This is a genomic window from Streptomyces sp. NPDC031225 (assembly GCF_055570355.1).
Map to the genome: position 1 here is coordinate 125,414 of NZ_JBVIHJ010000015.1, position 114,219 is coordinate 239,632.

Consider the following 114,219-nt stretch of genomic DNA (forward strand, 5'->3'; position numbering starts at 1 on the left):
CGTGGCCGTTTCGTTTGTCTCAGTGAGGAAGGGGAGGGCCCCCCCGCACACGCGGGGCGCCCTTCGCCGTCGTAACCCTCGAAGACCTCAGTTCGCCGTGTCCTCCCGGCGCACCGACAGCAGGTCCTCCAGCTGTTCCTCGCGGGCCTGGGCCGCCACGAACAGCAGTTCGTCGCCGGCCTCCAGGGAGTCCTCCCGGGTCGGGGTGAGGACGCGGGTGCCGCGGATGATGGTGACCAGGGAGGTGTCCTCCGGCCACTCCACATCGCCGACCTGGGTGCCGGCCAGGGCCGACTCCTCCGGGAGGGTGAGTTCGACGAGGTTCGCGTCGCCGTGGCTGAAGCGGAGCAGGCGGACCAGGTCGCCGACGCTCACCGCCTCCTCGACCAGGGCCGACATCAGGCGCGGGGTCGACACGGCGACGTCCACGCCCCAGGACTCGTTGAACAGCCACTCGTTCTTCGGGTTGTTGACGCGTGCGACGACGCGCGGGACGCCGTACTCCGTCTTCGCCAGCAGGGAGACGACCAGGTTGACCTTGTCGTCGCCGGTCGCGGCGATCACCACGTTGCAGCGCTGGAGCGCGGCCTCGTCCAGCGAGGTGATCTCACAGGCGTCCGCGAGCAGCCACTCCGCCTGGGGGACCCGCTCGACCGAGATGGCGGTCGGCGCCTTGTCGATGAGAAGGACCTCGTGGCCGTTCTCCAGCAGTTCGCCCGCGATCGAGCGGCCGACCGCACCGGCTCCGGCAATGGCGACCCTCATCAGTGACCGCCCTCTTCTTCGGGGCCCTCGGCGAAGGACGCCTCGACCTTCTCGATGTCGTCCGTACGCATCATCACGTGCACCAGGTCACCCTCCTGGAGCACCGTCTGCGAGGTGGGCAGGATCGCCTCGCCGAGGCGGGTCAGGAACGCCACGCGGACGCCCGTCTCCTCCTGCATCCTGCTGATCTTGTGGCCGACCCAGGCGGTCGAGGCGTGCACCTCGGCCAGTTGGACGCCACCGGTGGGATCACGCCACAGCGGCTCCGCGCCGGACGGCAGCAGACGGCGCAGCATCTGGTCCGCCGTCCAGCGGACCGTGGCCACCGTGGGGATGCCCAGGCGCTGGTAGACCTCGGCGCGCCGGGGGTCGTAGATCCGCGCCGCGACGTTCTCGATGCCGAACATCTCGCGGGCCACGCGCGCGGCGATGATGTTGGAGTTGTCGCCGCTGGAGACCGCGGCGAAGGCGCCGGCCTCCTCGATGCCCGCCTCACGCAGGGTGTCCTGGTCGAAGCCGACTCCGTTGACACGACGACCACCGAAACCGGAGCCCAGTCGTCGGAAGGCGGTGGGGTCCTGGTCGATCACGGCGACCGTGTGCCCCTGTTGCTCCAGGGTCTGGGCGAGAGCGGAACCCACTCTCCCGCAGCCCATGATGACGATGTGCACGACCGTCCTTCCGGTGTCAATAGTTACTGCTCAGCCACATCAGGGTCTCAGACCGAGGCCCAAGCTACACACGCGCGGTAGGACGACGGCACCCCCGTGCACGGTTGCCGTGTCCCGGCCCCGGTCAGCGCCGACTGATGCTGCGGACGCTCGCGAGGGTCAGGATTCCGAGGCCGACGAGGGTTGCCGCGGCGCCGATCAGCTCTGCGGACGTGTGCATGGATCCTCCGGGTCGGGGCTTCGAGGGAGCTACGAGGGTGGGGTCTTGTCATATAGACATGCGGACCCGGTCACCTGCGGAATCCGTAGCCGGGACGGCCACCGATTTCACCCGGAGAGCAGATGGAGAGCAGATGCGGGGTGCCGGGTGGTTGGGCGCCCGTTCGAACGCTTACGCTTCACTGTTGTGTCCAAACTGACCGACGTGCCCAAACGCATCCTGATCGGGCGCGCCCTGCGCAGTGACCGGCTGGGGGAAACGCTCCTGCCGAAGCGCATCGCCCTCCCCGTGTTCGCCTCCGACCCGCTGTCCTCCGTGGCGTACGCGCCGGGCGAGGTGCTGCTGGTCCTGTCCATCGCGGGTGTGTCGGCGTACCACTTCAGCCCCTGGATCGCCGTGGCGGTCGTCGTGCTGATGTTCACGGTGGTCGCCTCCTACCGGCAGAACGTGCACGCGTACCCGAGCGGCGGCGGCGACTACGAGGTGGCCAACACCAACCTCGGCCCCAAGGCGGGCCTCACCGTCGCCAGCGCCCTGCTCGTCGACTACGTCCTCACGGTCGCCGTCTCCATCGCCTCCGGCATCGAGAACCTCGGCTCGGCGGTGCCCTTCGTCGTCCAGCACAAGGTGCTGTGCGCGATCGCCGTGATCGTTCTGCTCACCCTGATGAACCTGCGCGGCATGAAGGAGTCCGGCTCGCTGTTCGCGATTCCGACGTACGTCTTCGTCACGGGCGTGTTCATCATGATCGCGTGGGGTGCGTTCCGCGGTCTGGTGCTGGGCGACACCATGCGGGCACCCACGGCGGACTATCACATCAAGGCCGAGCACCAGGGCCTGGCCGGATTCGCCCTTGTCTTCCTGCTGCTGCGTGCCTTCTCCTCCGGCTGTGCCGCGCTCACCGGCGTCGAGGCCATCTCCAACGGCGTACCGGCCTTCCGCAAGCCCAAGTCGAAGAACGCGGCGACCACGCTCGCGATGATGGGGCTGCTGGCCGTCACCATGTTCTGCGGGATCATCGCGCTGGCCATGGTGACCAAGGTCCGCATGGCGGAGAACCCGGCCGCCGACCTGATCCACAACGGCGTCGCGATCGGCTCCGGCTATGTACAGAACCCGGTGATCTCCCAGGTCGCCGAGGCCGTCTTCGGCAAGGGCAGCTTCCTGTTCATCGTGCTGGCCGCGGCCACCGCTCTGGTGCTGTTCCTCGCCGCGAACACCGCCTACAACGGCTTCCCGCTGCTCGGCTCGATCCTCGCCCAGGACCGCTACCTGCCGCGCCAGCTGCACACCCGCGGCGACCGCCTCGCCTTCTCCAACGGCATCGTGCTGCTGGCCGGTGCGGCCGGGCTCCTGGTGTGGATCTACGGCGCCGACTCGACCCGGCTGATCCAGCTCTACATCGTCGGCGTGTTCGTGTCCTTCACGCTGAGCCAGACCGGCATGGTCCGGCACTGGAACCGTCACCTGGCCGCCGAGAAGGACGCCGCCAAGCGCAGCCACATGATCCGCTCCCGCGCGATCAACGCCTTCGGCGCCTTCTTCACCGGGCTCGTCCTGGTCGTCGTCCTCGTCACCAAGTTCACGCACGGCGCCTGGGTGGCGCTGCTCGGCATGTGCATCTTCTACGCGACGATGACGGCGATCCGTAAGCACTACGACCGGGTCGCCGAGGAGATCGCCGCCCCCGAGGGCCCGAGCGACGACAGTCTGCGGCCGTCCCGGGTCCACTCCGTCGTGCTGATCTCCAAGATCCACCGCCCGGCGCTGCGGGCCCTCGCCTACGCCAAGCTGATGCGCTCCGACAGCCTGGAGGCGCTCAGCGTCAACGTGGACCCGGCAGAGACCAAGGCGCTGCGCGAGGAGTGGGAAGGGCGCGGGATCACCGTGCCGCTGAAGGTGCTGGACTCGCCGTACCGCGAGATCACGCGGCCGATCATCGACTACGTGAAGGGGCTTCGGAAGGAGTCGCCGCGTGACGTGGTGTCCGTGATCATCCCCGAGTACGTGGTCGGCCACTGGTACGAGCACCTGCTGCACAACCAGAGCGCGCTCCGGCTCAAGGGCCGCCTGCTGTTCACGCCGGGCGTCATGGTGACCTCGGTGCCCTACCAGCTCCAGTCCTCGGAGGCGGCTCGGAACCGGGCCCGCAGGCGGCAGGACTGGAACGCGCCGGGTGCGGTGCGGCGCGGTCCGGCCGTGCACAGGGCGAAGGAGCAGTCGACGCCGAAGTAGACTGGTTGGCTGTCGTCCCGGCCGGTCTCCTTCCGAGCCCGGCCCTTTTCCCCCTTTGACGTTGTGGAGTCACCCCGCCATGCAGGCAGAACCGAAGAAATCACTGGTGGGGGTCGACTACGAGGTCGAGGTGGGGCCGGTCGCCCACGGCGGGCACTGCATCGCCCGTACGGTCGACGGCCAGGTGCTGTTCGTCCGGCACACGCTGCCCGGTGAGCGGATCGTGGCCCGCGTCACCGAGGGCGAGGAGGGCGCGCGCTTCCTGCGTGCGGACGCTGTGGAGATCCTGGAGCCCTCCAAGGACCGGATCGAGGCGCCCTGCCCCTACGCCGGTCCCGGCCGCTGCGGCGGCTGCGACTGGCAGCACGCCAAGCCGGGCGCACAGCGGCGCCTGAAGGGCGAGGTCGTCGCCGAGCAGCTGCAGCGGCTCGCGGGCCTCACCCCCGAGGAGGCCGGCTGGGACGGCACCGTGATGCCGGCCGAGGGCGACAAGCTGCCCGCAGGCGAGGTGCCGCAGTGGCGCACACGCGTGCAGTACGCGGTGGACGCCGACGGCAACGCCGGCCTGCGCCGCCACCGCTCGCACGACGTCGAGCCGATCGAGCACTGCATGATCGCCGCGCAGGGAGTGAGCGAGCTGGGCATCGAGGAGCGCGACTGGTCCGGAATGGCCTCGGTGGAGGCGATCGCCGCCACAGGTTCGCAGGACCGCATGGTCATCCTGGAACCCCGCCCCGGCGCCCGCCTTCCCCTCGTCGAACTCGACAAGCCCGTCTCCGTCATGCGCGTCGAGGAGCACGACGGCGGCATCCACCGCGTCCACGGCCGCGCCTTCGTGCGCGAGCGGGCCGACGGCCGCACCCACCGGGTGGGCAGCGGCGGCTTCTGGCAGGTCCACCCGCAGGCCGCCGACACCCTGGTGAAGGCGGTCATGCAGGGCCTGCTGCCCCGCAAGGGCGACATGGCGCTCGACCTGTACTGCGGCGTCGGCCTCTTCGCGGGCGCCCTCGCCGACCGCATCGGCGACCAGGGCGCGGTGCTCGGCATCGAGTCCGGCAAGCGCGCGGTCGAGGACGCCCGGCACAACCTCGCCGCCTTCGACCGTGTCCGCATCGAGCAGGGCAAGGTGGAGTCCGTCCTGCCGCGCACCGGCATCACCGAGGTCGACCTGATCGTCCTGGACCCGCCCCGGGCGGGCGCCGGCCGCAAGACGGTCGAGCACATGGCGTCGCTGAAGGCGCGGAAGATCGCCTACGTCGCCTGCGATCCGGCCGCGCTGGCGCGGGACCTCGGGTACTTCCGGGACGGCGGGTACCGGGTGCGGACGCTCAGGGTGTTCGACCTCTTCCCGATGACCCACCACATGGAGTGCGTGGCGATTCTGGAGCCCTCGACCAAGTGACCCCCGGGAGGCCGGCCGCATGAGGATCTCGCAACGGGCCCAGTCCGTCGCGCCGTTCTACGCCATGGAGTTCGGCAAGCGGGCCGCGGCGCTGGAGGCCGAGGGGCGGCACGTCGTCAAACTCAGTCTCGGGGAACCGGACTTCGGGGCGCCGCCGGCCGTGCTGGACGCGATGCGGGACGTCGTGGGCAGCCGGCCGATGAGCTACACCGGGGCCCTCGGCCTGCCCGGGCTGCGGCAGGCGATCACGCGGTTCTACGGCGAACAGCACGGCGTCGACATCGATCCCGGCCGGGTCGTCGTGACCGCCGGGGCCTCGGCCGCGCTGGTGCTGGGCGCCGCCGCCCTCGTGGATCCGGGCGACGAGGTGCTCATCGCCGACCCGTCCTACCCCTGCAACCGGCAGATCGCCGAGAGCTTCGGCGCGCGGGTCACGCTCGTGCCCACGTCGGCCGCGTCCCGGTACCAGTTGGACGCCGGTTCCGTGGGGTCGTACTGGAAGGACCGCACCCGCGGGATCATGGTCGCCAGTCCGTCGAATCCGACCGGCACCTCGGTGCCGGCCGACGAGCTCGCGGCGATCTGCGGCCTCGCCCGGGAGCGGGACGCCTGGCGGATCGTCGACGAGATCTACCTCGACCTCGGCGACCACGACGAGCACGGGCGGCCGCCGCGCAGTGTGCTGTCGTACGACGAGGAAGCCGTCGTCATCAACAGCTTCTCGAAGTACTTCGGGATGACCGGCTGGCGGCTGGGCTGGTGTGTCGTGCCCGAGGCGCTGGTGCCCGCGCTGGAGCGGCTGGCCCAGAACTACATGATCTGCGCCTCCACCCCCGCCCAGCACGCGGCGCTCGCGTGCTTCACGCCCGAGTCGCTCGCCGTGTGCGAGGAGCGGCGGGCCGAGTTCGGACGGCGGCGGGCGCTCGTGCTCGACGGGCTGTCACAGATCGGACTGCCGGTGCCCGTGCCGCCCGACGGGGCGTTCTACGTCTACTTCGACGTCAGCGGCACCGGGCTCACCTCGTGGGAGTTCTGCGGGCGGGCGCTGACGGAGGCGCAGGTCGCGCTCACCCCGGGCCGGGACTTCGGGGTGGCCACCGCCGAGACGCATGTACGGCTGTCCTACGCCGCCTCGGCCGACGAACTGCGCGAGGGGATCGCGCGGCTCGGGAAGTTCGTCGCCACGCTGTCGTAGAAACGCCGATGTCCCGGTCGGCCCGTGCGGGCCGACCGGGACATCAGTGGTTCATCAGACCAGGTCGAAGCGGTCGAGGTTCGAGACCTTGACCCACGCGTCGACGAAGTCCTTCACGAACTTCTCCTTGGCGTCGTCGCTCGCGTAGACCTCCGCGAGGGCGCGCAGCTCGGAGTTGGAGCCGAAGACCAGGTCGGCACGGGTGCCGGTCCACTTCAGCTTGCCCGTCTCCGCGTCACGGCCCTCGAAGGTGGTCTGGTCCTCGGAGGTCGACTTCCACTCCGTGCCCAGGTCGAGCAGGTTGACGAAGAAGTCGTTCGTCAGGGTGCCCGGGGTGGCGGTGAAGACGCCGTGCGCCGAGCCGCCCTGGTTGGCGCCGAGGACACGCAGACCGCCGACGAGGACGGTCAGCTCGGGCGCGCTCAGGGTGAGCAGGTTGGCGCGATCGAGCAGCAGGTACTCGGCCGGCAGGCGGTTGCCCTTGCCCAGGTAGTTGCGGAACCCGTCCGCGACCGGCTCCAGCGCGGCGAACGACTCCGGGTCGGTGTGCTCCTCGGTGGCGTCCACGCGGCCCGGGGTGAAGGGGACCTCCACGTTGTGGCCCGCGTCCCGGGCGGCCTTCTCGACCGCGGCGGCGCCGCCGAGGACGATCAGGTCGGCCAGGGAGACCTTCTTGGCACCGGAGTTGAACTCCGACTGGACGCCCTCCAGGACCCGCAGGACCTGGGCGAGCTCGTCGGGGTTGTTGACCTCCCAGCCGCGCTGGGGCTCCAGGCGGATACGGGCGCCGTTGGCACCGCCGCGCTTGTCGCTGCCGCGGAACGTCGAGGCCGACGCCCACGCGGTGGAGACGAGCTGCGAGACCGTCAGGCCCGAGTCGAGGAGCTTGGCCTTGAGGGCCGTGACGTCGGCGGCGTCGATGGTCTCGCCCTCCGCCTGCGGCAGCGGGTCCTGCCACAGCAGGGTTTCCGCCGGGACCTCCGGGCCGAGGTACAGGGACTTCGGGCCCAGGTCACGGTGGGTCAGCTTGTACCAGGCGCGGGCGAAGGCGTCCGCGAACTCGGCCGGGTTCTCGTGGAAGCGCTTCGAGATCTCGCCGTAGATCGGGTCGAAACGCAGCGAGAGGTCGGTGGTGAGCATCGTGGGCAGCTTCTTGGAGTCGCTGTGGGCGTCGGGGATGATCGCCTGCGCGTCCTTGGCCACCCACTGGTTGGCGCCGGCGGGGCTCTGGGTGAGCTCCCACTCGTAGCCGAAGAGGATGTCGAAGAAGTCGTTGCTCCACTGGGTGGGCTTGGTGGTCCAGGTGACCTCGAGACCGGAGGTGATGGCGTCGCCGCCCTTGCCGGTGCCGTAGGTGGACTTCCAGCCCAGGCCCTGGTCCTCGATCGAGGCGGCCTCGGGGTCGTTGCCGACCGCGTCGGCCGGGCCGGCGCCGTGGGTCTTTCCGAAGGTGTGACCGCCGGCGATGAGGGCGACGGTCTCCTCGTCGTTCATCGCCATGCGGCGGAACGTCTCACGGATGTCGCGGGCCGCGGCCAGCGGGTCCGGGTTGCCGTTGGGGCCCTCCGGGTTGACGTAGATGAGACCCATCTGCACGGCACCGAGCGGGTTCTCCAGCTCACGGTCGCCGGTGTAGCGCTGGTCGTCGAGCCAGGTGGTCTCGGGACCCCAGTACACGTCCTCGTCGGCCTCCCAGACGTCGGCACGGCCGCCGGCGAAGCCGAAGGTCTCGAAGCCCATCGTCTCCAGGGCCACGTTGCCCGTGAGGATCATGAGGTCGGCCCAGGAGATGGACTGGCCGTACTTCTTCTTGACCGGCCACAGCAGACGGCGGGCCTTGTCCAGGTTGCCGTTGTCGGGCCAGCTGTTCAGGGGCGCGAAGCGCTGCTGGCCACGGCCGCCACCGCCGCGGCCGTCGCTGATGCGGTAGGTGCCGGCGCTGTGCCAGGCCATCCGGATCATCAGCGGGCCGTAGTTGCCGAAGTCCGCGGGCCACCAGTCCTGCGAGGTGGTCAGCACCTCGGCGATGTCCTGCTTCACGGCCGCCAGGTCGAGGTTCTGGAACGCCTGGGCGTAGTCGAAGGACTCACCGAGCGGGTTCGCGACGACCGGGTCCTTGGCCAGGATCTTCAGGTTCAGGCGCTCGGGCCACCACTGGCGGTTGCCGCCGCCCTGGGTGGGGTGCGCGGCGCGCGTGTGCGCGACCGGGCAGCCACCGGTGCCGTCGGTCTTGGCGTCGGTGACGATTGCGTCGGGGTTCTCAGACATGAGGGTCCTTCCGAACGGGGTGGATCAGGGTGCTGACGTAAGGGCTTGGGGGGTGCAGGCGGTGCACAGGCCCCAGTAGATGACCTCGGCCTCGTCGATCGAGAAGCCGCGGTCGTCCGAAGCTGTGAGACAGGGTGCGTGACCGACGGCACAGTCGACGTCGACGACGGCCCCGCACGAGCGGCAGACCAGGTGATGGTGGTTGTCACCGACCCGCCCCTCGAACCGGGCCGGGCTGCCCGGCGGCTCGATGCGGCGCACGAGACGCGCCGCGGTGAGCGAGTGCAGGGCCTCGTACACGGCCTGGAGGGATATGTGGCCGAGACGGTCGCGCACTCCCGTGGCGATCGCGTCGGCCGGGAGGTGGTCACCGGCCCGGACGGTCTCGAGCAGTGCGACGCGCGCGGCCGTCACCCGCAGGCCGGCACCGCGCAGCTCGTCCGCGGTGTTCGGAGGCTGGGGGGCGGTCATGCGCCCAACCTACCCCCACAAACACGAATGGTTCAAGAAATGGAACTGTTCCAGATTTGTGTCGCGTCGGATCGGGGCGGATCCGGGCGATCGCGGGGTCCGGATACGCTCACAACCGTCTCCTGTTCCGTGTGCGGGCGGTGTAACTCCTGATGAACGGCTTGGGAGACATCCGCGTAATGGGCAGTTCGTACCGTCGACGGAGATCGAACTGTCGAGGTACAGGAGGCGTGCCGGTGGTGCGGACGGTGTGCTCGTACTGCGGTGTGGGCTGCGGCATGGTCCTCGACATCGGCATGGGCCCGGACGGGCGCCGTACGGTCCTCAAGGCGTCCGGTGACAAGGAGCACCCCGCCAACTTCGGAAAGCTGTGCACCAAGGGCGCGACCACCGCCGACATGCTCTCCGCGCCCGGGCGCCTCGCGACCGCCCTGGTGCGGCCCGAGCGCGGCGAGGAACCGGTGCCGGAGCCCGTCGCCGCGGCGATCACCGGGACGGCCCGGCGGCTGCGCGCGATCATCGACGAGCACGGGCCCGACGCGGTCGCCTTCTACGTCTCCGGGCAGATGAGCCTCGAAGCCCAGTACCTGGCGAACAAGCTCGCCAAGGGGTTCGTGCGCACCAACCAGATCGAGTCGAACTCCCGGCTGTGCATGGCGAGCGCCGGCACCGGCTACAAGCTCTCGCTCGGCGCGGACGGTCCGCCCGGCTCCTACCAGGACTTCGACAAGGCCGACCTCTTCTTCGTCATCGGCTCCAACATGGCCGACTGCCACCCCGTCCTCTTCCTGCGGATGATGGAGCGGGTGAAGTCGGCGGGTGCCAAGGTGATCGTCGTGGACCCGCGGCGCACCGCCACCGCCGCGAAGGCCGACCTGTTCCTGCAGATCAAGCCGGGCGCCGACCTCGCGCTGCTGAACGGGCTGCTGCACCTGCTGCACGCGGACGGCCGCATCGACCCCGAGTTCATCGCCGCCCACACCGAGGGCTGGGAGGCGATGCCCGAGTTCCTTGCCGACTACACGCCCGCGGCCGTGGCCGAGATGACGGGCCTCGCCGAGGACGACATCCGGGAGGCGGCGCGGCTCATCGGATCAGCCGGTGAGTGGATGAGCCTGTGGACCATGGGGCTCAACCAGTCCACGCACGGCACCTGGAACACCAACGCCCTGGTCAACCTGCACCTCGCCACCGGCGCCATCTGCCGCCCCGGCAGCGGCCCCTTCTCCCTCACCGGCCAGCCCAACGCCATGGGCGGCCGCGAGATGGGCTACATGGGCCCGGGCCTGCCCGGCCAGCGGTCCGTCCTCGTCGACGACGAGCGGGCCTTCGTGGAGGAGCTGTGGGAGCTGCCGCCGGACACCCTGCGCGCCGACGGCGTCGGTAAGGGCACCGTCGAGATGTTCCAGAAGATGGCCGACGGCGAGATCAAGGCGTGCTGGATCGTCTGCACCAACCCGGTCGCCTCCGTCGCCAACCGCCGCACCGTCATCGAGGGCCTGGAGGCCGCCGAGTTCGTCGTCACCCAGGACGTCTTCGCCGACACCGAGACCAACGCGTACGCCGACGTCGTGCTGCCCGGCGCGCTGTGGACGGAGGGCGAGGGCGTCTTCGTCAACAGCGAGCGCAACCTCACGCTGACCCAGGCGGTGACCGATCCGCCCGGAGAGGCGATGCCGGACTGGCGGATCATCGCCGCCGTCGCGTGCGAGATGGGGTACGAGAAGGGGTTCTCCTACGACAGCGCCGAGGACGTCTTCGAGGAGATCAAGCAGGCCCGGAACCCGAAGACGGGCTGGGACCTGCGCGGAGTCTCCTACGATCGGCTCCGCGCGACGCCGGTGCAGTGGCCGGCCGCGAGCGCGGACGGGCCCGACCGGAACCCGATCCGGTACGTGGGGGAGGACGGCGCGCTGCGGTTCCCCACCGCGAGCGGGCGCGGCGTCTTCTACGCCAGGCCGCACATACCGCCGGCCGAGATGCCGGACGACGACTACCCGTTCGTCCTGAACACCGGGCGGCTCCAGCACCAGTGGCACACGCTGACGAAGACGGCGAAGGTCGCGAAGCTCAACAAGCTGAACCCGGGGCCCTTCGTGGAACTGCATCCGCGGGACGCCGACCTGTTGGGGATCGCGGAGGGGGACTCCGTGGAGGTGGCGTCCCGGCGTGGGCGGGCCGTGCTGCCCGCGGTAGTGACGGATCGGGTGCGGCCGGGCTGCTGCTTCGCGCCCTTCCACTGGAACGACCTCTTCGGGGAGTACCTGAGCGTCAACGCGGTGACGAGCGACGCGGTGGATCCGCTGTCGTTCCAGCCGGAGTTCAAGGTGTGCGCGGTGTCGCTGACCAAGGTGCCGACGCCGGTGACGGTCCGGACGCCTGCGGTGGGGGCGGTGGGTACGCCGGGTGGAGTGACCGCGGGCTCGGGTGACGGGGTGGTCGGTGCCGGTGCCTCCGGCGGGGTGGTGGCTGGTGCGGGTGCGGGTGCGGGTGCGGGTGCGGGCTTCGGTGCGGATGCGGATGGGGATGCCGTGGGGGCCGTGCCCGCCTCGGCGTCTGCTGAGCTTGAAGGTGTCCCCGCCGCCGCGGGCGCAGCGAGTGTCTTCGGCCTCGCTCCCGCGGGGCCGCCCGTCCTCACCGCCCAGGAGCGCCAGTACCTGGTCGGCTTCCTCGCGGGCATACCCGCGGGCGCCCCGGGTGTGCCGGTGCTGCCGCCCGACGCGCCCTTCAGCCCCGAACACGCCCTGTGGGTGAACGGCACACTCGCCGGGATGTACTCACGGGCGGCGCCCATACAGGCGCCGGCCACACAAGCCCCGGCTGCACACCTCCAGGTCACGCAGTCCCCGGGCGGTGTCCGGCACCGTGAGGTCGTCATCCTGTGGGCCTCGCAGACCGGCAACGCCGAGGAGTTCGCCGCCGCCACCGCGGATCGGCTCACCACCGTCGGTCACAGCGCATCCCTGGTCGGCATGGACCAGGCCGACCTCGGCACGCTGCCGCCCGGCGCCGACCTGCTGCTGATCACCAGCACCTTCGGCGACGGCGACGCCCCCGACAACGGCAGCGGCTTCTGGGACACCCTGGCCGACCCCGGCACCCCCCGCCTGGAGGGACGGCGGTACGCGGTGCTGGCCTTCGGTGACTCGTCCTACGGCGACTTCTGCGGGCACGGCCGCCGTCTCGACCAGCGGCTCGACGAGCTGGGCGCGCTGCGGCTGGCGCCGCGCACCGACTGTGAGCCGGACTTCGAGGACGCGGCACACGGATGGCTGGACGAGGTCCTGACGGCGCTGTCCGGCACCCCGGCCGCCGACGCCGCGACCCCGCTCCCGGCGGCCCCGGCCCCGCTCCCGGCGGCCCCGGCCCCCACCGTGATCCGGGCGGCCCCCGTCGCGGTGCCGCCCCGTGCGAGGAAACCGGCCTCCGTCCTCGCCCGCCTCACCGGCAACCGCCTGCTGAGCCTGCCGGGCGCCGGCAAGGAGGTCCGCAGGTTCACCTTCGACACCCGGGACAGCGGGACCCCGCTCCTGTACGAGGCGGGCGACGCCCTCGGCATCCGGCCGCTCAACTCCGCGGACCTGGTGGAGGAGTGGCTGGCGGTCACCGGCCTGGACGCCGGGGCCGTGGTCGACGTGAACGGCGTCGGCGAGATCCCCGTCGCCGAGGCGTTCCTGCGCCACCTCGACCTCACCGGAATCACCCCGGGACTGCTCCGGTTCGTCGCCGAACGCACCCGTGACCCAAGGGAGTTGAAGAAGCTCCTGCGCCCGGACAACAAGGACGAGCTGGCCAAGTGGGCCTGGGGCCGGCAGGCCGTGGACGTCATCACGGAGTACGGCGTGACGGCCGGCCCGCAGGACTGGGCGAAGACGCTCGGACGCCTCCAGCCGCGGCTGTACTCCATATCGTCCAGCCCGCTGACCGACCCCCACCTGGTCTCCCTCACCGTCTCCGTCGTGCGCTACGAGAACCTGCACGGCAGGCCCAGGCAGGGAGTCTGCTCGCCCTTCCTCGCCGATGCCGCCGCGGACACCCCGGTGCCGGTCCACGTGCAGCGCTCCCCGCACTTCCGGCCGCCGGCCGACTCCGCCACACCCATGGTCATGGTCGGCCCCGGCACCGGCGTCGCGCCCTTCGTCGGTTTCCTGGAGCAGCGCCGCGCCCTCGGCCACCGCGGCCCGAACTGGCTGTTCTTCGGCGAACAGCACAGGGCGACCGACTTCTACTACGAGGACGAACTGACCGGCTTCCTCGCCGACGGCACGCTCTCCCGCCTGGACACCGCCTTCTCCCGCGACCAGCGCGCCAAGGTCTACGTCCAGGACCGGATGCGGGAACACGGGCCGCTGGTGTGGTCGTGGCTCCAGGACGGCGCCCACTTCTACGTGTGCGGCGACGCCTCCCGCATGGCGAAGGACGTCGACGAGGCGCTCAGGGACATCGCGGTCCTGCACGGCGGCCTCGACCGGGCGGGCGCGGCGGCCTACGTGAAGCAACTCGCCGCCGAGAAGCGCTATGTGCGTGACATCTACTGACCGAACCCGTGGGCGGGGTCCCACCCACACGTGGGAGTATCTGTCGCCATGAGGGCGTCCCCTGCGGTCCGGAGCCTGCGCGCGGCGGTGTTCGCCGCGCTCTGTGTGCTGCTGGCCTCCGGGGGACACACACTGGCGACCGGGACGGCGCCGCCGGTGTGGGCGCAGGTCGCCGGATTCGCGCCGGTGTTCGCGGCCGGCTGGCTGCTCGGCGGCCGGGAGCGGTCGCTCGGTGCCATCGGCGCGGCGACCCTCACCTCCCAGGGCGGACTGCACCTGGCCTTCGGCGCGGCACGACCGCACACGGTGATGGTCATGCACGGCATGCGCATGTCCCACTCGGACGTGCACGCCCTGACCCCGCACGCCACCGCGGCCCACGTCTCGGCCGCCGTCCTGCTGACCTGGTGGCTGCGGCGCGGCGAGGCCGCCCTGTGGTCGCTCCTGCGCCGGGCCGTCGCCCTCGTCCCCGGGCTCGTTGCCTGGTGGCGCGGGTACGGCGAGTCCCTCGCACCGGGCTCGGTGCGGCCGGTCACCGAGCAGAGCCCCCGGACACTCCGCCGCCTCCTGCTGCGGCACTCGGTCCACCGACGCGGACCGCCCACCTGGATCCCGTACGCGATCTGACCCCTACACCCCTTTGCTTCGGTACGGAGATCCCTCACCCATGTCCTCAGCACACACCTTCCTGCGTCGCGCCGGCCTCGGCAGCGCGCTCGCCGCCGCCACCGTCCTCACCGCCGCGGGCGTCGCCTCCGCGCACGTCACCGTCCACCCCGACAGGTACGCCAAGGGCGCCACCGACGGCGTGCTGACCTTCCGCGTGCCCGACGAGAGCGACACCGCGAGCACCACGAAGGTCCAGCTGTTCCTGCCCACCGACCACCCCCTGCTGGGCGCGCTCGTCTCCCCGCACGACGGCTGGACCGCCAAGGTCACCGACACCAAGCTCAAGACGCCGGTCAAGACGGACGACGGCACGATCACCGACGCGGTCTCCGAGATCACCTGGACCGGCGGGAAGATCGCCCCCGGCCACTACGAGGACTTCGACGTCGCCTTCGGCCAACTGCCCGACGACACCGCCCAGCTGGCCTTCAAGACGCTTCAGACCTACTCGGACGGCAAGGTCGTCCGCTGGATCGAGGAGGCCGCGTCGGGCGACGACGAGCCGGAGAACCCGGCGCCGGTCCTCAAGCTCACGGCGGCCGCCACCACCTCCAAGAAGGCGTCGCAGACCCCGGCCGCCACCACGAAGGCCTCGGTGAGCGACTCCACCGCGCGCGGCCTCGGCATCGCCGGACTGGTCGTCGGCGTGCTCGGCCTCGCGGCCGGGGCCTTCGCCGTCGTACGGAGCCGCCGTACGCAGTGAGGAAGTAGCTGTGGATTTCCGTACCCACAGGTGACTTCCGGTGCCGGGATGGAAGGATGAGGCGCCATGACAGCAGGGTGGGGTTCGCGCACGGTACGGGCCGCGGTGTTCGCGGCCGTCTGTGTGCTGCTCGCCGCCCTGGGCCACGTCCTCATGTCCGGCGTCCATGTGCCGGGCTGGACACTGGCAGCCGCCCTGGTCGTGACCGGGTGCGCGGGCTGGTGTCTGGCCGGCCGTGAACGCGGGCTGCCGCTGATCGTGGCCGTCGTCGTCGCCGCCCAGACGGCCCTCCACTCGGCGTTCTCCTTCGCACAGCCCACACCGGCGGCGCAGGACATGGGCGCGATGCACATGGAGTCCATGCACACGAACGGCATGGACTCCATGGACGCGGCTCAGGTGGGGGCCTCGTCAGGAGTCGGCGCGCTCGCGTACTGGCTGCCCTTCGGCATGTACGCCGCCCATCTGCTCGCCGCGCTCCTCACCGGTCTCTGGCTGGCGTACGGCGAGCGGGCCGCGTTCCGCATCCTGCGGGCCGTGGCCGGATGGCTGGTCGCCCCGCTGCGGCTGCTGCTCGCCCTGCCCGCCACCCCGCACCGCCCGCGTCTGCGGGTGCGCCGCGCCCGTCCCACGCGGGGGCCGCGGCTTCTCCTTCTCGACCACGCGATCACCCATCGCGGTCCGCCCCTGGGGACGGCTGTCGCCTGACGACAGCCGGCAATCCGAGGCCGCCCCTGTGCGCCTCGGCCCGGTCGTACGCCCACGTATGTGCTCCGCGCACATGTGGTCGCCGCACGGCCGCACCCCTTTCACCGGACCGCCGCGCAGCTGTGTGCACCTGACTTCACGGCGGCAGTCCGGATCACGGCTGACCCGAGAAGGACACCTGGTGATCACTTCCACCCTGCCCGCCCCGGCCGACCTCCGGCGTAAACGGGAGGCCGCCGACGCCTCCGCAACGGCCTGGGCGCTCGCCGCCCGCGCCGGTGACGCGGATGCCGTCGACCACTTCGTACGTGCCCTGCACCGTGACGTCCTGCGTGTCGTCTCCTATCTGTGCGCCGACCCCCAGGCCGTGGACGACCTCGTCCAGGACACGTTTCTGCGGGCGCTCGGCAGTCTGCACCGGTTCGAGGGCCGGTCCTCGGCACGGGTCTGGTTGCTGGCCATCGCCCGCCGGGCGGTGACCGACGGTTTCCGGCACGCCGCCGCTCGGCCCCGCCGGTACGACGGTTCGGATTGGCAGGACGCGGTCGAGCGTGCTCAGCCGCGGGGCGTTCCCGGCTTCGACGACGGGATAGCGCTGCTTGATCTGTTGGGGGCGTTGTCCGATGAGCGGCGGGAGGCGTTCGTGCTCACGCAGATGCTGGGGCTGTCGTACGAGGAGGCGGCTGTGGTGAGTGGGTGCCCGGTGGGGACGGTTCGGTCTCGGGTGGCGCGGGCCAGGGCGGCGCTGATGGAACTGGTGGTGTGAGGGCGCCGAGGCGGGTGCGCTGATGGAACCGGCGGTGTGAGGGCGCCGAGGCGGGTGCCTCGGTTTGTCGTCTCGCGGGTGCGGCGGCGTCGTGGCTGGTAGCGCCCACGCGGCGGAGCCGCATATCGACACAGCCCCGCGCCCGTTGGTTCACTGACCGTTTGTTCTGGAGGTACCGAAGCGGACCTCGGCGTCGGCCCGCCCGCACAGCGCGCGTTCCAGGGTTGCCGTGTCCGTAACGGGCAGTCGGAGCTCCCTCAACCTCTCCTCCGGAGTCGGCGCGGATACCGGCCGGGTGCCCGCCACCGCCCCACGGTGACTACTCCGGCCTCGCCTCCACGGCGAGGTCCGGCATCAGCGCGCACAGCGCCATGCGCTGGTCGGGCCCCATGAAGCGGGCCAGTGCCTCCTTGACCGTCGCGGCGAGGGCGTCCGAGGACTCCTGCAGCAGGAGTCGGCCCTTGTCGGTGAGGGTCACCTCGACGCCCCGCTTGTCGCCACACACCGACGTGCGGGTGACGAGGCCGGCGTGCTGGAGGCAGGCGATCTGGTAGGTGAGCCGGGTCTTGGGGCGGCCGAGGAGTTCCGCGATCTTCGTCATGCGCACACCGGCCGCGGGCCGTGCGCCCAGCAGGCACAGCACCAGGAACTCGTCGTGGGAGACGCCCAGCCGTTCCTTGACGACGGAGCGCAGTTCCTGCTCCACGGCGCCCGTCGCGGCCAGCAGCAGCATCCAGGCGTGCAGCTCGGGCGGCAGGATCCCGTCGGACAGGGAGGGACATTCGGACTGGTCGGCCATAAATTCCAGTGTAACTGTTGTTCAAATTTGGAGTATGGGCTAGCTTGATGTCATCCAAATTTGGACTACAGAATTTCAGAAGTCCATGAGCGCCCCCCGGCGTCCCCCGCACGTCCCCAGGAGTGAGAGACCATGACCGTCGCCGTCGAAACCGGAACCTGGCAGCTCGACCGGACCGCCACCACCGTCGCCCTGAAGCACAAGACGATGTGGGGCCTGGTCACGGTGAAGGGCGCCTTCACCACCGTGGACGGTCAGGGCGAGGTCCGGTCCGACGGATCCGCCGTCGGCACCCTGACCCTCGACCCCGCCTCCCTCGACACCAAGAACGCCAAGCGTGACGAGCACCTGCGCGGGGCCGACTTCTTCGACGTCGCGAACCACCCCGAGATCACCTTCGCGGTGCGCAGCGCCGAGCTGCGGGACGGCGACCAGGTGCATGTGATCGGCCAGCTCACCGTGCGCGGCATCAGCCGCCCCCAGTCCCTCACCGCACAGCTCACCGACGCGAGCGCCGACGCGGTCACGCTGAACGCCGAGTTCTCGGTGGACCGCGACCACTTCGGCCTGAGCTGGAACCAGCTGGGCATGATCCGCGGCCTGACCACGGTCACCGCCGCGCTCCGCTTCACGCGGTCCGCGGCCTGACCCGTCAGGTCGTCGGCAACGTGACCCAGGCGCTCGACAGCGTCTGCGGCGAGGACGTGAACACCCGGATCCGGACCCGCTGACCCGGCTTCGGCAGGGCGTACGTCCCCTCGGGCGGCCGCAGTTCATAGGTGGCCGTCGCATGGGCGGCCAGCGTGCGCGGCCCCCGCAGGACCGAGAAGTACGGGTACATGCCCTGGCCCCGCGTCAGCGTGAAGTGGGGGGTCAGGGCGTCGTCGTCGGTGTTGGTGACGCGGAGGGTCAGCCGGGAGAGCGTACGGGAGTCGTGGTGCAGCGCGGTGACCTCCATGCGCAGGGGCGGTGAGCCGGTGGCAGCCAGCACCGCGCTCACCAGCGCAGGACTCAGCAGCAAGGCGGCCGCGGCGATCCGCGCGGGGCGCCGGTGCGGACCACCGAGCCGGCCGGTGAACGGCTGCCAGGCCCCGGAGAACTCGGACGCGGGCGCGGTGACCGCAGCCGCGAGCCACAGCGGGGTCATCATCAGGTAGTAGCCGTCCTGCGAACGGGTCGCCAGATAGAACGCCAGCCACGGCAGCACGGTCGCCGCCGGACCCAGCCGGCGCACGAACAGCACGAACAGCGCCAGCAGACCGGCGAGCAGCAGCAGGCTCGCGTACCCGTACCAGTCGAGCCGGTCGCTGCCGTCCGTGAGATACAGCGACACGCCCACCAGGCCCTGCCCGTGCAGCACCGCGCCCTGGATCAGCGGCAGCGCGATCCCCTTGAACCACGCGACCGGCTGGCTCACGACGAAATACGTGTTGATCAGCAGCCATACGGTCATGGCGACCCCGGCGAGCCGCAGCACCACCAGACCCGCCGCACGTCTGCCGAGCTCCCCGCGCCGCACGGCGTAGATCCCGGCGACGAGGAACGGCGCCAGGAACCACGGCAGTTGCTGGGCCGCGCACGCCGCGCCCAGACAGGCGGCCTGCGCCACCCCGGCCGCCCCCAGCCGCCCGCCCCGCCCGATCCGGGGCCAGCGCACCACCACCGGCACCAGCAGGGCCAGCGCCAGGATCGCCGGGTAGCCGAGCCTGCCGTACATGGGAATCATCGAGAACCCCAGGCACGCCATGGTCGCCGCCGACCGCCACGGCACGGGCAGCAGCCGCCACAGCACGACCGTGCCGACGAGCAGCGCGCCGGTGCTCATCGCTATGGCGGGCAGGCCACCGTGCCCGAGCCACAACAGGGGCGCGGTCAACAGCGGGGCGAGCGGGGGATAGCCGTACGTGTAGTCGTAGCCGCCCGTGACGGTCGGGGTCAGCGCGATGCCGTGGCCGCCGAACAGCCAGGGCCAGGGGTGGCCGTAGACGCCGTGTCCTGCGACCAGGTCGCGGGCCGCCTGGGCGGTGAGGACGGACTCGTCGGAGCCGCGGTGGAACAGGACGAACGTGCACAGGGCGAGGGTCAGCCCGGTCACCAGCACGCACAGATCCACGCGCGCCAGGGACCGCCGACCGCGTACCACCAGGGCCAGGACGCCACAGACGAGGATCGAGGCGTAGCAGACGGAGATCAGCATCGCCACGGCAGGACGGTGGGTGGCCGCCTGTGTCCAGACCTCGCGGGTGCCGATGAACAGACTGACGTCCGCGAGCAGCGTCAGGACGCGATGCCACTGCGTGGGGGGTTCCGGGGCGGCGGTCACCGTCGGCTGGGTCCGCCGGCCGGGCGCCGACAGCTGGGTATCCGTCAGGAGCACGGCACCGGACGCTAACCGGGCCCGGTGAGGGGCATGCCGCCGGAGGCCTAGAGTCCGGTGTGAGCCCGGTAAGACCCTTTCGTCATGGTGGGTGGCGGCACTATGTGGCCGTCGATGCGTCGCACACCGTGTCGCTGTTGGGCCGAACGGGTGACTTGGCGTAAGAATGGCTGGTGCAGGCATGGAAAAAAGCGAGTCGGAGCGGGGGAGCCGGTGAACAGGTACGACGTCACCGATGAACAGTGGGAAGGGCTCGCCCAGGTCGTTCCGCTGCGCGGGCGGGACGCGTGGCCGTCGGCGGTCGACCATCGGTCCGTACCGGAGGCGGAGACCGAGGCCCGGCGCCGTTTCGTCGTCCTGCGGATCAATGTCTTCGCGGACGCCCGCGAGGTCGCCGAGACGCTCATGGCGGGCATCCCCGTCCTGCTGGACCTCACCGCCGCAGAGGCGGACGTCGCCAAGCGGGTTCTCGACTTCAGCACAGGCGTCGTGTTCGGACTGGCGAGCGGTATGCACCGGGTGGACCGCAACGTGTTCCTGCTGACACCGGCCGGAACCGAGGTGACGGGGCTGATGGAGGGAGCCGGGATGCCGGGGTCCTGAGCCCCGGACGGTTCGCTCGATCGTAGGAAGGCCACGAGGCAGGAACGGTTCGCCCGCCGGCGGAGTCCTACGGTCCGGATATGCGTGTACCCCCCACATCCCCCACGTCACCGACGCCCCCGACGTCCTCCACGTCCTCCGTCGTCCCGCCCCAGTCGGCTCCTCCGCTCACGGAGCGGTCACCGGGCGGTGAGCGCCGTCCCGGCCGGCCCTGTCTCACCGAACTCCGGCTGTCCGCGTACGCCGCGCACCGGCGGGCCGGGTTACCGCTCGGGCCGCTGACCCTGTTCGCAGGACCCAGCGGCGGCGGCAAGACGAGCGCGCTCAGGGCGTACGAGGCCCTCGCGCGGCTCGGCGGCGGCGCGAGCCTCGCCGAGGTGTTCCCCGACCCCGTCGCCTGCGTCCCGGACCGGGCCCGCCCCGACGCGCAGCGCCGCCGCGGCTTCCGGATCGGCTGCACGGCCGACGGACCCGAGGGACCGGTCCGCCTCGACGTCGCCGTCCAGGCCGAGCCCGAACTGCGCATCGTGGGCGAGCGGTTGACGTCCGGCGGGGTCGTCCTCCTGGAGACCGCCCTGCGCGACCCCTCCCGCCGGACCGTGCAGGCCGCCTGGCACACCGCGGGGGCCGCCCCGGTCACCCGGGCCCCGCTCCCGGACGACCGACTCGGCACCGCGCTTCTTCCGCTGCGCGTGGCCGGCAAGACGGACGGACAGCGGAGCGTCCTCGCCGCCGCCGAACAGATGGTCGTCGCCCTGCGCTCCGTCTTCGGCTGCGATCCACGGCCCGGACGCATGCGGCTGCCCGTCCCGGCCGGCTCCGGACGGCTGCTCGGCGGCTGCGACAACCTCGCCGACGTCCTGTGGCGCACCCGCGCGGAGTGCGGCCGACGGCACGCGCAACTCGTCGCCGCGGTGCGCGCCGGGTGCGCGGGGCCCGTCACCGACGTCCTCGCCGAACCGCTGCTCACCGGAACGGTCCGGGCGCTGCTCGACCGCGGGGACGGCAGCCGTACGGAGCTGAAGCGGCTCGGCGACGGCGAGTTGAGGTACCTCGCCCTCGCGCTGGTGCTGCTCACCGGGCCCGGCGTGCTGGAGGTCGACCCGGCTGGTGAGGTGCCCGCGGCGATGCAGACGCTCACCGTGCTCGCCGACAACCTCGACCGCGGACTGGACGTACGGCAGCGGGCCGAACTGCTGCGACTGGCAGTGCGGATGTGTGAGCGCGGGCACATCCGGCTGGTCGGCGCGGTGAGCGACGCCTCGTGGGCGGCCGGGACGGAGGGCGTCACGGTGGTACACCTGGAGCCGTGACAGAACCTCTTGACGTGGCGAAACTGCAGCGCAGGCTGGCCGAGTTCGCGGCGGCCCGCAACTGGCAGCCCTATCACACCCCCAAGAACCTCGTCGCCGCGCTCAGCGTGGAGGCCTCCGAACTGGTGGAGATCTTCCAGTGGTTGACGCCCGAGGAGTCGGCGCGCGTCATGGACGACCCCGACACCGCGCACCGCGTCAAGGACGAGGTCGCCGACGTGCTCGCGTATCTGCTCCAGCTCTGCGGGGCGCTCGGCGTCGATCCGCTGGCGGCGCTCGACGCGAAGATCGACCGGAACGAGCGGAGGTTTCCGGTGCCGTAAGGAGTGGTCCAGTCCTCTTTCACTCTCCGTGATGAACGGGTGGTCTGAAATCGATTTGTTGTCCACAAATTTCCGCCTACCTCTGGCTTTTCGTTCCGAGCGACCTCACTCTGGGTAGTGAACAAGGGAGTTCGGGCGGACGTGCCGGGGGCGCGTCGCGACAGACGGGGGCAGCCGATGGACGCGGTGCGGCTCATCGTGACGAGCAGGCGTGCCCTGGCCGGGAGCGGCGAGGCGCCTCAGGTCATGGCCGAGGTGTGGCAGGCGCAGGCCCTGGCCCAGGCGATAGGGAGTCGCCTCGCGGTCGCCGGACCACCGGAACTCCGCGGCGAGGCCCTCGGGTTGACCGAGCTCGCGGGCCGTGGCTGCGGTGTCCTGGACCGCCCCGACATCGCCCTGGCGGAGTTGCGGGCCGCCCAGCTCACCGACCTGGGCGACGCCCGCCAGGCCCTGCTCTACCTCGGCGGCCTCCTCGGCGAGGTGGGCATCGCCCTGGTCAGCCTCGCCTGCGCGGCGGACGACGAGACGACGTACTGGCAGTGCATGGAGGCGATCGACGCAGCGGACGAGTCGCGGGACCGGGTCCTGGAGATGCTGCGAAGACTGGCGGACCGGGGGGAGGTGGCGGTGGAACGGGAGGCGGGGTGAACCTTCGGCCGCGGGCCTGGCGGGGGCGGGGTGGGTTTTCGGTCCTGGGCCTGGCCGGGGGTGGGGCGGGTTTTCGGCCGCGGGGCTGGCCGGGGGCGGGGTTTTCGGTCCTGGGCCTGGCGGGGGGCGGGGTGAGGATTCGGTCCTGAGCCTGGCTGGGCCGGGCCGGGGTGAGTATGCGGCCGCAGGCGTGGCCGGGGGGTGCGTTTTCCGGTCCTGGGTCTGGTGAGAGGCGGGTGAGTTGTCGGCCGCGGGCCTGGCGGGGTGCGTGGTGCGTCTTCGTCCTGGGCCTGGCGGAGGTGGGGTGAGCTTTCAGCCGCGGGGGCTCGGTGGGGGCCGGCCGCGCCCCGACCGGGCCGCTCATGCCACAGCCCCACGCCCCTGACTGGGCACAACTGGGCATGCTCCGACTGCACCCACTCAGGGGCGCGGGGAACTGCGCGACCAGCCCCCACCGGACCGCACCCGGCGGCCCCTCATCGGCCCGCGCCCGGCGAACCCCCACCGGGCCCCACCCCGCCGAAACCCTCGGGGCTGTACCCGACGGACCTTCACCGGCTCGCGCCCGGCGGCTCCTCATCGGGCGCGGCCGGCGAACCCCCGCAGGGCCGCACCCGGCCGACCCTCACGGGGCTGTGCCCGACCGACCCTCACGGGGCTGTACCCGGCGGACCCCACCGCCCCCCCCGGGTGACCGCACCCTCAGACGGCCTCCTCCTCGCCGACCCCCCGCCCCGCCGAACCCCCCGCAGACTGAAGATCCGCATCCAACGCCGACAGATCCGCGTTCAGCGACGCCATCAACTCCTCCATCTGCTGCAGCAACCCCTTCGGCTGCCCGGACAGCGGCAAGGTTTCCTCGGACATGACGGCCTCCTCGGCCCAAGTACCCCGACGGCGGGGCCGACGCGGGTAACGGATGACGCACCGGCGACGACAAGCCGGCTCCGCCCGAGCCAACGATCACCAAAGGGCCCGGTCACTGGCACGGTCACCCCTCCCGCACACCGTTGACGAATTTTCACCCGCCCGGGGACCACTGAGGTCACAGGGACCGCTGCGACCACCGTTCACCCCTGCGTGCAGGATGGAGACATGGATCTCCGCATCTTCACCGAGCCCCAGCAGGGCGCGAGCTACGACACCCTCCTCACCGTCGCCAAGGCCACGGAGGACCTCGGTTTCGACGCCTTCTTCCGCTCCGACCACTACCTCCGCATGGGCGACGCCGACGGTCTCCCCGGCCCCACCGACGCCTGGATCACCCTCGCCGGCCTGGCCCGCGAGACCAAGCGCATCCGCCTCGGCACCCTGATGACCGCCGCCACCTTCCGGCTGCCCGGCGTCCTCGCCATCCAGGTCGCCCAGGTCGACCAGATGTCCGGCGGCCGAGTCGAACTGGGCCTGGGCGCAGGCTGGTTCGAGGAAGAGCACGCGGCGTACGGCATCCCGTTCCCGAAGGAGAAGTTCCCCCGCCTGGAGGAGCAGCTGGAGATCGTCACCGGCCTGTGGGCCACGGAGCCCGGCGAGACCTTCGACTTCCACGGCGAGCACTACGACCTCAGCAAGTCACCCGCGCTCCCCAAGCCCGCCCAGGACAAGATCCCCGTACTGATCGGCGGCCACGGCGCGACCCGCACCCCGCGCCTTGCCGCGCGCTACGCCGACGAGTTCAACATGCCGTTCGGCTCGGTCGAGGACAGCGAGGCCCAGTTCGGCCGGGTCCGCGCCGCCGCTCAGGAGGCGGGCCGCGCGGCCGACGCGATCACCTTCTCCAACGCCCTCGTCGTCTGCGTCGGCAAGGACGACCGGGAGGTCGCCCGTCGTGCCGCGGCGATCGGCCGCGAGGTCGACGAGCTCAGGACCAACGGCCTGGCCGGCACCCCCGCCGAGGTCGTCGACAAGATCGGCCGCTACGCCGCCGTGGGCTCGCGCCGGATGTACCTCCAGGTCCTCGACCTCGACGACCTGGACCACCTGGAGCTGATCTCCGCCCAGGTCCAGTCGCAGCTGTCGTAACGCACGTACGACGGCGACGGCGACAGGTTCACCGTCCGGCGGGTTCGAGCCATGTGTGTGCTCCGATCCGCCGGACCGGCCGTCACGGCTCGTCGCTCACCGCTTCGGTGCCGAGCCCCTGGTGAAAAAACCCCGGGTGCCGGCGATGTCTGGTCGGTACGGTGTGCGTATTCGCAGTTCAGACCAGTACTCCCACCGTTCTGAGGCCAGTCAACGTGTTCCTGACCCTCACCACCACCGGCACCCCCGAGCGCCCCGCCACCGACCTCGGCTTCCTGCTGCACAAGCACCCCGGGAAGGCGCAGGCGTTCTCCACGTCCTACGGCACCGCGCACGTCCTGTATCCCGAGGCGGACGATCAGCGGTGCACGGCGGCGCTGTTGCTGGAGGTCGACGCGGTGGCGCTGGTCAGGCGCGGCAAGGGCAAGGGCCGCGGCGGCGCCCCCGACGCGGCCCTCGCGCAGTACGTCAACGACCGCCCGTACGCGGCCTCTTCGCTGCTCGCGGTGGCGCTGAGCGCGGTGTTCTCCAGCGCGATGCGCGGAGTGTGCAGCGCCAGGCCCGAACTCCCGGGACAGGCAAGGCCGTTGCGCATCGAGGTGCCGGCGCTCCCGGCCCGCGGTGGTCCGGAACTCGTACGGCGCCTCTTCGAACCGCTCGGCTGGACGGTGACCGCCGAACCGGTCGCGCTGGACACCGAGTTCCCGGAGTGGGGCGACTCGCGCTACGTCCGCCTCGAACTGGAGTCCACACAGCTCACCGTCGCCGAGGCGCTGCGCCATCTGTACGTCCTCCTGCCGGTCCTCGACGACGCCAAGCACTACTGGGTGGCCCCCGACGAGGTCGACAAGCTGCTCAGGGCCGGTGAGGGCTGGCTGCCCGAGCACCCGGAGCAGAAGCTGATCACCAGCCGTTACCTGTCCCGCCGCTGGTCGCTGACGCGCGAGGCGATGGAACGTCTCGAACTGGTGCGGCTCGCCGAGACCGACGACAGCGAGGTCGAGGACATCGACAACGCCGTCGAGGCGGAGACCGAGACCGAGGACAAGCCCACCCCGCTCGCCGTGCAGCGACGGGACGCGATCATCGAGGCCCTGCGCACCTCCGGTGCCACCCGTGTCCTCGACCTCGGCTGCGGACAGGGCCAGTTGGTGCAGGCACTGCTCAAGGACCCGAAGTTCACCGAGATCGTCGGCGTCGACGTGTCGGTGCGAGCGCTCACCATCGCCTCGCGTCGGCTGAAGCTGGACCGCATGGGGGAGCGGATGGCCTCCCGCGTCCAGCTCTTCCAGGGCTCGCTGGCGTACACCGACAAGCGGCTCAAGGGGTACGACGCCGCCGTGCTCAGCGAGGTGATCGAGCACCTGGACCTGCCCCGGCTGCCCGCCCTGGAGTACGCGGTGTTCGGCGCGGCCCGCCCCCGGACGGTCCTGGTGACCACCCCGAACGTCGAGTACAACGTCCGCTGGGAGAGCCTCCCGGCCGGGCATGTCCGGCACGGCGACCACCGCTTCGAGTGGACGCGTGCGGAGTTCCGGGCGTGGGCGTCGGCGGTGGCCGAACGGCACGGGTACGACGTGGAGTTCACACCGGTGGGGCCGGACGACCCCGAGGTGGGCCCGCCCACCCAGATGGCCGTGTTCGGCATGAAGTCCGAGACGAACCAGAAAACCGAGACGACCCACAAGACCCGGACGACCGAGAAGGAGGCGAAGGTCGCATGAGCGAGACACCTACCAAGGGACGGGTGCTCCCCGTCACCGACCTCTCCCTCGTCGTCCTCGTGGGCGCCTCCGGCTCGGGCAAGTCCACGTTCGCCCGCAGGCACTTCAAGCCGACCGAGGTCATCTCCTCGGACTTCTGCCGGGGCCTGGTCTCCGACGACGAGAACGACCAGGGCGCGACCAAGGACGCCTTCGACGTCCTGCACTACATCGCGGGCAAGCGCCTTGCCGCCGGCCGCCGCACGGTCGTCGACGCGACCAGCGTGCAGTCGGACTCCCGACGGCAGTTGATCGACCTGGCGAAGCAGTACGACGTCCTGCCGATCGCCATCGTGCTCGACGTGCCCGAGGAGGTGTGCGCCGCGCGCAACGCGGACCGTACCGACCGGGCCGACATGCCGATCCGGGTGATCAAGCGCCACATCCGCGAACTGAGGCGTTCCGTGCGTCACTTGGAGCGCGAGGGCTTCCGCAAGGTGCACGTCCTGCGCGGGGTGACGGACATCGAGAACGCCACCGTCGTCACCGAGAAGCGCTTCAACGACCTGACCCACCTCACCGGTCCCTTCGACATCGTCGGCGACATCCACGGCTGTGTCGCCGAACTGGAGAGCCTGCTCGGCAAGTTGGGCTACGCCGACGGCGTCCACCCCGAGGGCCGTACCGCGGTCTTCGTCGGCGACCTCGTCGACCGCGGCCCGGACAGCCCCGGCGTGCTGCGCCGCGTGATGTCCATGGTCGGGTCCGGCAACGCCCTGTGCGTGCCGGGCAACCACGAGAACAAGTACGGCCGTCATCTGAAGGGCCGCAAGGTCCAGCACACCCACGGCCTGGCCGAGACCATCGAGCAGATGGAGTCGGTGTCGGACGAGTTCCGGGCCGAGGTGCGGGAGTTCATCGACGGGCTCGTCAGCCACTACGTCCTCGACGGCGGCCGCCTGGTCGTCTGCCACGCCGGTCTGCCGGAGAAGTACCACGGCCGTACCTCGGGGCGGGTCCGCTCGCACGCGCTGTACGGCGACACCACCGGTGAGACCGACGAGTTCGGGCTGCCGGTGCGCTATCCGTGGGCGGAGGACTACCGGGGCCGGGCCGCCGTCGTCTACGGCCACACCCCGGTCCCGGAGGCGACCTGGCTCAACAACACCATCTGCCTCGACACCGGCGCCGTCTTCGGCGGCAAGCTCACCGCGCTGCGCTGGCCGGAGCGGGAGCTGGTCGACGTACCGGCGGAACGGGTCTGGTACGAGCCGGTCAAGCCGCTGAGGTCGGAGGCTCCCGGCGGGCACGACGGCCGGCCGCTCGACCTGGCCGACGTGCACGGCCGCAGGGCCGTGGAGACCCGGCTCGCGGGCCGGGTCGCGGTCCGCGAGGAGAACGCGGCGGCGGCACTGGAGGTCATGAGCCGCTTCGCGGTGGACCCGCGGCTGCTGCCGTACCTTCCGCCGACGATGGCCCCCACCGCGACCAGCCGTGTCGAGGGCTACCTGGAGCACCCGGCCGAGGCGTTCGCGCAGTACGCCGAGGACGGTGTCGCACGGGTCGTGTGCGAGGAGAAGCACATGGGCTCGCGGGCGGTGGCGCTGGTGTGCAGGGACGCGGAGGCGGCCCGCAAGCACTTCGGAGTGGACGGTCCGACCGGCTCGCTGTACACGCGCACCGGCCGCCCGTTCTTCGACGACGAGTCGGTGACGGAGGCGATCCTCGACCGCCTGCGCACGGCGATCGACGCGGCCGGCCTGTGGGCCGAACTCGACACCGACTGGCTGCTGTTGGACGCCGAGCTGATGCCGTGGTCGCTGAAGGCGTCCGGCCTGCTGCGGTCGCAGTACGCGGCCGTCGGCGCCGCGTCCGGTGCGGTGTTCCCGGGAGCGCTGGCCGCGCTCCGGGGTGCGGCGGACCGGGGCGTCGACGTCGGCGACCTGCTGGCCCGCCAGCGTGAACGGGCCGACGCGGCAGGCGCGTTCACCGACGCGTACCGCCGCTACTGCTGGACCACCGACGGTCTGGACGGCGTCCGCCTGGCACCGTTCCAGGTCCTCGCCGTCCAGGGCCGCAGCCTCGCCGCGCTCCCGCACGACGAGCAACTGGCCCTGCTGGACCGCCTGGTGGAGCACGACGGCACCGGCCTGCTCCAGTCCACCCGACGCCTCTACGTCGACACCGGTGACCCGGAGTCGGTGCGGGCGGGCGTCGACTGGTGGCTGGAGATGACCGGCCGCGGCGGCGAGGGCATGGTCGTCAAGCCGCTCGGCGCGGTGGTCCGCAGCACGCAGGGACGTCTGGTGCAGCCCGGCATCAAGTGCCGGGGCCGGGAGTACCTGCGGATCATCTACGGCCCCGAGTACACCCGGCCGGACAACCTCGACCGGCTGCGCAAGAGGTTCCTCAACCACAAGCGCTCCCTCGCGATCCGGGAGTACGCGCTCGGCCTGGAGGCGCTGGACCGCCTCGCCGAGGGCGAGCCGCTGTGGCGGGTGCACGAGGCGGTGTTCGGGGTGCTGGCTCTGGAGTCGGAGCCGGTGGACCCGCGGCTGTGAGCCCGCGGCCCGGGGGGGGGGGAGGGGGGGGGGGGGGGGAGGGAAAAAAGCCCCACCCCCCCCCCAACAAACCCCCCCCACCACCCCCCCCCCCCCCCCCCCCTCCCCCCCGCCCCCCCCCCCCCCCCGGGCCACGGGCCGCGCCCTCACCCCACCAGCCGCAACCGCTCCCGGCAGATCCCCACGTCCACCGTCTGTCCCCAGGTCAGCTCCACCGCGTCCGTCTCCATCCCGTCCCCGAAGGCGATGAGCCGTTCGGACTCGACGGTGAGACGCAGGCGGGTGGGGGCGGGGAGTTCGCCGGCGGTCAGGGAGGTCCCGGTGGCCGGGGACGGCCAGGCCTCCCGGACGAACCACAGCAGGCGGTCCTCCGTCGGACCCGGCAGCCGTAGGCCGCCGCCCCGTTCCTGCCACACCGACCGGAGCCAGCCCGTGGCGCCGGTACCCGTCCCCACCAGCACCCCGGAAGAAGCCTGGGCCTCGACGACACCCCCGTCGCCCTCCAGGCCCAGGCGGTATCTGGCCGTCTGGTGTCCGGCGGCACCCAGGTAGATCTCGTTCAGTGCGACGAGTCGCTGGGTGTCGTCGGCGACGGCTTCGACCATGGTGAGTTCGTCCGCCGCGGTGCCGAGAACCGCCGCCCGGAGCAGCGCGGCGGCCTGCTCGGGGCGGTGGCGCACCAGGATGCCGGGGTTCCGGCCGGGTTCCGTGTCGATGCCCAACACAGGCTGTCCTGACAGGTACTTGGCCGTGTTCGCGACCAGACCGTCCTGTCCGACCACCACGACGACATCCTCCGGTGCGAACAGGAAGCGGTCCAGGTCCGCCCGCTCCACCCGTGCCTGACGCCAGGTCAGGGGGATCGCCGCGGTCACCTCGGCGACGGCCCGCCGGGCGCGGTGGTGGCGTGCGGCGACCTCCTCGATGTCCCGGCCCCGGGAGGAGAGGAAGAAGGCGGCCTGGCCGTGGGTGCCGTGGTGGGACACCAACTCCTCGTACTCCGTGGTGCGGTGGACCAGGACGGCCCGCGGCGCGAGACTCACTCCGGCTCCCGTGCGCCCAGCTTGGCCAGCAGTCCCGTCAGCACGTCCGGTGAGATCGTCACGCTGTCGATGCGCGGCAGGTTCTCCGCGAACCGGGTCCCGGTGAGGGCGTGCAGCGTGGCGACGTCGACGTCGGCGTGCACCCGCAGCCAGGCGGCCTGTGCCTGCGCCTTCGCGTCACCCACCTCGCGTACCCCCTCGGCCTCGGCCCGCGCCAGCCGTACCGAACGCTTCGCCTCCGCCTCGGCCCGCACCGCGTCCGCGGCGGCGTGCTCCTCGGCCTCCCGGCGGGTGTTGGTGCCGCGCTGCTCCACCAACTGCTCTTCCCGGCGGGCGAGTTCGATCTGGCTGTCCAGTTCGTTCTCGGCGATGGCCCGTTCCCGCTCGACGGCAACGGCCCGCCGCTCGTAGGTCGCCCGGTCGGCCTCCTGCTGGATCTGTTCGCGGGCCGGGGTGCGCAGCGCCCGCTCGACCTCCGGTTCGGGGCGGACCGCCATCACGCGAACGGAGACCACCTCGATGCCGGTGGCCGGCAGCCGGGGCTCGGCACCCAGGCCCGCCGTGATCCGCTCGCGCACCGCCGCCACACCGTCGACCAGGGCCGATGACAACGGCGTACGGGCCAGGACGTCCAGCGCGTGCTGCTGGGCCGTCTCCGTCAGCAGCGAGCCGAGCTGCTCCAGCGGGGTACCCCGCCAGACCCCGGTGTCGGGGTCGATCGAGAAGTCCAGCCGGGCGGCGGCCAGCGCCGGGTCGCCGATCCGGTAGGTCACGGTCTCCTGCACCGCCACGTCCTGGAAGTCCGACGTGCGGGCGTGGAACGTCATGGCCAACTCGCGGTCGTCGACCGGCACTTCGGACAGTGCGGCGGTCAGTGCGCGGTACCAGAAGCTGAGTCCGGGGCCGTCGTGCAGCAACGTGCCGCCGCGGTGGTGCCGGATGTGCGCCGTGGGTGCGCCGCGAAGGTGGCGCCAGCCGAGGCGCCGGGTGATGTCGGCCATCGAACGTCCTCTTTTCGTCTTGAAGACGATAACCGGCCGTCCCGTTTATCGTCAAGGGGACGACAACGAGGAATTCCGGTCGGACCGAGGGGTCAACCCGCCTTCTGTTGGCCAGGATGGGGACATGGGATTCCATGTCGACTCCGAGACCGGGCGGCTGCGCCGCGTCATCCTTCACCGGCCGGATCTCGAGCTCAAGAGGCTCACCCCGAGCAACAAGGACGCACTGCTCTTCGACGACGTGCTGTGGGTGCGCCGGGCGCGCGCCGAGCACGACGGGTTCGCCGACGTGCTGCGCGACCGCGGCGTGGCCGTCCATCTCTTCGGCGACCTGCTCAGCGAGGCCCTGGAGGTCCCGGCGGCCCGGTCCCTCGTCCTGGACCGCGTCTTCGACGAGAAGGAGTACGGCCCGCTGGCCACCGACCATCTCCGTGCCTCCTTCGAGTCCCTGCCCGCCGGGGAACTCGCCGAGGTCCTCGTCGGCGGCATGACCAAGCGGGAGTTCCTGGACGCGCACCCGGAGCCGACCTCCGTGCGCTTCCACGTCATGGACCTCGACGACTTCCTCCTCGCCCCCCTGCCCAACCACCTCTTCACCCGCGACACCTCGGCCTGGATCTACGACGGCGTCTCGGTCAACGCCATGCGCTGGCCGGCCCGGCAGCGCGAGACGGTCCACTTCGAGGCGATCTACCGGCACCATCCGCTCTTCCGTGACGAGACGTTCCACATCTGGTCCGAGGGGCAGGCCGACTATCCGTCCACCATCGAGGGCGGGGACGTCCTCGTCATCGGCAACGGCGCCGTCCTCATCGGCATGAGCGAGCGGACCACGCCCCAGGCCGTCGAGATGCTCGCGCACAAGCTGTTCGCCGAGGGGTCCGCGCAGTCGATCGTGGCCCTCGACATGCCGAAGCGGCGGGCCTTCATGCACCTCGACACCGTGATGACGATGGTCGACGGCGACACCTTCACCCAGTACGCCGGGCTCGGCATGCTCCGCTCCTACACCATCGAGCCGGGTGTCGACGACAAGGAGCTCAAGGTCACCGACCACCCGCCGGAGCACATGCACCGCGCGATCGCCGCCGCGCTCGGCCTCAGTGCGATCCGTGTCCTGACCGCCACCCAGGACGTGCACGCGGCCGAGCGCGAGCAGTGGGACGACGGCTGCAACGTCCTCGCCGTCGAGCCGGGCGTCGTCGTCGCCTATGAACGCAACGCCACCACCAACACCCATCTGCGCAAGCAGGGCATCGAGGTGATCGAGATCCCGGGCAGCGAACTGGGCCGGGGAAGGGGCGGGCCGCGCTGCATGAGCTGTCCGGTGGAGCGGGAGGCCGTGTAGGCGGCGCGGGGGAGGCGGCGCGAGGCCGTAGAACGTGTGACCGGACAGCCGTACAGCTGCCTGTATATAAATGTCGAGTGTCGTATAGACTTCCAAGGGTCCGCTTGTCCCGTACCCCTGGAGCGCCCCCATGGCGACTGTCCCGACCGCCCTCGCCGGGCGCCACTTCCTCAAGGAGCTCGACTTCACCGAGCAGGAGTTCCTGGGCCTGGTCGAGCTGGCGGCCGAGCTGAAGGCCGCCAAGAAGGCGGGGGTCGAGACGCGGCATCTGAGCGGGAAGAACATCGCGCTGATCTTCGAGAAGACCTCGACGCGCACGCGCTGCGCGTTCGAGGTCGCGGCGGCGGACCAGGGCGCCTCGACGACGTACCTGGACCCGTCCGGCTCGCAGATGGGGCACAAGGAGTCCGTACGGGACACCGCGCGCGTGCTCGGTCGTATGTACGACGGGATCGAGTACCGCGGAGACAGTCAGCACAAGGTGGAGGAGCTCGCCGCGTATGCCGGGGTGCCGGTGTACAACGGGCTCACCGACGACTGGCACCCCACACAGATGCTGGCCGACGTGCTGACGATGACCGAGCACACCGCGAAGCCGGTCCGGGAGATCGCGTTCGCCTACCTCGGTGACGCCCGGTTCAACATGGGCAACTCCTACCTGATCACCGGTGCGCTGCTCGGCATGGATGTGCGGATCGTCGCCCCGAAGTCCTACTGGCCGGCGCAGGACGTCGTGGAGCGGGCCCGCGCGCTCGCCGCGGAGAGCGGCGCTCGCGTCACCCTCACCGAGTCGCTGGAGGAGGGGGTGCGGGGGGCGGACTTCGTCGCCACGGACGTCTGGGTGTCCATGGGCGAGCCGAAGACGGTCTGGGACGAGCGGATCGCGGCCCTGTCGCCGTACGCCGTGACCATGGACGTGCTGCGGGCGACCGGGAACGCGGACGTCAGGTTCCTGCACTGCCTCCCGGCCTTCCACGACCTCGGTACGAAGGTGGGACAGGAGATCTTCGAGACCCACGGCCTGGAGTCCCTGGAGGTCACGGACGAGGTGTTCGAGTCGGCCCACTCGGTGGTGTTCGACGAGGCGGAGAACCGGTTGCACACGATCAAGGCCGTGCTGGTCGCGACGCTGGCGTAGTCGGTCCACTGTCGGGTGCGCGCCGGTGGGGGCTGGTCGCGCCCGCGCGGCGGTAGCCGCAAATTCAACACAGCCCCGTGCCCCTGGGTGGGTTTGGTCATGCCGGGTGCCATTGCCGAGGTACCGATGGCAGCCTGAACCACACCGCCTTGCCCGTTTCTGTGGGGCGGTGGCCGCACGACGAACTCAGCGCCCTGATCAGGAGCAGGCCCCTGCCGTGTTCCTGCCAGGGGTCCGGGTCCTGGGTGTCCGGCTGGGTGAGATGGCCCGGGGGAGCCGGGTCCGGGTCGTGCACCTCCACCTGACAGCCGGTGGGGAGCAGCTCGACCACGAGCTCTATGGGGGTGTCGCCGGCCGTGTGCTCCACGGCGTTCGCCACCAGCTCGGCCGTCAGCAGCTCCGCGGTGTCGCTGTCCGCCCCGTGCTCCAGCTCGGCCAGCGCGGTGCGGACCAGAGCGCGCGCCACGGGCACGGCCGCGGCGGAGTGCGGCAGCGCGATGCGCCAGGAGGCGGAGGCTGAGGGGCGATCTTGCAAGGCGGTTCCGTTCATGAGCAGGCTGTCCTGCTTTCAACCGTATGAATGGTACGGCGCCGTCGGCGGGTCGGTCCGGCGGGCGCCGTACGGGACCTTCGGCCCCGTTGGCAGGCGGCTTACCCGTAGCAACGGCTTGCCTCCCACCGCCGATCCCGCCGTTGCCCGTCTGTCGACGAGCCGTGACGGCTGTGACGGGTCCAGGTCACATCCGCAGGCTTCTATCGCGCACTCATGACGACAGTCAAACTTGGGTGATAACTTCGAGGGAGAGCGCACCTCGCACTTCGCCCGAGCACGAGGAGGCCGCACGATCATGAGCCCCTTCACCGGCTCCGCCACTCGCACCCCCGACTGGCAGCACCTGCGCGTCGACCTCGCCGACGGCGTCGCCACGGTCACCCTCGCCCGCCCCGAAAAACTCAACGCGCTCACCTTCGGCGCCTACGCCGACCTGCGCGATCTGCTCGCCGAGCTGTCCCGCGAGCGTTCCGTGCGGGCCCTGGTCCTGGCCGGTGAGGGCCGCGGCTTCTGCGCCGGCGGCGACGTCGACGAGATCATCGGCGCGACCCTCGCCATGGACACCGCCCAGCTTCTCGACTTCAACCGGATGACGGGCCAGGTGGTGCGGGCCGTACGGGAGTGTCCGTTCCCCGTGATAGCGGCCGTGCACGGGGTGGCGGCGGGGGCGGGGGCGGTGCTCGCCCTGGCCGCGGACTTCCGGGTGGCGGACCCCTCGGCCCGGTTCGCGTTCCTGTTCACCAGGGTCGGCCTGTCCGGCGGCGACATGGGGGCGGCCTACCTCCTGCCTCGCGTGGTCGGCCTCGGCCATGCCACACGTCTCCTCATGCTCGGCGAACCGGTCCGCGCCCCCGAGGCCGAGCGCATCGGCCTGATCAGCCAGCTGACCGAGGAGGGCGGCGCGGACGAGGCCGCCTCGGCCCTGGCCCACCGCCTGGCCGAGGGCCCGGCACTGGCGTACGCCCAGACCAAGGCCCTGCTGACGGCGGAGCTGGACATGCCGTTGGCGGCAGCGGTGGAAATGGATGCGGCCACCCAGGCCCTGCTGATGAACGGCGAGGACTACGCGGAGTTCCATTCGGCGTTCACGGAGAAGCGACCGCCGAAGTGGCAGGGGCGTTGAGGATGCCGACGCCACGCCCGTCCGGCCACCCCCTGCGCGTGGCGGTCATCGGCGGCGGCCCGGGCGGACTCTACGCGGCAGCCCTGCTCAAACGCCTGGACCCGCGCAGAGAGATCACCGTCTGGGAACGCAACGCCCCCGACGACACCTTCGGCTTCGGAGTCGTCCTCTCCGACGAGACCCTGGGCGGCATCGAGCACGCCGACCCGGTGGTTTACGAGGCCCTGCAGGGCGAATTCGTCCGCTGGGACGACATCGACATCGTGCACCGGGGCGTACGGCACACCTCCGGAGGCCACGGTTTCGCCGCCCTCGGCCGCAAGCGGCTCCTGGAGATCCTGCACAACCGCTGCCGCGCCCTCGGTATCGATCTGCGCTTCCGCACCGAGGCCCCGCCCGACCTGACGCGGACCCACGATCTGGTCATCGCCGCCGACGGCGTCAACAGCGCCACACGCGAGACCCACACTCATGTGTTCCGTCCCCATGTGACCTCGCACCACTGCCGCTACATCTGGCTGGCCGCGGACTTCGCCTTCGGAGCCTTCCGCTTCGAGATCGCCGAGACCGAACACGGCGTGATGCAGCTGCACGGCTACCCCTACTCCCGCCCGTCGCCCGACCACCACCCCTCAACGAGGCCCTCCGGGCCGCAGAATCCCGGCGCCTCCACAGTGATCGTCGAGATGCGGGCAGAGGTCTGGCAGGCGGCCGGATTCGCGGACCTCGACGAGAACGAGTCGACCGAGCGCTGCGCCAAGATCTTCGCCGAAGCGCTGGGCGGCCGGCCGCTGAGGTCGAACCACTCGGCGTGGACGACCTTTCGCACCGTGACCAACGCGCACTGGTCGCACGGCAACGTCGTGCTGCTCGGCGACGCCGCCCACACCGCCCACTTCTCCATCGGCTCCGGGACCAAGCTCGCCGTCGAGGACGCCCTCGCTCTCGCCGCCTGCCTGGAGGAACAGCCGTCACCGGAAAGCGCGTTGGCGGCCTACGAAGCGGAGCGCAAACCCGTCGTCGCCTCCACGCAACGCGCCGCCCGCGCCAGCCTGGAGTGGTTCGAGAACCTCGGCCTGTACCTCGACCAGCCGCCCCGTCAGTTCGCCTTCAACCTGCTCACCCGCAGCCGCCGCGTCACCCACGACAACCTGCGCCTGCGCGACACCCACTTCACCGGCGCCGTGGAGCGAGAGTTCGGCTGCGAGCCCGGTACGCCCCCGATGTTCACCCCCTTCCGGCTGCGCGGCCTGACCCTGCGCAACCGGGTCGTCGTGTCGCCGATGGACATGTACTCCGCCACCGACGGCCTCCCCGGCGACTTCCACCTGGTCCACCTGGGCGCCCGGGCGCTCGGCGGTGCCGCACTGGTGATGACCGAGATGGTGTGCGTCTCGGCCGAGGGCCGGATCACGCCCGGCTGCACCGGCCTCTACAACGGGGAGCAGACCGAGGCCTGGAAACGGATCACCGACTTCGTGCACGCGCGGTCGCCGGGCACCGCGATCGGTGTGCAACTCGGACACAGCGGCCGCAAGGGCTCGACCAAGCTGATGTGGGAGGGCATCGACGAGCCGCTGCCGGACGGCAACTGGCCCGTCGTGGCGCCGTCCCCGATCCCGTACAGGCCCGGCAACCAGACCCCTCGCGAACTCAGCACCACCCAACTCGCCGACGTCCGCGAGCAGTTCACGGAAGCCGCCAGGCGTGCCGACCGTGCCGGCTTCGACCTCCTCGAACTGCACTGCGCGCACGGCTATCTGCTCTCCGGCTTCCTCTCCCCGCTGACCAACCGGCGCACGGACTCCTACGGCGGATCGCTCACCGGCCGGCTCCGCTTCCCCCTCGAAGTCTTCGACGCCGTCAGGGCGGTGTGGCCCCGGGAACGGCCCATGACCGTCCGCATCTCCGCCACCGACTGGGCCGAGGGCGGCAACACGGCCGAGGACGCGGTGGAGATCGCCCGCGCCTTCGCCGCGCACGGCGCCGACGCGATCGACGTGTCGACCGGGCAGGTCGTGGCCGGGGAACACCCGGAGTACGGGCGGTCGTACCAGACGCCGTACGCCGACCGGATCCGTCACGAGACCGGCGTCCCGGTCATCGCGGTCGGTGCGATCTCCTCCTGGGACGACGTCAACTCGCTGATCCTGGCCGGGCGTACGGACCTGTGCGCACTGGCCCGCCCGCACCTCTACGACCCGAACTGGACCCTGCACGCGGCCGCCGAGCAGGGCTACGACGGCCCCGGCGTCGTCTGGCCCGACCCGTACCGTGCGGGCAGCCGCCGCCCGCAGACCGGACGCATGGACGCCCCCAAGCCCCGGCTCGCCCTGGGGACTTGAAGAAGGAGGAACGCGCCGGTCGGATCGGTGGAGGGGCACATGATGTGCCGGGGGTCACAACCCGGCGAAGCCGGCCCCCGCGTCCCGCAGCCGTTCGTGCAGTCCTCGGAACACCGCCGCCGCCCGCTCGCCCGGCCAGCCGTCCGGGAGCAGCGGGGCGGGCAGGCCGGGGTCGGCGTAGGGCAGGTGGCGCCAGGAGTCGAGGGTGAGGAGGTAGTCGCGGTAGGCCTCCTCCGGCGGGGTGTCGGCCCGGTTCTCCCAGTCGTGCAGCACGCGCGCGTGGCGGTCTAGGAACGCCTCGTGCTCCTTGGCGATCGCGGCCAGGTCCCACCAGCGGGCCACCGCCTCGACGGTCGCCGCGAAGCCGAGGTGCTCGCCGCGGAAGAAGTCGACGTACGGTTCCAGGCGCAGCCGCTGGAGCGTGTGCCGGGCCTCCTCGTACAGCCGCGCCGGGGCGATCCACACCCCGGGAGCCGCCGTGCCGAAGCCGAGGCCGGCCAGCCGTGAGCGCAGCACATGGCGTTTCTGCCGCTCCGACTCCGGCACCGAGAACACGGCGAGCACCCAGCCCTCGTCCTCGGGCGGGGTTGCGGCGTAGATGCGCCGGTCGCCGTCGTCGAGCAGCTGGCGGGCCTCCGGCGACAGCTCGTAGCCGGCCGAGCCCTGTGCCGTACGGGCCGGCAGCAGCAGCCCGCGCCGTTTGAGGCGGGACACCGACGAGCGTACGGAGGGGGCGTCCACGCCGACCGCGGCCAGCAGCCGGATCAGCTCGGCGACGGGTACGGCGCCGGGTACGAAGCGGCCGTAGGCGCCGTAGAACGTGACGATGAGAGACCGTGGTGCATGCTGGTCGGACACGTTGATCATCTTAGGTCGTGTGGATCACTGCTGGTCACCATCGGTGCGCAGTCTGAACCGCTGGAGTTTTCCGGTCGCCGTCCGCGGCAGGGCGTCCAGGAAGACGATCTCGCGCGGGCATTTGTAGGGCGCCAGTTCGGTCCTGACGAAGGCGCGCAGGGCGTCGGCGTCCCGTTCGGCGCCCTCCTTGAGGACGGCGTAGGCCACGACCACCTGCCCGCGCGCCTCGTCGGCCCGGCCCACCACGGCCGCCTCGACCACCTCGGGATGGCGCAGGAGCGCGTCCTCGACCTCCGGCCCGGCGATGTTGTACCCCGCGGAGATGATCATGTCGTCCGCGCGGGCCACATAGCGGAAGTACCCATCGCTCTCGCGGACGTATGTGTCGCCGGTGATGTTCCAGCCGTGCCGCACGTACTCGTGCTGGCGGGGGTCGGCGAGGTAGCGGCAGCCGACGGGGCCGCGTACGGCGAGGAGGCCGGGCTCGCCGTCGGGCATCGGCTCGCCGTCGGCGTCCTGCACGCGCGCGTGCCATCCGGGTACGGCCAGCCCGGTCGTCCCGGGCCGGATCTGCTCGTCGGCCGCGGAGATGAAGATGTGCAGCAGCTCGGTGGCGCCGATGCCGTTGACGATCCGCAGCCCGGTCCGCTCCTGCCAGGCCCGCCAGGTGGCCGCGGGCAGGTTCTCGCCGGCGGAGACACAGCGGCGCAGGGACGAGACGTCGTGCGCGTCGAGCTCGTCGAGCATCGCGCGGTAGGCGGTGGGGGCGGTGAACAGCACCGAGACCCGGTGCTCGGCGATGGCCGGCAGCAGCTGCTTGGGGTGGGCCTGTTCGAGGAGGAGGGAACTGGCGCCCGCGCGCATCGGGAAGATCACCAGGCCGCCGAGTCCGAAGGTGAAACCGAGCGGAGGACTGCCGGCGAACACATCGTCCACATGTGGTTTGAGCACATGCTTCGAGAAGGTGTCCGCTATGGCGAGCACATCCCGGTGGAAGTGCATACAGCCCTTGGGGCGTCCGGTGGTGCCTGAGGTGAAGGCGATCAGCGCCACGTCGTCGGCCGCGGTCGTCACGGCGGTGTACGGCGTCGCGGGCGCCTCGCGGTTCAGGAGGTCGTCGGGGCCGTCGCCGCCGTACGTGGTGATCCTCAGGCCTGGTATCTCGGCCTTGGCGAGGTCGTCGACGGCGCGTATGTCGCACAGGGCGTGCTCTATGCGTGCGATCTCGCACATCGTGGCGAGTTCGTGCGGCCGCTGCTGGGCCAGCACGGTCACGGCGACGGCGCCCGCCTTCAGTACGGCCAGCCAGCAGGCCGCGAGCCAGGGTGTGGTCGGGCCGCGCAGCAGGACGCGGTTGCCCGGGACGACCCCGAGGTCGTCGGTGAGGAGGTGCGCGAGCCGGTCGACCCGGGCGCGCAGTGTGCCGTACGTCCATGTGTCCCCGGCGGGGGTGTGGAACACCGGGCGGTCGTCGGCCGGGCCCGTCAGCAGCTCGGCGGCACAGTTCAGCCGATCGGGGTACCGGAGCTCCGGCAGGTCGAAGCGGAGCTCCGGCCACTGGTCGGGGGGTGGGAGGTGGTCGCGCGCGAAGGTGTCGACGTGGGCCGAGACGTTCATGGCGGGTCGCCCCCTGCCGTGTGGGCCGCCCTGTGGGCGTCGATGGTGGGCTCGCACAAGGAGCGTATCGTGTTGGTGACGACAGTCAATGGCACGCGATACTGTCGTGAGGTCCCGACGTAGGGCCCCGTCGAGAGGGGACCGGCAATGCCCGCATTCTCGCTCGAACCGTCACAGACCGCCTGGTGTGCGGAGCTGCGCACCCTCGCCGCCGAACGGCTGCGCCCGCTCGCGGACAAGGGCGAGCCGGGCCGCGTGAACCGCCCGCTGGTCGCCGAACTCGGCGAACTGGGCCTGCTGGAAAGGCTGTTCACATCCACCGCGCTCGATCTCTGCCTGATGCGCGAGTCCCTCGCGTACGCCTGCACGGAGGCGGAGACCGCCCTCGGCCTCCAGGGGCTGGGCGCACATCCCGTCCACGCCCACGGCACCCCGGCCCAGCGGGAGCGCTGGCTGCCCGCGGTGAGCCGGGGCGGCGCGGTGGCCGCGTTCGCGCTGAGCGAGCCCGGGGCGGGATCGGACGCGGCGGCGCTCGCGCTGTCGGCGGTCCCCGACGGTCCTTCCCGCTGGCGGCTCACGGGGGAGAAGTGCTGGATCTCCAACGCCCCCGAGGCCGACTTCTGCACGGTCTTCGCCCGGACCACCCCCGGCGCCGGAGCCCGTGGGGTGACCGCCTTCCTCGTGCCCGCCGACCGTCCCGGACTCACCGGCACCGCGCTCGACATGCTCTCCCCGCACCCCATCGGCGCCCTCGCCTTCGACGCCGTGCCGGTGAGCGCCGACGACGTCCTCGGCGACGTCGACCGCGGCTTCCGGGTCGCCATGGGCACCCTCAACCTGTTCCGGCCCAGCGTCGGCGCCTTCGCCGTCGGGATGGCGCAGGCGGCGCTGGACGCGACCCTCGCGCACACCTCCCGACGGGACGCCTTCGGCGGCAAGCTGAGGGACCTTCAGAGCGTCGCGCACACGGTCGCCGAGATGGCCCTGCGCACGGACGCGGCCCGCCTCATGGTGTACGCGGCGGCGACGGCGTACGACGAAGGTGCCCCGGACGTGCCCAAGCGGGCGGCGATGGCGAAGCTGCTCGCGACCGAGACCGCGCAGTACGTCGTCGACTCCGCGGTCCAACTGCACGGCGCACGCGCCCTGCAACGGGGCCATCTGCTGGAGCACCTGTACCGGGAGGTGCGCGCCCCGCGCATCTACGAAGGGGCCAGCGAGGTCCAACGGGGCATCATCGCCAAGGAGTTGTACGCGAGCTCGGCGGCGGCGCACACCGCGGAGGGTGTGGCTGCGGGGGACGTCTCATGAGTGTCGAGCGTGTCAATCCGCCCGGGCTGTCCCCGCCCACCGGCTTCTCGCACGCGGTGGTCGCCGGCGGATCCCGAGTGGTCTTCCTGGCCGGGCAGACGGCCCTGGACGCCGACGGGAAGGTGGTCGGCGGTTCCCTGCCGGAGCAGTTCGAGAAGGCCCTCAGCAACCTCCTCGCCGCTCTCACGGCCGCAGGCGGTACCCCCTCCGACCTCGCCCGCGTCACCGTCTACGCCACCGACATCGCCGCGTATCGCGCGCATGGCCGGGAACTCGGCCGTATCTGGCGGGAGTTGGCCGGCCGTGACTACCCGGCCATGGCCGTCGTGGAGGTCGTACGGCTGTGGGACGACCAGGCCGCGGTGGAGCTCGACGGCATCGCCGTGCTGCCCTAGCCGGTCGGTGTCGCCGACGTGCGCCGGACCGTACGCGGCCGGTCCGGGAGCCGGCGCGGTCAGGCGGCGACGGCCAGCCGGCCGACCGGCTCTCGGTGCGGTGCGACGACCCGGCCGTCGGGCAGCAGCTCGCCGGTGTCGTCGAAGACGATCGCGCCGGTGCACAGCAGGTTCCAGCCCTGCTCGGGGTGGGCGGCGACGACGTGCGGGGTGCCGCTGTCGGACGAAGCGCATGAAGACCGGCGAGAACACATGGCGCACCTCCACATTCGTAGGACCGTCCCTATGGGTCCGTATCCGTATGTGTAGACCATGCCCCCGTCGCGAACTCATCGGAACGGCCCGACGTGAAGCGTGACAACACGCGGACAACTCTCGGACGGTTCCACGACGCTCGGTGCGGACTCGCCACCGAAGGAGTGACGATCACGGCTGTCGGCACACGTTCCCGGTAGCAGTGGAGGCGCTCACTCCACTGATTCGGGAGGTACCCCCATGTTCGTACGCCCTGCCCTCACCGCCGCCGCTGCTGCTGCCGGTGCCGCGCTCTTCCTGCTCGCCGCTCCCGCGCTGCCCGCGAGCGCCGACGCCAACGAGACGGTCACCGTCGACCCCGTCGGCCGTATCGCCGAGGACGGCACGGTCACGCTCTCCGGTACCTACCGCTGCACCGGCGGCACGGGGCCCGTGTTCGTCAGTTCCTCCGTGGGCCAGCGCTCCCCCTCGGTCCGGCAGGGCATCGGCGGCACCCGCGCGGTGTGCGACGGCGTCGAGCACGTCTGGGAGAACACCGGCAAGCCCACTCCGGGCGCCCTGGAGCCGGGGCAGGCCCGTGTCGAGGCCACCCTCATGGAACTCAGCCCCCAGGGCGGACTGCCGTTGCCCCGCTTCCACGCCGTCGGGCAGCAGGACATCACCCTGACGGAGAGCTGAGTCCGGCGGAGCGGACGCCGCGCTCTCACCGCACCAGTCTGATCTCCGGGGGCCATCGCACGCCGTCCGCCAACAGCAGGGCGGGGCCCAGGTGTTGAGGGCACACGATCAGCGGCGGCCGGGCGTGGCACGAGATCTCGAACCGGGCGCGGGCACCGCACTCCTCCCCGTCCCGCGGTCCGGAGTGCCGGCTCGCGCACCGGACGGCGGGCGGGGACTCCGCGGCCGTCATCGGATGCCCGCCATCGCGTCGGAGGTCTGTTCGAGGTTGCCCAAGGGCATGGTCTCCTCCTTCGATCCGATGGCCGGGTGGCCGGGTGGCCGGGTGGCCAGGTAGTCCGGTAGTCCGGTGGCGCGGTGGCCCGGCGTGGGCCGGTGACGCGGTGGCTCGGCGTGGGCCGGGTGGGTGCACCGCACATGCCTTCACGCTAGGAACGGGCAGGCCGGACAGCCTGTCCGGGGCGCCGTCCGGGTGACGGCGGACCGACTGTGCGCCGCCCCGGCCGTTCGGGTGAACGCGGTGCCGGTCCGGGGTGGGGGAGGGGCGCCGGTGGGGTGGGTCAGACGGGGTACGCGTGTGTCTGCGTGGCCTTCACCGCCGCCCAGACCTCCGCCCCCGGGTGCAGGTCCAGTTCGGCCGCGGCCACCGTCGTGAGGTCCGCCGCCAGGGGGAGTTCGCCCGTGAGGTCGGCGCGGATCTGGTCGCCGTGGGTCTCCAGGCCGACCACTTCGCAGCGCCAGTGGTTGCGGGCGCTGGAGCCGGCGGGTGGCTCGCGGTACAGGGTCACGGCGCTCGGCGGGAACGCCACGAAGACCGGTCCCGACAGGTCCTCCGTGGTGGTGAGGGCGGGCCCCGTTCCGAGACGGACCGTGTGACCGTCGGCCTCGCCCCGGTACAGATTCAGGCCCACCAGTTGGGCGATGTAGTCCGTACGGGGATGACGGGCGATGTGGGAAGGGACGCCCTCCTGGACGACCTCGCCGTGCTCGACGACCACGAGCCGGTCGGCAAGGACCATGGCGTCCAGCGGATCGTGCGTGACGAGTACGGCCACGGCCTCGAACTCGGCAAGATGGCGCCGGAGTTGGGCGCGGACCTCCAGGCGGGTGCGGGCGTCCAGGGCCGCCAGGGGCTCGTCGAGGAGCAGCAGCCGGGGGCGGGTGGCCAACGCGCGGGCCAGGGCGACGCGTTGCGCCTGACCGCCGGACAACTTGCGGGGCTTGGAGCCCGCGTGGGCGGTGAGACCCATGCGGTCCAGCCACCCGGTGGCCTGCGCGCGGGCCTCCGCCTTGGTCGAGCCCTGGCAGCGCGGGCCGAAGGCGACGTTGTCCAGGGCGGTGAGATGCGGGAAGAGCAGATAGTCCTGGAAGACCACGCCGACCGGACGGGACTCCGGCGGCGTACCCTCCAACGCGGCGCCGTCCAGGCGTAGATGACCGTCGGTGAGCGGGGTCAGACCGGCGAGGGCGCGCAGGGCGGTGGTCTTTCCGGCACCGTTCGGACCCAGCAGGGCGACGACCTCGCCGGGCGCGACGGACAGTGACACGTCGAGGCGGAAGTTTCCGCGGGCCACGACGAGCCGGGCGTCGAGGCCGTTGGGGGCGGCGTCGGGACGGGTGTCGGAGCGGGTGTCGTGGGCGGCGTCGGAGTGGATGTCGGGGGTCCCGGTCGTCCGGCTCGTGCCGGTCCCGGTCGTCGCGTCCTCGTCGGTGCCGGACATTCCGTCCCCGTCCGTCCCGTTCATCGCGCGGTCATCCAACGGTCGCGCAGTCCCGCCAGCACCGCCACGGACACGGCCAGCAGGACCAGGCTGAGGGCGATGGCCGCTTCAGGGTCGCTCTGGAGGGCGAGGTATACGGCGAGCGGCATGGTCTGGGTGCGGCCGGGGAAGTTGCCGGCGAAGGTGATCGTCGCACCGAACTCGCCGAGCGCCCGTGCCCAGGCCAGTACCGCGCCCGCCGCGATGCCCGGCGCGATCAGGGGCAGCGTGACCCGGCGGAAGGCGGTGAAGCGGGAGGCGCCCAGGGTCGCCGCCGCCTCCTCGTAGCGCGGGTCGGCGGCCCGCAGGGTGCCCTCCACGCTGATGACGAGGAACGGCATCGCCACGAAGGCTTCCGCGATCACGACGCCGGTGGTGGTGAAGGGGAGGGTGATCCCGAACCAGGTGTCCAGCCACTTGCCCACGACGCCGTTGCGGCCCAGCGCCATGAGCAGCGCGACACCGCCGACGACCGGCGGCAGCACGAGCGGCAGCGTCACCAGGGCGCGGACCAGACCGCGGCCGGGGAACTCGGCCCGGGCCAGCAGCCAGGCCAGCGGCACCCCGAGGACCAGGCTCACCGCGGTCGCGGCCGTGGCGCAGAGCAGGGACAGCTGGAGCGCCTGCCACACGTCGACGCTGGTCAGCTGACCGGGCATGCTGCGCCAGGGCGCCCGTACGAGCAACGCGACCAGCGGCACGATCAGGAACGCCAGGCCGATCAGCGCGGGCACGAGCAGCGGCAGCGGTACGCCACGGCCGCCGTCGGGCCTGTCGGTCGGGGTCACGGCTTGAGGAACCCGGCCTCGCTCAGGACTTTCTGTCCGTCGGCGGACCGTACGAGGGCGACGAACGCCTTGGCGGCGTCCGTGTTCCGCGTGCCCTTGAGGAGGGTGATCGGGTAGTCGTTGACGGCGTCGGCGGACTCGGGAAATTCCACGCCCTCCACTTTGTCACCGGCCGCGCGCACATCGGTCTTGTAGACGACGGCCGCGTCGGCCTCCTTCAGCTCGACCTTTGTCAGCGCGGCCTTGACGTCCTGCTCGTAGGAGACCGGTGTGAGCTTCAGCCTGCTCGCGTCCAGGGCCTTCTGGGCGGCGGCACCACAGGGCACCTCCTTGTCGCACAGCACGACCTTCAGGTCCGGGTTCGTGAGGTCCTTCAGCGACGCGACCTTGTCAGGGTTGCCGGGCAGGGTCGCGATCTCCAGCTGGTTGCGCACGAAGGTGGCGGGTGTGCCGGTGGCGTCCCCCGCGTCCGTGACGATCTTCATCGTCTTGGGGCTGGCCGAGGCGAACACGTCCGCGGGGGCGCCGCCGGTGATGCTCGCGGCCAGGGAGTCGCTGCCGCCGAAGCTGAAGGTGACTTTCGTGCCGGGGTGCGCCTGCTCGAACTCCTTGCCCAGGGTCGTGAAGCTCTCCTTGAGCGAGGCGGCGGCGAAGACGGTCACCGTGCCGGAGAGCTTGGCCGACGTGGAGGAGTCGGGCGTCGTCGACGAGGATTCCGCGTCGGACGAGGAGCAGGCGCTCAGGGCCAGCAGCGCGGCGGCGCCTGCCCCGGCCGCCGACAGACTCCGGCGGTTCAGGCGGTTCCTGCGCACGGTACGGGTCATCACGGGTCCACTCCCTCTGGTCCTCGCGGACACGGGTACTTGCAGTCCTGGATGATACTGGCGCAGATGCGAGGTGAAAGTCTCCTGTGGCTTCGCATGAGCAAGAAACCTTATCCGGCAGGGTGGTATGTGCGTTCGTACGGGAGGTGCGGCCGGGTGCGGTCGGCTGACGGGTCGCGGGGTGCCGTTCCGGCCTGCGGAACGGCCGGTTCGTCCGACAGGCGAGGCGGGCGACGCAGGCGCGTCGGCGGGAGCGGCCGTGCACTCCTGCCCGGTCGCCGAGTGAGGCGGGAAGCCCCGTTCAGGCCCTGTCGATGTGTACGTTCGTCGACTTCACGCGGGCGATGGCCTCCACCCCGACCTCCAGGCCGAGCTCCTCCACGGCTTCCCGTGTCAGCAGGGACACCAGCCTGTGCGGGCCCGCCTGGATCTCGACCTGGGCTGCGACATCGCCCAGCTTCACGGCGGTGACGATGCCGGGGAAGGCGTTGCGGGCGGACGTGTGGGAGGTCTCCTCGTCGCCACCGTCGCCCTTGGCCAGCTCCACCGAGAAGGCGGCCAGATCCTTGCCGTCGATGAGACGTCGGCCGCCCTCGTCCCGGTGTGTGGGCACCCGCCCGGCGTCCGCCCACCGCCGCGCGGTGTCGGGGCTCACGCCGAGCAGCCGGGCGGCCTGGCCGATCGTGTAGGACTGCATACGCGCCAAGATAGGCGATCAACGCGCGCGGAGTGCCGCCGCGTTCCCTCCCGGCGGCAGTCGTACGGACCGACGGTCACGGTCGTACGGACAGTCGGCGACGGTCGCACGGACCGTGTCGCGGTCACGCCACGAGGCAGGTCATGGCCGCCCAGAGCAGCGGCGAGTGCTCGATCCGCCCGCCGCCGCGCCGGCGGTCGAGTTGCTCGCGCTGCCAGCGGCCCAGCCGGTGCACCGGGTCGGGGTGCTCGTGGGCGGTGTCGACGGCGACGACCGCATCCGACAGCGGGCTGACGGACCACGACGCACTACGGCGACCATGCGCCAACGGAGTTCATGGGGAGTTCGAAACCACCGGCGAGTGGCAGGGTGCCGCCTCTGTGCCTGTCGGCGATCACCGCGGGCAGTCTTGCCGTCCTGGTGGAACCGGTCGGACCCGAGGGCCCCGGCAAGGTCACCGTCCTCTGGCCGAGCAGCGCCCTGCTGGCGGGCACGAGAACCTGCCGGGTGATCGACCTCGAAGGCCGGCTGACCGAGGTGACCCGACGTCCCGTCCGCCAACTGGGACAGATGCGGACCTCCCGGTCGGCCGGAGGTGTCGCGAGGCCGGCGACACGATCGACCTCCGTCGCCCGGACACCGAAACGGCCGCCCGGTACGGCGCGTTGGCAGAGTGGGCCCGCGCTGTCCCCGAGGATCCGGCACCGGTGACTGTCCGGCGGTCCTGCACCACACCAAGGAGGTGGTGCTCCGTGGCAGCCCGAACGGCAGGTCGTACGTGGTCGGCTGGAACCGCACCAACCTCATCGCGGGGATCACCACGGCCAGGGTCATGGCGCCCGACGGCCGGGAGTTCCAGTTGCCGGCCCGCTCCGGCGCGTTCTGGCCCCTGATGAACCTCCTGGTTTCGTACGGCCTGTCGAACCCCGCCCCGGTACTGGACCTTCGCAAGCGGCGCATGCGTGCGGTGGCCGGGGCGGTGATGGAGGTGGTGCGGGACAAGGCCGGGGCCTGGGACTGGCAGGGACTGGACCGCCGGAAACGCCGGGCGAGTGCCTTCGGGCACCCGGTCGCGGAACAGAGTGAGTGCCTCGGTCAGGTTGCCGGGCCCGCACGCGATACGGAGTGGTGTCTCGCCGATCAGGCGCGGTCGTGGAGAGTGACCTGGTAGCCGTCGGGGTCGGCGAAGGTGAACGTCCGACCGAAGGGACCGTCGATCGGCGCGGAGACGATGGTGTGACCGTCGGCCACGAGAGCGTCGTGAATGGCCTGGACGCCTGTGGCGTGCAGCCAGATCGCGGCGCCGATGCCGGGCTGGGCAACGGATGCGAGATCGGTGCCGGGAACGACGTCCCGGAGCGCGAACGCTATCGGCTTCGTCTCGAAGACCACGGCGTGCGGAGGTCCTGCCTGCGAGCGGACGAGGCCCAGGTACTGCTCGTAGAACGCCTGTGAAGCGTTGAGGTCGCGCGCTTGGAGCGAGATGAAGTCGGGGCCGGTTGCGGGCATGGCGATGCTCCCTCTGTTCGTGTCAGTTTTCTGACACAGGTCAACCTATGTCAGAATGCTGACATGCATCAAGACGGTGTCGGTGTCGACCTGGAGACGTCACTGGGCTACCTGCTCAAAGAGGCGTCGAGCGCCCTGCGCGCAGCCATGGAGGAGGTGCTGCGGCCGCTCGGGATGAGCGTGACGCACTACTCCTGCCTCGAACTGCTGGCTCAACGACCGGGCTTGTCGAACTCCGAGCTCGCGCGGGGCGCGTTCGTCACGCGGCAGACGATGAACGTGCTGCTCCAGACCCTGGAACGAGAGGGCTACGTGACCAGGCCCGCGGAGGCGCCCGTCGGGAAGGCTCTTCCCGCGCGGCTCACGCCCCGCGGGCGACGGAGTCTTGAGAAGGCGACCGCGGCGGTCCGGTCCGTCGAGGTCAGAATGCTGGCCGGCATGACCGAGGCCGAACAGTCAGGCGCGTTTCGGATCCTGCAGAGGATGATCCATTCCCTGCGCGACAGCGGTGAGGGCGCATAGCCCGTTCCCGGGCCACGTTCCGTCGCGCGCGCCCGACCGTGGTCCTCTGACAACCCCACCGCACACGGGCGACAGCGCGACTGGCGTACCGTCGCTGCCCGACCGCGACCCGCCGCGCCCCGGTCGTCCCACCATGCCCCGCCCCGCTGCTCCTCAGCCCCCCGCGGGCCCGCCCCCTCCGCACGCGCGGCGATCGTGGCGGCGGTGGTTCGCGTCCTCTACTTCACGGGTGTGTGCGACGGACGGCCCGCCGAGCTGGATGAGGGAACGGATCGACCGGAGCCGCTGGATGTGCTCGTCGCCGTACTCGACCGCGGTCGGGTTCAGTGCGCGGCCCTCGGGGAGCAGCCCTTCCCGCCGGTAGTGCTTGATGGTCGCCACCGGGGCCCCGGACCGGCGCGACGGCATCGCCACGGCCGCACCCGGCCGCCGCTCTTCCCCCGCCACCGAGTCAGGGTCGATCAGTCCTGGGCCCGGTGTATTCACACGCCTCGACATCGAAGGACCTCACCATGTCCCAGCCCATCGGCAAGACCCACTGGAAGCGCTTCGCCATCGGCGTGGTGCCGACGCCGAAAGCCACGGAGCCGTCCCGGCCCGGGCCGTCCATGACGCCCGTACCGTCTGCTCCCAGCCACCGGACTGCCGAGCCGTCACCCCGACGCGAGTCCCCGGAGCCGTCCGCAGGGGTCGACCGCACCTGCGACATCAGTGCTCTCAAGGCCCCCGAGGAGACGAGCGCCGGCCGCTTCGCCGCCGAGGCGTGGAAACTGAAGGGGAGCCGCCTCGAACTGCACGACCTCGTCTTCCACGGCGTGGTGACCGTGGACACGGCCGCCGGGCCCAGGCGGGTACTCAAGTTCACGGCGGCGGAAGTCGCGATCCGCGACCTGAAGATGGCGGTACCCGACGGCCCGCAGATCCAGCACATCGACGGCGCACCCGGTTCGACGTCCACGATCCAGGGCGACGACATCACCATGTACGTCGAGAGCCTGACGGGCACTGTCTCCGGCGTCGAAAACCTTCCCGCACCGCCCGTCCTGCGCCTGCACCTCACTCCCGACACCGTGCCGGAGTGGCTCTACGACACGGTCGGGAACCTCGGCCTCAAGCTCCGACTGCGCCTGGACGACGCCGACATCGACCAGGCGGGACAGACCGGCGGAAAGCTGGTGATCCCGAGTATCCACGGATACGGAACGCCACGCTGAACCAGGGGCCCCCTCGACCTCGCGCTGTCGTGACACCGGGCCGACCCCCCGCCGCAGCGATCTTTGCCGCTCCCTTGCGCGGTCATGACCGGATAACTGCCGATGCATGACCGGATGGCTGCACACATGCACTCATGATGGTCGGCGTAAGTAAGGCGTGCCTTCGCTAACCAAGACGACGGCGGCCGGCATTCAGCAGGCTGGGAGGCCGCAGCACATGTGGGACGACGCGTTTCCGAGCTTCCTGATCGGGCTGCGGGAGGGCCTGGAGGCCGGGCTGATCGTCTCCGTCCTCGTCGCCACGCTGGTGCGGGCCGGGGCACGGTCCCGGCTGCCGCAGGTGTGGACGGGCGTCCTGGCCGCCATATCGCTCGCCCTGAGCTTCGGAGCGGTGCTGACCTTCACCGCCGCGGCCCTGTCCGCCACCGCTCAGGAGGCGTTCGGCGGCGCGCTGAGTGTGGTGGCGGTCGGGTTCGTCACCGCGATGGTGTTCTGGATGCGCCGTTCCGCACGGACCTTCTCCGGCGAGATCCGGGAGAAGGTCACCGGGGCGCTGGGCATGGGCGCGGGCATGCTGATCGTCACGTCGTTCCTGGCGGTGGGCCGCGAGGGCCTGGAGACCGCGCTGTTCCTGTGGACCACGGCCCGCGCGGCCGGCGAGTCCGCCGGACCGCTGACCGGCGCCGGCATCGGCCTGGTCCTCGCGGCGGGCCTGTGCTGGGGTCTGTACCGCCGTGTCCTGCACATCGACCTGACGAAGTTCTTCACCGCGACCGGCGCCCTCCTCATCGTGATCGCGGCCGGCGTGCTCGGCTACGGGCTGCGCGACCTGCAGGAGGGCGCGATCCTGCCCGGCGGGACGTCGTACGCCGTCGATCTCGGCGGCAGCATCGACGCGGGCTCCTGGTACAGCACCCTCGTCCAGGGCGTGTTCAACCTGACGCCGACGATGACCTGGCTGCAGGTCGTCGGATACGTCGGCTATCTCGCCGTGGTGATGACCCTCTTCCTGCGCGGCGCCACGCCCCGGACGGCCGAGCCCGCCGCGAAGGCGCAGCGGGCGAGGCCTCTGGCTCCCGGCCGCCGTCGGCCGCCCTGGGTGGTGCCCGTCGCGCTGGTCGCCGGGCCCGCGGTCCTGGCGGGACTCGCCGTCGCCCTCGGCGACTCCCCGCCCGCCGGGGCGCAGACCGTCGCCGTGTCGCAGACGGACTGCGGCAAGGGCTTCAGGGCGCCGAAGCCCGGACGGCAGACCTTCCAGATGCACAACACCGGCGACAAGACCTCCGAGGTGTACCTCGTCGACCCGGCCACCGACGCGGTCTACGGCGAGGTCGAGGGCCTCGCCCCCGGCACCACCCGGGCCCTGGTGGCGACCGTCGGCGGCGGCACCTACGCGTGGCGCTGCGTCCCCGGCAGCGGCAAGGCGGTCACCTCCCGCGCGGTCCGGGTCGCCGGCTCCGGCACCGGGAGCACGGCGGTCGTGCCGGTCTCCGCCGCCGATCTCGCGGCGCCGCTCACCTCGTACAAGACATACGTCGAGCGGGGTCTGGCCACCCTCGTCAGCCAGACCCGGCGGCTCGGCGACGACATCGACGGCGGCCGGCTGGGCGCGGCCCGCGCGGACTGGCTGACCGCACACCGCACCTACGCCTCGCTCGGCGCCGCCTACGGCACCTTCCAGGACTACGACCAGAAGATCGACGGCAGGCCCGACGGGCTCCCGGGTGGCGTGCACGACAAGGACTTCACCGGCTTCCTCCGGATCGAGTACGGGCTGTGGCACGGTCAGTCGGCGAAGGAGCTGACCGCGTCCGCCCGGCAGCTCGCGGCCGACACCGCCGGACTGCGCAAGGCGTTCCCCACCCAGGACTTCGACCCCGGCGACCTGCCGTTGCGCGCCCACGAGATCCTGGAGAACACGCTCCAGTTCGAACTGACCGGCGACGCCGGCCAGGGCAGCGGCACCGAGCTCGCCACCGCCGACGCCAACCTCAGCGGCACCCGTGAACTCCTCGCCGTACTGCGGCCGTTGCTGACCGGCCGGGCCCCGCACCTGCTGCCCACCGTCGACGCCGACATCGCCCGGGTGCAGAAACTGCTCGACTCCGCGCACCACGGCGGCCACTGGACCCCGGTCGACCGCCTGGACGGGACCACGCGAGCCGGGCTGAACGGCGCCACCGGACAGCTCCTGGAGGACCTCGCACCCGTGCCGGACCTGCTCGAGATCAGGAAGTCGGCGTGACGAACGAACACCACGACCGCCTGGAAAACGAAGACCACGAGCGCCCGGAAGGGAACCACCCCATGCCGTCCACCGAAGCATCAGGCTGCCCCGCGGGCGCCGGCCGCCGCTCCTTCGTGAAGCGGGCGCTGGGCGCCGGTGCCGCCGGAGCGGCCCTGGCAGGCGGCGCCTTCGCCCTCGCCGAGAGCGGCGGCACGGCCCAGGCGCAGGCCGCGGACGCCACCGACACGGCCAAGGTCCCCTTCCACGGCGCCCATCAGGCGGGCATCCTCACCCCGGCACCGGCCGCGGCCACCTTCGTCTCCTTCGACGTCATCGCCGAGGACCGCGCCGGGCTGACGGAACTGCTGCGCACCATCACCGCCCGGGCCCGCTTCCTCACCACCGGCGGCACGCCCGGCGACCTCGGCGTCGGCGCCCCGCCCTCCGACAACGGCATCCTCGGCCCGGACGTCCCCGCCGACGCGCTCACGGTCACCGTGGGCGTCGGGGCCTCGCTGTTCGACGACCGCTACGGGCTCGCGAAGGCGAAACCGCGTCGGCTCACCCCCATGCGCACCTTCCCCAACGACAACCTGAACCCGGCCGAATGCCACGGCGACCTGTCCCTGCAGATCTGCGCCGCCCGCCAGGACGTGGTGCTGCACGCCCTGCGCGACATCGCCAAGCACACCCGGGGCGCGATGCAGATCAAGTGGCGCATCGACGGCTTCCAGAACGGCCCGCGCCCGAGCGGCGCCCAGCGCAACCTCCTCGGCTTCAAGGACGGCATCGCCAACCCGGACGCGGCCTCGGCCCGCGCGATGAACCGGCTCGTGTGGGTGGGCGACGGACAGGGCGAGCCGGCCTGGGCGCACGGCGGCAGCTACCAGGTCATCCGGGTCATCCGCATGCTCGTCGAGTTCTGGGACCGGGTCTCCCTGAGCGAGCAGGAGCTCATGTTCGGCCGCCGCAAGGACACCGGCGCCCCGCTCGACGGTGCCAGGGAGACCGACATCCCGCAGTACGCCAAGGACCCGCACGGCACCGCGATCCCCCTCGACGCCCACATCCGCCTCGCCAACCCACGCACCACCACGACCGACAACTCCCGCATCCTGCGCCGGGGTTACAACTACGACCGGGGCATCGACGACGTCGGCAACCTCGACATGGGCCTGGCCTTCTGCTGCTACCAGCAGGACGTACGGCGACAGTTCGAGGCCACCCAGACCCGCCTGATCGACGAACCCCTCGTCGACTACATCTCCCCGACCGGCGGCGGCTACTTCTTCGCCCTGCCCGGCGTCCGCGACGACGCCGACTGGCTGGGCCGGGAACTACTCACGACCACGTGAGCCGCCGCCCGGCGAGAGCCCGACGGGCACCACTCGCCGAACGGCACCCTCACTCAGCCGGCGACGTCGACTCCGTGAGCCTGCACGAGGGGCGATCCGCCGGTTCCAGGAGTCGTACCGATCAGTGCCGCGTCGACCGCGCCGAAGGCTGCCTGGCCGTCGGCGGCCGCGGCAACGGGGACCGTGCCGGTCGCGGGTGGCAGGGCCGTTGCATCGAGGGCGACGGTCTGTTCGGCGGGCTTGCCGGGCGCCGCGTTCCGCCGTGTCATGCCGACGGCCACGAGGACCACGGCCATGCCCAGCACGACCCGGACGCTCAGGTTCTCGCCCAGGACGACCGCGCCGAGGAGAACGGAGACCACGGGCAGCAGATAGCCGACCACCGCGGCGTTGGTGGCGCCCTCGTCGTTGATGATCCGGTAGGTGAGGTGGAAAGTGATCGCAGTGCAGAAGACGCTGAGGACGACGGCAGTGATCACGACCGCCGGGCCGGGATCGATCGACTCCAGGCCACCGACCGGCATCGCGACGGCGGTCAGCCCGCTCGCGGCGACGAGCTGGGCGGCGGAGAGCGAGATGGTGGGAGTGCCCTTGCGCACCAGGGTGCGGCCCATGTAGGTGAAGGCGACCGCGTAACTGGCGGCCGCGCCGAGGATGGCCAGCGCTCCCCATCCGGTGGCCCCGGCCGACTTCCAGGGCGCGAGGATGAGAATCGTCCCGGCGAAGCCGAGCAGGAGACCTGCCAGGCGGGTCGGGCGCAGTCCGCGTTCCGAGCCGAGGGCGAGCCCGAGGGCGATCGACCACAGCGGAGTCGTGGCGTTCAGGACCCCCGCGAGGCCGGAGTCGACGGTCTGCTGGCCCAGACTGAACAACGCGAAGGGCAGCGCGTTGCAGAAGAAGGCCGCGACGACGATGTGACGCCAGACGGCGATTCCGCGAGGCAGGCGCCGGCCGGTCGCGTAGCAGGCGACGGTGAGGACGAGCGCGCCGATGACGCAGCGGACGAACGTGACCTGGAGCGGGGAGAGCCCGCGCAGCGCCAGTTCGGTCCAGAGGAAGGTCGAGCCCCAGAGCAGGGCGAGCACGGCCACCCGCACTCCGCCCCGCAGACTCCGTGTACTGCTGCTGTTCACGATGCTTTCCTCCATCCGGTCGGCTGCGGCTCGGTACGCGGCCCGGTCCTGCGGCCCGTGCCATCCCGCTTCTTCGAAGATGCCCCACACAATCTTTGAGGACAAGCAAATGGTTCTACCTAGTCTGTTAAGCTGTACTACATGCTTGACGTGAGGCGACTGCAGGTCCTGCGCGCGGTGGTCACCAGTGGCACGGTCACCGCGGCTGCGGCCCACCTCGGCTACACACCGTCCGCCGTCAGCCAGCAGGTGGCGGCACTGGAGAAACAGGCCGGCACCGCGCTGCTCGAACGGGTCGGCCGCGGCGTGCGGCCCACCCCCGCCGGTCTGCTGCTCACCGAGCACGCGGCCCTGATCAGCTCGGCGGTCGCCCAGGCGGAGACCGCCCTCGCGGACCTCCGTGCCGGACGCATCGGCAGTCTGTCGGTCCGGTACTTCGCCACGGCGGGCTCCACGCTGGTGGCCCCCGCCCTGGCACGGCTGCGAACGGAACACCCCGGTGTGCGGGTCGACCTCGAACTCGCCGACCCGGAGGACCCGTTCCAGGAGATGGTGCGCGGCCGGGCCGACCTGGCGGTGGTCGTCCAGGCGCGCGACCGCGTCGTCGACGGCTTCCGGCTCGTCCACCTGCTCGACGACCCGTACGCCGCCGTACTGCCCCTCGGTCATCCCCTCGCGGGCAAGGAGGTCATCGACCTCAACGAGCTGTCCGGTGAGCAGTGGGTCGGCAGCGAGCCTCCCGGCCCCTGTCTGGAACCGGTGATCGACTCCTGTGCGGCGGCCGGCTTCACCCCCGACTTCGTCATCCGCAGCGAGGACTACGCCACCGCGCAGGGCTTCGTCGCGGCCGGCCTCGGTGTCGGGCTGATGCCGATGCTGGGGCTGCGCGGCCGGCACCCTGGGGTCGTCGTACGGCCGGTCCGCAACCCCGAGCCGGTCCGGGTGATCTCGGCGGTCGCCCGCGAGACCGCCCTGGACCAGCCCGCCCTGCGCGGCCTGCTGACGGCGCTGCGAGACGCGGCGGCCACCGGCCCGTCCGATGGACCCGCGGCGCACTGACCGCGGTCCGTCCGGCTCGGTCCGTCGGGCGGGCCGGCGGCGGACGCGCATGTCAGGCGGCGGGCGCGGTGGCCGCGGCGGGTACGTCGGTCAGGGTCACGACACTGGAGAAGATCTCCCGGTCGTGCTGCCGGGCGCTGACCCGGACCCGGTCGGGCTCCGTGAGCCGCTCGGCCTCCAGCAGGCAGGGGACGTCCATCTCGGCGTACCTGACGAAGTCCGAGTCCATGCCCGTGACGGCCATCGGCCGTGGGTGCGCGGTGGCCAGGGCCGCCTGGCGGGCGGCTTCGAGGAGCAGCATGCCGGGAGCGTGGTCGACGAGGTGGTCGAAGAGGACGGGGTGGGTCGTGTCGACCCTCAGCTGCCAGTGATCGGGCCGGTCGGTCGCGGCGAGCACCACGTCCTCGAAGCGGTCGCGGCCGAAGGGCGACAGACCGGCCGGCGGCGGCAGCGGCACGGCACGCGCGGTGGCCGCGGTGGCGTCGGCGTACCCTCCGCGCAGCCGGTTGTAGACCGTGCGGTCCTGGATGGTGAAGCGCGAGTGGGCGGTGGCCATGGGGTGGCCGTCCCGTTCGACCTCGACGGTCAGGGATATCGCGGAGGCGCGGTCGCGGCGGTACGCCACGTCGTGGCAGCTGATGTGCAGCGTCAGCTCGGCCGGGCCGCCGTCGGCCTGTGCGGCCGAGGGGTCGAGCGTCCAGCTGAAGTCCTTCCACAGCAGCTGGTGGCCGAACGGCACCTGGTAGGCGCCGTGGGACAGCAGCGGCAGCGTCTGGCGTACGGTCTCGCTGAGCAGGAGCGGGTCGTACAGGCCCAGACGGCTGACGTAGAACCGGTGTGCGGCGGGCCAGGCGGCCGTCACCGTGAAGGTGTCGGACCCGGTCCGCCGCCATCCGCGCAGCAGCATCTCGTCCTGGTTCGTCTTGTGCGTGTGATCGGCCGAAACCGGCTCAAAACGACTTGCGAGGCTGTGCTGGGCGAGGTCGATGGACATGGTGTTCCCCCCTGGTGCGGTGACTTCCGAATTGGGCACGCGCAGATGAAGCGTCGACGCACGCGGTGACAAGGTGGCGTCGACGTGAATAAAATAGAGGTCGTTCTTTTTGTTTGTCTACAGGAATCAAGGAGTCCGCCGATGGCGCGACAACGGCAGGAACGGGCGGAGCGGACCCGGGCGGCGCTCATCTCCGCGGCCGCAGAGATGTTCGACCAGGTCGGATACCACGGCGCAGGTCTGAACGCGATCTTGAAGAGGGCCGAGACCACTACCGGAGCCATGTACTTCCACTTCAAGTCGAAGGAGGAACTGGCCCGCGCGGTCATCGTCGAGCAGGCGGCCGAGCTGAAGTGGCCCAGCGGCAAGCAGGGGCTGCAGCAGCTCATCGACGTGTGTCAGTACCTGGCCGTGGAGATGCGTTCCAACGTCCTGTTCCGCGCCGGCGTCCGGCTCGCCGTCGAGCAGAGCGAGGTGAACCTGCTCAACTACTCGATCTACGACTGGTGGGCCGAGCAGTTCGGCACCCACCTGGCCGAGGCGCGCGACCTGGGCCAGCTGCATCCGGAGGTCGACGAGGTCGCGTTCGCCCAGGTGATCGTGGCCGCGTACACCGGTACGCAGATCATGTCGCGGCTCTCCAGCGCCCGGGGCGACCTGCCCGAACGCATAGAGAGCATGCTGCGATGTCTGCTGCCGGCCCTCGCGCCGGCGGACGTCGTCGCCACGCTGGAGTTCCCGGACAACGCCCGCGAGCGCACGGCGCCGGGCGGCGACGCGGGAAAGGCTGCCTCGTGAAACCCGTTCAGGTGCTGCTGACCGGCGCGACGGGGTTCGTCGGCGGGGCGGTGCTCAGCCGGCTGCTCCGTGAGCGGGAGGACGGCCTCGACGTGGAGGTGCGCGCCCTCGCCCGCGCCGTTCCGGCCGACCGGCCGGAGCGGACAGGCGTGGAGTGGAGGCGCGCGGACCTGTCCGACCCCGCGTCACTGGCCGGGGCGGCGGACGGCGCGGACGTCCTCGTCCACCTCGCCGCGCGTGTCGACGGCTCGGAGCGGGAGTGCGAGCGGACCAACGTCGACGGGACCCGGGCCGTCGTCGCCGAGGCCCGGCGCGCCGGGGTGGGGCGCATCGTGCACCTGTCCACAGCGGCGGTCTACGGGCCCGGGCCGCACCGCGGCATCCCCGTCGACGGGGTCACGCCCGCGCCCGTGTCGGCGGCCAGCCGGACCCGGCTCGCCGCCGAGCGGATCGCGCTCGACGCGGGTGCCGTGGTGCTGCGGCCCGGTCTCGTCCTCGGTGCGGGGGACCGCTGGGTCGTGCCCGGACTCGGCGAACTGCTCCGGCGGGTCCCGGCCCGCTGGGACGGCGGGCGCGGCCGGATCTCCGTCGTGGCCGTCGAGGAACTGGCGCGGCTGATCGCGGTCCTGGCCACGGCACCGGACGCCGTGCCCGCCGGGGTCTTCCACGCCGGCCACCCGGTGCCGGTGCGCAACGGCGACCTCATGACGAGGCTCGCGGAGCTGGACGTACTGCCGTCGGTCTCCGACGACTGGTCCTGGGAACAGTGCCTGGCGCGGCTCCGGGAGGTGCCCGGCCGTATCAGTGAGAGACAGTTCGCGCTGCTGGCGCGCGACCACTGGTACGACAGCGAGGAGATCTGGCGGCTCGCGGGATGCGCACCGGCTCCCGGTCCACTGGACCGGCTGGCCGAGGCGGCGCCCTGGTACCGGGCACACCTCGCGGCGGGCTGAGCGGGCCGGCGGGCCGCCCGCACCGGTGCGCCCCGCACCTCACCACCGAAGTCCTTTGCGGAACCGGGCAGTTGTGTGGAACCCGGGTGGAAGTCGGGGAAGTCGCGCCCAACTTGGCCAAGTCGTCGCGGAGCCGGGCACGGGAGGCGTCCGCGGAGACGACCGGCGGTACGTTCGCAGGACCGGGCCCCGTGCCTCCCGTCGTCCACAGCGCTGCGAGCGGGCGGGAGACCGACGGCGGGCCCTTTCCCGGGCACCTGCGCACACCGTTGCCCGGGCGGCCCGTGAGAGTCAGTTCCCGTGATGAATACCGAGGTCAGGCCCATGGTGAAGCAGCTGAGAGCGGAGCGCACCCGCCAGGCGCTGATCGCGGCGGCGGCCATCGAGTTCGACCGGCACGGATACGCCGGGACATCACTGTCCGCCGTGCACCGGGCCTGCGGCATGACGATGGGCGCGCTCACCTTCCACTTCCGCGCCAAGGCGGACCTGGCGATCGCGGTCTGCCAGGAGGCCGAGGCCATCACCCGCCGGACACTGGCCCGGCTCGCACGGATGGGCACGCTCCTGCCCGTCGTCGAGTTCACCCTCGTCGTGGCCCGGCTGCTGGAGGAGGAGGTCACCGTCCGCGCGGCGGCCCGGCTCACCCAGGAGCGGGCCGTGCCGTCCCAGTGGCACACCGTCTGGCGGGCCGTCCTGCGTGACCTGGTGGCCGCCGCCCCCGAACCGCCCGGACCCGGCCTCCGGCCCCGGCCCGAGGAACTGGAACTGCTGGCCGTCTACCTGACGACCGGCGCCGAGGCGGCCCTGCGGGAGGGACGCACCGGCAAGGAGGTGCTCACCCAACTGGAGTGCCTGTGGGCCCTGGTGCTCGTCCCCGACCCACCGCTCGACGCCGACGAGTGTCCGGCCGACGCCTCCGCCATGTGCGAACCGTCCTGACCCCCACCGATTCCCCGACCGATCCCCCCCACCTGAACTCCTCCACGAAAAGGCTCGATCCATGACTCGACGCTGCGCGCTCGTCACCGGCGGTTCCCGGGGCATCGGGGCCGCCATCGCGACCGAACTCGCCACCACCGGGCACCGCGTGGCCGTGCACTGCCGTGCCGATTCCGAGGCCGCGGAGGCCGTGCTCGACGCCCTGCCCGGCACCGGCCACATCGTGGTCACCGGCGACGTCGGCACACCCGGCGCGGCCCGGGAGATCATCGACTCCGCGGTCGCCGGCCTCGGCACGGTCGACGTGCTCGTCAACAACGCGGGTGTGTACACCGAGCAGCCCGTCGCCACCACCTCCTACGAGGACTGGCAGGCCGACTGGCGGCGCCTGGTCGACGTCAATCTGCTCGGCCCGGCCGATCTGATCTGGTGCCTGGTCGACCATCTGCGGCACCGGCTGCAGGGACCGCAGGGCGCCTGCATCATCAACGTCGGCTCGCGCGGCGCCTACCGGGGTGAACCGGACGCCCCCGCCTACGGGGCGACCAAGGCCGCCCTGCACGCGCTGACCCAGTCGCTCGCCCAGTCGCTGGGACCGCTCGGTATCGCGGTCACCGCCGTGGCGCCGGGATTCGTCCGCACCGACCTCACGGAACCCATGCTCGTCGGAGCCGTCGAGGAGGAGGTGCGCAGCCAGAGTCCGCTCGGCAGGATCGCCGTGCCCTCGGATGTCGCGGCCGCCGTGGCCTGGCTGAGCAGCGCCCGCGCCGAGTGGTGCAGCGGCGCCGTACTCGACGTCAACGGAGCCTCCCACCTGCGCTGACGTGCGCACGGCCGCCACCTCCGATGGGCGCCGCCACCGCAACCGCCACCGACCACGAAACGGAGACCCCGTGCGCGCCTCAGTCCTTCAGATCGCCGTACGCCCCGACGAATCCGCCGACGAACGGCGGGCCCGTGTGTCCGACCTCGTCCGCCGGCAGCACACCTCCGACCTGGTGGTGCTGCCGGAACTGTGGACGGTCGGGGCGTTCGCCTTCGACGCGTTCCCCGCACACGCCGAGCCACTGGACGGGCCCACCGCCCGGGCGATGAGCGCCGCCGCGGCCGAAGCGCGGGTGTGGCTGCACGCCGGTTCCCTCATCGAGCGGGCTCCGGGGGGCGACCTGTACAACACCTCCCTGCTGTTCGGCCCCGACGGCCGACTGCAGCGGACGTACCGGAAGATCCACCGCTTCGGCTTCGACCGGGGCGAGGCGGCCCTGCTGGCCCGGGGCACCGAAACCGTCACGGCCGTGCTCGACGCGGGCGAGGGCGCGGGCGCCGGGCTGACTGCGGGGCTCGCCACCTGCTACGACCTGCGCTTCCCCGAGCAGTTCCGGCTGCTGGTGGACGCCGGTGCCGAACTGTTCCTCGTCCCGGCCGGGTGGCCCGCCGCCCGCCGCGCCCACTGGTCGCTGCTGGCCCGCGCCCGGGCCGTGGAGTCGCAGGCGTACGTCGTCGCCTGCGGTACGGCCGGTACGCACGCCGGTGTGGAACAGGCCGGCCACAGCGTGGTGGTCGATCCGTGGGGCGAGGTCGTGGCCGAGGCCGGGGCGGGGGAGGAGACACTCGTCGTCGATCTCGATCCGGCGCTCGTCGCGAAGACGCGTGCCGAGTTCCCCGCCCTGCGCGACCGGGTGCTCGGCGTGCCGGCGCCCCGCTGAGATGTGCCTCCCGACGGCAGTTGCCGTCCGCCCCGCGTGTGCCGGGCGGACGGCAACTGCCGTCTTGGTGCTGGGGAGTTGCTTCTCTTCCGGCAGCCCCTTGCGCCCGGCGCAGTCGGCGTGTAACACTCTTTCGCGAGGCACTCTGTCCTCATCCAGGAGCCTCCGCACCACCGTAGCGCCGCCATCGAGCGGCGCTTTTTTGTTGCCCCGGTACGGGGAGTCCCCCACGAAAGTGAGGCATCAGCGACCATGACCGCCCCGACCTCCCGACGATCCCTCCCTGCGCAGTGCGCGTCGAACCGCTGCCGCCGGGCGGCAGGCTCCGGCGCCGTGCGGCGCAGGCCCGCCGAACCGGGCGCCCGGCTCTGCGGGCCCTGCACCCGTGCCCTGGCCGCCGACCTGGCCGCCCTGCCGGCACTCCACGACGAGAGCGAGCAGCACCTGGTGCTCCCCGCCCGGCAGGGAAGCCTCGCCCGGGTCACGGGCCACCGTCCGGACCCGCCGCCCGTGAGCGACGCGGCGTTGGAGGCCCGGTACGACGCCGTCGTACGGCTGGCCTGCTGGGCCGGACTCGTGCTGGACGAGACAGAGCCCGGGCAGGTGCCGCCGGAGCGGACCGTTCCCGAACTGGCCGCCTTCCTCGGCCGGCACCTCGGCCTCCTGGCCGCGCACCCCGCCGCGGGCCCGGCGGCCGACGAGATCGCCCGCGTGGCCACCGCCCTGCGGCTCGTCGTCGCACCGCCCAGGCCCGAACTCGTACCGCTCGGCCGATGCGTCGAGCCGGGGTGCGAGGCCGAGGTGACGCTGCCCGAGCGGGGCGGCGACGACCTCGTGCTGCGCGGACCGATGTGCGGTGCCGGGCACGTCCTGACGCCACGACAGTGGCTCCTTCTGAACCGACGTCAATCGATGTCCGAGGCCAAGGAGACGGCATGAACAGCACGCACTCCGCCCGCGGCAAACGCGTACCCACCTCGCTGGCGGCGCTCGCCCTCGACGTCCGCGAGGGCACGATCCGCCAGTGGGCCCGCCGCGGCAAGATCACCCGGTACGGGACGCGACGCCAGGCCCTGTACGACCTGAACGAACTGGCCGCGCTGGTGGCCGCCGAGACCACCACGGCGCCCGGCGCCTAACCGACAGCACCCCGCGCCGACCACCCGGCACGGGACGCGAGGCCAGGCCCCGCACGACACTCCACGCCCACCCCCACCCCCCAGGGGCGCGGGGAACTGCGCGACCGGCCCCCACCGGCCCCCACCGGCCCGCAGCCGACACGACCGACCGCACCCCGCGCCGCCCACCGGGCACGGGACGCGACGCCGGGCCCTGTACGGCACTCCACGCCCACCCCCACCTCCCAGGGGCGCGGGGAACTGCGCGACCGGCCCCCACCGGCCCGCAGCCGACACGACCGACCGCACCCCGCGCCGCCCACCGGGCACGGGACGCGACGCCGGGCCCTGTACGGCACTCCACGCCCACCCCACCCCCCCAGGGGCGCGGGGAACTGCGCGACCAGCCCCCATCGGCCCGCAGCCGATACGAGACCGCACCTCGCACCAGCCACGAGACGCGACGCGAGGCCCTGTACGACCTGAACGAACCGGTCGCCGGCGAGACCGCCACGGCGCGCACGCCTGACCGACCGCACCTCCGCCCCATCCCACCCCGCACCCCCGTTCGCCCAACCGTTCGGCCACGCCGCCGCACGGTGCCAACCCATGCCCGAAAACGGGCCATCGGCACGGTTTCCGAGGAGACACGACAGTGGACACACCGCAGACACCCCAGTTCCCGCAGACGTCCCAGTGGCAGCAGCACTGGCAGGCACGGCGGGACCCCTTCGTCGAGGAGTGCCTCCAGGCACGGGAGAGCCTGCTCGCCGACCTGAAGGACCCGGCCACCGCACAGGCCCGCGTCCTCGACGACCTCATCGACATCGGTGCCGCCTCGCTGCACTGGAAGGAGAAGGGCTACGACGTGATCGCCGCCGACCCGGGCAGCTTCCGGTCGGTCCTGCCGGTCATGCGCTACAACGACTTCGCCGAGGAGATCGACCGCGAGACCCGCACCAAGGGCGGCGTCCTGTCGTGCAGCCCCGTGCTGCGCTGGCTGAAGACCAGCGGGACGACCGGCACCCCCAAGCGGGTCCCGTACACGCTGCACTGGCTGCTGACGTACCGGATCCCCGCGATGAAGGCCATGTGGGGCACCTGCCTGGAGCACCACCCCGAGATCCTCGCGCACCCCTGGGCCACCCTCGACACCCAGACGGTCCGCGAGGACGTGTACGACTTCGTGCACGGGGTGGAGCACCAGGCGATCAGCAACCGGCATCCGCAGCTCAACAGCCGGGACTGGAACCCGCCGTGGTACGAGTCCCCCTGGTTCGGCCCCGACGCGCCCACCAGTCACGCCGGGCGGATGTACCACCGGGTGCGGAACCTCGTCGGCAAGGACCTGCACTACATCTCGGCGATCAACCCCAGCACCCTGGTCTCGCTGCGCGACCTGATCGCGGAGCACGGCGCCGAGCTGGTGCGCGACCTGCGCGAGGGCACCCTGCGCGGCAGGCCCTGGACCGACCCCGACGAGAAGGCCGCCGCACACCTCGAAGTCGTGCTGGCCGAGGACGACTTCAGCCTCGTCGACGTCTGGCCCTCGCTGACCCTGTACAGCTGCTGGCTGTCGGCCTCCGCCGAGCTGTACCGGCCGCGTCTGGACGCCGTGCTGCCCGGCGTCGCCAAGCTGCCGTTCATGAGCTGCGGGACCGAGGGCGTCACCACCATTCCGGTGGACGACACGCTGGAGAGCCAGCCGCTCGCCGTCAGCCAGGCGTACTTCGAGTTCGTCCCCGCCGACATACCGCTGGACGCGCTCCTGGACGCAGGCGAGAAGGTCGACACGCTGCTGTACGACGAGGTGGAGGCGGGCCGCGACTACCACCTGATCATGTCCCAGGGCAACGGCCTGTACCGGTTGTGGACCGGCGACATCTACCGCGTCGACCGGATCGTGGACGGCACGCCCTGGGTGCACTTCACCCACCGCGACGGCGTCTTCCACTCCTTCACCGGCGAGAAGATCACCGAGGGTCAGGTCACCCAGGCCATCCGCCAGGGCCTCGCGGCCGGCGGCCTGGAGACCGGGCTGTACATGTGCGGCCCGCGCTGGGACGAACTGCCGTCCTACACCGTCGTCGTCGAAGTTCCGGAACCCGCCGAGGAGTTGGACCGGGAGCTGTCCGGCGCCATCGACCGCGAGCTGTCCGTCATCAACATCGAGTACGCCTCGAAGCGGGACAGCGGCCGCCTCGCCGCCCTGCGGGTGCACACCGTGGCGCAGGGCGCGATCGCCGCGTACGTCGAGTCCCGGCGGCAGCAGGGCAACGCCACCCAGTACAAGTACAAGCCCTTCCAGAAGGACGTCGACTTCGTCGACGCCCTCGTCACCGACTGAACTACCAACCGCCCTTCCAGCAAGGAGAGTTCGACCGTGATCGAGACCATCAGGCCCCCGCAGAACATCCGCCGCGAGATCATCGACCTGCCGTGCGGCGACGAACGGCTCGCCCTGCACGTCTGGCGGCCGGAACGCATCAAGGGAGCCGTCCTCTACTTCCACGGACTGCAGTCCCACGCCGGGTGGCTGTGGGAAGTGGGCCCGCGTTTCGCCGACAACGACATCGCGTTCTTCGTCCTCGACCGCCGCGGCAGCGGCATCAGCCCCGGTCTCCGGGGTGAGATACCGGACGCCGACACCGTCCTCGGCGACTACGCGCAGGCCGCCGCGTTCGTCCGGGACATGATCGGCGACACCGTACCCCTGTCCCTGTTCGGGCACTGCCTCGGCGGCTCCTTCATGGCGGCCCTCATGTGCCACGAGGGGTTCACCACCTCCTACGACGCCGCCGTGTTCTGCTCCTCCTGGCTCGGCCGGATGCACGCCACCCTCGACCCGGCCACCCGCGAGGCCGTCGCGGCGGACCGCAGCGGCGAGCTGTGGGACGCGGGTCTGGATGCCGCCGACTTCACCGACGAGGCCAAGTACCGGCACTTCATCGACCACGACGACCTGGCCGTACGGCGGTTGACGCGCCGTTCGCGGGCGGTGCTGCTCGACCTGGAGCGGCGCTATCTGACGGGCCGAGGGGTGACCTCGCCGGTGCCCGCGGCCACCTTCGTCTCCGGGATCACCGACCCGATCGTGGACCTCGACGCCGCCCAGTCCGTCTTCCAGGACCTGGTGTCCGGGCGCGGCTCGCTCATGCGGTTCCCCACCGACAAGCACTACCTCTTCTACACCGGCGTCAGCGGCGACCTGGTCGACTGGACGTCGACGTACACGCTGCTCCAGGGCGTGAACCGTGGCGTCTGAGGCCTGGCGGGCCCGGCTGTACCACGTCGAACTGCCGATGCGGACGCCGTTCGACCATCCCGCCGCCCGCCGCCGTACCTCCGACAGCCTGGTCCTGGCCCTGTCGGCCGAGGGCGTGACGGGCCTCGGCGAGTGCGCGCCGCGGCCGTACGTCACCGGCGAGAGCACCGCGAGTGTGCGCACCGCGCTGGAACGGGTCGACCTCGACGCCCTGTCGGTCCGGCTCACCGGCCGTGAGCCGGGGGAGTCGCTGGCGCTGCTGCACCGGGACGGCTTCGCCCGTACCTTCGGGATCGACGGCGGAAACAACCTGCTCTGCCTGCTGGAGACCGCGGTCCTCGACTGGCTGGGCCGCCGGCTGGGGGCGGGCGCGCGGAGCCTGCTGCCGCCGGGGTCGTCCGAGGAGGGCGCCGCTTCGAGCCTGCCCGTCTCGCAGGTGCTCGATCTCAGCCTGGACACCGAGGAGTTCCTCGCCACCCGCGGCCCCTTCCACTTCGTGAAGATCAAGGCCTCCGACGACATCGAGCACGACGCCCGTACCGTCCGCACCCTCCGCGACAAGCTCGGCGACGAGGTACCGGTCATGGTCGACGCCAACATGAGCTGGACCCCGGCGAACGCGGTCGGCCACGCCCGGCGGCTGCGCGAGGCGGGCGTCGACTACGTGGAGGAGCCGCTGCCCAAGGGCTCCTGGGAGGCGCTGCGCGCGCTGCGCAGGGACGGCGGGGTGCGCGTCATGCTGGACGAGTCGGTGTGCACGGCCCGGGACGCCCGTACGGCGGTCGAGTCCGGGGCCTGCGACGCGTTCAACATCCGGGTCTCGAAGAACGGGGGGCCGCTGCCGGCCGCCGGGATCGTCGCGTATGCCCGGGAGAACGGGATCCGCTTCCAGTTCGGTGTCCAGGTGGCCGAGGTGGGCCCGCTCATCAACGCGGGCCGGGCCCTGGCCTTCGGCCATCCGGACGCCCTCACCGTCGAGGCCGGGCAGTCCGACCGCTTCTTCCCGGAGATGATCGTCGCCCCGCCCCCGGCCGTCGACCGGGACACCAACACCCTTCGGCCCGCGGGCGGCACCGGCTGGGGCATGGACCTCACCGGACGCGCCGAGCGCTGGGCGGTCCGGGACCTGTGACCACCCCCACCCATGCCCGAAAGGCAGGAACTCCCATGAACGTACTGTTCGAATGCACCTATCAGGGCCGCCGCCACGTCGGTCTCGGCCTGCCCCAGGAGGGCGAGCCGCTGCGCCTCGTACCGCTGGGCGACCGGGACCTCAAAGACCTGCTGCTCGCAGGCGCCGACCTGGCCGACGAGCCGGCGACGACCGTTCCCGCCGGTGAACGTGACGCGGTCTCCTTTCGGCCGCCGCTGCTGCCCGACCACCCCGGCGGCGCCATGGTCGGCGGCTTCATGCAGACCCACAACGTCAAGGTGGACGCGGACACCCCGGCCCAGCCGAACTGGTTCCTCAAGGGTCTCGGCGACGTACTGAAGGTCCCCGGGGAGGAACTGCGCGCTCCCGTCGGGTCCGTGGCACTCACCGAGGAGGCGGAGGTCGTCCTCGTCTACGTCACCGACGCGGTCGGCGAACCCCGGTACGCCGGCTACACCTTCGGCAACGACCTCACCGACATCGGCCGTTTCCGGCGCAACCGGGGCCACCTGTCCTACGCCAAACTGTGCGACGCGGCCGTGGCGCCCTGGCTGTTCCTCGGTGAACCCCCGAGCCATGTCACCGGGCACGTGACGATCGAGCGGGACGGCGAGCCGTGCTGGCGGGGCGAGTTCACCACCGGCACCAAGGCCCTGCACTACGGGCTCGACGCCATCGTGTCCGAGCTGTTCTCCCACGACGCCCTGCTCACCCCGGGGCGTGTGCACTACGTCTATCTCGGCGCCGACCGCAGCAGCTTCCACGACGGCTTCCGCATGGCCGACCGCGACCGCGTCACCCTGGACTTCGCGAGCCACGGAGTCACCCTGTCCAACACCGTGAGCTGTGCGTCGCCGGAGCTCGCGGCCGCCGTGCGCGAGGGATCGTGAGCCGGGGCGAGGAGGTGCGCGGACTCAGCGACACGGAGGCCGCGTTCGCGTACACCCATGGCCTCCTGCGCGGCAGCGGACGGCTCACCACCACCTTCACGGTGCACGGCGTGTTCTCGCCCGAGCGGGTGGAGCGGGCCGTGGAGCGGTGGCTCGCACGGCTGCCGGTGCTGTCGCTGCGGATCGCCGCTGCCGACGGCAGGCTGTGGTTCCGTCAGGGGGCGCCGAGCGCCGCGCACTCCGTCCTCGCGGCGGCGGAGGCGGCGGAGGCGGACGACGGGCCTGCGGGGGAGCGGCTGTGGTGGCTGCGGGCCGAGCCCGGTCCGGCGGGCGTGACGCGTTTCCGCCTCACCCTCCACCCCGCGATCTGTGACGGATACTCCGTCGGCCGTCTCGTACGGCCCCTGCTGGACGCCCTGTTCGACACCCCGGGCCTCGACGCCGCCGACCGCTCGCCGGAGGCGTTGCCGCCCGACACCGACGAACTCACCTACGAGGGCGGCGGCGGGTGTGTGTGCGGAGTCTGCGTGCCAGGGGCTCCGCGACGGGCCCGGGCGGTGGCGCCGCACCAGGACGACCGGCACCCGCGGAGCGGGGAGAGCGGCGAGCGCGGGCTCGGTGAGGGTCGTACGGCCGGGGCCGTGACGCTCGCGCTGACCCCGTACGAGAGCCGTCGGCTGCGCGACTGGTGCGGGGCGGGGCAGGTGACGGTGAGCGGGTTCCTCACGACCGTCCTGGCGGACGCGCTCGCCCGCGAGACCGGTCGGACGGAGGTCACCGTGGCCACCGCGATGTCCCTGCGCCGGCGGTACAGCGAGCGGGCGCTGATCGCCGAGCCGGGGTGCGTGCTGGGGATGGTGCGGGCCCGGCTGGGTGCCGGGGCGGCCGGGGATCCGCTGGGCCGGGCGCGGGAGAACGCGGCGGCGCTGTGTCTGGCCGGGCGGGCCTGGCGGCCGGAGCGGCGCGCGCACGCCGGGATCCGCCGTGCCGTCGAGCGGGAGGCGGGGGCCCGCGGCCCGGAGTTGCGCGTCGTCGACGCGGGTTCGGTGGACACCGCGCTCGGTCCGCATGCCGCGAGGGTCACGGGGTTCCGTACCGTCGCGGCCCGCGGTGCCGGCCGGCCCGGGGGCTCCCTGTATCTGTCCTCGTTCAAGGGCGCGTTGACCGCGTCCCTGACCTCGCAGGGGCTCGGGGAGCGGTGGGCGGCGAGGGCGGAGCGGGAGCTGAGCGCGGCCGCGCGGTTGCGGTCCGCTTTCCAGCCTTTGTGAAACCGCAGGTGACAGCGGTGCGGCGGTGCGGACTCGGCAAAGTCGCACTCAGAGGCGACCCCCGTCTTGAAAACAAAGAGTTCGTTCTCTATTTTTTTAGAGCGGGCCTCGAACCGGTGGGGTCCGCCCAGTCCAGAGAAAGGGGAGCGCGACATGGTGAGGGCGTTTTCCACGGTGGCTCCTCCCGGGCCCGCGGCGACGGTCACGATTCCGGCCGTGCGCGCGCAGAGTCCCCGGATCGGATCCTCGGACCACCCCGCCTTCGACGCCTTCGTCGCGGAGATCTTCGGGCGGCTGCCCCGCGCCGACCAGCGCAGATGGGCCCATGTCTACACACGGGGCCTGCTCATGACGCCGGGGCGCAAGACGGTACGGCGGCTCGCGGCCTCCGGGTCGGACTCGGCCACGGCGGCCCAGGCACTGCACCAGTTCGTCAACGCCAGCCCGTGGGACTGGGAACCGATCCGCGCCCGGCTGGCCGACTGGGTGGTCCGCAGGTCCGACCCCCGCGCCCTGCTCATCGGCACCGCGGTGCTGCCCAAGCGCGGTGACCGCTCCTGCGGAGTGCACCGCCGCTTCGTCCCGCAGGAGGGACGTACCGTCAACTGCCAGGTCGGCATAGGCGCGTTCCTCGCCGCGGACCGGGCTACGGTCCCCGTCGACTGGCGGCTGCTGCTGCCCGGCGCGTGGTCCGGGGACTCGCAGGTGCGCAGCCGTGCCCGCATCCCCGAAGGCACCGCCGGTATCCAGGACTCGGCCGGCGCCCAGGCGCTGGACCTGCTCGACGGGACCGACCGGAGTCTGCTCGGCGCGGGACCGGACGTGGACGGAGTGCCGGTCGTAGCCGACCTGGTCGGGTTCGCGGACACCGCGATGCTGGTCGGCGGGCTCGTGGCCCGACGACGGCACTTCGTCGTCGCCGCTTCCGGCGACCTCGTCGTCCTCCCGGACCGGACCGCGTCCGCAGCGTCCAACGGGCGGGCCGGAGCCCTCGCCGGGCCCGCTCTCCAACCGCGACAGCGGACCGGTGACGGAGGTCTGACCGCCCGCGACCTGCTCACCGCGCAGGGCGCCCGGTCACCGCACCAACCCCCCACGGCGTCCGTGATCCCGGTCCGCCTCCCCGGCATCCCCGTCCCCCTCAGGCTGCTGGGGGAGCGCAGGCCGGACGGGTCAGGCGGCGACCGGTTCTGGCTCACCGACCTCGTGGACCGGCCGGCCGGCGAGGCCCTGGCACTGGCCCGGCTGCAGACCGGCGCCGCCGACACCATGGAGCGGCTGGCCGACGACTTCGGACTGCGCGCCTTCGAAGGGCGCTCGTACCCCGGCTGGCACCACCACATGACGCTGGTCTCCGCCGCCTTCGCCTACGGCACCCTCGGCCGCGCCGCCGCGGCCCCCTCCCACCCCACCCGGGCCTCACGCGGACCACAGGCCGGCCGGCCCCCGCGCCACGCGCGGACCCTGACGACACCGACACGAACGGGATGCTCCTGATGGCCCTCCCCAAGGCGTTCTGGCTGCTGTGGTGGGGGCAGACCGTCAGCCGGCTCGGCACGCTCGCCCCCGCCTTCCTCGTCCTCTACCTGGAGCAGAACCATCTCGTCGCACCTGGCACGACGCCGCTCGTCGTCGGACTCTTCGGGGCCGGTGTGGTGCTGTCCGGGCTGGTGGGAGGGGCGGTCGCCGATCTGATCGGACCGCGCCGCACCATCGTCGCGGCCCAGCCGTTCACCGCCGGCATGGCGCTGCTGTTCGCCGTCGCCGACCATGTGGCCGCGCTGTGCGCGCTGTCGTTGATCACCGGTTTCCTGTCCGCCGTCGACCGGCCCGCCGGTGCCGGACTGATCTCGGCGATCGTGCCACCGGAGCAGTTCTCGAAGGCGTACAGCCTCTTCCTGGTGGGCTTCAACATCGGCATGTCGCTCAGCCCCGTGCTCTCCGGGTTCCTGCTCGAAGTCAGCCCCGCAGCCCTGTTCGTCGTCTGGGCGGCCTCCAGCCTCGTCTACGCCGCCCTGGTGTTCGCGGTGCCCGCCGACCCACCGCCCCCGACCGCCGACCGGCCCGCCGGTGCCGCGGCCGCCCTCGGATCTGCCGCGCGCGGCATCGCGGAACCCTTCCGCACCCCCGTCCTCGTCGCCTTCCTGCTGCTGACGTTCCTGCTGGCCTGCATCTACCTCCAGGTCAACTCCGCGCTGCCGCTGGACATGCGGGACAGCGGGCTGACGGCCGGGGGCATCGGGTTCGTCCTCGCGGCCAACGCGGTGCTCTCCGTCCTGCTGCTGCCGCTCGTGCCCCGGCTCGTCGGCGGGATGCGCGCCCATGTCCCGTTGATCCTGGCCGCCGCCTTCATGGCCGTCGGCTTCGGCGCCAACGTCCTGGCCGACGGCATGCTCTCCTTCACGCTCGCCACCGTCGTGTGGACGCTCGGCGAGGTGCTGTGGGCCCCGATGTCCGCGACCTTCATCGCCGACCGGGCGCCCGCCGGACGCAGCGGCGCCTACCAGGGCTCCTACTTCTTCGCCTGGAACGCGGCGTTCGTCGTCGGCGGCCCCGCCGGCCTCGCCCTCGCCCACTCCCACGGCTACGGGGCGCTGTGGATGTCCGTCCTCGGCCTCGGATGCGTCGTGACGCTCGGCTTCGCACTGCTGCCGCGGCTGACGGGCTTCGCCACCGAGCCGGCTCCCTCAAGTGACCACTGCGACACCGCAGAACAGCTGACCCGAGAGACAAGGTGACCCAGCATGTCCGCACCGACCACCCGCACCGCCCTGCTGATCGGCGCTGCCGGAGGCATCCTCAAGGAGGTCTCGCGCGAGCTCGCCGAACAGGGCCACACCCTCGTCCTGTTCGACCGCGACGCGGACGCCGTGAACCGGCTCGCCGAGGAACTGGGCCGGATCACCAAGGTCGAGGCCGTCGTCGGTGACATCACCGACATCCCCGCCGCGGAACGACAGTTGACCGACATCGTCGACCGGTTCGCCCCCTCGATCCTGGTCAACGGCGTCGGCGGCGACACCCGTGTGATCGGCTACGCCGACCTGACCGCCGGCCACTTCGACCAGTCCTTCCTGGAGAACGTGGTCAGCAGCTGGATCGCGGTCAAGGTGTGCGCCCCGCGCATGGCCTCCGACGGCTACGGCCGCATCGTCAACTTCGCCTCGGCAGGCGGCCGTACCTACAGCCACTTCAACAACGCCGCGTACGTCGCCGCCAAGGCCGCCGTGATCGGCATGACCAAGCAGCTGGGCTACGAGCTGGCCGGCACCGGCGTGGTGGCCAACGTCGTCGCGCACGGCCCGATCGCGACCGACCGGGTGGCCGGTGCCTTCGAGCGCCGCACCGAGGAGTCCAAGAAGGACGTCATGTCCCGGCTGCCCATGGGGCGGTACGGCACGGTCGCCGAGGCCGTCGGCAGCGTTCTCCACCTCTGCTCCGAGAGCGCCGGCTACTCGACGGGTTCCGTCATCGACATCAACGGCGGCCTCTACATGTGAGTCCGGCTCTCCATGTGAGTCCGGCGTCCATGTGAGCCCGGCCGACACCCCGCCCCAGGAGGCACCCATGGCGAAGTTCGTCGTCGAATTCGAGTACAACGTCGACCGCGCGGGCCGCGAGCCCCTGCACCGCGCCCACACCGACTACCTGCGCACCCTCACCGACAGCGGCCTGCTCCTGCTCGCCGGTCCGCTCCAGGACACCAACGGCGGCCTGCTGGTCTACGAGGCCGAGGACCGCGAGCGCCTCCAGGAGATCCTGGCCGCGGAGCCCTACGTCCAGGGCGGCATCGTCTGCCGCGTCCGCATCCGCCAGTGGGCCCCCGGCAAGGGCGCGTGGCTCGCCGCGCCCGAGCCGTCGGCGGCCTGACACCGCGCACCCGACCGTCCCGCTCCCACGCCCGTCACCCGGAAGGATCCAACCGACGTGTCCACAACGCCAGTTCCGCAGGACACCGCCCTGCCCCGCGAAGCGCTGCACGCCGCCGTCGTCGACCCGGCCATGGACTCGATGCGCCTGCTCAGCGAGACGGCGATGAGGTTCCCCGAAGCCCTGTCGTTCTCGTCGGGAGCGCCGCACGACGGCACCCACGACCTCGCGAAGCTCTCGTACTACGTCGACCGGTACATCACGCACCTGCGCCGGCAGGGAGTGCCCGAACAGCGCATCACCCGGCTGCACTTCCAGTACGGACCCGTCAACGGGTTCATCCGGGAAGAGGTCGCCCGGATGCTCGTCCGGGACGAGGACATCGATGTCGAACCCGACGCGATCATGATCACGCACGGTTTCCAGGAGGCGGCGCTCGTCGCCCTGCGCGGACTGTTCCGGTCACCTGACGACGTGCTGCTGTCCGTGTCCCCGGCGTACGTCGGCATCCGGGGCGCCGCCCGCATGCTGGACATCCCCGTGCGGGGCATCACCGAGGGACCCGACGGTCTCGAACCGGAGGCCGTTGCCGCCGCGGTGCGTGCCGTGCGTGCCGAGGGCAGGCGTCCCGCCGCGCTCTACCTGGTCCCCGACTTCTCCAACCCCTCGGGCACCGTCGTCCCGCTGGAGGCACGCAGGCGACTGCTCGCGCTGGCCGCCGAAGAGGGGTTCACCATCCTGGAGGACAACCCGTACGGGCTGTTCGCGAGCGACGAGGAGCGGCTGCCGACCCTGAAGTCGCTGGACACCCGCGGCGACGTCGTCTACCTGGGCTCCTTCGCCAAGGCCGCGTTCCCCGGCGCCCGCCTGGGCTACCTGGTCGGCGACCGCGCCGTCGTCGGCGAGGACGGGGTCCGGCGGACCCTCGCCCAGGAACTCTCCAAGGCCAAGGCGATGTTCACGGTGGGCTCGTCCTCGCTCTCCCAGGCGGCGATCGGCGGCATCCTCGTCGACGCCGACCACGACCTGCGCTCCGCCACCCGGGACCTGGCCGCCGTCTACCAGGAACGGCTCGCCGCCACCCTCGACGCCCTCGCCGAGCACTTCCCGCCGGAGCGGTACGCGGAGCACGGGGTGCGCTGGAACCGGCCGCGCGGCGGGTTCTTCCTGGTCGTCGAGGTGCCCTTCGAGGCCGACCTGGGCGCCATGGAACGGTCGGCGCGCGACTACGCGGTCAGCTGGGCCCCGATGAGCATGTTCCACCTCGACGGCGGCGGCGAACGGGCCCTGCGCCTCGGCTTCAGCAACCTCACCCCCGCCGCGATCCGCGAGGGCATCGCCCGCCTGGCCCGCTTCGTCAAGGCCGAATCCGCGTCCGAGGCCGCCTTCGAGTCCGCGTCCCTGCCCGAGTTCGTGTCCGCATCGGAGGCCCACGCATGAGCACCACGTCCCCCACGGACGGCCCGCGCCGCGTCGCCGTCATCGTCGACGGCTACTCCGCCGGCAACTTCTACCCCGCCGCCTTCGCCGCGTGCGGTACGGGTGTCGTCCACGTCCAGAGCACCCCGGAGCTGATCCCGGCGATGGCCCCGCCGGATCTCACCGCGTACGAGCAGACCGTCGCCGCCACCGACGAGGCCGAGCTCGTCGAGGTGCTGCGCGGCCTCGACCCGGTGTGCGTGATCGCCGGGCAGGAGTCCTCCGTACCGCTCGCCGACCGGCTGAGCGAGGCGGTCGGCGTCCCGTCCAACGGCTCGGCACTGTCCCCGGCCCGCCGGGACAAGTACGAGATGACCGAGACGCTGCGGCGGGCCGGTGTGCCGTGCGTACGGCAGTTCAAGACCGACGACCCGGACGCGGCGGTGGCCTGGGCCGAGGACCACGGCAGCTACCCGGTGGTCGTCAAGCCGCTCAGTTCGGCGGCCTCCGACGGCGTCGTCGTCTGCGCCGGCCCCGACGCGGTCCGCGCCGCAGCCCGGGGCGTCCTCGACGCCCCGAACATGTTCGGCATCGCCAACACCGAGATCCTCGTGCAGTCCTATCTCAAGGGCACCGAGTACATCGTCGACACCGTCAGCAGTGGCGGCGAGCGCTATGTGTGCGGGGTCTGGGAGTACGAGAAAACGCTGCTGCCGTCCGGCAAGAACATCTACAACCGCGACCTGCTCGCCGACCCGGCGGGCAACCCGGTCGTCGCCGCGCTCACCGCGTACGTCGACGAGGTCCTCGCCGCCCTCGGCGTCGACTGGGGGCCGGCCCACGCCGAGGTCATCGTCACCGACGAGGGCCCCGTCCTGGTCGAGATCGGCACCCGCCTCAACGGCAACCTCAGCGCCCCCTTCCACGACGTGTGCCTGGGCCACAACCAGGCGGCGCTCACCGCACAGGCGTACACCCGGCCCGAGGAGTTCCGCGCCGAGTACGGCGGCCGGACGTACGCCAGGCTGCAGCCGGCCGTCGTCTACAACACCCCGACCGAGCTCGACGGTGTCGTGGAGTCCGTCGACGAGACGGCTGTGGCGGAGATCCGCTCCCTGGAGAGCGTCTTCTCCGCGGCGGTCAAGCTCGCGCCCGGCTCCCGGATCAGGCCCACCGTCGACCTGCTGACCAGCTCCATGCGGGTGTTCCTCACGGCTGCGGACGAGGCGACGCTCACGGCCGGCTACGAGAAGGTCCGCTCGCTGAAGGACGCCGTCTACCGCGTCGCCTGACACTCCGTCAACTTCCCCTTCCTTCCTCATCTTTTCGTATCTCTCAGGAGGCTCATCGTGCACAGCCGTATCGGTCTGTTCCTGTCCCCCGTCCACGAGACCGGCCAGGACCCGAACCTGGCGATACGCCGGAACCTGGACCTCGTCGAGTACGTCGACGACCTCAACTTCGACGAGGCGTGGTTCGGCGAGCACCACACCCTGGGCTGGGGCCTCGTCGGCGCGCCCGAGACGCTGATCGCCGCCGCCTCGCAGCGCACCCGCCAGATCAAGCTGGCCCACGGTGTCGTACCGCTCTCCGGCCACCACCCCTTCCACGTGGCGAGCCGGGCCGTCCACCTCGACCACCTCACCCGCGGCCGGTACATCCTGGGCGTCGGCCCCGGCGTGCCCTTCGACGCGAAGATGTTCGGCCTGGAGCAGCCGGTGCAGCGGCGCCGTCTGGAGGAGGCGCTGCCGACGGTCCTGGAACTCGTCAACGGCGAGGAGCGCATCACCCAGCAGACCGACTGGTACGACCTGCGCGACGCCAAGATCCAGCTGCCGCGCTTCAGCCCGCAGGGCATCGAGGTCGCCGTCGCCACCTCCGGCACCTCGCAGTCCAGCCCGCGCCTGATCGGTCAGTACGGGCTGAGCATGACCTCGTTCGCGCTGCCCTTCGCCCTGCTGACGCCGGGTGCCCCCGCGCACATCAACCTCGCCCATCAGTGGAAGTACGCGCAGGAGTCCGCCGCCGAGCACGGGCAGACCCTGGACCGCGACAAGTGGCGCATCGCCCTGCCGGTGCACGTGGCCGAGACCCGCGAGGAGGCGTACGCGGACGTCCGTGAGGGCTACGACCGCTGGCTGTTCGAGTACTTCGGCAAGGCGGCCGGCCGCGAGGTGCTCAGCCCGGACGTCCCGCGGGAGCGGGCACTGGAGGCCCGGGTCGAGGCCGGCGGCGCGCTCGTCGGCTCCGTGGACGACGTGGTCGCCGGCATCGAGCGGCTGCACGAGATCACCGGCGGCTTCGGCACCCTGCTCGTCTACGTCGCCGACTGGACGTCGTGGGAGAAGACCAACCGCAGCATGGAGCTGCTGGCCCGCTATGTCGCGCCGCGCTTCACCGGCTCCGCCGCCCGGCCGCAGGAGGCCGTGGACTTCGCGATCGCCAGCCGCAACCGCTAGGGCGTGCGGCGCAAGTCCCGCCTGTCCGGCGACGCCTGGCACGCACTCTCCCAGAGGGAACTCCAGCCACCGCCGGGGCCCGCCCCACGGACTGACGCGCCACCCTCGACACACGCCCCGGTCCCACCCACGGCTCGCGCAAGCGCTCCTGGGAGCCCGACGCATCTCACGCCGCGCCACGCCGGGCCGGTTCGCCGGCCCGGCCGGGCGTCCCGTCCGATCGGAAAGAACTCATGCTGGAGCAACGCTCGTTCCGCGACATACTCGGCCGGTTCACCACGGGAGTGGTGCTGATCACCGCCGACACCGCCGACGGTCCCAAGGGCATGGCGGTCAACTCCTTCACCTCCGTCTCCCTGACCCCGCCGCTGGTCGCCCTGTGTGCCGCGGACACCTCCTCCACCTGGCCGGCCATCCGTGCGGCCGGAACCTTCGCCGTGACGATCCTCGGCGACCGGCACGCCGAACTGTGCCGGCTGTTCAGCACCAAGGGCGCGGACCGGTTCGCCGGCGGCGGCTGGACGACGACCCGGGCCGGACACCCCATCCCCACCGACGGGCTGGGCTGGCTGGACTGCCGTATCAGCACGCTCCACCGGGCGGGCGACCACGAACTGGTCATCGCCGAGGCCCTGGAGGGCGACCTGACGGACCAGGCGGGACCGCTGGTGTTCCACGCCGGCCGCTTCACGGCACTGGCGGCCGCCTGACGCACGGCCGCCATGTCCTCGCCCGGCGCGGTCCGGCGGAGTCCCGCCGGGCCGGGCGCGACCCGGCATCCGGTTCCGGGCACACGGCCCGCCGCGCCTCACACAGCCCGTCGCTGCTCGTAGCCGCCCGACGCGGCCCGCCCGTCCACCGGACCGAAGCCGACGCCGTCCTCGGCCCGGCCGGGCCAGGCCGTCCGGCACCCGCGCCGGTACGCGCGCCTCCGCGTCGACGCCCATGAGAAAGGCAACCCGCGTGTCCCCCACCGACCCCACATCCACCCTTTCCCCACCGCCGGATGCCAGGGGCGAGGTCGAGCTCGACTTCGTCCGGACCGCCCCGCGTCATCTCGTCGCCCGCAGCGCGGTGGCCGAGGTACTGATCACGGACTGGCGGCAGTTGGGCCCCGACACGTTCCGGCTGGGCGCTCAGTGGCCGCGCGGGCACCACTTCTACGCACCGGTCGCCGGCACCTGGTACGACCCGCTGCTCGCCGCGGAGTCGTTGCGGCAGGCGTCCGTCCTGATCGGGCAGACGTACTACGGAGTTCCGGCCGATCAGCACGTCACCATTACCGAACTGGAGTTCGAGGTGATACCGGGGGCCCTGCTCCTGGGAGCCCGCCCCGCCGAGATGCGCCTGGAGTTCGCGGCCACGGAGGTACGGCGACGCCGGGGCACCCTCACCGCGCTCACCCTGGAGGCGGACCTGCTGCGCGGCGGCGACTTCGCCGGCGCCGGGCGTCTGACCCTGCGGGTGTCGGACCTTCGCGACCCCGCCGCAGGGGAGGGCGGCGGGTACCCGCCTCTGCCCGACCCCGTCCCGCCCGCGATCGTGGGCCGCCTGGACGAACACGACGTCGTCCTCGGCGTACCCGGTTCGAGTGCCGGCTCCGGTTCCGGCCGCCGGGGCCCGGGCCTGAGCTGGGATCTGCGGATCGACCCCGGCCACCCGGTGCTCTTCGACCACCCCACGACCGACGTCCCCGCCATGGTCCTCCTGGAGGCCGCCCGTCAGGCCGTCCAGGCGTCCTGCGCCCCCTACCGCGTCCTCCCCGTCGAACTGCGCAGCGCCTTCCACCACCCCGTGGCCCTGGCCACCCCCTGCCACATCTCCGCGACCAGGCTCCCCGCACAGGACGCGAGCGAGGACGCCGCACTCCGGGTCACCGCCTGGCAGTCCGACCGCCTGGCCTTCGACAGCCTCGTGGTGGCGAGCGTGTGCGGCTGAGCGCTCCGTGAACGAACCCCGGCAGCCGTTCAGGGGCCTGACCCACCCAGTGGATCAGGCCCCTGAACCGGTGTGCCGCCGGCGCTCCGGCTCATGAAGCGTGCGACAGCCGCCTGCTGACGGTTCCTCAGATGTCCCGGAAGGGACCGGCGAGTGCGGTGGCCTGCCGTGATGGGTGCGTGGGGGCCGCTGAGCTGCGCGAATGCACTTTCGGTTGTTTCAGGCTCGTGCCGGTTGATGGGGCCGGAAGTCCCAGGAAAGTCCCAGGTGACTCCCACGGCTGACGGGTGCCCTTTCGACGTTATTGGGGGTGAGGCGGCGGGTCGAGGCACGCGCGGTGGAAGTCGCCCGGCGCAGACAGGATGAACAGCAGACCAGGGCAGCACGCGAAGTTCGTTGGCAAGCGGCCATGGACGCGGCGAGGGAACAAGCTGTTCGTGAACAACTTGCCCAGGTGCTCCACGAAGAGGCCGGGCGCCGGCATGAAACCGCTGTCCTCCGTGCGTACTGCGTGGCATTGGAACGTCGCATCGACGAGTTGGACGGCGTTGCGGACGAGTCGGCTCTGGAATCAGCCCGACGCTGGGTGGAGTGGGCAAGGGGGTACGTGAAGTCGACCGACCCCTTGACCCGGCTTCCGGGGATGCCGATTCCCAGAGAGCCGACGCCGGATGAGCTCAAGGCGCATCTGAAGGGGTGAAGCCCTGATGGACCAGAGCGCACTGGTGGACGGTGAAGCGCAGAGCGGGCGGTTGGCGGATTGGCCACAACAGGAGCGGACTTGTGCCCGGTGTCACGGGGCACGTCAATCCGGCGTTAGGAAAGGCCTCCTCCAGATCAAGGGACCGTCAGTGGCCAGGAGTTGTCCGGCATTGCGGTCGTAGCGTCGTAGCAGCCCCTGATCGGGGCGCCCCCCACAGCGGGCCTGATCTGCCCGTCCCGAGGAGACGACGACACCATGACGACCACTGTGCCCGGCACCACCCCTGCGGCCGGGCCCCTCGGAAGCCGGCGGGTCGATGCCCGCGAGAAGGACATCATGCGCTTCCGCACGGTGTCCGGGCCCGATCTGACCACCCGCAACGACGCCTACCTCGCCTGGCAGCTCGACCGTCAGCAGGCGGACCTGTGGCCGTACTTCCGCCGCTACGACACCGCCCTGACCACCCGCGCCACCGTCGTGTCGGACACCGGAGTGGTCACCCACGGCCCCAACTTCGGCGGCCAGGACTACCTGTCCCTCACCGCGCACCCCGCCGTCCTCGACGCCGCTCACCGGGCCCTGCGTGACTACGGCCCGCTCACCGCCGGCTCCCCGGCCCTGGGCGGCGCCACCCCGATCAGCAAGGCACTGGAGGCCGGACTGGGCGAGGCCCTGCGCACCGAGCACGTGGCGCTCTTCCCGACCGGCTGGGCGGCCGGCTTCGGCACCATACGTGCGTTGACGCACCGCCGCGACCACATCCTGCTCGACAAGCTGTCCCACGACTCGCTGCGCCAGGGCGCCGCCGCCAGCGGAGCCACCGTGGAGTTCTTCCGGCACCTCGACAACGACGCCGTACGGCGCCATCTGCAGGGCATCCGCGCCACCGACACCACCAACGCCGTCCTCGTCGTCACCGAGGGCGTGTTCTCCATGGACTCCGACACTCCGCAGCTGGTCGAACTGCTCGGCGTCTGCCGTGAGTACGGTGCCCAGCTGATGGTCGACGTCGCCCACGACTTCGGCGCCATGGGGCAGCACGGCGGAGGTCAGCCGGAGGTGCACGGCATCCTCGGCGAGGTCGACTTCGTCGTCGGTGCCTTCTCCAAGACGTTCGCCACGACCGGCGGGTTCCTGGCTACGCCGTCCGCCTCGGCGCGGGAGTACGTGCGGATGTTCGGCGGCCCGCAGACCTTCTCGAGCGCCATCACCCCCGTACAGACCGCCGTGGCGCTGGCCGCCCTGTCCGTCGTGACCTCGCCGGAGGGCGCCCGGCGGCGGGCGGCGGTCACCGCTGTCGCCACCCGGCTGCGCGAGGGGCTGACGGCGCGCGGTCTGGAGGTCATGGGCGACGTGGTCTGCCCGGTCGTGCCGGTCCTCATCGGTGACACGCCGACCGGCCGTACGGCCTCCGGTCTCATCGCCCGTGCCGGTCTCGTCGCGCATCTCGTCGAGCAGCCCGCGGTCGCCTCCGACGCGGCCCGCTTCCGCCTGCAGGCCATGGCGGACCACAGCGACGACGACGTCGACACGGCCGTCGACATCCTCGACACCTGCATCCGTGAGGCACGGCAGGCCGCCTGCTGAGTCTCAGGGGTGCAGGTGTCGCCGTTGGGTATCCCTGGGCGGGCCGGCGTCTCACGACGGCCCGCCTGCAGACGGACGTCAGCCGGCGGTCAGTTCTGCGAGCTGCTCGGCCGCGGTGGCGTTGCCGCCGTCGGCGAGGCGCCGTAGCTCATCCACGTTGTCGTGTTCGGTGGCGAGTTCGATCAGCTGGTCGGTGGCCGTGGCGTTGCCGCCGTCGGAAAGGCGCCGAAGTTCTTCGAGGTCGCCCTGCTCTGCGGCGAGTTGGATGAGCTCGTCGGTCGCGTCGGAGTTGCCCGCCGCCGCGAGGCGGCGCAGCTCGTTCATGTCGCCGAGTTCGACGGCGAGCTCGATCAGCTCGTCGACCGCTCCGGGGGCGCCGTGCTCTGCCCGCTCCCGTAGGGCGGACAGGGCGGTCGGGTCGTGCTCGGTCATCAGGGGAACCTCTCTGTGCGGGACTGTTCGCGGGGGTCGACCAGTTGTCCCGAGGCGCGCAGTTCGTCGCGGTGTCCCTCCCACTCCTCGACCAGCCGCGGCAGGCGCTCGGCGAGGAACTCGGCCAGCGCGACCATCTCCTCCAGCGGGGCGCGGCGCTCCGGCGGGGCGTCGGCGAGGAGAGCCAGGCCCTCCCGGAACAGCGCGGCATGTTCGTGGTGGAGGGCGGCGTCGAAGTTCTGCGGCTGCCGGCTGTCCGGGTTCAGGCTCACCCGGTCCATGCGCTCACCGGCAGTGCGGGTGCGCCGGGCCATCCCGTAGTTCTCGAGCAGTTTGACCGCGCCGGTGATGGCGCTGCGGCTCGCCAGCAGGGCTTCTCCCAGCTCGTCGATCGTCTGCTGTGGCGGATCGCAGACGAGGAGGTGGCCCAGCAGGCGCCCGGCCATGGGCGGGAAGCCGTACTGCCGGGCGTAGAAGCGGCCGACGTGGTCGGCGAAGAGCAGTTGAGCGTCGTTCGGCACGTCTTCGAAGGTACCATCTCCAACTGAGATAACAATTATTTGTGTCATTTCAGCCGGGCGTCAGGAGAGCCCGGACGCCCTCAGGACCGCACGCGCGGTCTCGTCGTCGATCCGGTGGCCGAGCTGTTCCAGGACGTCCGCGCCTTGGAGAAGCGTGCCGCGTTCGATGGAGCGGTGGACCCCGGTGTCGAGCTCGTGCCAGATCAGGGGGTTGGCGGCGAGGACGCGGGGGTCGAGTTCGAGGCGCCCGCCGTGGGTGTCGCGCAGGATCAGATGCGAGGAGACGCTGCCGTACTGCCGTACTGCCACCAGCGCGTCCGTACGCACGATGTGCCTGTGCCAAGGGGTGTGTACCGCCAGCCAGCCGGGGCCCGCGGTTACCCGGGGCGGGAGCAGGACGGCGAAGGCGGTGCTGGACAAGGTCAGCCACAGCAGGGCTCGCAGGAGCGTCAGGCTGCCCGCGTCCCAGTCCACGAGCAGGGAGAGGGCGCAGAACACAAGGGCGCAGGTCGTTGCCAGTCGGGCACTGCCGCGCCAGTCGCGGTCGCCGACCGGGGCCCACGGGTCCGTCTGCGTCATGCCGCTGACGCTAGGCGGTTGTGCGGGGCCGGGAGACTGCCACTGACGGGGTCCTGACGCCGTGCGGGCGAATCCTTACGGGATCCTGACGCGGGCGCCGGATTCAGCCGGTGTGGACGCGGGGGCGGCGGGCGCGGTCCGGTTCCGCCTCGCGCAGGACCTCTCGGGTGACCGGGGCGACCTCGCCCTGGCCGAAGAGGAAGAAGCGGAGGAAGTTGGCGAACGGGTTGCCCTCGGTCCACTCGAAGTAGATGTGCGGGATGCACCCCGTCTCGTCGCGGGTGTGGAGGAGCAGCGCGGCGAGGGCGTTGGGGATGGAGGCGGACTCCAGGGTCAGTACCCGGTAGCGGTTGTGCAGGACCTCGCCGCGTACCGTCAGGTCCGCCTCGAACTCGGAGGGATCCGTCAGCGTCACCTCGACGAAGACGAAGTCCTCCTGCTCCGGCATGTTGTTGTCGGCCCGGATCTGTTCGATCTTGTCGCGGTACTCGGCCTTGTCCCGCTGGTCGGGCTCGTTGGCGATGAACCGCATCTTCCGGCTGGCCATGTCCCGGACGAAACGTTCCGCCATGTCGTCCAGCGTCACGCTCGTCACGCGCAGCTCGAAGGCTCGGGCCAGCCGGGACAGCAGGGAGACCAGGATGATGCCGGCGATGAAGCAGGCGCCGATCTTCACGCCGTCGGGGCGTTCGATGACGTTCGCGACGGTGACGTAGAGGAACACCGCCGAGATGACGGCGAAGCCGATCGTCCAGTTCCGCTGGCCGGCCTTGTGGGCGGCGATGGTGACCGCGATCGCCGCTGAGCTGATGAGCACCAGCACGCCGGTGGCGTAGGCGCCGCCCTGCGCCTCGACGTCGGCGTCGAAGACCCACGTGACGAGGAAGCCGATGAGGGTGAAGACGATCACCATCGGGCGGACGGCCCGCGCCCAGTGCGGGGCCATGCCGTAGCGGGGCAGGTAGCGCGGCATCAGGTTCAGCAGCCCGGCCATGGCCGAGGCGCCCGCGAACCACAGGATGGCGATCGTCGAGATGTCGTAGACCGTGCCGAAGGCGCTGCCCAGGTATTCGTGGGCCAGGTAGGCGAGGGCGCGTCCGTTGGCCTTGCCACCCGACTCGAACTCCTTCTCCGGGATGAGGAGGGTGGTGATGAAGCTGGTGGCGATGAGGAAGACGCTCATGATGAGAGCGGCGGCCGTCAGCAGTTTCTTGGTGTCGCGGATGCGGCCCCCGGGGTGCTCCTCCGTGTCGCCGTCGTCGCCCCTCACGTGCGGCATGACGGCGACGCCGGTCTCGAAGCCGGACAGGCCGAGCGCGAGCTTGGGGAAGACCAGGAGGGCGACGCCGACCATGGCGAAGATGTTGCCGTGCTCGGCGGTCAGCGCGCTGGACCAGTCGGTGATCAGGTGTCCGGCGGTGGCGACGTGCCACACGCCGACGATGACCACCACGACGTTCAGCGCGAGGTAGAGGCCCACCAGGACGACCGCGACGCCGATGGCCTCCAGGAAGCCCTTGAGGAACACCGCGCCGAGCAGGGCGACCAGGATCAGGGTGATCAGCACCTGCTTGTCGTGCAGGGTGCTTTCCAGGTGCGGGTTCTCGACGAGGTGGGTCGAGGCGTCCGCCGCCGAGAGGGTGATGGTGATCAGGAAGTCGGTGGCGGCGAAGCCCAGCAGGGTCAGGACGAACAGCTTGCCCTTCCAGAAGGACAGCAGCCGCTCCAGCATCGCGATCGAACCCTCGCCGTGCGGGCTCTCCTCGGCGACGCGCCGGTAGACCGGCAGGGCGCCGGCCAGGGTGACTATGACGAGCACGATGGTCGCGACCGGCGACAGCAGACCGGCTGCCAGGGCAGCGATGCCCGGCTGGTAACCGAGGGTGGAGAAGTAGTCCACACCGGTCAGACACATCACGCGCCACCAGCGCTGGCCCTTGTGCGGGGGCTCTGGTTCCGCGTGCGGGCCCGTGTGGCCACCACTCCTGCCCATGTCGGACAGGCCCTGAAGCATCCACGTCCGCAGACGGCTCGACGGTGGGTGTTCGGTGACGGCCATCGGCGTGCTCTCCTGGTGTGCGGCTCGGCGTGGGCTTCGGCCATCACGCGGACGGCGGCATCAGCGTATGCAGAGCGTGACGTGAAGGCCGGGGGATGGATCACACGTTCGCGTCAGGGTTGCGTTAAGACCGGCCGCGCGAACGCCGGTGGCACATCAAGGAGTGGCTGTTTCGGCGGTGCGGGTGAGGATTGGGCCGTACGGGGGTCTCCAGCGGATGGGCCTCGACGCCGCGCGTGGCGGATCTCCAACTGTCCGTCCGTGCGGGCGGGCCGGTCGGTCGGCGGTGGGCGGGTCGCTGCCGTGGGCGGGCGGGCTGCTGCTTGCCGCGATGCTGCTGACCGCACTCGGACTTCGGCCCCGGCTGGCCGAGTTCCGCTGAGCGCTGCTCAGACGTCCGCCAGCCGTGCCTCTTCCAGATCGAGGGAGCGCTGGAGCCTTCTCCGCGTCGTGTCGCTGATGGCGTGGTCGTCGTAGAGGCGTTGCAGTTCCGTCGCTTCCACGGCGATCAGGTCGCGGCGCAGCTGGCGGTAGACGAGGTCGGCGGATTCGGCCGTGTTGTGGTCGTCGGTGAGGCGGTCGCGGGCGTCGTCGAGGCGGGCGGTGAGGCCCCTGCGGAGGCGGTCGAGGACGACGTCCGGTACGGCTTCGAGCTCCGAGAGCTCCTCCAGACGGCGGATGCCCGCGTCGGCCAGGCGGCATCGGGCGGAGGCTTCCTCGCGCTCGGTGTGGTCGGGCTCCAGGGCGATGCCGGAGCGGCGCACGACGGGAGCGAGGGTGAAGCCCTGGACGACGAGGGTGACGACGACGACCGACGTGGTCAGGACCAGGACCAGGGGGCGGTCCGCCAGCGCCGCGCCCGCCTTCGTGGTCTCGGGGATGGACAGGGCCGCCGCGAGTGGCACGACGCCCCGGGTGCCGGCCCAGGTCAGCACCAGCGGGACCCGCCAGTTCATGCGCTGGATGCCGCCCTTGCGCTGGACCACGGCCGACAGCGGCGCCAGCCACAGGAGCCGTACCGCGATCAGCGTGCCCGCCACCGCGAGGGCGTACAGCGGCCAGGCCCGGTCGCCGTCGTCCAGTGCCTGCACCTGTGCGGGCAGGGCCAGGCCGATGAGCGAGAACACCACGCTCTCCAAGAGGAACACCACGGTGCCGTAGACGGCGTGCAGTTGGAGCCGGATGCGGGCGGTGGTCAGCCGGTCGCCGCGGCCGCCGAGGACCACGCCCGCGACCACCACGGACGTGACCCCGGAGGTGTGCGCCACCTCCGCGAGGACATAGGCGGCGTACGGCGTGACCAGGGCAATCACCGTCTCCAGCACCGGGTCCTCGGTGCGCCGTCGGATCAGCGCGACCACCCCGGCGATCGCGGCGCCTATGAGCGTGCCGCCGCCCGCGAGCACCACGAACTCACTGCCTGCCGAGTCCCAGCCGACCGCCGCGGTGGCCACGGCGACGCTTACCGCGACGCGGTACAGGACGAGCGAGGTCGCGTCGTTGAACAGGCTCTCCGCCTGCACCAGCATCTGCACCTTCGGCGGCAGCGCGAGCCGTCGGCCCAGGGCCGTGACCGCGACCGGGTCGGTGCTGGCCAGGATCGCGCCGAGCACGAACGCCATCTGCCATGACAGGGGAGTGACCAGCGAGGCCACCCAGCCGACGGCCGCCGCAGAGGCCACTACCAGGCCGATCGCGAGGATCCCGACCGGCTTCCACACCGCGCGCAGTTCACGCCAGGACAGTTCCTCCGCACTGGCGTACAGCAGCGGAGGCAGCACGACCAGGCCGATGATCTCCGGGCTGATCCCGATCTCCGGGGTGCCCGGCAGCAGTGCCACGGCGAGGCCGGCGACGACGAGCAGGGAAGGCGCGGGAATGCGCCACCGGCGGGCGAAAGTCGCCACGACCGTGGCCAGGACGACCAGTGCCAGAACCGTACCCACGCTGCGCATGCTGACCGTCCCCGGGAAGCCTCGAAGAGAGCCACCGTGGCTCCCCGGCCGACCAGACTTCCCGGCACACCGCCTTCACCCTATCCGGCCAAGGGATGTCAAGACAGTGTCAAGGTCGCCGTGATCGGCGCCAAGGAAGCGCTAACAACCGCCCCGGGCGGTCACCGGAAACGCTTCGGTAGAGAGAAGTAACCCGCCTCCCGAGGGAGTTGAGCCAGTGAGCGGAGCACGTCGGCGGCGATGAGTGGTGACGTACGGGCCGGACGGCTGAAGGTCTACCTGGGGGCGGCCCCAGGGGTGGGCAAGACCTACCGGATGCTCGACGAGGGGCGGCGTCGGGCCGCCCGTGGTGCGGATGTCGTGGTCGGCTTCGCCGAGTGTCACGGCCGGCCGCGCACGGAGGCGATGCTGGACGGCCTGGAGGTCGTTCCCCGCGCCCGCTGCCGCTACCGCGGTGGGCGGTTCGAGGAGATGGACCTCGCCGCGGTGCTGGCCCGCCGCCCGCAGGTGGCGATCGTCGACGAGTTCGCCCACAGCAACGTCCCCGGTGACGGCCGCAACACCAAGCGCTGGCAGGACATCGAAGTGCTGCTCGCCGCCGGAATCGACGTCGTCACGGCGCTGAACATCCAGCACCTGGCCTCCCTCAACGACGTCGTGGAGAAGATCACCGGGGTGCCGCAGCACGAGACGGTGCCCGACGACGTCGTCCGGCGGGCCCATCAGGTCGAGCTGGTGGACATGCCCCCGGAGGGCCTGCGGCGCCGTATGGCCCACGGCAACGTCTACACGCCCGAGAAGGTCGACGCGGCCCTCGCGAACTACTTCCGGCCGGGCAATTTGACCGCGCTGCGGCAACTGGCCCTGCTGTGGGTGGCGGACCGGGTCGACGAGGCGCTCCAGACCTACCGCGCCGAGCACTCCATCGGCGGCGTGTGGGAGACCCGGGAGCGGGTGGTCGTCGCGCTCACGGGCGGGCCGGAGGGGGACACGCTCGTCCGGCGGGCCGCCCGCATCGCCGCCCGGTCGGCCGGGGGCGACCTGCTCGCCGTGCATGTGGCCCGCAGCGACGGTCTGGCCGCCGGTGTCTCGCACGCCTCGCTGGCCCGGCAGCGGCGGCTGGTGGAGGACCTCGGGGGCAGCTACCACTCCGTCGTCGGGGACGCCGTCGCCACCACGCTGGTGGAGTTCGCCCGCGCCGAGAACGCCACTCAGCTGGTGCTGGGCACCAGCCGCCGGGGCCGCCTCGAGCGTTTCCTGACCGGACCTGGCACGGGGGAGACCGTGACCGAGTTGTCCGGGGACATCGACGTGCACCGGGTCACCCACGAGCGCGCCGGCCGCGGCACCCTGCTGTCGTCCCGCCGCCGCACCCTGTCCACCGCCCGGCTGATCGCGGGGCCGGTGGCGGGACTGGCGCTGCCGGTGCTGCTGACGCTCGTCCTCGCACAGGTGCGGGGCACGGTGAACCTGACGAGCGAGGCGCTGCTGTTCCTGCTCACGGTGGTGGGGGTGGCCTGCATTGGCGGGGTCGTGTCGGCGCTGATCGCGTCGGTGACGGCGTCCCTGCTGCTGAACTACTGGTTCATCCCGCCCATCGGCGAGTTCACGCTCGAGGACCCCAACGCGCTCCTCGCGCTCGGAGTGTTCGCGGCGGTGGCCGTCACCGTGGCCGCCGTCGTCGACCGCTCGCTGCGTCTGTCCCGCCGCTCGGCCCGGGCCACCGCCGAGGCCGAGACCATGTCGTCCCTGGCCGGCAGCATCGTGCGCGGCGGCGCGACCATCCCGGCCCTGCTGGAACGTACCCGCGAGACCTTCGGCATGGACTCGGCGGAACTCGTCGACGAACCACCCGACAGCGACCGCGCGACCGTTGTGCCCGCCGGTCCCGGTGCGTATCTGCTGCTGCGAGGGCGCACGCTGTCGTCCTCCGAGCGGCGCGTGCTCGCCGCGTTCGCCGCGCACGTGGGGTCCGCCGTCGAGCGGGCCCGGCTGGCCGATGCGGCGGCCGAGGTGGAGCCCGTGAAGGCCGCCGACCGGATGCGTACGGCGCTGCTGCGGGCCGTTGGACACGATCTGCGCACCCCGCTCGCCGCCGGCTGGGCGGCCGTCACCTCGCTGCGCAGCCGGGACGTGGAGTTCACCCCGGAGGACCGCGACGAACTCCTCGCCACCGCCGACGAGTCCATGGCCAAGCTCAGCCGCCTGGTGGAGAACCTCCTCGACCTCAGCCGCCTGGAGGCCGGCGTCCTCACGCTGACCCTGCGGGCCACGACCCTGGAGGAGGTGCTCCCGACGGCGCTTGCGGACGTGCCGGTGGCCGAGGCGCGGGACGTGGAGCGGATCCCGGCGGTGCTGGCCGATCCGCCGTTGCTGGAGCGCGTCGTCGCCAACCTGGTCGGCAACGCGGCCCGGCACACGCCGCCCGGGCAGAAGGTACTGGTCACGGCCAGCGCCCTGGCGGGACGCGTGGAGCTACGGGTCGTCGACCGGGGGCCCGGCCTTCCCGCCGACGGCCGGGAGCGGCTCTTCGAGCCGTTCCAGCGGCTCGGGGACACCGACAACAGCACCGGACTCGGCCTGGGGCTCGCCCTGGCCCGGGGCCTGACCGAGGCGATGAACGGGACCCTCGCCCCCGAGGACACCCCGGGTGGCGGCCTGACGATGGTCGTATCGCTGCCTTGCGCGGAACAGGCCGGGACGACTCCGGATGACTGCGGGGGCGTCACTCCAGTCCGGAGACTTTGAAGACGGCCTGTGCGGTCTCGCGGTCGATGCGCAGGGAAAGGCGGCGCAACGCGGTCGCCCCGCACAGCAGCGTGCCGCCGGCCGCCGCCTTATGGGCGCCCGCCTCCAGACGGAACCACAACGGCGGGTTCCTCACCAGCACTTCGGGGTCGATCTCCACCCGGCCTCCGAACGCGTCCCGCAACACGAGCCGTTGGGAGACGCCGTCGAGACAGCGGACGGACACCAGCAGATCCGTACGGACACGTCGTTCGCGCAGCAGCCGGCGTACGGACAGCCAGTCCTCGCCGGCCCGGACGCGGGCGGGACACAGTACGAGGAAGAGCAGCAGCGCCAACGCGACCCACAGGGCGCCGCGCCAGAGCGTGAGCCGGCCCGTGCCCCGGTCGAGCAGGAGCAGCAGGACGAGCAGCACGCCGGCGCAGCGCACCGAGTCCCGCACGTCCCGTGCCCAGCGGAGGTCGTACGCCACGTCAGCGGGGCCGCGCGCGCCGTTGCGGGGTGCCATGACGGTGACCGTAGGGATCCGGAAGGCTGGATCGCCTCCCTTTTGACGCCACTCTGACGGCTCTGTCACCTGGATCACATCACCGTCAAGGTCCCGTCAAAGTCGGCCGCTTCGGTGTGAAGAAACCGCCAAGGACGGTCGGCCTCGGCCGGAAACGGACCCACCCTGAGTGCGCCGCGCGCACCTCAGCCCTCGTGCGTGGCCCTGGAAGAAGGAGCACGCACCGATGTCCGTCCTGACCCTCGACCCGGGCGCGACCCCCGCCGACGAAGAGCCGCCCGATACCGGCGAACGCCACCGGCTCACCGCCGTCACCGGCCTGGCCGCCCTCTCACTCGACGCCATGGCGTCGGTGGCCTACGGCCCCGAGGCGATCGTCCTCGTCCTCGCCGCGGCCGGCGGGCACGGCCTCGGCTTCACCCTGCCGGTGACGCTGGCCATCGCGGGTCTGCTGGCGGTGCTGGTCGCCTCGTACCGCCAGGTGATTGCGGCCTTCCCGGACGGCGGCGGGTCGTACGCCGTGGCGAAGACGCATCTGGGCGCGCGCACGAGCCTGGTGGCGGCCGCGTCCCTGGTTCTGGACTACGTCCTCAACGTCGCCGTCGCCGTCACCGCCGGGGTGGCCGCGTTGACGTCGGCCTTCCCGGCCCTGTACGGCGACCGCCTGTGGCTGTGCCTGGCGGTGCTCGTGCTGATCACGGCGGTGAACCTGCGGGGCATCGTGGAGTCGGCGAAGGTGTTCATCGTGCCGACCGTGGTGTTCGTCGGCTCGATCCTCGTCCTGATCGTCGTCGGGCTGTTCCGGTCGGCCCCGGTCAGCACGGCCACCGCGGACGGGCATGTGTCGGTCCTGGCCGACAACGCGACCACGGTGGGCGTGCTGCTGTTGCTGAAGGCTTTCGCCTCGGGGTGCTCGGCGCTGACGGGCGTCGAGGCGATCGCCAATGCGGTGCCGTCCTTCCGACGTCCGCGGGTCAAGCGGGCCCAGCGGGCGGAGGTCGCCCTCGGCGCCGTGCTCGGAGTGATGCTGATCGGTCTGTCTGTACTGATCTCCCGCTTCCACCTCCAGCCGGTGGAGGGCGTCACGGTCCTCGCCCAGCTCGCGGACGCCTCGCTCGGCCACAACTGGGCGTTCTACGTCATCCAGTTCGCCACGATGATCCTGCTGGCGCTGTCCGCGAACACGTCCTTCGGCGGTCTGCCGGTGCTGTTGAAGCTGCTGGCCCGCGACAACTACCTCCCGCACGTCTTCGCCCTGAAGGCCGACGGTCAGGTGCACCGGCACGGAGTGCTGGCCCTGGCCGTGGTCTCGGCGGCGCTGCTGGTGTTCTCCGGCGGCGACACCAACACGCTCGTGCCGCTGTTCGCGATCGGTGTCTTCGTCGGCTTCACCATCGCGCAGGTGGGCATGGTCCGACACTGGCGGGGCGAGCGAGGGCCGGGGTGGCGGGGCAAGGCGCTGCTCAACGGCTTCGGCGCGCTGCTGACCGGTGTGGCGACGATCGTCGTGACGGCCAGCAAGTTCGAGGAGGGCGCCTGGCTGGTCGTGGTTGCGCTCCCGCTGCTGGTGGCGGCCTTCGTCGCCGTCCACCGCGCCTACGCCCGCATCGGGGAGCGGCTGGGTCTGGGGAGGATCCCCGAGCCCCCGCACCGCGAGCGCTCCCTGGTGATCGTGCCGGTGTCGTCCCTGTCCCGCCTGACGTCCGAGGCGCTGACCGCGGCAGCCTCCCTGGGCGACGAGGTGCGCGCGGTCACCGTCTGCTATCCCGACGCCGAGGACCGGAGTGCGCTGCACGCGCTGGAGCGCTCCTGGGCGGAGTGGGACCCCGGGGTACCGCTGGTCCGGCTGTCCTGCGAGCACCGCAGCCTGGGCCGGCCCATCGCCGCTTACGTCCGTGAGGTCGCGGCGGCGGAGCCGGCCACCCAGGTCACCGTCCTGATCCCGGAGACCGAGCCGGAGCGGCTGTGGCAGCGGCTGCTGCAGAACCAGCGGGGCGCGGTCGTCGCCCACGCCGTGCGCAGGGAGACCGACGCGGTCATTTGCCGACTGCGCTTCCGCCTGTTGTAAGAGCCCGTCGTAGGTGCCGCCGTAAGAGTCGCGTCAAGGGTGCGGGGGCTGGCGTAAGGGACTCGTCAACGGCCGGCCGATTCCGGCCAGGGGCGGGGTTTCCTCTATCTGTCCGCTTCTCTTCCGAACCTCTCCAAGGAGTTCGCGATGGCCGATCTGGCCTTCGTCGTCGCCACAGTCGCGGTGTTCGCGCTGGTGGCCCTCGTCGCCAAGGGGGTGACGAAGCTGTGACCGCCGAGAACATCGTCGGCCTGATCGTGGCCGTCGCCCTGCTGGGCTATCTCGTCCTCGCGCTGATCTTTCCCGAGAGGTTCTGAGACACAGCATGGGTCCCGTACTCGCCGGCGTGCTCCAACTGCTCGCGCTCATAGCGGCACTGGCTCTCGCCTACGTCCCCCTCGGCAACTACATGGCCAGGGTCTACTCCTCCGACAAGCACTGGCGCGTCGAGAAGTGGATCTACAAGGGCATCGGTGCCAACCCGAACACCGAGATGCGCTGGCCTGCGTACCTGCGTGGCGTCCTCGCCTTCTCGGCCGTGAGCGTCGTCTTTCTCTACCTGCTCCAGCGGCTCCAGGGCCACCTGCCCGGCTCGCTCGGCTTCAAGGCGATCGACCCCGATCAGGCGTTCAACACCGCCACGTCCTTCGTCACCAACACCAACTGGCAGTCGTACTACGGCGAGCAGGCCATGGGCCACGTCGTGCAGACTGCTGGTCTTGCGGTGCAGAACTTCGTGTCGGCCGCGGTCGGTATCGCCGTCGCGGTGGCGCTGGTGCGTGGGTTCGCCCGCTCCCGCACCGGCGAGCTGGGCAACTTCTGGTCGGACCTGGTGCGCGGAGTGACCCGCATCCTGCTGCCGCTCTCCGTCGTCGCCGCGATCGTCCTGGTCGCCTGCGGTGCCATCCAGAACTTCGCCGGCATCCACGAGGTCGGCCAGTTCATGGGTGGCAACCAGCAGTGGAACGGCGGCGCGGTCGCCTCGCAGGAGGCCATCAAGGAGATCGGCACCAACGGCGGCGGCTACTTCAACGCCAACTCCGCCCACCCCTTCGAGAACCCGACCCCTTTCACCAACCTCTTCCAGATCTTCCTGCTGCTGGTCATCCCGTTCGCGCTGACCCGCACCTTCGGCATCATGGTCGGCTCGATCAAGCAGGGTTACGCGATCCTCGCCACCATGGCCACCATCTGGGTCGGCTTCGTCGCCCTGATGATGTGGACCGAGTTCGCCCACCACGGACCGGCGTTGCAGATCGCGGGCGGGGCGATGGAAGGCAAGGAGCAGCGCATCGGAGTCGGCGCCTCGTCGATCTTCGCCGTCTCGACCACGCTGACCTCGACCGGAGCGGTGGACTCGTTCCACTCCTCGTTCACCGGTCTGGGCGGCGGGATCATCATGCTGGGCATGCAGCTGGGCGAGATCGCGCCCGGCGGTACCGGTTCCGGCCTCTACGGCATGCTGGTCATGGCGATCATCGCGGTGTTCATCGCCGGTCTGATGGTCGGCCGCACGCCCGAGTACCTGGGCAAGAAGATCGGCACCCGTGAGATCAAGTTCGCGGCCTGCTACATCCTGATCACCCCGGCGCTGGTGCTCATCTTCACCGCCGCCGCGATGGCCCTGCCCACCCCGGGCCACTCGATGACCAACAGTGGCGCGCACGGATTCTCCGAGATCCTGTACGCCTACAGCTCGGCCGCCAACAACAACGGCTCGGCCTTCGCCGGTCTGAACGCGGACACGCAGTGGTTCAACACCACGCTGGGGCTGGCCATGGTGCTGGGACGCTTCCTGCCGATGGTGTTCGTGCTGGCGCTGGCGGGTTCGCTCGCCGAGCAGAAGCCGGTCCCGGCGACCGCGGGCACGCTCCGCACCGAGAAACCGCTGTTCACCGGCCTGCTGGTGGGCGCGATCCTGATCATCACCGGTCTGACCTACTTCCCGGCCCTCGCGCTGGGTCCGCTTGCCGAGGGGCTGGCGTCATGACGACCGACACGCAGAAGCAAGAGGACTCGATGTCCACAGCCACCCCGACCCGCGCACCCCACCAGGACGTCCCGACCGGTCACAAGGAGAGCCGTGTCGGCGCGGGCCTCTTCGACCCCAAGCAGCTGCTGAAGTCGCTGCCGGACGCCTGCCGCAAGCTCGACCCGCGAGTGATGGTCAAGTCGCCCGTGATGTTCGTGGTGTGGATTGGCTCGGTGCTGACCACCGTCTTCTCCTTCAAGGACCCGGGTGACTGGTTCGGCTGGACCATCAGCGCCTGGCTGTGGCTGACGGTGGTCTTCGCCAACCTGGCGGAGGCGGTCGCCGAGGGCCGTGGCAAGGCGCAGGCCGACACCCTGCGCAAGGCCAAGACCGACACGATCGCCCGGCGGCTCGTGGGGGAGTCCGAGGAGCAGGTGCCCGGCACCGAGCTGCGGATCGGTGACCTGGTCGTCTGCGAGGCCGGCGACGTCATCCCCGGCGACGGGGACGTCGTCGAGGGTGTGGCCTCCGTGGACGAGTCGGCGATCACCGGTGAGTCGGCGCCGGTCATCCGGGAGTCCGGCGGGGACCGGAGCGCTGTCACCGGCGGGACGAAGGTCCTCTCCGACCGGATCGTCGTCAAGATCACGACGAAGCCCGGCGAGACCTTCATCGACCGGATGATCAGCCTGGTCGAGGGCGCGTCCCGGCAGAAGACACCCAACGAGATCGCGCTGAACATCCTGCTCGCCTCGCTGACCATCGTCTTCCTGCTGGCGGTCGCGACCCTGCCGCCGTTCGCGGACTACGCGGGCACCCACCTGACGATGGTCGTGCTGGTCGCCCTGCTGGTCTGCCTCATCCCGACGACCATCGGCGCCCTGCTCTCCGCGATCGGCATCGCGGGCATGGACCGCCTCGTCCAGCGCAACGTACTGGCCATGTCCGGCAGGGCGGTCGAAGCCGCCGGTGACGTGTCGACCCTGCTGCTCGACAAGACCGGCACCATCACCCTCGGCAACCGTCAGGCGTCCGAGTTCGTGCCGGTGAGCGGCACGACGGAGGCCGAACTCGCCGACGCCGCCCAACTGTCGTCGCTGGCCGACGAGACGCCCGAGGGCCGCTCCGTCGTCGTCCTGGCGAAGGAGAAGTACGGCCTGCGCGAGCGTGAGCTGGTCGGCGCCGAGTGGATCGCGTTCACCGCGCAGACCCGGATGTCCGGCGTGGATGTCGACGTGCGCAGGATCCGCAAGGGCGCGGCCGGTTCCGTCATCGCCTGGGTGGCGGAGCAGGGCGGCGAAGTCGCCCCGGACACAAGGGAGTTGACCGACCGGATCTCCGAGGCGGGCGGCACCCCGCTGCTGGTCGCGGTCGAGGACGCCGAGGGCGCCCGCGTGCTGGGCGTCATCCACCTGAAGGACGTCGTCAAGGAGGGCATGCGGGAGCGGTTCGACGAGCTGCGGCGCATGGGCATCAAGACCGTCATGATCACGGGTGACAACCCGCTCACCGCCAAGGCGATCGCCGAGGAGGCGGGCGTGGACGACTTCCTCGCCGAAGCCACCCCCGAGGACAAGATGGCCCTGATCAAGCGGGAGCAGGCCGGCGGCAAGCTCGTCGCGATGACCGGGGACGGCACCAACGACGCGCCCGCGCTGGCGCAGGCCGACGTCGGCGTGGCCATGAACACCGGTACGTCGGCCGCCAAGGAGGCCGGCAACATGGTCGACCTCGACTCCAACCCGACCAAGCTGATCGAGATCGTCGAGATCGGCAAGCAACTCCTCATCACCCGGGGCGCGTTGACGACGTTCTCGATCGCCAACGACGTCGCGAAGTACTTCGCGATCATCCCGGCGCTGTTCGCGGCGGTCTACCCGGGCCTGGACAAGCTCAACATCATGGGCCTGTCCTCGCCGGACTCCGCGATCCTGTCCGCGGTCATCTTCAACGCGCTGATCATCATCGCGCTGGTGCCGCTCTCCCTGAAGGGCGTGCAGTACCGGCCCGTCAGCGCGGACAAGATGCTCCGCCGCAACCTCACGATCTACGGCATCGGAGGCCTGATCGCCCCCTTCGTCGGCATCAAGCTCATCGACCTGCTCATCTCCCTCATCCCCGGGATCGGCTGAACGCCATGAACACCTCCGTATCGAACACGGGCCGGCTGCTGTGGGCGGGCCTGCGCGCCCTCCTCGTGCTGACCCTGGTGACCGGCGTCCTCTACCCGCTGGTGGTGACCGGTATCGCCCAGGGGCTGTTCCACGGCAAGGCCAACGGCTCCGAGATCACGTCGGACGGCAAGGTCGTCGGCTCGTCCCTCATCGGACAGGCGTACAACCTGCCGCTGAAGAAGGGCCAGGAGACCCCGGAGCCGGACCTGAAGTGGTTCCAGGGCCGCCCGCAGAACGGCCTCGGCACCAACAGCGTCAACACCCGGTACAAGCTGATCCTCTCCGGCGCCACCAACCGCTCCGCCGACAACAAGGACCTGATCGACTGGGTGACCGCCGCCAAGAAGGCCGTCATCGAGGACAACTCCGTGAACGGTTACACGGTCAAGCCCTCCGACGTGCCTGCCGACGCGGTGACCTCCTCCGGTTCCGGCCTCGACCCGGACATCTCCCCGCAGTACGCGGACATCCAGGTCCACAGGATCGCCGAGAAGAACGGTCTGACCGTCGCCCAGGTGCAGAAGCTGGTCGACGACCACACCGAGGGCCGCACCCTCGGCTTCATCGGCGAGCCCCGGGTGAACGTGCTCGAACTCAACATCGCGCTCAAGGAACTCCTGGCGAAGAGCTGATGGCGTTACACGTCCCACAGGGGAGTTGGCGGTCCGGGAGCGATCCGGGCCCGCCGACTCCCGCCGTCATCAAGCCGGTACGGCCCGACGACGTACGACAGGAAAGGCGCACGCCCATGACACGGGTGCTGGTGGTGGAGGACGACCCGCAGCTCGTACGGGCCCTCATCATCAATCTCCAGGCACGCCAGTACGGGGTCGACGCGGCCCCCGACGGCGCCACCGCGCTCCGGCTCGCGGCCGCCCGTCAGCCCGACGTGGTGATGCTCGACCTCGGGCTGCCCGACATGGACGGCGTCGACGTCATCAAGGGCCTGCGCGGCTGGACCCGCGTACCCATCCTGGTGTTGTCCGCGCGGCAGGCGTCCGACGAGAAGGTCGCCGCCCTCGACGCGGGCGCCGACGACTACATCACCAAGCCGTTCAGCATGGACGAGCTGCTCGCCCGGCTGCGGGCCGCCGTCCGCCGCACCGAGGAGGTGCCGCTCGCCCCCGGGACGACGCTCGTCGAAACGGCCGAATTCACCATCGATCTGCTGGCCAAGAAGGTGAGCCGGGGCGGGGGCGACATCCGGCTCACGCCCACCGAATGGCATCTGCTGGAGATCCTGGTCACCAACCCGGGACGGCTGATCTCCCAGAAGCAGCTGCTCCAGGAAGTCTGGGGCGTCTCCCAGAGCACCAAGACCAACTACCTGCGGGTCTACATGGCCCAGCTGCGGCGCAAGCTGGAGGCGGATCCCGCCCACCCCCGCTATCTGATCACCGAGCCCGGCATGGGCTACCGCTTCGAAGGGTGAACATGGCACGCGGCAAGCTCCGGATCTACCTCGGCGCGGCACCGGGCGTCGGCAAGACCTACGCCATGCTGTCCGAGGCGCACCGCCGTGTGGAGCGGGGCACCGACTGCGTGGTCGCCTTCGTGGAGCACCACCACCGGCCGCGCACCGAGGTGATGCTGCACGGTCTGGAGCAGATCCCGCGACGGGAGTTGGAGTACCGGGACAGCGTCTTCACGGAGATGGACGTGGACGCGGTACTGGCGCGCCGCCCCGATGTCGCGCTCGTGGACGAGCTCGCCCACACCAACGTCCCCGGCTCACGCAACGACAAGCGCTGGCAGGACGTGGAGGAGCTGCTGGCCGCCGGGATCAACGTCGTCTCCACGGTGAACATCCAGCACCTGGAGTCGCTCGGCGACGTCGTGGAGTCGATCACGGGCGTACGGCAGCGGGAGACCGTGCCGGACGAGGTCGTACGCCGGGCCGACCAGATCGAGCTGGTCGACATGTCCCCGCCGGCGCTGCGCCGCCGTATGGCGCACGGCAACATCTACAAGCCGGACAAGGTCGACGCGGCCCTGTCGAACTACTTCCGGCCCGGCAATCTGACGGCCCTGCGCGAGCTGGCGCTGCTGTGGGTTGCCGACCGGGTCGACGCCTATCTGACCGAGTACCGCAGCGAGCACAGCGTCTCCACCATCTGGGGCTCACGGGAGCGGATCGTCGTCGGGCTCACCGGGGGCCCCGAGGGACGGACCCTGATACGGCGCGCGGCCCGGCTCGCGGAGAAGGGCGCGGGCGGCGAGGTACTCGCCGTCTACATCTCCCGCAGCGACGGCCTGACCGCGGCCTCCCCGAAGGAACTGGCCGTCCAGCGCACCCTCGTCGAGGACCTCGGCGGCACCTTTCACCACGTCGTCGGCGACGACGTATCCGTCGCGCTGCTCGACTTCTCGCGTGGGGTGAACGCCACCCAGATCGTGCTGGGCGTTTCCCGCCGCAAGGGCTGGCAGTACGCCTTCGGCCCGGGCGTAGGCGCCACGGTCGCCCGTGACTCCGGACCCGACCTCGACGTCCACCTCATCACCCATGACGAGGCCGGAAAGGGGCGCGGGCTCCCGGTCAACCGGGGCGCACGCCTCGGACGATCCCGTCTGATGTGGGGCTGGCTGGTCGGCCTCGGCGGCCCCGTCCTGTTGACCTGGCTGCTGAGCGGTGTGTCCCCGGACGTGGGGCTCGCCAACGACATGCTGCTGTTCCTGACAATGACGGTGGCGGCGGCCCTGCTGGGCGGGCTCTTCCCCGCCCTGGCTTCGGCAGCGGCCGGTTCCCTGCTCCTGAACTGGTACTTCACCCCACCCGTCCACACCCTGACCATCGCCGACCCGAAGAACATCGTCGCCATCGCGATCTTCGTCGGCGTCGCAGTCTCCGTGGCCTCCGTCGTCGACCTGGCCGCCCGCCGCACCCACCAGGCCGCTCGTCTGAGGGCGGAGTCGGAGATTCTCTCCTTCCTGGCAGGCAACGTCCTGCGCGGCGAGACCAGCCTGGAAGCGCTGCTCGACCGGGTCCGGGAAACCTTCGGCATGGAGTCGGCGGCCCTGCTGGAACGGGAGAGCGAGCTGGCGCCCTGGACCTGCGCGGGCAGTGTCGGCCCACGGCCCTCCGCCACCCCCGACGAGGCGGACGTCGACGTGTCGGTCGGCGACCACATGGCACTGGCGCTGACCGGACGGGTCCTGCCCGCCGAGGACCGGCGGGTGCTCGCCGCCTTCGCCGCCCAGGCCGCCGTGGTCCTGGACCGCCGACGCCTTCGGCAGGAGGCCGACCAGGCCAAGGAACTGGCCGAGGGCAACCGCATCCGCACCGCCCTGCTCGCCGCCGTCAGTCACGACCTGCGCACCCCCCTCGCCGGCATCAAGGCCGCGGTCACCTCCCTGCGCTCGGACGACGTCGAGTGGTCGCAGGAGGACCAGGCGGAGCTTCTGGAGGCCATCGAGGAGGGCGCCGACCGCCTGGACCACCTCGTCGGCAACCTCCTCGACATGTCCCGTCTGCACACCGGCACGGTCACCCCGATCATCCGCGAGACCGACCTCGACGAGGTCGTGCCCATGGCGCTCGGCGGTGTGCCCGCGGACAGCGTGGAACTCGACATCCCGGAGACGCTGCCCATGGTCGACGTCGACCGGGGGCTCCTGGAACGGTCCGTCGCCAACATCGTCGAGAACGCGGTGAAATACAGCCCGGCGGACACCCCGGTGCTGGTGTCGGCGAGCGCCATCGCGGACCGGGTGGAGGTGCGCGTCGTGGACCGCGGTCCGGGCGTCCCCGACGAGGCCAAGGGCCGCATCTTCGAACCCTTCCAGCGCTACGGCGACTCGCCGCGCGGCACCGGCGTCGGCCTCGGTCTGGCGGTCGCCCGCGGCTTCGCCGAGGCCATCGGCGGCACCCTCGACGCCGAGGACACACCCGGCGGGGGCCTCACCATGGTGCTCAGCCTGCCGAGGGCGGCGAACCTGCCTCCGACACCGGAACCGGACCTGCCCGCCGCGGCCAAGTCCTGAGGCAGGTTCGTGAAGAGGGGTCCTTCCAGCCACTTGGGGCCCTCTTCCCATGGGAGTGGCCGGACCGGGGCAGGACGTAGTGAGCTGGCCCCGAGTTTCGTAGCGGCCGATCTTGCTCGGAGTCACAGCAGCTGAACCCCGAAACCTGCCGGCGCTGGAGATGCCGCGACGATCACGATGCAGAGCCCAGCTTGGTCGACGGCCCGAGCGAGGCCACAAGATCGAGCTCAGCGTCACCATGGGGGATCGCCACCCACTGGTGGCCAACCCAGAGCAGTGACCCGTCCACGATCGAGCGGATCGAGCGGATCGAGCAGAGGGTACGTCGGCACATCGTTCCCCACCTGGGTGCCCAGCCGCTCAACGCCATCGGCACGGAAGCTCTGCGCCACTGGAAGAAACGGCCGGAGAAAGACCTCGGTCCGACCTCGATCCGTCTCGTCTGGGCGACGCTCTCCAGCATCCTCCAGGCCGCCGTCGAGGACCGTCGCCTCGGACGCAATCCATGTCGGTCCAGCACGGTTGGTCCTCCGGCCGCCACCCCCGGCAGGGTCGAGGCATGGCCACCCGAACGAGTGCTGGCGGTACGGGCGGCCCTGCCCGACCGCCAACAGCTCCTCCTTGTGATCGGAGCGGGCCCTGGGCTCCGGCAGGGGGAGGCGCTCGGGCTTGCCCTGGAGGACATCGACTTCGCCAAGGATGTCGTCCACGTCCGGCGGCAGGTCAAGATGGTGCGGGCGAGGCTGTGTTTCAGCCTCCCCAAGGGCCGCAAGGTACGGGATGTGCCGCTGCCGTCCAGCGTGGCTCGGGCCATCCAGCAGCACACGGAGCAGTTCGCGCCGATCCCGGTCACGCTGCCTTGGGACGACCCGACTCCTGCCGAGACGGCGGTGGAAGCCAAACACCGGCGGCCGAGGACCTACAGCCTCTTGGTGACAGGACGCGAACGGAAGGCCATCAACCGGAACTACCTCAACTCCTACGTGTGGAAGCCCGCTCTGGCTGAGGCCGACGTGATCGCTCCGCTGGAGGAGGGCAACACAAACGGCGCTCGCGTGTGGGAGCCATCCCGGGAGCACGGCTTCCACGCCCTGCGCCACTTCTGCGCCTCCGAGGAACTGGAGGCTGGCGAATCGGTCGTCTCCCTGGCACGCTGGCTGGGGCACTCCGACCCCGGGTTCACGCTGCGGAAGTACTCCCACTTCCTGCCCCGCGCGGGCGCACGAGGCAGCGCCGCCATCGACGCGATCTTCGCGTAGCCGTGGCCGGTCGGCAGGGCCCGTGGAGCGTGGCCCGTAGCCCACCGCGGGCCCGAAGTCCCAGAGATGCCGCTGCACCCCTCCCTGACCCGCTAAGTGGCAGGTCAGACAGGGTGCGACGGCATCCGCGTATCAAATGTCCCGGAAGATCTCGATCTGTGCCCCCACCGAGTTCAGCCGCTCGGCGAGATCCTCGTAACCCCGGTTGATGACATAGACGTTGCGCAGTACGGACGTGCCGTCCGCCGCCATCATCGCCAGCAGGACGACCACGGCGGGGCGCAGGGCCGGCGGGCACATCATCTCGGCGGCGCGCCAGCGGGTCGGCCCCTCGACCAGCACCCGGTGGGGGTCGAGGAGTTGGAGACGTCCGCCCAGCCGGTTCAGATCCGTCAGGTAGATCGCGCGGTTGTCGTAGACCCAGTCGTGGATGAGGGTCTGGCCCTGCGCGACCGCCGCGATGGCGGCGAAGAACGGGACGTTGTCGATGTTCAGGCCGGGGAACGGCATCGGGTGGATCTTGTCGATCGGCGCCTCCAGCTTGGAGGGGCGGACCGTCAGGTCGATCAGACGGGTGCGGCCGTTGTCGGCGAAGTACTCCGGCGTGCGGTCGTGGTCGAGGCCCATCTCCTCCAGGACCGCGAGTTCGATCTCCAGGAACTCGATCGGCACCCGGCGCACGGTCAGTTCCGACTCCGTCACCACGGCCGCGGCGAGCAGGCTCATCGCCTCGACCGGGTCCTCGGAGGGGGAGTAGTCGACGTCCACGTCGATGACCGGCACGCCGTGCACGGTCAGGGTCGTGGTGCCGATGCCCTCGACCCGCACACCCAGCGCCTCCAGGAAGAAACACAGGTCCTGGACCATGTAGTTGGAGGAGGCGTTGCGGATGACGGTGACGCCGCCGTACCGGGCGGCGGCCAGCAGCGCGTTCTCGGTGACCGTGTCGCCGCGCTCGGTCAGGACGATCGGACGGTCGGGGTGGACCGAGCGGTTGACCTGCGCGTGGTACTGGTTCTCGGTCGCCGCGACCTCCAGACCGAACCGCCGCAGCGCGATCATGTGCGGCTCGATGGTGCGGGTGCCGAGGTCGCAGCCACCGGCGTAGGGCAGCTTGAAGTGGTCCATGCGGTGCAGCAGCGGACCGAGGAACATGATGATCGAGCGCGTGCGGACGGCGGCCTCGGCGTCGATCGCGTCCATGTCCAGCTCGGCCGGCGGGACGAGTTCGAGGTCGACGCCGCCGTTGATCCACCGGGTGCGGACACCGATGGAGCCCAGCACCTCCAGGAGGCGGTAGACCTCCTCGATGCGGGCGACCCTGCGCAGCACCGTGCGCCCCTTGTTGAGGAGCGAGGCGCAGAGCAGGGCCACGCACGCGTTCTTGCTCGTCTTGACGTCGATGGCGCCGGACAGCCGACGACCGCCGACCACGCGCAGATGCATCGGGCCCGCGTAGCCCAGAGAGACGATCTCGCTGTCCAGTGCTTCACCGATACGGGCGATCATCTCAAGGCTGATGTTCTGGTTGCCGCGCTCGATGCGGTTGACGGCGCTCTGACTGGTGCCGAGCGCCTCGGCAAGCTGTGACTGTGTCCAGCCCCGATGCTGCCGGGCGTCACGGATGAGCTTGCCGATGCGTACGAGGTAGTCGTCTGCCATGAGGTTGAGGCTATCTCAGATATGAGATGGCGCATTCCGGCAGGTCCGTTCGGGTGAAGGACCCGGACGGACCTGTGGAAACGTCAGTGACGCTTGGCGGTCCGGGTCCGACGCCACCCGAAGGGTCCGGGCAGATCAACCGATGTCGTACGACGTCCCGAGCTGCTGTGGGTGTGCTTCGGCCCGTGGCTGCCGCCACCGGTCGTGATGGACCAGGAACGCCGGTTGATGTTCAGGCGCACTCCGGGAAGGATCCGGAAACTCTTGCGGAACGTGAGCGGCATGGTGGCCTCCCGTCGAGGTCGGTCAGATGCTTTCGGCCTCGTTCGGATACCCCGGTACGGCGAACTGATGGGTGCCGGGTCGACCGGTCTGCCGTACGGGAGTTGGGGGAGTCCCGTGAGGCGGTGAAGGCGTGCCGTGGCGGGGTGCTGGAGCCGGGCTTGGTCGCCCAGCTCACCGGGAGATGGAAGACCGGCAGAGCCCCGAACGGCAAGACCAGTTGGTGCGACCATGCCCTTGGCGAACGGCCGCGATCAGAGTGTTGCCGCTCAAACGCACAGAGCTGTGGGCACCCGGCGTCCGGGTGGCCACAGCTCTGTGTACAGGCGGTCAGGCGAGGGTGACCTCGACCGGCAGTTTCTTGATGCCGTTGACGAAGTTGGAGCGGACCCGGGGGACGTCGCCGGCGAGGCGGATGCCGGCGAGGCGCGGGATCAGTTCCTCGAACATGATGCGGATCTCGGTGCGGGCGAGCAGGTTGCCCAGGCACAGGTGGGGGCCGCCCTTGCCGAAGGTGAGGTGGTCGTTGTCCTGGCGGGTGACGTCGAAGTCGTACGGGTTGCCGAAGACCTCTTCGTCGCGGTTGCCGGAGGCGTACCACATGACGACCTTGTCGCCCTCCTTCACCCGCTTGCCGCCGAGTTCGACGTCGCGTGTCGCGGTACGGCGGAAGTGGTAGACGGGCGTGGCCCAGCGCAGGAACTCCTCGACGGCGACCGGGATGAGAGAGGGGTCTTCCTGGAGCCTGGCCAGCTGCTCGGGGTGCTGGATGAGGGCCAGCATGGAGTGCGAGATGGTGTGCCGGGTGGTCTCGTTGCCGGCCACGACCAGCAGCAGGAAGTAGTTGTCGAAGTCCTGCGCGGAGAGCGGGACGCCGTCGCGCGGGGTTTGGTTGATGAGTCTGGAGACCAGGTCGGTGCCGGTGCCGCCCCGCCGCTGCCGGGCCAAGTCCCGTCCGTACTCGAAGACCTCCAGCGAGGCCGGGCTGCGGAAGGGCAGATCCTTGTACTGCTCGCTCTCCTCGCTGTGGAGGAGGACATCGGCGTAGTCGGGGTCCGTGTTGCCCATGATCCGGTTGCCCCAGTCGATGAGCTGCTGGTTGTCCTCCGGGGGGACGTCGAGGAGCCGGGCGAGGACGTTGATGGGGAAGTCGGCGGCGACGTCGGCGACGAAGTCGAACGTGCCCTTGGCGAGGGCCGTGTCCAGCGTGCTGGCGGTCAGGCCGCGCAGGAAGTCGGCGTACTCGTTGATGACGCCCTGGCCGAACTGACGCTGTAGCAGGCTGCGCATCGCGCGGTGGCGTACGCCGTCCAGTTCCAGGATGGAGGCGCGCTTCTTGATCTGGTCGTCGTCGAGTTCTTCGAGGTTGGCGAACTTGGTGGAGGTGAAGGTCTGCGGGTCGCGTCCCACGCGGGCGATGTCCTCGTGCCGGGTGACGGCCCAGAAGCCGTGGTTGGGCTCGGGCTCCGGTTGCCAGTGGACCGGGTCCTGGTGGCGCAGGGTGTGGAACATGCGCCAGGGGGTGACGCCGTCGAGGAACTTGTCGTTGTCGGCGAGGTCGACCTCGTCCAGCGGCATCGGGTCGTCGGGGGCGTGGTGGGTGTCGGTGGTGTTCAGGGTGCTCGTCATGGTGTGCTCCTGCGGGGTGCTCAGAGGTGGTAGGAGTACTCGGCGAACTCCCAGTCGGTGACGTGTCGTTGGAAGCGTTCGGCCTCGTCGCGCTTGTAGGCGAGGAAGGACGCGGTGAAGTCCTTGCCCAGCAGTTCGATGAGCGCTTCGTCGGCTTCGAGGGCGTCGAGCGCGGCGGTCAGGTTCATCGGCAGGACCTGGGACTTCTCCAGGTCGTAGCCGTAGCCCTCCAGCGGCGCGGGCGGCTCCTTGCCCTCCTGGACGCCGAGCAGGGCGGCGGCGGTGAGCGCGGCGATCGCGAGATACGGGTTGGCGCCGGCGTCTCCGAGCCGTACCTCCAGACGGGCGCCGGAGCCGCGCTCGGGCGGGATGCGGACCATGGCGCTTCGGTTGTCCAGGCCCCAGTTGATCAGCCAGGGCGCGAGGGTGTCGGGCCCGAAGCGCTTGTACGAGTTGACGGTCGGGTTGAGCAGCGCGGCGAGCGCCGGGGCGTGCGCGAGGATGCCGGCGATGGCGTACCGGGCGTTGCCGGAGAGACCGAAGGCGCCGGCCGGGTCGTCGAAGACGTTGCGGCCGTCGGCGTCGACGCAGGAGAAGTGCAGGTGGAAGCCGGAGCCACCCGAATCGTTGGAGGGTTTGGCCATGAAGGTGGCCAACTTGCCTTCCTTGCGAGCCAGTTCCTTGACAGCGGCCTTGAAGCGGAACGCCCGGTCGGCGGCGTCCAGGGCGTCGGAGTGGGTCAGGTTGATCTCGTACTGGCCGCCGTCGAACTCGTGGTTGCCGGTGATGACGCCGATGCCGAGGTCGCGCAGCTGCCGCAGGGTACGCAGCAGGTGGTTGTCGGGGTCGGCGCGCAGGCCGGCGGTGTAGACGGACCCGGTGACGGTGGGGCTGCGCCGCCAGCCGTTCGGCGCGGTGGCGTCCTCTTCGAGGAGGAAGTACTCCAGCTCCGGGCCGACCACCGGGCTCAGACCCGCGTCCGTACATCGGGCCAGCACCGAGCGCAGCAGATCGCGCGGCGACTCCGCGGCCGGGCCGCCGGTCGCCGGGTCGGTCGTGTCACCGAGACACCACGCAACGCCGGGCTCCCAGGGCACGCGCGCGAGGGTGCTCAGGTCCGGTCGCACGGAGATGTCGGGCAGGCCGGCATCGATGCCGCCCTGGATCGCGACGACGTCGCCGCGCGGGGTGGTGTGGTAGACGGCGCGGCAGAAGGCCAGGCCGTGCTCGCAGGCCGACGGCAGGTGGTCGAGCAGCACGTCGCGGGCGCGGTCGGTGCCGATGAGGTCGGGGTAGGTCACCCGGACCACGTCGATGCCCTCGGCGGCGAGCCGGTCCTGGTGCCGGCGGACGGATGGGGTGTCGTGAGCGCTCACCGATGTCTCCTCGGCGGATTCGGGGCACCTCTCGGGCGTCGAGCCCGGGGGGAGGGTGGCGGAGCGAAGACTGGTCGGGGCGCCGGGCGATGCCGCGGTCGTGAAGCCCCGGTCAATCATTTGAAGCCAAACGGTATGGAGATGGCCACCTTCCCGCAAGGGGGTGTGCCAAAGAATTTATCCATCCGGATAGGTATTGACCAGAGCGTGGCGGCTTCCTATGTTGTTTGAAGCCAAACGAGTCAGGGGTTCGGCTTCCCGCACCCCTGTGGCTGGGGGCCCGGCCACCAGCCGGGCCTTCCATCCCGCCCCTGCCCCTCGCTCCCGCCCGCTCCGGCGCACCCACCTTCCAGGAGGACCGGCCATGAAGGTCGTCGTCGACATGAACAAGTGCAAGGACCACGGACAGTGCGTCTTCGCGGCCCCCGACGTTTTCCAGCTGGACGACAACGGACGGCTGGCCTACGTCAGCGACCCGGACGACACCCTGCGCGACGAGGTCGAGGAGGCCGCGGACGTCTGTCCGCTGCAGGCCATCCGGATCGAGGACTGAGCGGCATGACGACGCAGCGCATCATCGTGGCCGGGGCCTCCATGGGCGGCCTGCGCGCGGCCGAACAACTCCGCGGCGCCGGGTGGACCGGCGCGATCACCGTGATCGGTGACGAGCCCCACATGCCGTACAACCGGCCGCCTCTCTCCAAGGAAGCGCTGGCCGGAAAGGCGTCGTTCGAGTCCCTGGCCTTCACTCCCAAGGCGAGCGCGGCCGACGTGGAGTGGCGGCTCGGTACGAGCGTCACGAGCGCCCGACTCGCCGAGCGGGTCGTCGTGCTCGACAGCGGCGAGGAGCTGCCCTTCGACGGACTGGTCGTCGCCACGGGTATGCGTCCCCGGCGCCTGCGCTGCGAGGGCCCGGCGGTCGGCCGTCACACCGTACGGACTTTCCGTGACGCTCAGGCCCTGCGTGCGGAGCTGGTCCGGCCGGGCGCCCGGGTCGTCGTCATCGGTGCCGGGTTCATCGGCTGCGAGGTGGCCGCCACCGCGGTCGGTCTCGGCGTCACGGACGTCACCGTGGTCGACCCGCTGCCGCTGCCCATGGTCGGACCACTCGGCGAGCTGCCGGCCCGCGCGCTGCTGGGCCGGCACGAGGAACGCGGTGTGCGCTTCGCTCTCGGTGCGGGTGTCTCGGGGTTCGAGGGCGAGGAACACGTCACCGGGGTCGTACTGAGCGACGGGACGGTGCTCCCGGCCGATGCGGTCGTGGAGTCGGTCGGCTCCGTCGCCAACACCGAGTGGCTCGACGGCAACGGTCTCGACCTGACCGACGGCGTGCTCACCGACGGGCAGCTGCGGGTCGGCGGACTGCCGTACGTCGTCGCGGTCGGCGACGTCGCCCGCTTCCCCAACGCCCGCTACGACGGCGTACCGCGCCGGGTCGAGCACTGGTCGATCCCCGGCGACACCGCGAAGCATGCGGCGAAAGCACTGATGGCTCATCTCACGGGTGCGGAAGCCGGCTTGCCGCCGTTCGCGCCGCTGCCCACCTTCTGGAGCGACCAGCACGACTTCCGGCTGCAGTCCTTCGGTTCCCCCGTACTCGGCCTCGCCGACATCCGCGTCCTGGCCGGCGATCCGGGCGGCGACATGATCGTCGGCTACCACACCGACGGCGGGCAGCTCGTCGGCGTCGTCGCCCTCGGCGGCCCAGCCGCTGCCACCGGCGCCGCCCGCTACCGCGCCCAGCTGCTCAAGCAGCCCGCCCTCACCGCGTAAGGAACCAACGTCATGGCCAGCGTCCGTGGTTACTTCCACCCCAAGACGGCGACCGGATCGTCGTCCCTGATCCCCTCACCCCCCTGGCACTACTCCGGCGACCTGCTCACGATCGAGTACCGCACCGATCCCGCACGTGTACGGGAGTTGCTGCCCGCACCGCTGGAACTCGCCGAGGAGGACCCGGGCGCGGTCGCGCTGATCTGGGCCGACTGGCAGTCCTGCTCCGGTACGAAGGAGGAGCTGCTGGACCCGGTGCGCGCCCAGTACAAGGAGGCCTTCGCCGTCGTCCGCTGCTCGTACCAGGGGCGGACGTACTCGCGCTGCGTGTACATCTGGGTCGACAAGGACTTCGCGATCGCCCGCGGACTGCACCAGGGCTACCCGAAGAAGCTCGGTTCGATCCACCAGACGCGCCCGCACCTGTACGGTCCGGCCCCGCGCATCGAGGCCGGAGCCCGCTTCGGCGCCACCCTCGCCGCAGCCGACCGACGCCTGGCACAGACGGTGGTGACCCTGCGCGAGCCGTCCGAGACCAACGGCTTCGTCAACGGCCACCCGATGGCCCACCACCGCTGGCTTCCCTCCATCGAGAACGGCAAGGGCCTCGCGCTCGACGAGTTGATCGAGACCGGCGCCGCGTCCTTCGAGGCCGGACAGCCGTGGGTCGGCGATGCGGAACTGGAGCTGTTCGAGGCGCCGACGGAAGAGCTGGCCCGGCTGGAGATCCGAGAGCCGATCGCCGCGTACTACCGGCAGGTGGGCGTCGTCTGGGACGGCGGCCGACTGCTGGAATCCGGCACCTCCGAGGCCGAGTGACCCCCCTTGCACATCAGAAGACCTGGAGACCGGACATGACCGAGCACATCACCACGGTGACTGGGGTCGCCGTCGACACCCGGCACTGGATCGGCGGCGAACGCGTGGCGTCCGTCGAGACGTTCACCGACGTGTCGCCGATCGACGGAAGCACCCTCGGGGAGATCTCCCGGGGCACGGCGACGGAGGCCGCGGCGGCCGTCGCCGCCGCTCGCGCCGCCTTTCCCGCCTGGGCCGCCACGTCGCGCGCGGAGCGCGCCCGCATCCTGCACGCCATCGCCGACGGAGTCGAGAAGCGCATCGAGGACCTCGCCAATGTCGAGACGCTCGACAACGGCGCCCTCCTGCGTTCCCACCGCCGCGGTGTGATGCCGCGCGTGGCGCACAACTTCCGCTTCTTCGCCGACTGGCTGCTGAAGCTGGAGCACGAGGACTTCGACACCCGCGGCCACACCAACCACGTGAGCTGGGACCCGGCGGGCCCGTGCCTGCTGATCACGCCGTGGAACGCCCCGCTGATGCTGGCCACCTGGAAGGTCGCCCCGGCGCTGGCCGCCGGGAACACGGTGATCCTCAAGCCCGCCGAGTGGTCCCCGCTCACTGCTTCGCTGCTCGCCGACATCGCGGCCGAGGCAGGGCTGCCGGCCGGTGTCCTCAACGTAGTGCAGGGATACGGCACCGAGGTCGGCAACGCTCTTGTCTCGCACCCGGACGTCCGCCGGATCAGCTTCACCGGTTCCGTGCCCACCGCCCAGCACATCGCCCGGGAAGCCGCCGCCAACCTCACCCCTCTCAGCCTCGAACTCGGCGGAAAGTCACCGCTGTTGGTCTTCGCCGACGCGGACCTCGACCTCGCCGTGGACCTGGCGGTGGAGCAGTACGACAACGCCGGACAGGTATGCCTGGCCGCGACCCGAATCCTTGTCGAGGAGACGGTCTCGGACGAGTTCACCCGCCGGTTCGTGGAAAAGGCGAGCCGGCTCAGGCAGGGTGACCCACGTGACGAGGGCACCGACCTCGGCCCCAACATCCACCCGCGCCAGCTGGAGAAGATCGACGGCTTCGTGCGTCGCGCGCTCGACGACGGGGCTCGCGCGGTCATCGGCGGCAGGCGCAAGGACGCTCTGTACTACGAGCCGACCCTCCTCACCGACGTCGCCCAGGACTCGGAGATCGTGCAGGAGGAGGTCTTCGGTCCGGTCCTGACGCTCCAGACCTTCGGCGACGAGGAAGAGGCCGTGCGCTTCGCCAACGACACCCGCTTCGGTCTGGCCGCCACCCTCGTCACCGGCGACCACGAGCGCGCCGAGCGCGTCACCGCGCGGCTCGTCGCGGGCACGGTCTGGGTCAACTGCTTCTTCGTACGCGACCTCCAGGCTCCCTTCGGCGGCTCCCGCCACTCGGGCGTCGGCCGGGAGGGCGGCACATGGAGCTTCGACTTCTACTGCGACGTCAAGAACACCGTCACCGCGCCGAACGGATGGCAGGACCATGGGTGAAATCGTCGGGGCGGGTCTGCTCGCCCACGTCCCCACCATCGTGCTGCCGGAGGGGGACCGGCTCGAGCTGAACCAGGGCAAGGAGATCACCCTCGTCACCGGCTTGCGACAGCTCCGCGAGGACGTCTTCGACAGTGACGACTACGACACCGTCGTGGTCCTGGACTCGCACTGGGCCACCACCGTCGAGTTCGTCGTCACCGCCCAGCAGCGCAGGGCCGGACTGTTCACCTCCGAGGAACTGCCGCGCGGCATGTGCCGGATGCCGTACGACTTCCCGGGTGATCCCGAACTGGCCCAGAACATCGAGAAGTTCGCCGACAAGCACGGCACCTGGATCACCGCGATCGAGGACGAGTACCTGCCGATCTACTACGCCACCATCAACCTCTGGAAGTTCCTGGGGGAGGGGCTGCCGGACAAGCGATGGGTGACCATCGGCGTCTGCCAGACCGGTGACATGGAGGACCACCTGCGGCTCGGCCGCGCCCTGGCGGACGGTATCGCCGCCACTCCTGGCCGCCGCGTGCTGCTGATCGCCTCCGGAGCGCTGTCGCACACCTTCTGGCCGCTGCGCGAGCTTCGCGACCACGAGTCGAGCGACCCCGGCCACATCTTCACGTCCGAGGCCCGCGATGCCGACTACGAACGCATCGCCTGGTTCAAGGAGGGCCGCCACGACAAGGTCCTCGACACCATGGACGAGTTCTGGAAGTACAAGCCCGAGGCCCGCTTCTACCACTACCTGATGATGGCCGGCGCCCTCGGCGAGCAGGCATGCGTCGCCAAGGCCCGCCAGTACGGCGAGTACGAGAACTCCATCGGCACCGGCCAGGTCCACCTCTGGTTCGACCGCCCGGCCGAGGGCTGGACCGGCACCGGCGCGCCCGCGTCCGCCTCCCCGCGCACCCCGCACAGCCGCTCCTAGAAAGGCCCCGCCATGCCCGAATACCGCCGTGTCCTCCTCGACGGAGCCGCCGTCGAGACCGTCCGTGACGGTGACGAACTCGTCGCCGGGGACGGCCGCCGGGTCAAGATCGAGGACGCCCAGCACCTGCCGCCGGTCGTACCGTCCAAGGTCGTCGCCGTGCATCTCAACCACCGCAGCCGGGTCGACGAGTTCCAGATCCAGCTGACCCCGACGCCGACGTACTTCCACAAGCCGACCTCCGCCCTCAACTCCCACAAGGGCGCCATCGTCCGCCCCGAGGGCTGTAAGTGGCTCAACTACGAGGGAGAGGTGGCGATCGTCATCGGCCGGACCGCGCGCAACATCTCCCCTGCCGAGGCGGGCGAGTACATCGCGGGCTACACCGTCGCCAACGACTACGGTCTGCACGACTTCCGCGACACCGACGCCGGTTCGATGCTGCGGGTGAAGGGCTCCGACACCCTGTGTCCGCTCGGCCCGGGCCTGGTCACCGACTGGGACTTCCACGGCAAGTACCTGCGGACGTACGTCAACGGCGAGGTCGTACAGGACGGTTCGACGGATGAGATGGAGTGGGACATGCACTACCTCGTCGCCGACATCGCGCGCACCATCACTCTCCACCCCGGCGACGTGCTGCTCTCCGGTACCCCGGCCAACTCCCGCCCTGTCGAGCCCGGTGACGTCGTCGAGGTCGAGGTCGAGGGCCTGGGGCGGCTCACCAACCACATCGTCACCGGCCCCACCTCGATCCGTACGGACGTCGGAGCCCAGCCCACCGAATCGGAAGAGGTCCTGTCCACCGCGCTCGGCGGCGACTGGGAGTTCCGCGGTATCCGGCCCCCCAAGCGCTGATGCCCACCGTAGGCGGAACCGGCACCTGGCCTGCCGCGACGGGTGCCCGGCGTGGTGCTTCACCTGTCCGTCCCGTGCGGCCGGGCAGGGGAGAGGCCGCCGTGCGTGTACGGGCCGGTAGGGTCGCACCCATGACCGAAGCCACCGGGACCCCTGAGGGCCGCAGGCCGCGCAAGCGGGTGAACTACGGGGAGGGCCGGGAGGCCCTGCTCAACGCGGCCGTGCGGGTGGTGGCCCGGGGTGGTCTGCGCAAGCTCACCTATCGCGCGGTGGCGGAGGAGGCAGGGGTCACCCACGGTCTTGTCGTCCACCACTTCGGCACCCGTGACGCGCTGATCGAGGAGGCGCTCGCCCACACCGTACGCTCCAGCCTGAGCGTCAGCGCGGTCGAGCCGGGGACCGGCAAGGTGTCCGACTTCTCGGCCGGAGTGTCCGAGATGGTCACGGCCGATCCGGACACCCAGGTCTTCCAGTACGAGCTGCTGCTCGAATCCCGGCGAAGGCCGGAGCTGCTGCCGCTGATCTGTGGGCTGTACGACGAGTACTTCGATGCCACCGAGCGCGAGCTGTCCCGGATGCTCCCCGAGGGTGCGAACCGGGCGATGACGCGGCTGGTCTTCGCCGCCCTCGACGGTCTCGTCCTGCACCAGCTCGTTCTGGGCGGCGGACCCGAGGTCACTGACGCGGCCATCGAGGAGCTCCGCTCCCTGCTGCGGTTGCTCGACGCCGACGCAGACGGCGAGAGTGCGGGCGACAGCGGCGCCTGACTCGCCGACCTGCCTGTTGTGAGGCCCCGGACGCTTGGCGCCCGGGGCCTCGTTCGGCTCGGATGCCACCTCGGCCGCGGCCTCGTACCGACGATGCGGTGGCCTAAAAACACCACACAAACCCTTGCCATCTGGATAGTTCCAGCCCACTATGAAGCAACTCGTTTGGCTCGAAACGAAACCTCTCCCCCTTCCAGGCAGGTGATCCGCGTGGACAGTCAGACGGTCGAACCAACACAGACCGTGCAGAGCCCCTCCGCTGCAGGCAGGCTCAAACCCAACTCCCTCGGTGTTCTGGGAATCCTCTTCTTCGTTCTCTCCGCGCAGGCGCCGCTGACCGGCATAGCCGGTGCCGTGCCCATCGCCGTCGCCATCGGCAGCGGCGCGGGTGCGCCCGCCGCGTATGCCGCGGTCGGCGCCGTCATCCTGCTGTTCTCCGTCGGCTTCGTCGCCATGGGGCGACATGTCGTGGACGCCGGCGCCTTCTACACCTACATCGGCAAGGGGCTCGGCCGCCCCATCGGCTCCGGGAGCGCAGGAGTCGCGCTCTTCGCCTACTGTGCGGTCCAGGCCGCCATGTACGGCTTGTACGGCTTCATCGTCAGCGGCCTGGTCGAGCAGTACGCAGGGCTGAGCGCACCGTGGTGGGTCTGGGTCCTCGTCACCATGGTGATCGTCCAGGTCCTCGGTGCCGCCGGGATCGAGATGGGCGCCAAGATCCTCGCCGTCTTCGTCCTGGCCGAGTTCAGCATCCTGTTCGCCTTCGCCCTGGTGACCTTCTTCAAGGGCGGCGGTCCCGAGGGGCTGGGCTTCGCCCACAGCTTCTCGCCCCATGCGGCCCTGCAGGGGGCACCGGGCGTGGCGCTGATGTTCGCTGTGGCGTCGATGTTCGGCTTCGAGGCCACAGCGATCTACGGCGAGGAAGCACGGGAGCCCCGCAGGACCGTCCCCCGGGCCACGTACCTGTCCGTCATGATCATCACCGCCTTCTTCGCCTTCACCTCGTGGATGCTGGTCTCCGCCCATGGCGCCTCGAACGCCACCGCGGCCGCCGGGAAGGCACTGGAGAGCGGCGACGCCACGTCCTGGGTCTTCGCGCCGATCACCGCGCAGTTCGGCGGCTGGGCAGGCGACGCGCTGCCCATCCTGCTGGTCACCTCCCTCTTCGCCGGCGTCCTCGCCTTCCACAACTCCGCCAACCGCTACCTGTTCTCGCTCGGCCGCGACGGCCTGCTGCCGGGCGGGCTGACCGCGGTCAACCGACGCCACTCGCCCTGGGCGGCCGGCGGCGTGCAGACCGTGATCTCGCTCGCGTTGGTCATGCCCTTCGCGCTGCTGGGCAAGGACCCGGTGCTGAGCCTCTTCTCCTGGTTCAGTGGGGTCGGGGTGCTGGCGGTCATGCTCCTGTACTTCCTGACCTCCGTCTCGGTGGTCGTGTTCTTCCGCCGGGAACGGCTGGACACTCGCGCCTGGAACACGCTGATCGCCCCCGTCCTGGGTGCGCTCGGCATCGCCGGTGCCATCTGGCTGATCCTGGCCAACTTCACCACCCTCATCGGCGGGGACCAGGGCACGGCGATGTGGCTGGAGCTCACCG

The 114,219-nt window shown here is 71.2% G+C and carries 102 protein-coding genes (1 of these 102 running past the window's edge); 69 read left to right on the plus strand and 33 right to left on the minus strand.

Annotated features, from left to right (window positions below; all coding sequences use genetic code 11):
- Positions 1-87: 87 nt before the first annotated feature.
- Entirely contained in the window at positions 88-765 is a 678-nt protein-coding gene (locus tag ACZ48Z_RS25280; RefSeq protein ID WP_468738145.1) for a potassium channel family protein, read from the minus strand.
- Entirely contained in the window at positions 765-1,436 is a 672-nt protein-coding gene (locus ACZ48Z_RS25285) for a potassium channel family protein (protein ID WP_328751083.1), read from the minus strand. The genes ACZ48Z_RS25280 and ACZ48Z_RS25285 overlap by 1 nt, the downstream gene beginning before the upstream one ends.
- A 406-nt stretch (positions 1,437-1,842) precedes the next feature.
- On the opposite strand from ACZ48Z_RS25285, the gene ACZ48Z_RS25290 reads away from it, so the two are divergent.
- The 3 genes from ACZ48Z_RS25290 (at position 1,843) to ACZ48Z_RS25300 (ending at position 6,488) form a co-directional block, all read left to right on the plus strand.
- The gene (locus ACZ48Z_RS25290; RefSeq protein WP_468738146.1) at positions 1,843-3,891 is read left to right on the plus strand and encodes an APC family permease; all 2,049 of its coding nucleotides are present in this window, start codon (positions 1,843-1,845) and stop codon (positions 3,889-3,891) included.
- Positions 3,892-3,970: 79 nt separating this feature from the next.
- Positions 3,971-5,293: a class I SAM-dependent RNA methyltransferase gene (locus tag ACZ48Z_RS25295; protein WP_468738147.1), complete on the plus strand. Its 1,323-nt coding sequence runs from the start codon at positions 3,971-3,973 to the stop codon at positions 5,291-5,293.
- A 19-nt stretch (positions 5,294-5,312) separates the two neighbouring features.
- Positions 5,313-6,488, plus strand: coding sequence for a pyridoxal phosphate-dependent aminotransferase (locus tag ACZ48Z_RS25300; protein WP_468738148.1), 1,176 nt, complete (start codon positions 5,313-5,315; stop codon positions 6,486-6,488).
- A gap of 54 nt (positions 6,489-6,542) precedes the next feature.
- Here the strand turns inward: ACZ48Z_RS25300 and katG are convergent, their stop codons facing one another.
- Positions 6,543-8,756: a catalase/peroxidase HPI gene (katG, locus tag ACZ48Z_RS25305; protein WP_468738149.1), complete on the minus strand. Its 2,214-nt coding sequence runs from the start codon at positions 8,754-8,756 to the stop codon at positions 6,543-6,545.
- A gap of 24 nt (positions 8,757-8,780) precedes the next feature.
- Positions 8,781-9,227, minus strand: a complete 447-nt coding sequence (locus tag ACZ48Z_RS25310) for a Fur family transcriptional regulator (RefSeq protein WP_468738150.1) — start codon at positions 9,225-9,227, stop codon at positions 8,781-8,783.
- Between the two features lie 179 nt (positions 9,228-9,406).
- On the opposite strand from ACZ48Z_RS25310, the gene ACZ48Z_RS25315 reads away from it, so the two are divergent.
- The 5 genes from ACZ48Z_RS25315 to ACZ48Z_RS25335 all read left to right on the plus strand — a co-directional run bounded on the left by ACZ48Z_RS25315 (position 9,407) and on the right by ACZ48Z_RS25335 (position 16,611).
- Positions 9,407-13,765, plus strand: a complete 4,359-nt coding sequence (locus ACZ48Z_RS25315; protein ID WP_468738151.1) for a molybdopterin-dependent oxidoreductase — start codon at positions 9,407-9,409, stop codon at positions 13,763-13,765.
- Positions 13,766-13,813: 48 nt separating this feature from the next.
- Positions 13,814-14,392 carry a hypothetical protein gene (locus tag ACZ48Z_RS25320; protein WP_468738152.1) on the plus strand — a complete coding sequence of 193 codons (579 nt, stop codon included), beginning with the start codon at positions 13,814-13,816 and terminating at the stop codon, positions 14,390-14,392.
- A 40-nt stretch (positions 14,393-14,432) separates the two neighbouring features.
- Positions 14,433-15,137: a YcnI family copper-binding membrane protein gene (locus ACZ48Z_RS25325; RefSeq protein ID WP_468738153.1), complete on the plus strand. Its 705-nt coding sequence runs from the start codon at positions 14,433-14,435 to the stop codon at positions 15,135-15,137.
- Positions 15,138-15,203: 66 nt separating this feature from the next.
- The gene (locus ACZ48Z_RS25330; protein ID WP_468738154.1) at positions 15,204-15,845 is read left to right on the plus strand and encodes a hypothetical protein; all 642 of its coding nucleotides are present in this window, start codon (positions 15,204-15,206) and stop codon (positions 15,843-15,845) included.
- A gap of 181 nt (positions 15,846-16,026) precedes the next feature.
- Positions 16,027-16,611, plus strand: a complete 585-nt coding sequence (locus tag ACZ48Z_RS25335) for a sigma-70 family RNA polymerase sigma factor (RefSeq protein WP_468738155.1) — start codon at positions 16,027-16,029, stop codon at positions 16,609-16,611.
- 319 nt (positions 16,612-16,930) lie between these two features.
- On the opposite strand, the gene ACZ48Z_RS25340 is transcribed toward ACZ48Z_RS25335, so the two are convergent.
- Positions 16,931-17,410 carry a MarR family winged helix-turn-helix transcriptional regulator gene (locus ACZ48Z_RS25340; protein WP_468738156.1) on the minus strand — a complete coding sequence of 160 codons (480 nt, stop codon included), beginning with the start codon at positions 17,408-17,410 and terminating at the stop codon, positions 16,931-16,933.
- A 132-nt stretch (positions 17,411-17,542) separates the two neighbouring features.
- On the opposite strand from ACZ48Z_RS25340, the gene ACZ48Z_RS25345 reads away from it, so the two are divergent.
- Positions 17,543-18,058, plus strand: a complete 516-nt coding sequence (locus ACZ48Z_RS25345; protein WP_468738157.1) for a YceI family protein — start codon at positions 17,543-17,545, stop codon at positions 18,056-18,058.
- 4 nt (positions 18,059-18,062) lie between these two features.
- On the opposite strand, the gene ACZ48Z_RS25350 is transcribed toward ACZ48Z_RS25345, so the two are convergent.
- Positions 18,063-19,787: a hypothetical protein gene (locus ACZ48Z_RS25350; RefSeq protein ID WP_468738158.1), complete on the minus strand. Its 1,725-nt coding sequence runs from the start codon at positions 19,785-19,787 to the stop codon at positions 18,063-18,065.
- 213 nt (positions 19,788-20,000) lie between these two features.
- Between ACZ48Z_RS25350 and ACZ48Z_RS25355 the strand changes: the two genes are divergently transcribed.
- From ACZ48Z_RS25355 to ACZ48Z_RS25370, 4 genes are all read left to right on the plus strand, one after another.
- Positions 20,001-20,390 carry a cell division protein SepF gene (locus ACZ48Z_RS25355; RefSeq protein WP_468738159.1) on the plus strand — a complete coding sequence of 130 codons (390 nt, stop codon included), beginning with the start codon at positions 20,001-20,003 and terminating at the stop codon, positions 20,388-20,390.
- A gap of 80 nt (positions 20,391-20,470) precedes the next feature.
- Positions 20,471-21,703 carry an AAA family ATPase gene (locus ACZ48Z_RS25360; protein ID WP_468738160.1) on the plus strand — a complete coding sequence of 411 codons (1,233 nt, stop codon included), beginning with the start codon at positions 20,471-20,473 and terminating at the stop codon, positions 21,701-21,703.
- Positions 21,700-22,026, plus strand: a complete 327-nt coding sequence (locus tag ACZ48Z_RS25365; RefSeq protein WP_468738161.1) for a nucleotide pyrophosphohydrolase — start codon at positions 21,700-21,702, stop codon at positions 22,024-22,026. The genes ACZ48Z_RS25360 and ACZ48Z_RS25365 overlap by 4 nt, the downstream gene beginning before the upstream one ends.
- Before the next feature lie 177 nt (positions 22,027-22,203).
- Positions 22,204-22,674 (plus strand): DUF6099 family protein, encoded by a 471-nt coding sequence (locus tag ACZ48Z_RS25370; RefSeq protein ID WP_468738162.1) that lies wholly within the window; start codon positions 22,204-22,206, stop codon positions 22,672-22,674.
- A gap of 702 nt (positions 22,675-23,376) precedes the next feature.
- On the opposite strand, the gene ACZ48Z_RS25375 is transcribed toward ACZ48Z_RS25370, so the two are convergent.
- Positions 23,377-23,541, minus strand: a complete 165-nt coding sequence (locus tag ACZ48Z_RS25375; RefSeq protein WP_468738163.1) for a hypothetical protein — start codon at positions 23,539-23,541, stop codon at positions 23,377-23,379.
- 228 nt (positions 23,542-23,769) lie between these two features.
- On the opposite strand from ACZ48Z_RS25375, the gene ACZ48Z_RS25380 reads away from it, so the two are divergent.
- The 3 genes from ACZ48Z_RS25380 (at position 23,770) to ACZ48Z_RS25390 (ending at position 28,957) form a co-directional block, all read left to right on the plus strand.
- Positions 23,770-24,693 carry an LLM class F420-dependent oxidoreductase gene (locus ACZ48Z_RS25380; protein WP_468738164.1) on the plus strand — a complete coding sequence of 308 codons (924 nt, stop codon included), beginning with the start codon at positions 23,770-23,772 and terminating at the stop codon, positions 24,691-24,693.
- A gap of 215 nt (positions 24,694-24,908) precedes the next feature.
- Entirely contained in the window at positions 24,909-26,417 is a 1,509-nt protein-coding gene (locus tag ACZ48Z_RS25385; RefSeq protein WP_468738165.1) for a 3' terminal RNA ribose 2'-O-methyltransferase Hen1, read from the plus strand.
- Positions 26,414-28,957 (plus strand): polynucleotide kinase-phosphatase, encoded by a 2,544-nt coding sequence (locus ACZ48Z_RS25390; protein ID WP_468738166.1) that lies wholly within the window; start codon positions 26,414-26,416, stop codon positions 28,955-28,957. Before ACZ48Z_RS25385 ends, ACZ48Z_RS25390 begins: the two co-directional genes overlap by 4 nt.
- Positions 28,958-29,103: 146 nt before the next feature.
- On the opposite strand, the gene ACZ48Z_RS25395 is transcribed toward ACZ48Z_RS25390, so the two are convergent.
- Complete coding sequence (locus tag ACZ48Z_RS25395) at positions 29,104-30,000, minus strand: hypothetical protein (RefSeq protein WP_468738167.1); 897 nt, start codon at positions 29,998-30,000, stop codon at positions 29,104-29,106.
- Positions 29,997-31,001 (minus strand): SPFH domain-containing protein, encoded by a 1,005-nt coding sequence (locus tag ACZ48Z_RS25400; protein ID WP_468738168.1) that lies wholly within the window; start codon positions 30,999-31,001, stop codon positions 29,997-29,999. The genes ACZ48Z_RS25395 and ACZ48Z_RS25400 overlap by 4 nt, the downstream gene beginning before the upstream one ends.
- A gap of 124 nt (positions 31,002-31,125) precedes the next feature.
- Here ACZ48Z_RS25400 and ACZ48Z_RS25405 point away from each other — a divergent pair, with 124 nt between their 5' ends.
- Positions 31,126-32,349: an arginine deiminase gene (locus ACZ48Z_RS25405; RefSeq protein WP_468738169.1), complete on the plus strand. Its 1,224-nt coding sequence runs from the start codon at positions 31,126-31,128 to the stop codon at positions 32,347-32,349.
- 130 nt (positions 32,350-32,479) lie between these two features.
- Positions 32,480-33,487, plus strand: coding sequence for an ornithine carbamoyltransferase (gene argF / locus ACZ48Z_RS25410; RefSeq protein ID WP_468738170.1), 1,008 nt, complete (start codon positions 32,480-32,482; stop codon positions 33,485-33,487).
- 97 nt (positions 33,488-33,584) lie between these two features.
- On the opposite strand, the gene ACZ48Z_RS25415 is transcribed toward argF, so the two are convergent.
- On the minus strand, positions 33,585-34,037 hold the full coding sequence (locus ACZ48Z_RS25415; RefSeq protein WP_468738171.1) for an ATP-binding protein: 453 nt from the start codon (positions 34,035-34,037) through the stop codon (positions 33,585-33,587).
- A 298-nt stretch (positions 34,038-34,335) separates the two neighbouring features.
- Here ACZ48Z_RS25415 and ACZ48Z_RS25420 point away from each other — a divergent pair, with 298 nt between their 5' ends.
- Both ACZ48Z_RS25420 and ACZ48Z_RS25425 read left to right on the plus strand, forming a co-directional pair.
- Positions 34,336-35,163, plus strand: coding sequence for an enoyl-CoA hydratase family protein (locus tag ACZ48Z_RS25420; protein ID WP_468738172.1), 828 nt, complete (start codon positions 34,336-34,338; stop codon positions 35,161-35,163).
- A 2-nt stretch (positions 35,164-35,165) separates the two neighbouring features.
- Complete coding sequence (locus ACZ48Z_RS25425) at positions 35,166-37,508, plus strand: bifunctional salicylyl-CoA 5-hydroxylase/oxidoreductase (protein ID WP_468738173.1); 2,343 nt, start codon at positions 35,166-35,168, stop codon at positions 37,506-37,508.
- Positions 37,509-37,562: 54 nt separating this feature from the next.
- Here ACZ48Z_RS25425 and ACZ48Z_RS25430 read toward each other — a convergent pair whose 3' ends face one another.
- Together ACZ48Z_RS25430 and ACZ48Z_RS25435 are read right to left on the minus strand one after the other, a co-directional pair.
- On the minus strand, positions 37,563-38,375 hold the full coding sequence (locus ACZ48Z_RS25430) for a PaaX family transcriptional regulator (protein ID WP_468738174.1): 813 nt from the start codon (positions 38,373-38,375) through the stop codon (positions 37,563-37,565).
- Positions 38,376-38,390: 15 nt separating this feature from the next.
- Positions 38,391-39,983, minus strand: a complete 1,593-nt coding sequence (locus tag ACZ48Z_RS25435) for an AMP-binding protein (protein WP_468738175.1) — start codon at positions 39,981-39,983, stop codon at positions 38,391-38,393.
- Between the two features lie 147 nt (positions 39,984-40,130).
- Here ACZ48Z_RS25435 and ACZ48Z_RS25440 point away from each other — a divergent pair, with 147 nt between their 5' ends.
- Positions 40,131-41,294: an acyl-CoA dehydrogenase family protein gene (locus ACZ48Z_RS25440; protein WP_468738176.1), complete on the plus strand. Its 1,164-nt coding sequence runs from the start codon at positions 40,131-40,133 to the stop codon at positions 41,292-41,294.
- Positions 41,291-41,689: a RidA family protein gene (locus tag ACZ48Z_RS25445; protein ID WP_468738177.1), complete on the plus strand. Its 399-nt coding sequence runs from the start codon at positions 41,291-41,293 to the stop codon at positions 41,687-41,689. The genes ACZ48Z_RS25440 and ACZ48Z_RS25445 overlap by 4 nt, the downstream gene beginning before the upstream one ends.
- A gap of 59 nt (positions 41,690-41,748) precedes the next feature.
- On the opposite strand, the gene ACZ48Z_RS25450 is transcribed toward ACZ48Z_RS25445, so the two are convergent.
- Positions 41,749-41,943: a DUF5999 family protein gene (locus ACZ48Z_RS25450; RefSeq protein WP_468738178.1), complete on the minus strand. Its 195-nt coding sequence runs from the start codon at positions 41,941-41,943 to the stop codon at positions 41,749-41,751.
- 241 nt (positions 41,944-42,184) lie between these two features.
- Between ACZ48Z_RS25450 and ACZ48Z_RS25455 the strand changes: the two genes are divergently transcribed.
- Positions 42,185-42,622: a DUF6299 family protein gene (locus ACZ48Z_RS25455; RefSeq protein ID WP_468738179.1), complete on the plus strand. Its 438-nt coding sequence runs from the start codon at positions 42,185-42,187 to the stop codon at positions 42,620-42,622.
- 228 nt (positions 42,623-42,850) lie between these two features.
- On the opposite strand, the gene ACZ48Z_RS25460 is transcribed toward ACZ48Z_RS25455, so the two are convergent.
- The 6 genes from ACZ48Z_RS25460 to ACZ48Z_RS25485 form a co-directional block, all read right to left on the minus strand.
- Positions 42,851-43,039, minus strand: coding sequence for a hypothetical protein (locus tag ACZ48Z_RS25460; RefSeq protein WP_468738180.1), 189 nt, complete (start codon positions 43,037-43,039; stop codon positions 42,851-42,853).
- Positions 43,040-43,182: 143 nt separating this feature from the next.
- The gene (locus ACZ48Z_RS25465) at positions 43,183-44,367 is read right to left on the minus strand and encodes an ABC transporter ATP-binding protein (protein ID WP_468738181.1); all 1,185 of its coding nucleotides are present in this window, start codon (positions 44,365-44,367) and stop codon (positions 43,183-43,185) included.
- Positions 44,364-45,170: a molybdate ABC transporter permease subunit gene (gene modB / locus ACZ48Z_RS25470; RefSeq protein WP_468738182.1), complete on the minus strand. Its 807-nt coding sequence runs from the start codon at positions 45,168-45,170 to the stop codon at positions 44,364-44,366. The genes ACZ48Z_RS25465 and modB overlap by 4 nt, the downstream gene beginning before the upstream one ends.
- Positions 45,167-45,994 carry a molybdate ABC transporter substrate-binding protein gene (modA, locus tag ACZ48Z_RS25475; protein WP_468738183.1) on the minus strand — a complete coding sequence of 276 codons (828 nt, stop codon included), beginning with the start codon at positions 45,992-45,994 and terminating at the stop codon, positions 45,167-45,169. Before modA ends, modB begins: the two co-directional genes overlap by 4 nt.
- Positions 45,995-46,295: 301 nt before the next feature.
- Positions 46,296-46,691, minus strand: a complete 396-nt coding sequence (locus ACZ48Z_RS25480; RefSeq protein ID WP_468738184.1) for a TOBE domain-containing protein — start codon at positions 46,689-46,691, stop codon at positions 46,296-46,298.
- Positions 46,692-46,815: 124 nt separating this feature from the next.
- Positions 46,816-47,019, minus strand: a complete 204-nt coding sequence (locus ACZ48Z_RS25485) for a hypothetical protein (RefSeq protein ID WP_468738185.1) — start codon at positions 47,017-47,019, stop codon at positions 46,816-46,818.
- A gap of 417 nt (positions 47,020-47,436) precedes the next feature.
- Between ACZ48Z_RS25485 and ACZ48Z_RS25490 the strand changes: the two genes are divergently transcribed.
- A complete protein-coding gene (locus ACZ48Z_RS25490) occupies positions 47,437-47,862 on the plus strand; it encodes a hypothetical protein (RefSeq protein WP_468738186.1) in 426 nt (141 codons plus the stop codon).
- On the opposite strand, the gene ACZ48Z_RS25495 is transcribed toward ACZ48Z_RS25490, so the two are convergent.
- Complete coding sequence (locus ACZ48Z_RS25495) at positions 47,832-48,200, minus strand: VOC family protein (RefSeq protein WP_468738187.1); 369 nt, start codon at positions 48,198-48,200, stop codon at positions 47,832-47,834. The two genes, ACZ48Z_RS25490 and ACZ48Z_RS25495, sit on opposite strands and share 31 nt — an antisense overlap.
- A gap of 63 nt (positions 48,201-48,263) precedes the next feature.
- Between ACZ48Z_RS25495 and ACZ48Z_RS25500 the strand changes: the two genes are divergently transcribed.
- Positions 48,264-48,722, plus strand: a complete 459-nt coding sequence (locus ACZ48Z_RS25500) for a MarR family winged helix-turn-helix transcriptional regulator (protein ID WP_468738188.1) — start codon at positions 48,264-48,266, stop codon at positions 48,720-48,722.
- 153 nt (positions 48,723-48,875) lie between these two features.
- On the opposite strand, the gene ACZ48Z_RS25505 is transcribed toward ACZ48Z_RS25500, so the two are convergent.
- Positions 48,876-49,169, minus strand: coding sequence for a MerR family transcriptional regulator (locus ACZ48Z_RS25505; RefSeq protein WP_468738189.1), 294 nt, complete (start codon positions 49,167-49,169; stop codon positions 48,876-48,878).
- 65 nt (positions 49,170-49,234) lie between these two features.
- On the opposite strand from ACZ48Z_RS25505, the gene ACZ48Z_RS25510 reads away from it, so the two are divergent.
- From ACZ48Z_RS25510 to efeB, 3 genes are all read left to right on the plus strand, one after another.
- Positions 49,235-49,936 (plus strand): hypothetical protein, encoded by a 702-nt coding sequence (locus ACZ48Z_RS25510; RefSeq protein ID WP_468738190.1) that lies wholly within the window; start codon positions 49,235-49,237, stop codon positions 49,934-49,936.
- A 217-nt stretch (positions 49,937-50,153) separates the two neighbouring features.
- Entirely contained in the window at positions 50,154-52,181 is a 2,028-nt protein-coding gene (gene efeU / locus ACZ48Z_RS25515; protein ID WP_468738191.1) for an iron uptake transporter permease EfeU, read from the plus strand.
- Between the two features lie 62 nt (positions 52,182-52,243).
- Positions 52,244-53,518 carry an iron uptake transporter deferrochelatase/peroxidase subunit gene (gene efeB / locus ACZ48Z_RS25520; protein ID WP_468738192.1) on the plus strand — a complete coding sequence of 425 codons (1,275 nt, stop codon included), beginning with the start codon at positions 52,244-52,246 and terminating at the stop codon, positions 53,516-53,518.
- Positions 53,519-53,571: 53 nt separating this feature from the next.
- Here the strand turns inward: efeB and ACZ48Z_RS25525 are convergent, their stop codons facing one another.
- Positions 53,572-54,651: a DMT family transporter gene (locus ACZ48Z_RS25525; protein WP_468738193.1), complete on the minus strand. Its 1,080-nt coding sequence runs from the start codon at positions 54,649-54,651 to the stop codon at positions 53,572-53,574.
- Between the two features lie 141 nt (positions 54,652-54,792).
- On the opposite strand from ACZ48Z_RS25525, the gene ACZ48Z_RS25530 reads away from it, so the two are divergent.
- Positions 54,793-55,710 (plus strand): LysR family transcriptional regulator, encoded by a 918-nt coding sequence (locus tag ACZ48Z_RS25530; protein WP_468738194.1) that lies wholly within the window; start codon positions 54,793-54,795, stop codon positions 55,708-55,710.
- A 52-nt stretch (positions 55,711-55,762) separates the two neighbouring features.
- Here the strand turns inward: ACZ48Z_RS25530 and ACZ48Z_RS25535 are convergent, their stop codons facing one another.
- Positions 55,763-56,704 (minus strand): ScbA/BarX family gamma-butyrolactone biosynthesis protein, encoded by a 942-nt coding sequence (locus ACZ48Z_RS25535; RefSeq protein WP_468738195.1) that lies wholly within the window; start codon positions 56,702-56,704, stop codon positions 55,763-55,765.
- A 141-nt stretch (positions 56,705-56,845) separates the two neighbouring features.
- Here ACZ48Z_RS25535 and ACZ48Z_RS25540 point away from each other — a divergent pair, with 141 nt between their 5' ends.
- The 23 genes from ACZ48Z_RS25540 (at position 56,846) to ACZ48Z_RS25650 (ending at position 80,773) form a co-directional block, all read left to right on the plus strand.
- Entirely contained in the window at positions 56,846-57,502 is a 657-nt protein-coding gene (locus ACZ48Z_RS25540; protein WP_468738196.1) for a ScbR family autoregulator-binding transcription factor, read from the plus strand.
- On the plus strand, positions 57,499-58,455 hold the full coding sequence (locus ACZ48Z_RS25545) for an NAD-dependent epimerase/dehydratase family protein (RefSeq protein ID WP_468738197.1): 957 nt from the start codon (positions 57,499-57,501) through the stop codon (positions 58,453-58,455). Before ACZ48Z_RS25540 ends, ACZ48Z_RS25545 begins: the two co-directional genes overlap by 4 nt.
- A gap of 324 nt (positions 58,456-58,779) precedes the next feature.
- Positions 58,780-59,397: a TetR family transcriptional regulator gene (locus ACZ48Z_RS25550; RefSeq protein ID WP_468738198.1), complete on the plus strand. Its 618-nt coding sequence runs from the start codon at positions 58,780-58,782 to the stop codon at positions 59,395-59,397.
- A 61-nt stretch (positions 59,398-59,458) separates the two neighbouring features.
- Positions 59,459-60,220, plus strand: a complete 762-nt coding sequence (locus ACZ48Z_RS25555; protein ID WP_468738199.1) for an SDR family NAD(P)-dependent oxidoreductase — start codon at positions 59,459-59,461, stop codon at positions 60,218-60,220.
- A 70-nt stretch (positions 60,221-60,290) separates the two neighbouring features.
- Entirely contained in the window at positions 60,291-61,103 is an 813-nt protein-coding gene (locus tag ACZ48Z_RS25560) for a carbon-nitrogen family hydrolase (RefSeq protein ID WP_468738200.1), read from the plus strand.
- 333 nt (positions 61,104-61,436) lie between these two features.
- Positions 61,437-62,042 carry a hypothetical protein gene (locus ACZ48Z_RS25565; RefSeq protein ID WP_468738201.1) on the plus strand — a complete coding sequence of 202 codons (606 nt, stop codon included), beginning with the start codon at positions 61,437-61,439 and terminating at the stop codon, positions 62,040-62,042.
- Positions 62,039-62,242, plus strand: coding sequence for a hypothetical protein (locus ACZ48Z_RS25570; protein ID WP_468738202.1), 204 nt, complete (start codon positions 62,039-62,041; stop codon positions 62,240-62,242). Before ACZ48Z_RS25565 ends, ACZ48Z_RS25570 begins: the two co-directional genes overlap by 4 nt.
- Positions 62,243-62,876: 634 nt before the next feature.
- A complete protein-coding gene (locus tag ACZ48Z_RS25575; RefSeq protein WP_468738203.1) occupies positions 62,877-64,568 on the plus strand; it encodes a GH3 family acyl-acid amido synthetase in 1,692 nt (563 codons plus the stop codon).
- A 36-nt stretch (positions 64,569-64,604) separates the two neighbouring features.
- Complete coding sequence (locus ACZ48Z_RS25580; protein ID WP_468738204.1) at positions 64,605-65,486, plus strand: alpha/beta fold hydrolase; 882 nt, start codon at positions 64,605-64,607, stop codon at positions 65,484-65,486.
- Positions 65,476-66,618 carry an enolase C-terminal domain-like protein gene (locus ACZ48Z_RS25585; protein WP_468738205.1) on the plus strand — a complete coding sequence of 381 codons (1,143 nt, stop codon included), beginning with the start codon at positions 65,476-65,478 and terminating at the stop codon, positions 66,616-66,618. The genes ACZ48Z_RS25580 and ACZ48Z_RS25585 overlap by 11 nt, the downstream gene beginning before the upstream one ends.
- A gap of 35 nt (positions 66,619-66,653) precedes the next feature.
- A complete protein-coding gene (locus tag ACZ48Z_RS25590; protein ID WP_468738206.1) occupies positions 66,654-67,529 on the plus strand; it encodes an FAH family protein in 876 nt (291 codons plus the stop codon).
- Positions 67,526-68,797, plus strand: a complete 1,272-nt coding sequence (locus ACZ48Z_RS25595) for a hypothetical protein (RefSeq protein WP_468738207.1) — start codon at positions 67,526-67,528, stop codon at positions 68,795-68,797. Before ACZ48Z_RS25590 ends, ACZ48Z_RS25595 begins: the two co-directional genes overlap by 4 nt.
- Before the next feature lie 216 nt (positions 68,798-69,013).
- Complete coding sequence (locus ACZ48Z_RS25600) at positions 69,014-70,294, plus strand: IS701 family transposase (protein WP_468738208.1); 1,281 nt, start codon at positions 69,014-69,016, stop codon at positions 70,292-70,294.
- Positions 70,294-71,535, plus strand: coding sequence for an MFS transporter (locus tag ACZ48Z_RS25605; RefSeq protein ID WP_468738209.1), 1,242 nt, complete (start codon positions 70,294-70,296; stop codon positions 71,533-71,535). The genes ACZ48Z_RS25600 and ACZ48Z_RS25605 overlap by 1 nt, the downstream gene beginning before the upstream one ends.
- Positions 71,536-71,541: 6 nt before the next feature.
- Complete coding sequence (locus ACZ48Z_RS25610; protein ID WP_468738210.1) at positions 71,542-72,297, plus strand: SDR family NAD(P)-dependent oxidoreductase; 756 nt, start codon at positions 71,542-71,544, stop codon at positions 72,295-72,297.
- Positions 72,298-72,364: 67 nt separating this feature from the next.
- Positions 72,365-72,667, plus strand: coding sequence for a YciI family protein (locus tag ACZ48Z_RS25615; protein ID WP_468738211.1), 303 nt, complete (start codon positions 72,365-72,367; stop codon positions 72,665-72,667).
- Positions 72,668-72,724: 57 nt separating this feature from the next.
- On the plus strand, positions 72,725-74,107 hold the full coding sequence (locus tag ACZ48Z_RS25620; protein WP_468738212.1) for an aminotransferase-like domain-containing protein: 1,383 nt from the start codon (positions 72,725-72,727) through the stop codon (positions 74,105-74,107).
- A complete protein-coding gene (locus ACZ48Z_RS25625; protein WP_468738213.1) occupies positions 74,104-75,378 on the plus strand; it encodes an ATP-grasp domain-containing protein in 1,275 nt (424 codons plus the stop codon). The genes ACZ48Z_RS25620 and ACZ48Z_RS25625 overlap by 4 nt, the downstream gene beginning before the upstream one ends.
- Before the next feature lie 57 nt (positions 75,379-75,435).
- A complete protein-coding gene (locus ACZ48Z_RS25630) occupies positions 75,436-76,545 on the plus strand; it encodes an LLM class flavin-dependent oxidoreductase (protein WP_468738214.1) in 1,110 nt (369 codons plus the stop codon).
- 233 nt (positions 76,546-76,778) lie between these two features.
- A complete protein-coding gene (locus ACZ48Z_RS25635) occupies positions 76,779-77,255 on the plus strand; it encodes a flavin reductase family protein (protein ID WP_468738215.1) in 477 nt (158 codons plus the stop codon).
- 253 nt (positions 77,256-77,508) lie between these two features.
- On the plus strand, positions 77,509-78,483 hold the full coding sequence (locus ACZ48Z_RS25640) for a ScbA/BarX family gamma-butyrolactone biosynthesis protein (RefSeq protein ID WP_468738216.1): 975 nt from the start codon (positions 77,509-77,511) through the stop codon (positions 78,481-78,483).
- A 337-nt stretch (positions 78,484-78,820) separates the two neighbouring features.
- Positions 78,821-79,183, plus strand: coding sequence for a hypothetical protein (locus ACZ48Z_RS25645; protein ID WP_468738217.1), 363 nt, complete (start codon positions 78,821-78,823; stop codon positions 79,181-79,183).
- Positions 79,184-79,441: 258 nt separating this feature from the next.
- Complete coding sequence (locus tag ACZ48Z_RS25650; RefSeq protein ID WP_468738218.1) at positions 79,442-80,773, plus strand: aminotransferase class I/II-fold pyridoxal phosphate-dependent enzyme; 1,332 nt, start codon at positions 79,442-79,444, stop codon at positions 80,771-80,773.
- 78 nt (positions 80,774-80,851) lie between these two features.
- Here ACZ48Z_RS25650 and ACZ48Z_RS25655 read toward each other — a convergent pair whose 3' ends face one another.
- The 5 genes from ACZ48Z_RS25655 to ACZ48Z_RS25675 all read right to left on the minus strand — a co-directional run bounded on the left by ACZ48Z_RS25655 (position 80,852) and on the right by ACZ48Z_RS25675 (position 86,319).
- The gene (locus tag ACZ48Z_RS25655; protein ID WP_468738219.1) at positions 80,852-81,205 is read right to left on the minus strand and encodes a hypothetical protein; all 354 of its coding nucleotides are present in this window, start codon (positions 81,203-81,205) and stop codon (positions 80,852-80,854) included.
- Positions 81,205-81,726, minus strand: a complete 522-nt coding sequence (locus ACZ48Z_RS25660) for a GbsR/MarR family transcriptional regulator (RefSeq protein WP_468738220.1) — start codon at positions 81,724-81,726, stop codon at positions 81,205-81,207. The genes ACZ48Z_RS25655 and ACZ48Z_RS25660 overlap by 1 nt, the downstream gene beginning before the upstream one ends.
- 60 nt (positions 81,727-81,786) lie before the next feature.
- Positions 81,787-82,305, minus strand: a complete 519-nt coding sequence (locus ACZ48Z_RS25665) for a hypothetical protein (protein WP_468738221.1) — start codon at positions 82,303-82,305, stop codon at positions 81,787-81,789.
- Positions 82,306-82,408: 103 nt separating this feature from the next.
- Positions 82,409-84,364: an APC family permease gene (locus tag ACZ48Z_RS25670; RefSeq protein WP_468738222.1), complete on the minus strand. Its 1,956-nt coding sequence runs from the start codon at positions 84,362-84,364 to the stop codon at positions 82,409-82,411.
- A 389-nt stretch (positions 84,365-84,753) separates the two neighbouring features.
- The gene (locus ACZ48Z_RS25675; RefSeq protein ID WP_468738223.1) at positions 84,754-86,319 is read right to left on the minus strand and encodes a Na+/H+ antiporter; all 1,566 of its coding nucleotides are present in this window, start codon (positions 86,317-86,319) and stop codon (positions 84,754-84,756) included.
- 240 nt (positions 86,320-86,559) lie between these two features.
- Between ACZ48Z_RS25675 and ACZ48Z_RS25680 the strand changes: the two genes are divergently transcribed.
- Positions 86,560-89,067: a sensor histidine kinase gene (locus ACZ48Z_RS25680; RefSeq protein WP_468738224.1), complete on the plus strand. Its 2,508-nt coding sequence runs from the start codon at positions 86,560-86,562 to the stop codon at positions 89,065-89,067.
- Here the strand turns inward: ACZ48Z_RS25680 and ACZ48Z_RS25685 are convergent.
- On the minus strand, positions 89,045-89,575 hold the full coding sequence (locus tag ACZ48Z_RS25685) for a hypothetical protein (RefSeq protein WP_468738225.1): 531 nt from the start codon (positions 89,573-89,575) through the stop codon (positions 89,045-89,047). The two genes, ACZ48Z_RS25680 and ACZ48Z_RS25685, sit on opposite strands and share 23 nt — an antisense overlap.
- 226 nt (positions 89,576-89,801) lie before the next feature.
- On the opposite strand from ACZ48Z_RS25685, the gene ACZ48Z_RS25690 reads away from it, so the two are divergent.
- The 8 genes from ACZ48Z_RS25690 to ACZ48Z_RS25725 all read left to right on the plus strand — a co-directional run bounded on the left by ACZ48Z_RS25690 (position 89,802) and on the right by ACZ48Z_RS25725 (position 101,029).
- Positions 89,802-91,643 (plus strand): APC family permease, encoded by a 1,842-nt coding sequence (locus ACZ48Z_RS25690; RefSeq protein WP_468738226.1) that lies wholly within the window; start codon positions 89,802-89,804, stop codon positions 91,641-91,643.
- Between the two features lie 227 nt (positions 91,644-91,870).
- Positions 91,871-91,960, plus strand: coding sequence for a K(+)-transporting ATPase subunit F (gene kdpF, locus ACZ48Z_RS25695; RefSeq protein ID WP_037659531.1), 90 nt, complete (start codon positions 91,871-91,873; stop codon positions 91,958-91,960).
- Positions 91,961-91,968: 8 nt separating this feature from the next.
- Positions 91,969-93,633: a potassium-transporting ATPase subunit KdpA gene (gene kdpA / locus ACZ48Z_RS25700; RefSeq protein ID WP_468738227.1), complete on the plus strand. Its 1,665-nt coding sequence runs from the start codon at positions 91,969-91,971 to the stop codon at positions 93,631-93,633.
- Positions 93,630-95,747 carry a potassium-transporting ATPase subunit KdpB gene (gene kdpB, locus ACZ48Z_RS25705; protein ID WP_468738228.1) on the plus strand — a complete coding sequence of 706 codons (2,118 nt, stop codon included), beginning with the start codon at positions 93,630-93,632 and terminating at the stop codon, positions 95,745-95,747. Before kdpA ends, kdpB begins: the two co-directional genes overlap by 4 nt.
- A gap of 5 nt (positions 95,748-95,752) precedes the next feature.
- Positions 95,753-96,421 (plus strand): potassium-transporting ATPase subunit C, encoded by a 669-nt coding sequence (locus ACZ48Z_RS25710; RefSeq protein ID WP_468738229.1) that lies wholly within the window; start codon positions 95,753-95,755, stop codon positions 96,419-96,421.
- 116 nt (positions 96,422-96,537) lie between these two features.
- Positions 96,538-97,221, plus strand: coding sequence for a response regulator (locus ACZ48Z_RS25715; protein WP_468738230.1), 684 nt, complete (start codon positions 96,538-96,540; stop codon positions 97,219-97,221).
- Between the two features lie 2 nt (positions 97,222-97,223).
- On the plus strand, positions 97,224-99,770 hold the full coding sequence (locus ACZ48Z_RS25720; protein WP_468738231.1) for a DUF4118 domain-containing protein: 2,547 nt from the start codon (positions 97,224-97,226) through the stop codon (positions 99,768-99,770).
- 191 nt (positions 99,771-99,961) lie between these two features.
- Complete coding sequence (locus ACZ48Z_RS25725; RefSeq protein ID WP_468738232.1) at positions 99,962-101,029, plus strand: tyrosine-type recombinase/integrase; 1,068 nt, start codon at positions 99,962-99,964, stop codon at positions 101,027-101,029.
- A gap of 132 nt (positions 101,030-101,161) precedes the next feature.
- Here the strand turns inward: ACZ48Z_RS25725 and ACZ48Z_RS25730 are convergent, their stop codons facing one another.
- The 4 genes from ACZ48Z_RS25730 to ACZ48Z_RS25745 all read right to left on the minus strand — a co-directional run bounded on the left by ACZ48Z_RS25730 (position 101,162) and on the right by ACZ48Z_RS25745 (position 105,978).
- Complete coding sequence (locus ACZ48Z_RS25730) at positions 101,162-102,691, minus strand: helix-turn-helix domain-containing protein (RefSeq protein ID WP_468738233.1); 1,530 nt, start codon at positions 102,689-102,691, stop codon at positions 101,162-101,164.
- Positions 102,692-102,774: 83 nt separating this feature from the next.
- Positions 102,775-102,975 carry a DUF4236 domain-containing protein gene (locus ACZ48Z_RS25735; protein ID WP_389097770.1) on the minus strand — a complete coding sequence of 67 codons (201 nt, stop codon included), beginning with the start codon at positions 102,973-102,975 and terminating at the stop codon, positions 102,775-102,777.
- 328 nt (positions 102,976-103,303) lie between these two features.
- The gene (locus ACZ48Z_RS25740) at positions 103,304-104,602 is read right to left on the minus strand and encodes a cytochrome P450 (protein ID WP_468738234.1); all 1,299 of its coding nucleotides are present in this window, start codon (positions 104,600-104,602) and stop codon (positions 103,304-103,306) included.
- Positions 104,603-104,622: 20 nt separating this feature from the next.
- Complete coding sequence (locus ACZ48Z_RS25745) at positions 104,623-105,978, minus strand: glutamine synthetase family protein (RefSeq protein ID WP_468738235.1); 1,356 nt, start codon at positions 105,976-105,978, stop codon at positions 104,623-104,625.
- Between the two features lie 364 nt (positions 105,979-106,342).
- On the opposite strand from ACZ48Z_RS25745, the gene ACZ48Z_RS25750 reads away from it, so the two are divergent.
- The 8 genes from ACZ48Z_RS25750 to ACZ48Z_RS25785 form a co-directional block, all read left to right on the plus strand.
- A complete protein-coding gene (locus ACZ48Z_RS25750) occupies positions 106,343-106,531 on the plus strand; it encodes a ferredoxin (RefSeq protein WP_037898529.1) in 189 nt (62 codons plus the stop codon).
- A gap of 5 nt (positions 106,532-106,536) precedes the next feature.
- Entirely contained in the window at positions 106,537-107,751 is a 1,215-nt protein-coding gene (locus tag ACZ48Z_RS25755; protein ID WP_468738236.1) for an NAD(P)/FAD-dependent oxidoreductase, read from the plus strand.
- A 12-nt stretch (positions 107,752-107,763) separates the two neighbouring features.
- Positions 107,764-108,570 (plus strand): acetoacetate decarboxylase family protein, encoded by an 807-nt coding sequence (locus tag ACZ48Z_RS25760; protein WP_007379207.1) that lies wholly within the window; start codon positions 107,764-107,766, stop codon positions 108,568-108,570.
- 35 nt (positions 108,571-108,605) lie between these two features.
- Positions 108,606-110,069, plus strand: a complete 1,464-nt coding sequence (locus ACZ48Z_RS25765) for an aldehyde dehydrogenase (RefSeq protein ID WP_468738237.1) — start codon at positions 108,606-108,608, stop codon at positions 110,067-110,069.
- Positions 110,062-110,997: a 3,4-dihydroxyphenylacetate 2,3-dioxygenase gene (locus ACZ48Z_RS25770; RefSeq protein ID WP_468738238.1), complete on the plus strand. Its 936-nt coding sequence runs from the start codon at positions 110,062-110,064 to the stop codon at positions 110,995-110,997. The genes ACZ48Z_RS25765 and ACZ48Z_RS25770 overlap by 8 nt, the downstream gene beginning before the upstream one ends.
- A 12-nt stretch (positions 110,998-111,009) precedes the next feature.
- Positions 111,010-111,855 carry a fumarylacetoacetate hydrolase family protein gene (locus ACZ48Z_RS25775; protein WP_468738239.1) on the plus strand — a complete coding sequence of 282 codons (846 nt, stop codon included), beginning with the start codon at positions 111,010-111,012 and terminating at the stop codon, positions 111,853-111,855.
- A 131-nt stretch (positions 111,856-111,986) separates the two neighbouring features.
- Positions 111,987-112,622 (plus strand): TetR/AcrR family transcriptional regulator, encoded by a 636-nt coding sequence (locus tag ACZ48Z_RS25780; protein ID WP_468738240.1) that lies wholly within the window; start codon positions 111,987-111,989, stop codon positions 112,620-112,622.
- 210 nt (positions 112,623-112,832) lie between these two features.
- A protein-coding gene (locus ACZ48Z_RS25785) for an APC family permease (protein ID WP_468738241.1) crosses the window boundary here: on the plus strand, positions 112,833-114,219 show its 5' portion. Its footprint extends 71 nt past the window's final position; 1,387 of the gene's 1,458 nt are visible here — the first part of the coding sequence; it begins with the start codon at positions 112,833-112,835; its stop codon lies beyond the right edge, outside the window.

Excerpts from the sequence above, each read along its gene's own strand:
- ACZ48Z_RS25420 (WP_468738172.1), top strand. The coding sequence starts at position 34,336 with ATGAGCCCCTTCACCGGCTCCGCCACTCGCACCCCCGACTGGCAGCAC.
- ACZ48Z_RS25450 (WP_468738178.1), bottom strand. The coding sequence starts at position 41,943 with ATGTGTTCTCGCCGGTCTTCATGCGCTTCGTCCGACAGCGGCACCCCG.
- ACZ48Z_RS25455 (WP_468738179.1), top strand. The coding sequence starts at position 42,185 with ATGTTCGTACGCCCTGCCCTCACCGCCGCCGCTGCTGCTGCCGGTGCC.
- ACZ48Z_RS25610 (WP_468738210.1), top strand. The coding sequence starts at position 71,542 with ATGTCCGCACCGACCACCCGCACCGCCCTGCTGATCGGCGCTGCCGGA.
- ACZ48Z_RS25740 (WP_468738234.1), bottom strand. The coding sequence starts at position 104,602 with ATGACGAGCACCCTGAACACCACCGACACCCACCACGCCCCCGACGAC.
- ACZ48Z_RS25440 (WP_468738176.1), top strand. The coding sequence starts at position 40,131 with ATGCCCGCATTCTCGCTCGAACCGTCACAGACCGCCTGGTGTGCGGAG.
- ACZ48Z_RS25775 (WP_468738239.1), top strand. The coding sequence starts at position 111,010 with ATGCCCGAATACCGCCGTGTCCTCCTCGACGGAGCCGCCGTCGAGACC.
- ACZ48Z_RS25435 (WP_468738175.1), bottom strand. The coding sequence starts at position 39,983 with ATGAACGTCTCGGCCCACGTCGACACCTTCGCGCGCGACCACCTCCCA.
- ACZ48Z_RS25540 (WP_468738196.1), top strand. The coding sequence starts at position 56,846 with ATGGCGCGACAACGGCAGGAACGGGCGGAGCGGACCCGGGCGGCGCTC.
- ACZ48Z_RS25555 (WP_468738199.1), top strand. The coding sequence starts at position 59,459 with ATGACTCGACGCTGCGCGCTCGTCACCGGCGGTTCCCGGGGCATCGGG.
- ACZ48Z_RS25780 (WP_468738240.1), top strand. The coding sequence starts at position 111,987 with ATGACCGAAGCCACCGGGACCCCTGAGGGCCGCAGGCCGCGCAAGCGG.
- ACZ48Z_RS25735 (WP_389097770.1), bottom strand. The coding sequence starts at position 102,975 with ATGCCGCTCACGTTCCGCAAGAGTTTCCGGATCCTTCCCGGAGTGCGC.
- ACZ48Z_RS25370 (WP_468738162.1), top strand. The coding sequence starts at position 22,204 with ATGGACGCGGTGCGGCTCATCGTGACGAGCAGGCGTGCCCTGGCCGGG.
- ACZ48Z_RS25760 (WP_007379207.1), top strand. The coding sequence starts at position 107,764 with ATGGCCAGCGTCCGTGGTTACTTCCACCCCAAGACGGCGACCGGATCG.
- efeU (WP_468738191.1), top strand. The coding sequence starts at position 50,154 with ATGTGGGACGACGCGTTTCCGAGCTTCCTGATCGGGCTGCGGGAGGGC.
- ACZ48Z_RS25750 (WP_037898529.1), top strand. The coding sequence starts at position 106,343 with ATGAAGGTCGTCGTCGACATGAACAAGTGCAAGGACCACGGACAGTGC.
- ACZ48Z_RS25400 (WP_468738168.1), bottom strand. The coding sequence starts at position 31,001 with ATGGCCGACATCACCCGGCGCCTCGGCTGGCGCCACCTTCGCGGCGCA.
- ACZ48Z_RS25340 (WP_468738156.1), bottom strand. The coding sequence starts at position 17,410 with ATGGCCGACCAGTCCGAATGTCCCTCCCTGTCCGACGGGATCCTGCCG.
- ACZ48Z_RS25590 (WP_468738206.1), top strand. The coding sequence starts at position 66,654 with ATGAACGTACTGTTCGAATGCACCTATCAGGGCCGCCGCCACGTCGGT.
- ACZ48Z_RS25495 (WP_468738187.1), bottom strand. The coding sequence starts at position 48,200 with ATGCCCGCAACCGGCCCCGACTTCATCTCGCTCCAAGCGCGCGACCTC.
- ACZ48Z_RS25615 (WP_468738211.1), top strand. The coding sequence starts at position 72,365 with ATGGCGAAGTTCGTCGTCGAATTCGAGTACAACGTCGACCGCGCGGGC.
- katG (WP_468738149.1), bottom strand. The coding sequence starts at position 8,756 with ATGTCTGAGAACCCCGACGCAATCGTCACCGACGCCAAGACCGACGGC.
- ACZ48Z_RS25300 (WP_468738148.1), top strand. The coding sequence starts at position 5,313 with ATGAGGATCTCGCAACGGGCCCAGTCCGTCGCGCCGTTCTACGCCATG.
- ACZ48Z_RS25465 (WP_468738181.1), bottom strand. The coding sequence starts at position 44,367 with ATGAACGGGACGGACGGGGACGGAATGTCCGGCACCGACGAGGACGCG.
- ACZ48Z_RS25635 (WP_468738215.1), top strand. The coding sequence starts at position 76,779 with ATGCTGGAGCAACGCTCGTTCCGCGACATACTCGGCCGGTTCACCACG.
- ACZ48Z_RS25405 (WP_468738169.1), top strand. The coding sequence starts at position 31,126 with ATGGGATTCCATGTCGACTCCGAGACCGGGCGGCTGCGCCGCGTCATC.
- ACZ48Z_RS25715 (WP_468738230.1), top strand. The coding sequence starts at position 96,538 with ATGACACGGGTGCTGGTGGTGGAGGACGACCCGCAGCTCGTACGGGCC.
- ACZ48Z_RS25280 (WP_468738145.1), bottom strand. The coding sequence starts at position 765 with ATGAGGGTCGCCATTGCCGGAGCCGGTGCGGTCGGCCGCTCGATCGCG.
- ACZ48Z_RS25655 (WP_468738219.1), bottom strand. The coding sequence starts at position 81,205 with ATGACCGAGCACGACCCGACCGCCCTGTCCGCCCTACGGGAGCGGGCA.
- ACZ48Z_RS25710 (WP_468738229.1), top strand. The coding sequence starts at position 95,753 with ATGAACACCTCCGTATCGAACACGGGCCGGCTGCTGTGGGCGGGCCTG.
- ACZ48Z_RS25500 (WP_468738188.1), top strand. The coding sequence starts at position 48,264 with ATGCATCAAGACGGTGTCGGTGTCGACCTGGAGACGTCACTGGGCTAC.
- ACZ48Z_RS25345 (WP_468738157.1), top strand. The coding sequence starts at position 17,543 with ATGACCGTCGCCGTCGAAACCGGAACCTGGCAGCTCGACCGGACCGCC.
- ACZ48Z_RS25510 (WP_468738190.1), top strand. The coding sequence starts at position 49,235 with ATGTCCCAGCCCATCGGCAAGACCCACTGGAAGCGCTTCGCCATCGGC.
- ACZ48Z_RS25650 (WP_468738218.1), top strand. The coding sequence starts at position 79,442 with ATGACGACCACTGTGCCCGGCACCACCCCTGCGGCCGGGCCCCTCGGA.
- ACZ48Z_RS25320 (WP_468738152.1), top strand. The coding sequence starts at position 13,814 with ATGAGGGCGTCCCCTGCGGTCCGGAGCCTGCGCGCGGCGGTGTTCGCC.
- ACZ48Z_RS25625 (WP_468738213.1), top strand. The coding sequence starts at position 74,104 with ATGAGCACCACGTCCCCCACGGACGGCCCGCGCCGCGTCGCCGTCATC.
- ACZ48Z_RS25380 (WP_468738164.1), top strand. The coding sequence starts at position 23,770 with ATGGATCTCCGCATCTTCACCGAGCCCCAGCAGGGCGCGAGCTACGAC.
- ACZ48Z_RS25330 (WP_468738154.1), top strand. The coding sequence starts at position 15,204 with ATGACAGCAGGGTGGGGTTCGCGCACGGTACGGGCCGCGGTGTTCGCG.
- ACZ48Z_RS25755 (WP_468738236.1), top strand. The coding sequence starts at position 106,537 with ATGACGACGCAGCGCATCATCGTGGCCGGGGCCTCCATGGGCGGCCTG.
- ACZ48Z_RS25670 (WP_468738222.1), bottom strand. The coding sequence starts at position 84,364 with ATGGCCGTCACCGAACACCCACCGTCGAGCCGTCTGCGGACGTGGATG.
- ACZ48Z_RS25690 (WP_468738226.1), top strand. The coding sequence starts at position 89,802 with ATGTCCGTCCTGACCCTCGACCCGGGCGCGACCCCCGCCGACGAAGAG.
- ACZ48Z_RS25480 (WP_468738184.1), bottom strand. The coding sequence starts at position 46,691 with ATGCAGTCCTACACGATCGGCCAGGCCGCCCGGCTGCTCGGCGTGAGC.
- argF (WP_468738170.1), top strand. The coding sequence starts at position 32,480 with ATGGCGACTGTCCCGACCGCCCTCGCCGGGCGCCACTTCCTCAAGGAG.
- ACZ48Z_RS25550 (WP_468738198.1), top strand. The coding sequence starts at position 58,780 with ATGGTGAAGCAGCTGAGAGCGGAGCGCACCCGCCAGGCGCTGATCGCG.
- ACZ48Z_RS25675 (WP_468738223.1), bottom strand. The coding sequence starts at position 86,319 with ATGCGCAGCGTGGGTACGGTTCTGGCACTGGTCGTCCTGGCCACGGTC.
- ACZ48Z_RS25685 (WP_468738225.1), bottom strand. The coding sequence starts at position 89,575 with ATGGCACCCCGCAACGGCGCGCGCGGCCCCGCTGACGTGGCGTACGAC.
- ACZ48Z_RS25390 (WP_468738166.1), top strand. The coding sequence starts at position 26,414 with ATGAGCGAGACACCTACCAAGGGACGGGTGCTCCCCGTCACCGACCTC.
- ACZ48Z_RS25570 (WP_468738202.1), top strand. The coding sequence starts at position 62,039 with ATGAACAGCACGCACTCCGCCCGCGGCAAACGCGTACCCACCTCGCTG.
- ACZ48Z_RS25765 (WP_468738237.1), top strand. The coding sequence starts at position 108,606 with ATGACCGAGCACATCACCACGGTGACTGGGGTCGCCGTCGACACCCGG.
- kdpB (WP_468738228.1), top strand. The coding sequence starts at position 93,630 with ATGACGACCGACACGCAGAAGCAAGAGGACTCGATGTCCACAGCCACC.
- ACZ48Z_RS25665 (WP_468738221.1), bottom strand. The coding sequence starts at position 82,305 with ATGACGCAGACGGACCCGTGGGCCCCGGTCGGCGACCGCGACTGGCGC.
- modA (WP_468738183.1), bottom strand. The coding sequence starts at position 45,994 with ATGACCCGTACCGTGCGCAGGAACCGCCTGAACCGCCGGAGTCTGTCG.
- ACZ48Z_RS25605 (WP_468738209.1), top strand. The coding sequence starts at position 70,294 with ATGGCCCTCCCCAAGGCGTTCTGGCTGCTGTGGTGGGGGCAGACCGTC.
- kdpA (WP_468738227.1), top strand. The coding sequence starts at position 91,969 with ATGGGTCCCGTACTCGCCGGCGTGCTCCAACTGCTCGCGCTCATAGCG.
- ACZ48Z_RS25425 (WP_468738173.1), top strand. The coding sequence starts at position 35,166 with ATGCCGACGCCACGCCCGTCCGGCCACCCCCTGCGCGTGGCGGTCATC.
- ACZ48Z_RS25295 (WP_468738147.1), top strand. The coding sequence starts at position 3,971 with ATGCAGGCAGAACCGAAGAAATCACTGGTGGGGGTCGACTACGAGGTC.
- ACZ48Z_RS25720 (WP_468738231.1), top strand. The coding sequence starts at position 97,224 with ATGGCACGCGGCAAGCTCCGGATCTACCTCGGCGCGGCACCGGGCGTC.
- ACZ48Z_RS25375 (WP_468738163.1), bottom strand. The coding sequence starts at position 23,541 with ATGTCCGAGGAAACCTTGCCGCTGTCCGGGCAGCCGAAGGGGTTGCTG.
- ACZ48Z_RS25680 (WP_468738224.1), top strand. The coding sequence starts at position 86,560 with ATGAGTGGTGACGTACGGGCCGGACGGCTGAAGGTCTACCTGGGGGCG.
- ACZ48Z_RS25360 (WP_468738160.1), top strand. The coding sequence starts at position 20,471 with ATGCGTGTACCCCCCACATCCCCCACGTCACCGACGCCCCCGACGTCC.
- ACZ48Z_RS25325 (WP_468738153.1), top strand. The coding sequence starts at position 14,433 with ATGTCCTCAGCACACACCTTCCTGCGTCGCGCCGGCCTCGGCAGCGCG.
- ACZ48Z_RS25315 (WP_468738151.1), top strand. The coding sequence starts at position 9,407 with ATGGGCAGTTCGTACCGTCGACGGAGATCGAACTGTCGAGGTACAGGA.
- ACZ48Z_RS25770 (WP_468738238.1), top strand. The coding sequence starts at position 110,062 with ATGGGTGAAATCGTCGGGGCGGGTCTGCTCGCCCACGTCCCCACCATC.
- ACZ48Z_RS25445 (WP_468738177.1), top strand. The coding sequence starts at position 41,291 with ATGAGTGTCGAGCGTGTCAATCCGCCCGGGCTGTCCCCGCCCACCGGC.
- ACZ48Z_RS25730 (WP_468738233.1), bottom strand. The coding sequence starts at position 102,691 with ATGGCAGACGACTACCTCGTACGCATCGGCAAGCTCATCCGTGACGCC.
- ACZ48Z_RS25430 (WP_468738174.1), bottom strand. The coding sequence starts at position 38,375 with ATGATCAACGTGTCCGACCAGCATGCACCACGGTCTCTCATCGTCACG.
- ACZ48Z_RS25310 (WP_468738150.1), bottom strand. The coding sequence starts at position 9,227 with ATGACCGCCCCCCAGCCTCCGAACACCGCGGACGAGCTGCGCGGTGCC.
- efeB (WP_468738192.1), top strand. The coding sequence starts at position 52,244 with ATGCCGTCCACCGAAGCATCAGGCTGCCCCGCGGGCGCCGGCCGCCGC.
- ACZ48Z_RS25535 (WP_468738195.1), bottom strand. The coding sequence starts at position 56,704 with ATGTCCATCGACCTCGCCCAGCACAGCCTCGCAAGTCGTTTTGAGCCG.
- ACZ48Z_RS25415 (WP_468738171.1), bottom strand. The coding sequence starts at position 34,037 with ATGAACGGAACCGCCTTGCAAGATCGCCCCTCAGCCTCCGCCTCCTGG.
- ACZ48Z_RS25530 (WP_468738194.1), top strand. The coding sequence starts at position 54,793 with ATGCTTGACGTGAGGCGACTGCAGGTCCTGCGCGCGGTGGTCACCAGT.